At 52.8% G+C, this 115,343-nt stretch carries 112 protein-coding genes, 6 tRNA genes and 1 other annotated feature (2 of these 119 cut by a window edge); of the genes, 73 read left to right on the plus strand and 45 right to left on the minus strand.

Features of this window, described 5'->3' with window-relative positions; all coding sequences use genetic code 11:
• The 4 genes from EQM14_RS06870 to EQM14_RS06885 form a co-directional block, all read left to right on the plus strand.
• A protein-coding gene (locus EQM14_RS06870; protein ID WP_128742255.1) for a glycosyltransferase crosses the window boundary here: on the plus strand, positions 1-68 show its 3' end. 1,099 nt of this gene lie to the left of the window's left edge; the window shows 68 of its 1,167 coding nt (coding positions 1,100-1,167); its start codon lies off the left edge, out of view; its stop codon occupies positions 66-68.
• A 28-nt stretch (positions 69-96) separates the two neighbouring features.
• Positions 97-1,356: a polysaccharide biosynthesis tyrosine autokinase gene (locus EQM14_RS06875; protein WP_128742256.1), complete on the plus strand. Its 1,260-nt coding sequence runs from the start codon at positions 97-99 to the stop codon at positions 1,354-1,356.
• 65 nt (positions 1,357-1,421) lie between these two features.
• Positions 1,422-2,099, plus strand: a complete 678-nt coding sequence (locus EQM14_RS06880) for a DUF421 domain-containing protein (RefSeq protein ID WP_128742257.1) — start codon at positions 1,422-1,424, stop codon at positions 2,097-2,099.
• Positions 2,096-2,476 carry a DUF4363 family protein gene (locus tag EQM14_RS06885; protein WP_128742258.1) on the plus strand — a complete coding sequence of 127 codons (381 nt, stop codon included), beginning with the start codon at positions 2,096-2,098 and terminating at the stop codon, positions 2,474-2,476. Before EQM14_RS06880 ends, EQM14_RS06885 begins: the two co-directional genes overlap by 4 nt.
• A 43-nt stretch (positions 2,477-2,519) precedes the next feature.
• Here the strand turns inward: EQM14_RS06885 and EQM14_RS06890 are convergent, their stop codons facing one another.
• A complete protein-coding gene (locus EQM14_RS06890; protein WP_128742259.1) occupies positions 2,520-3,776 on the minus strand; it encodes a glycosyltransferase in 1,257 nt (418 codons plus the stop codon).
• 270 nt (positions 3,777-4,046) lie between these two features.
• Between EQM14_RS06890 and EQM14_RS06895 the strand changes: the two genes are divergently transcribed.
• Positions 4,047-5,111 (plus strand): glycosyltransferase family 2 protein, encoded by a 1,065-nt coding sequence (locus tag EQM14_RS06895; RefSeq protein WP_128742260.1) that lies wholly within the window; start codon positions 4,047-4,049, stop codon positions 5,109-5,111.
• 17 nt (positions 5,112-5,128) lie between these two features.
• Positions 5,129-6,337: a glycosyltransferase gene (locus EQM14_RS06900; protein WP_164918995.1), complete on the plus strand. Its 1,209-nt coding sequence runs from the start codon at positions 5,129-5,131 to the stop codon at positions 6,335-6,337.
• A 47-nt stretch (positions 6,338-6,384) separates the two neighbouring features.
• Here the strand turns inward: EQM14_RS06900 and EQM14_RS06905 are convergent, their stop codons facing one another.
• Positions 6,385-7,836: a radical SAM protein gene (locus EQM14_RS06905; protein ID WP_442861481.1), complete on the minus strand. Its 1,452-nt coding sequence runs from the start codon at positions 7,834-7,836 to the stop codon at positions 6,385-6,387.
• 357 nt (positions 7,837-8,193) lie between these two features.
• Here EQM14_RS06905 and EQM14_RS06910 point away from each other — a divergent pair, with 357 nt between their 5' ends.
• The 3 genes from EQM14_RS06910 (at position 8,194) to EQM14_RS06920 (ending at position 11,862) form a co-directional block, all read left to right on the plus strand.
• Positions 8,194-9,651, plus strand: a complete 1,458-nt coding sequence (locus EQM14_RS06910; protein WP_128742263.1) for a UDP-N-acetylmuramoyl-L-alanyl-D-glutamate--2,6-diaminopimelate ligase — start codon at positions 8,194-8,196, stop codon at positions 9,649-9,651.
• Between the two features lie 14 nt (positions 9,652-9,665).
• The gene (locus EQM14_RS06915) at positions 9,666-11,033 is read left to right on the plus strand and encodes a UDP-N-acetylmuramoyl-tripeptide--D-alanyl-D-alanine ligase (protein WP_128742264.1); all 1,368 of its coding nucleotides are present in this window, start codon (positions 9,666-9,668) and stop codon (positions 11,031-11,033) included.
• A gap of 160 nt (positions 11,034-11,193) precedes the next feature.
• Entirely contained in the window at positions 11,194-11,862 is a 669-nt protein-coding gene (locus tag EQM14_RS06920; protein WP_128742265.1) for a hypothetical protein, read from the plus strand.
• A 126-nt stretch (positions 11,863-11,988) separates the two neighbouring features.
• Here EQM14_RS06920 and EQM14_RS06925 read toward each other — a convergent pair whose 3' ends face one another.
• The 5 genes from EQM14_RS06925 to EQM14_RS06945 all read right to left on the minus strand — a co-directional run bounded on the left by EQM14_RS06925 (position 11,989) and on the right by EQM14_RS06945 (position 19,872).
• The gene (locus EQM14_RS06925; protein ID WP_128742266.1) at positions 11,989-12,411 is read right to left on the minus strand and encodes an asparagine synthase-related protein; all 423 of its coding nucleotides are present in this window, start codon (positions 12,409-12,411) and stop codon (positions 11,989-11,991) included.
• A 226-nt stretch (positions 12,412-12,637) separates the two neighbouring features.
• Complete coding sequence (locus EQM14_RS06930) at positions 12,638-14,347, minus strand: DUF859 family phage minor structural protein (RefSeq protein ID WP_128742267.1); 1,710 nt, start codon at positions 14,345-14,347, stop codon at positions 12,638-12,640.
• 13 nt (positions 14,348-14,360) lie between these two features.
• Complete coding sequence (locus tag EQM14_RS06935) at positions 14,361-16,874, minus strand: phage tail spike protein (RefSeq protein WP_128742268.1); 2,514 nt, start codon at positions 16,872-16,874, stop codon at positions 14,361-14,363.
• Entirely contained in the window at positions 16,874-17,581 is a 708-nt protein-coding gene (locus EQM14_RS06940; RefSeq protein WP_128742269.1) for a distal tail protein Dit, read from the minus strand. Before EQM14_RS06940 ends, EQM14_RS06935 begins: the two co-directional genes overlap by 1 nt.
• Positions 17,581-19,872 (minus strand): phage tail protein, encoded by a 2,292-nt coding sequence (locus EQM14_RS06945; RefSeq protein WP_128742270.1) that lies wholly within the window; start codon positions 19,870-19,872, stop codon positions 17,581-17,583. The genes EQM14_RS06940 and EQM14_RS06945 overlap by 1 nt, the downstream gene beginning before the upstream one ends.
• A 145-nt stretch (positions 19,873-20,017) precedes the next feature.
• Between EQM14_RS06945 and EQM14_RS06950 the strand changes: the two genes are divergently transcribed.
• Both EQM14_RS06950 and EQM14_RS06955 read left to right on the plus strand, forming a co-directional pair.
• Positions 20,018-20,359, plus strand: a complete 342-nt coding sequence (locus tag EQM14_RS06950) for an ArsR/SmtB family transcription factor (protein WP_164918996.1) — start codon at positions 20,018-20,020, stop codon at positions 20,357-20,359.
• 53 nt (positions 20,360-20,412) lie between these two features.
• A complete protein-coding gene (locus EQM14_RS06955; RefSeq protein ID WP_128742272.1) occupies positions 20,413-21,015 on the plus strand; it encodes a CadD family cadmium resistance transporter in 603 nt (200 codons plus the stop codon).
• Between the two features lie 8 nt (positions 21,016-21,023).
• Here the strand turns inward: EQM14_RS06955 and EQM14_RS16320 are convergent, their stop codons facing one another.
• Genes EQM14_RS16320 through EQM14_RS07005 form a run of 11 tightly spaced genes read right to left on the minus strand, consistent with a single transcriptional unit; the run spans position 21,024 to position 28,405 of the window.
• The gene (locus EQM14_RS16320; RefSeq protein ID WP_164918997.1) at positions 21,024-21,164 is read right to left on the minus strand and encodes a hypothetical protein; all 141 of its coding nucleotides are present in this window, start codon (positions 21,162-21,164) and stop codon (positions 21,024-21,026) included.
• 47 nt (positions 21,165-21,211) lie between these two features.
• Positions 21,212-21,604, minus strand: coding sequence for a hypothetical protein (locus tag EQM14_RS06960; protein WP_128742273.1), 393 nt, complete (start codon positions 21,602-21,604; stop codon positions 21,212-21,214).
• Positions 21,605-21,619: 15 nt separating this feature from the next.
• Positions 21,620-22,219, minus strand: coding sequence for a major tail protein (locus EQM14_RS06965; protein WP_128742274.1), 600 nt, complete (start codon positions 22,217-22,219; stop codon positions 21,620-21,622).
• Positions 22,220-22,221: 2 nt separating this feature from the next.
• Positions 22,222-22,563: a hypothetical protein gene (locus EQM14_RS06970; RefSeq protein WP_128742275.1), complete on the minus strand. Its 342-nt coding sequence runs from the start codon at positions 22,561-22,563 to the stop codon at positions 22,222-22,224.
• The gene (locus EQM14_RS06975) at positions 22,560-22,991 is read right to left on the minus strand and encodes an HK97-gp10 family putative phage morphogenesis protein (RefSeq protein WP_128742276.1); all 432 of its coding nucleotides are present in this window, start codon (positions 22,989-22,991) and stop codon (positions 22,560-22,562) included. The genes EQM14_RS06970 and EQM14_RS06975 overlap by 4 nt, the downstream gene beginning before the upstream one ends.
• An 11-nt stretch (positions 22,992-23,002) precedes the next feature.
• Positions 23,003-23,338, minus strand: coding sequence for a head-tail adaptor protein (locus EQM14_RS06980; RefSeq protein ID WP_128742277.1), 336 nt, complete (start codon positions 23,336-23,338; stop codon positions 23,003-23,005).
• A 3-nt stretch (positions 23,339-23,341) separates the two neighbouring features.
• On the minus strand, positions 23,342-23,653 hold the full coding sequence (locus EQM14_RS06985; protein ID WP_128742278.1) for a head-tail connector protein: 312 nt from the start codon (positions 23,651-23,653) through the stop codon (positions 23,342-23,344).
• Position 23,654: 1 nt separating this feature from the next.
• Entirely contained in the window at positions 23,655-24,842 is a 1,188-nt protein-coding gene (locus tag EQM14_RS06990) for a phage major capsid protein (RefSeq protein WP_128742279.1), read from the minus strand.
• A gap of 13 nt (positions 24,843-24,855) precedes the next feature.
• Complete coding sequence (locus EQM14_RS06995) at positions 24,856-25,536, minus strand: head maturation protease, ClpP-related (RefSeq protein WP_128742280.1); 681 nt, start codon at positions 25,534-25,536, stop codon at positions 24,856-24,858.
• Positions 25,533-26,774, minus strand: coding sequence for a phage portal protein (locus tag EQM14_RS07000; RefSeq protein WP_128744263.1), 1,242 nt, complete (start codon positions 26,772-26,774; stop codon positions 25,533-25,535). The genes EQM14_RS06995 and EQM14_RS07000 overlap by 4 nt, the downstream gene beginning before the upstream one ends.
• A complete protein-coding gene (locus EQM14_RS07005; protein ID WP_128742281.1) occupies positions 26,774-28,405 on the minus strand; it encodes a terminase large subunit in 1,632 nt (543 codons plus the stop codon). The genes EQM14_RS07000 and EQM14_RS07005 overlap by 1 nt, the downstream gene beginning before the upstream one ends.
• 360 nt (positions 28,406-28,765) lie before the next feature.
• Between EQM14_RS07005 and EQM14_RS07010 the strand changes: the two genes are divergently transcribed.
• A complete protein-coding gene (locus tag EQM14_RS07010) occupies positions 28,766-30,379 on the plus strand; it encodes a hypothetical protein (protein WP_128742282.1) in 1,614 nt (537 codons plus the stop codon).
• 109 nt (positions 30,380-30,488) lie between these two features.
• Here the strand turns inward: EQM14_RS07010 and EQM14_RS07015 are convergent, their stop codons facing one another.
• Together EQM14_RS07015 and EQM14_RS07020 are read right to left on the minus strand one after the other, a co-directional pair.
• Complete coding sequence (locus EQM14_RS07015; RefSeq protein WP_128742283.1) at positions 30,489-30,737, minus strand: DUF4314 domain-containing protein; 249 nt, start codon at positions 30,735-30,737, stop codon at positions 30,489-30,491.
• Positions 30,730-31,551, minus strand: coding sequence for a hypothetical protein (locus tag EQM14_RS07020; RefSeq protein WP_205703211.1), 822 nt, complete (start codon positions 31,549-31,551; stop codon positions 30,730-30,732). Before EQM14_RS07020 ends, EQM14_RS07015 begins: the two co-directional genes overlap by 8 nt.
• Before the next feature lie 244 nt (positions 31,552-31,795).
• Here EQM14_RS07020 and EQM14_RS07025 point away from each other — a divergent pair, with 244 nt between their 5' ends.
• Positions 31,796-32,263, plus strand: coding sequence for a GNAT family N-acetyltransferase (locus EQM14_RS07025; RefSeq protein WP_128742284.1), 468 nt, complete (start codon positions 31,796-31,798; stop codon positions 32,261-32,263).
• 58 nt (positions 32,264-32,321) lie between these two features.
• Here EQM14_RS07025 and EQM14_RS07030 read toward each other — a convergent pair whose 3' ends face one another.
• The 5 genes from EQM14_RS07030 to EQM14_RS07050 all read right to left on the minus strand — a co-directional run bounded on the left by EQM14_RS07030 (position 32,322) and on the right by EQM14_RS07050 (position 39,524).
• Positions 32,322-33,599, minus strand: a complete 1,278-nt coding sequence (locus EQM14_RS07030) for a site-specific DNA-methyltransferase (RefSeq protein WP_128744264.1) — start codon at positions 33,597-33,599, stop codon at positions 32,322-32,324.
• On the minus strand, positions 33,550-34,146 hold the full coding sequence (locus EQM14_RS07035) for a hypothetical protein (RefSeq protein WP_128742285.1): 597 nt from the start codon (positions 34,144-34,146) through the stop codon (positions 33,550-33,552). The genes EQM14_RS07030 and EQM14_RS07035 overlap by 50 nt, the downstream gene beginning before the upstream one ends.
• A gap of 367 nt (positions 34,147-34,513) precedes the next feature.
• Entirely contained in the window at positions 34,514-34,867 is a 354-nt protein-coding gene (locus EQM14_RS07040) for an HNH endonuclease (RefSeq protein ID WP_128742286.1), read from the minus strand.
• 218 nt (positions 34,868-35,085) lie between these two features.
• Positions 35,086-37,596: a phage/plasmid primase, P4 family gene (locus EQM14_RS07045; protein ID WP_243112690.1), complete on the minus strand. Its 2,511-nt coding sequence runs from the start codon at positions 37,594-37,596 to the stop codon at positions 35,086-35,088.
• Complete coding sequence (locus tag EQM14_RS07050; protein ID WP_128742288.1) at positions 37,593-39,524, minus strand: bifunctional 3'-5' exonuclease/DNA polymerase; 1,932 nt, start codon at positions 39,522-39,524, stop codon at positions 37,593-37,595. The genes EQM14_RS07045 and EQM14_RS07050 overlap by 4 nt, the downstream gene beginning before the upstream one ends.
• Positions 39,525-39,698: 174 nt before the next feature.
• Here EQM14_RS07050 and EQM14_RS07055 point away from each other — a divergent pair, with 174 nt between their 5' ends.
• The 6 genes from EQM14_RS07055 to EQM14_RS07080 all read left to right on the plus strand — a co-directional run bounded on the left by EQM14_RS07055 (position 39,699) and on the right by EQM14_RS07080 (position 47,473).
• Complete coding sequence (locus EQM14_RS07055) at positions 39,699-39,911, plus strand: helix-turn-helix domain-containing protein (protein WP_128742289.1); 213 nt, start codon at positions 39,699-39,701, stop codon at positions 39,909-39,911.
• Positions 39,912-39,934: 23 nt separating this feature from the next.
• Positions 39,935-40,615 (plus strand): DNA methyltransferase, encoded by a 681-nt coding sequence (locus EQM14_RS07060; RefSeq protein WP_205703212.1) that lies wholly within the window; start codon positions 39,935-39,937, stop codon positions 40,613-40,615.
• Positions 40,608-42,143 (plus strand): Eco57I restriction-modification methylase domain-containing protein, encoded by a 1,536-nt coding sequence (locus tag EQM14_RS07065; protein WP_128742290.1) that lies wholly within the window; start codon positions 40,608-40,610, stop codon positions 42,141-42,143. The genes EQM14_RS07060 and EQM14_RS07065 overlap by 8 nt, the downstream gene beginning before the upstream one ends.
• Positions 42,136-42,630, plus strand: coding sequence for a HEPN domain-containing protein (locus EQM14_RS07070; protein WP_128742291.1), 495 nt, complete (start codon positions 42,136-42,138; stop codon positions 42,628-42,630). The genes EQM14_RS07065 and EQM14_RS07070 overlap by 8 nt, the downstream gene beginning before the upstream one ends.
• Before the next feature lie 37 nt (positions 42,631-42,667).
• Positions 42,668-45,556, plus strand: a complete 2,889-nt coding sequence (locus tag EQM14_RS07075) for a GIY-YIG nuclease family protein (RefSeq protein WP_243112692.1) — start codon at positions 42,668-42,670, stop codon at positions 45,554-45,556.
• A gap of 99 nt (positions 45,557-45,655) precedes the next feature.
• The gene (locus EQM14_RS07080) at positions 45,656-47,473 is read left to right on the plus strand and encodes a DUF4365 domain-containing protein (protein ID WP_128742293.1); all 1,818 of its coding nucleotides are present in this window, start codon (positions 45,656-45,658) and stop codon (positions 47,471-47,473) included.
• A 116-nt stretch (positions 47,474-47,589) separates the two neighbouring features.
• On the opposite strand, the gene EQM14_RS07085 is transcribed toward EQM14_RS07080, so the two are convergent.
• From EQM14_RS07085 to EQM14_RS07100, 5 genes are all read right to left on the minus strand, one after another.
• Positions 47,590-49,059 (minus strand): recombinase family protein, encoded by a 1,470-nt coding sequence (locus tag EQM14_RS07085; protein WP_128742294.1) that lies wholly within the window; start codon positions 49,057-49,059, stop codon positions 47,590-47,592.
• A complete protein-coding gene (locus EQM14_RS16325; protein WP_164918998.1) occupies positions 49,059-49,223 on the minus strand; it encodes a hypothetical protein in 165 nt (54 codons plus the stop codon). The genes EQM14_RS07085 and EQM14_RS16325 overlap by 1 nt, the downstream gene beginning before the upstream one ends.
• A gap of 393 nt (positions 49,224-49,616) precedes the next feature.
• Positions 49,617-51,056 (minus strand): asparagine synthase (glutamine-hydrolyzing), encoded by a 1,440-nt coding sequence (gene asnB, locus EQM14_RS07090; RefSeq protein WP_128742295.1) that lies wholly within the window; start codon positions 51,054-51,056, stop codon positions 49,617-49,619.
• A 100-nt stretch (positions 51,057-51,156) separates the two neighbouring features.
• Entirely contained in the window at positions 51,157-51,711 is a 555-nt protein-coding gene (locus EQM14_RS07095) for a DUF1836 domain-containing protein (protein ID WP_128742296.1), read from the minus strand.
• Positions 51,708-52,565, minus strand: coding sequence for an AraC family transcriptional regulator (locus EQM14_RS07100; RefSeq protein WP_128742297.1), 858 nt, complete (start codon positions 52,563-52,565; stop codon positions 51,708-51,710). Before EQM14_RS07100 ends, EQM14_RS07095 begins: the two co-directional genes overlap by 4 nt.
• Before the next feature lie 210 nt (positions 52,566-52,775).
• Between EQM14_RS07100 and EQM14_RS07105 the strand changes: the two genes are divergently transcribed.
• The 3 genes from EQM14_RS07105 to EQM14_RS07115 all read left to right on the plus strand — a co-directional run bounded on the left by EQM14_RS07105 (position 52,776) and on the right by EQM14_RS07115 (position 56,896).
• Entirely contained in the window at positions 52,776-53,177 is a 402-nt protein-coding gene (locus EQM14_RS07105; protein WP_164918999.1) for an OadG family protein, read from the plus strand.
• Between the two features lie 33 nt (positions 53,178-53,210).
• The gene (locus tag EQM14_RS07110; RefSeq protein ID WP_205703213.1) at positions 53,211-54,356 is read left to right on the plus strand and encodes a sodium ion-translocating decarboxylase subunit beta; all 1,146 of its coding nucleotides are present in this window, start codon (positions 53,211-53,213) and stop codon (positions 54,354-54,356) included.
• A 218-nt stretch (positions 54,357-54,574) separates the two neighbouring features.
• On the plus strand, positions 54,575-56,896 hold the full coding sequence (locus tag EQM14_RS07115) for an ATP-dependent helicase (RefSeq protein WP_243112694.1): 2,322 nt from the start codon (positions 54,575-54,577) through the stop codon (positions 56,894-56,896).
• A gap of 62 nt (positions 56,897-56,958) precedes the next feature.
• Here EQM14_RS07115 and EQM14_RS07120 read toward each other — a convergent pair whose 3' ends face one another.
• Positions 56,959-57,804 (minus strand): hypothetical protein, encoded by an 846-nt coding sequence (locus EQM14_RS07120; protein WP_243112696.1) that lies wholly within the window; start codon positions 57,802-57,804, stop codon positions 56,959-56,961.
• A 111-nt stretch (positions 57,805-57,915) separates the two neighbouring features.
• A complete protein-coding gene (locus tag EQM14_RS07125; RefSeq protein ID WP_128742301.1) occupies positions 57,916-58,134 on the minus strand; it encodes a YdeI/OmpD-associated family protein in 219 nt (72 codons plus the stop codon).
• A gap of 177 nt (positions 58,135-58,311) precedes the next feature.
• On the opposite strand from EQM14_RS07125, the gene thyX reads away from it, so the two are divergent.
• From thyX to EQM14_RS07205, 16 genes are all read left to right on the plus strand, one after another.
• Positions 58,312-59,082 carry an FAD-dependent thymidylate synthase gene (gene thyX, locus EQM14_RS07130; protein WP_128742302.1) on the plus strand — a complete coding sequence of 257 codons (771 nt, stop codon included), beginning with the start codon at positions 58,312-58,314 and terminating at the stop codon, positions 59,080-59,082.
• Positions 59,079-59,759: a dTMP kinase gene (locus EQM14_RS07135; RefSeq protein WP_326975633.1), complete on the plus strand. Its 681-nt coding sequence runs from the start codon at positions 59,079-59,081 to the stop codon at positions 59,757-59,759. The genes thyX and EQM14_RS07135 overlap by 4 nt, the downstream gene beginning before the upstream one ends.
• Positions 59,746-60,660: a DUF2156 domain-containing protein gene (locus EQM14_RS07140; protein ID WP_128742303.1), complete on the plus strand. Its 915-nt coding sequence runs from the start codon at positions 59,746-59,748 to the stop codon at positions 60,658-60,660. The genes EQM14_RS07135 and EQM14_RS07140 overlap by 14 nt, the downstream gene beginning before the upstream one ends.
• Entirely contained in the window at positions 60,657-61,529 is an 873-nt protein-coding gene (locus EQM14_RS07145) for a GNAT family N-acetyltransferase (RefSeq protein WP_128742304.1), read from the plus strand. The genes EQM14_RS07140 and EQM14_RS07145 overlap by 4 nt, the downstream gene beginning before the upstream one ends.
• Positions 61,530-61,556: 27 nt before the next feature.
• Positions 61,557-62,096 carry a DJ-1 family glyoxalase III gene (locus EQM14_RS07150; RefSeq protein ID WP_128742305.1) on the plus strand — a complete coding sequence of 180 codons (540 nt, stop codon included), beginning with the start codon at positions 61,557-61,559 and terminating at the stop codon, positions 62,094-62,096.
• On the plus strand, positions 62,093-62,686 hold the full coding sequence (locus EQM14_RS07155) for a 5-formyltetrahydrofolate cyclo-ligase (protein ID WP_243112698.1): 594 nt from the start codon (positions 62,093-62,095) through the stop codon (positions 62,684-62,686). Before EQM14_RS07150 ends, EQM14_RS07155 begins: the two co-directional genes overlap by 4 nt.
• 21 nt (positions 62,687-62,707) lie before the next feature.
• A complete protein-coding gene (gene mltG, locus EQM14_RS07160; protein ID WP_128742307.1) occupies positions 62,708-64,009 on the plus strand; it encodes an endolytic transglycosylase MltG in 1,302 nt (433 codons plus the stop codon).
• The gene (locus tag EQM14_RS07165; RefSeq protein ID WP_128742308.1) at positions 64,006-65,238 is read left to right on the plus strand and encodes a peptidase U32 family protein; all 1,233 of its coding nucleotides are present in this window, start codon (positions 64,006-64,008) and stop codon (positions 65,236-65,238) included. Before mltG ends, EQM14_RS07165 begins: the two co-directional genes overlap by 4 nt.
• Positions 65,239-65,283: 45 nt before the next feature.
• Positions 65,284-66,882, plus strand: coding sequence for a peptidoglycan D,D-transpeptidase FtsI family protein (locus tag EQM14_RS07170; RefSeq protein ID WP_164919000.1), 1,599 nt, complete (start codon positions 65,284-65,286; stop codon positions 66,880-66,882).
• A 341-nt stretch (positions 66,883-67,223) separates the two neighbouring features.
• Positions 67,224-69,863 carry an alanine--tRNA ligase gene (gene alaS, locus EQM14_RS07175; protein ID WP_128742310.1) on the plus strand — a complete coding sequence of 880 codons (2,640 nt, stop codon included), beginning with the start codon at positions 67,224-67,226 and terminating at the stop codon, positions 69,861-69,863.
• Between the two features lie 44 nt (positions 69,864-69,907).
• A complete protein-coding gene (locus EQM14_RS07180) occupies positions 69,908-70,246 on the plus strand; it encodes a histidine triad nucleotide-binding protein (RefSeq protein ID WP_128742311.1) in 339 nt (112 codons plus the stop codon).
• Between the two features lie 36 nt (positions 70,247-70,282).
• Positions 70,283-70,825, plus strand: a complete 543-nt coding sequence (locus tag EQM14_RS07185; RefSeq protein WP_128742312.1) for a phosphoribosyltransferase family protein — start codon at positions 70,283-70,285, stop codon at positions 70,823-70,825.
• 23 nt (positions 70,826-70,848) lie between these two features.
• Positions 70,849-73,077, plus strand: coding sequence for a ComEC/Rec2 family competence protein (locus EQM14_RS07190; RefSeq protein WP_128742313.1), 2,229 nt, complete (start codon positions 70,849-70,851; stop codon positions 73,075-73,077).
• A complete protein-coding gene (gene holA, locus EQM14_RS07195; protein WP_128742314.1) occupies positions 73,077-74,129 on the plus strand; it encodes a DNA polymerase III subunit delta in 1,053 nt (350 codons plus the stop codon). Before EQM14_RS07190 ends, holA begins: the two co-directional genes overlap by 1 nt.
• Positions 74,126-74,710 carry a toprim domain-containing protein gene (locus EQM14_RS07200; RefSeq protein ID WP_128742315.1) on the plus strand — a complete coding sequence of 195 codons (585 nt, stop codon included), beginning with the start codon at positions 74,126-74,128 and terminating at the stop codon, positions 74,708-74,710. Before holA ends, EQM14_RS07200 begins: the two co-directional genes overlap by 4 nt.
• 60 nt (positions 74,711-74,770) lie before the next feature.
• Positions 74,771-74,855: transfer RNA gene (locus tag EQM14_RS07205), tRNA-Leu, on the plus strand.
• Between the two features lie 230 nt (positions 74,856-75,085).
• Here the strand turns inward: EQM14_RS07205 and EQM14_RS07210 are convergent.
• Complete coding sequence (locus EQM14_RS07210; RefSeq protein WP_128742316.1) at positions 75,086-75,991, minus strand: PhzF family isomerase; 906 nt, start codon at positions 75,989-75,991, stop codon at positions 75,086-75,088.
• 120 nt (positions 75,992-76,111) lie between these two features.
• On the opposite strand from EQM14_RS07210, the gene EQM14_RS07215 reads away from it, so the two are divergent.
• Complete coding sequence (locus tag EQM14_RS07215) at positions 76,112-76,453, plus strand: winged helix-turn-helix transcriptional regulator (protein WP_128742317.1); 342 nt, start codon at positions 76,112-76,114, stop codon at positions 76,451-76,453.
• Between the two features lie 513 nt (positions 76,454-76,966).
• On the opposite strand, the gene EQM14_RS07220 is transcribed toward EQM14_RS07215, so the two are convergent.
• Positions 76,967-77,515, minus strand: a complete 549-nt coding sequence (locus EQM14_RS07220; RefSeq protein WP_128742318.1) for a flavodoxin family protein — start codon at positions 77,513-77,515, stop codon at positions 76,967-76,969.
• The gene (locus EQM14_RS07225) at positions 77,512-78,123 is read right to left on the minus strand and encodes a sugar O-acetyltransferase (protein ID WP_128742319.1); all 612 of its coding nucleotides are present in this window, start codon (positions 78,121-78,123) and stop codon (positions 77,512-77,514) included. The genes EQM14_RS07220 and EQM14_RS07225 overlap by 4 nt, the downstream gene beginning before the upstream one ends.
• A 104-nt stretch (positions 78,124-78,227) precedes the next feature.
• Here EQM14_RS07225 and EQM14_RS07230 point away from each other — a divergent pair, with 104 nt between their 5' ends.
• The 6 genes from EQM14_RS07230 to EQM14_RS07255 all read left to right on the plus strand — a co-directional run bounded on the left by EQM14_RS07230 (position 78,228) and on the right by EQM14_RS07255 (position 85,804).
• On the plus strand, positions 78,228-78,596 hold the full coding sequence (locus tag EQM14_RS07230) for a winged helix-turn-helix transcriptional regulator (protein WP_128742320.1): 369 nt from the start codon (positions 78,228-78,230) through the stop codon (positions 78,594-78,596).
• 562 nt (positions 78,597-79,158) lie between these two features.
• Positions 79,159-80,508 (plus strand): enolase C-terminal domain-like protein, encoded by a 1,350-nt coding sequence (locus EQM14_RS07235; RefSeq protein WP_128742321.1) that lies wholly within the window; start codon positions 79,159-79,161, stop codon positions 80,506-80,508.
• Positions 80,509-80,544: 36 nt separating this feature from the next.
• Complete coding sequence (locus EQM14_RS07240; RefSeq protein WP_164919001.1) at positions 80,545-82,506, plus strand: sigma 54-interacting transcriptional regulator; 1,962 nt, start codon at positions 80,545-80,547, stop codon at positions 82,504-82,506.
• Positions 82,507-82,637: 131 nt separating this feature from the next.
• Positions 82,638-83,132 (plus strand): tripartite tricarboxylate transporter TctB family protein, encoded by a 495-nt coding sequence (locus EQM14_RS07245; RefSeq protein ID WP_128742323.1) that lies wholly within the window; start codon positions 82,638-82,640, stop codon positions 83,130-83,132.
• Positions 83,133-83,144: 12 nt separating this feature from the next.
• A complete protein-coding gene (locus tag EQM14_RS07250) occupies positions 83,145-84,653 on the plus strand; it encodes a tripartite tricarboxylate transporter permease (protein WP_128742324.1) in 1,509 nt (502 codons plus the stop codon).
• Positions 84,654-84,760: 107 nt separating this feature from the next.
• Entirely contained in the window at positions 84,761-85,804 is a 1,044-nt protein-coding gene (locus EQM14_RS07255; protein ID WP_205703214.1) for a tripartite tricarboxylate transporter substrate binding protein, read from the plus strand.
• Between the two features lie 874 nt (positions 85,805-86,678).
• On the opposite strand, the gene EQM14_RS07260 is transcribed toward EQM14_RS07255, so the two are convergent.
• Positions 86,679-87,239: a tyrosine-type recombinase/integrase gene (locus EQM14_RS07260; protein ID WP_128742325.1), complete on the minus strand. Its 561-nt coding sequence runs from the start codon at positions 87,237-87,239 to the stop codon at positions 86,679-86,681.
• Between the two features lie 201 nt (positions 87,240-87,440).
• Between EQM14_RS07260 and EQM14_RS07265 the strand changes: the two genes are divergently transcribed.
• Positions 87,441-88,238, plus strand: a complete 798-nt coding sequence (locus EQM14_RS07265) for an HD-GYP domain-containing protein (protein WP_243112700.1) — start codon at positions 87,441-87,443, stop codon at positions 88,236-88,238.
• A 201-nt stretch (positions 88,239-88,439) separates the two neighbouring features.
• Here EQM14_RS07265 and EQM14_RS07270 read toward each other — a convergent pair whose 3' ends face one another.
• Positions 88,440-88,991, minus strand: a complete 552-nt coding sequence (locus tag EQM14_RS07270) for a ferritin-like domain-containing protein (protein WP_128742326.1) — start codon at positions 88,989-88,991, stop codon at positions 88,440-88,442.
• Positions 88,992-89,218: 227 nt separating this feature from the next.
• On the opposite strand from EQM14_RS07270, the gene EQM14_RS07275 reads away from it, so the two are divergent.
• Positions 89,219-90,214, plus strand: coding sequence for a linear amide C-N hydrolase (locus EQM14_RS07275; RefSeq protein ID WP_128742327.1), 996 nt, complete (start codon positions 89,219-89,221; stop codon positions 90,212-90,214).
• Positions 90,215-90,332: 118 nt separating this feature from the next.
• Here EQM14_RS07275 and EQM14_RS07280 read toward each other — a convergent pair whose 3' ends face one another.
• A complete protein-coding gene (locus EQM14_RS07280) occupies positions 90,333-90,977 on the minus strand; it encodes a lactate utilization protein (protein ID WP_128742328.1) in 645 nt (214 codons plus the stop codon).
• A gap of 182 nt (positions 90,978-91,159) precedes the next feature.
• Between EQM14_RS07280 and EQM14_RS07285 the strand changes: the two genes are divergently transcribed.
• From EQM14_RS07285 to EQM14_RS07395, 23 genes are all read left to right on the plus strand, one after another.
• On the plus strand, positions 91,160-91,771 hold the full coding sequence (locus EQM14_RS07285) for a hypothetical protein (protein ID WP_128742329.1): 612 nt from the start codon (positions 91,160-91,162) through the stop codon (positions 91,769-91,771).
• A complete protein-coding gene (locus EQM14_RS07290) occupies positions 91,768-92,367 on the plus strand; it encodes a peptidase M50 (protein WP_128742330.1) in 600 nt (199 codons plus the stop codon). Before EQM14_RS07285 ends, EQM14_RS07290 begins: the two co-directional genes overlap by 4 nt.
• 168 nt (positions 92,368-92,535) lie before the next feature.
• Positions 92,536-92,880 carry a 50S ribosomal protein L19 gene (gene rplS, locus EQM14_RS07295; RefSeq protein ID WP_128742331.1) on the plus strand — a complete coding sequence of 115 codons (345 nt, stop codon included), beginning with the start codon at positions 92,536-92,538 and terminating at the stop codon, positions 92,878-92,880.
• A gap of 73 nt (positions 92,881-92,953) precedes the next feature.
• Positions 92,954-93,529: a signal peptidase I gene (gene lepB, locus EQM14_RS07300; RefSeq protein WP_128742332.1), complete on the plus strand. Its 576-nt coding sequence runs from the start codon at positions 92,954-92,956 to the stop codon at positions 93,527-93,529.
• Between the two features lie 35 nt (positions 93,530-93,564).
• Entirely contained in the window at positions 93,565-94,146 is a 582-nt protein-coding gene (gene lepB / locus EQM14_RS07305; protein ID WP_243112702.1) for a signal peptidase I, read from the plus strand.
• 12 nt (positions 94,147-94,158) lie between these two features.
• On the plus strand, positions 94,159-95,025 hold the full coding sequence (gene ylqF / locus EQM14_RS07310) for a ribosome biogenesis GTPase YlqF (RefSeq protein WP_128742333.1): 867 nt from the start codon (positions 94,159-94,161) through the stop codon (positions 95,023-95,025).
• Positions 95,018-95,644 carry a ribonuclease HII gene (locus EQM14_RS07315; protein ID WP_128742334.1) on the plus strand — a complete coding sequence of 209 codons (627 nt, stop codon included), beginning with the start codon at positions 95,018-95,020 and terminating at the stop codon, positions 95,642-95,644. Before ylqF ends, EQM14_RS07315 begins: the two co-directional genes overlap by 8 nt.
• Positions 95,637-96,008 (plus strand): YraN family protein, encoded by a 372-nt coding sequence (locus EQM14_RS07320; protein ID WP_128742335.1) that lies wholly within the window; start codon positions 95,637-95,639, stop codon positions 96,006-96,008. The genes EQM14_RS07315 and EQM14_RS07320 overlap by 8 nt, the downstream gene beginning before the upstream one ends.
• A gap of 46 nt (positions 96,009-96,054) precedes the next feature.
• Positions 96,055-97,554: a threonine synthase gene (thrC, locus tag EQM14_RS07325; RefSeq protein ID WP_128742336.1), complete on the plus strand. Its 1,500-nt coding sequence runs from the start codon at positions 96,055-96,057 to the stop codon at positions 97,552-97,554.
• A gap of 11 nt (positions 97,555-97,565) precedes the next feature.
• Positions 97,566-98,258, plus strand: coding sequence for a metallophosphoesterase (locus tag EQM14_RS07330; RefSeq protein ID WP_128742337.1), 693 nt, complete (start codon positions 97,566-97,568; stop codon positions 98,256-98,258).
• A gap of 90 nt (positions 98,259-98,348) precedes the next feature.
• Positions 98,349-99,641: a trigger factor gene (gene tig / locus EQM14_RS07335; RefSeq protein WP_128742338.1), complete on the plus strand. Its 1,293-nt coding sequence runs from the start codon at positions 98,349-98,351 to the stop codon at positions 99,639-99,641.
• A gap of 103 nt (positions 99,642-99,744) precedes the next feature.
• Positions 99,745-100,344: an ATP-dependent Clp endopeptidase proteolytic subunit ClpP gene (gene clpP / locus EQM14_RS07340; protein ID WP_128742339.1), complete on the plus strand. Its 600-nt coding sequence runs from the start codon at positions 99,745-99,747 to the stop codon at positions 100,342-100,344.
• 9 nt (positions 100,345-100,353) lie between these two features.
• Positions 100,354-101,670: an ATP-dependent Clp protease ATP-binding subunit ClpX gene (clpX, locus tag EQM14_RS07345; RefSeq protein WP_128742340.1), complete on the plus strand. Its 1,317-nt coding sequence runs from the start codon at positions 100,354-100,356 to the stop codon at positions 101,668-101,670.
• A 76-nt stretch (positions 101,671-101,746) separates the two neighbouring features.
• Entirely contained in the window at positions 101,747-104,179 is a 2,433-nt protein-coding gene (gene lon / locus EQM14_RS07350; RefSeq protein WP_128742341.1) for an endopeptidase La, read from the plus strand.
• 12 nt (positions 104,180-104,191) lie between these two features.
• Positions 104,192-104,785 (plus strand): ribosome biogenesis GTP-binding protein YihA/YsxC, encoded by a 594-nt coding sequence (gene yihA, locus EQM14_RS07355; protein WP_128742342.1) that lies wholly within the window; start codon positions 104,192-104,194, stop codon positions 104,783-104,785.
• A gap of 62 nt (positions 104,786-104,847) precedes the next feature.
• Complete coding sequence (locus EQM14_RS07360; protein ID WP_128742343.1) at positions 104,848-105,150, plus strand: YerC/YecD family TrpR-related protein; 303 nt, start codon at positions 104,848-104,850, stop codon at positions 105,148-105,150.
• Between the two features lie 285 nt (positions 105,151-105,435).
• Positions 105,436-105,512, plus strand: a tRNA-Val gene (locus EQM14_RS07365).
• A 7-nt stretch (positions 105,513-105,519) separates the two neighbouring features.
• Positions 105,520-105,596: transfer RNA gene (locus tag EQM14_RS07370), tRNA-Asp, on the plus strand.
• A gap of 6 nt (positions 105,597-105,602) precedes the next feature.
• Positions 105,603-105,678 (plus strand) — tRNA-Phe (locus EQM14_RS07375).
• Positions 105,679-105,682: 4 nt separating this feature from the next.
• A tRNA-Gly gene (locus EQM14_RS07380) sits at positions 105,683-105,758 on the plus strand.
• Positions 105,759-105,762: 4 nt separating this feature from the next.
• A tRNA-Cys gene (locus EQM14_RS07385) sits at positions 105,763-105,836 on the plus strand.
• Positions 105,837-106,017: 181 nt separating this feature from the next.
• Positions 106,018-106,893, plus strand: a complete 876-nt coding sequence (locus EQM14_RS07390; protein WP_243112776.1) for a DegV family protein — start codon at positions 106,018-106,020, stop codon at positions 106,891-106,893.
• 102 nt (positions 106,894-106,995) lie between these two features.
• Positions 106,996-107,230, plus strand: a binding site (T-box leader).
• A 118-nt stretch (positions 107,231-107,348) separates the two neighbouring features.
• A complete protein-coding gene (locus EQM14_RS07395) occupies positions 107,349-108,374 on the plus strand; it encodes a branched-chain amino acid aminotransferase (RefSeq protein ID WP_128742345.1) in 1,026 nt (341 codons plus the stop codon).
• 187 nt (positions 108,375-108,561) lie between these two features.
• Here EQM14_RS07395 and EQM14_RS07400 read toward each other — a convergent pair whose 3' ends face one another.
• From EQM14_RS07400 to EQM14_RS07430, 7 genes are all read right to left on the minus strand, one after another.
• A complete protein-coding gene (locus EQM14_RS07400; protein WP_128744271.1) occupies positions 108,562-109,323 on the minus strand; it encodes an ABC transporter permease in 762 nt (253 codons plus the stop codon).
• A gap of 2 nt (positions 109,324-109,325) precedes the next feature.
• The gene (locus tag EQM14_RS07405; protein WP_205703215.1) at positions 109,326-110,087 is read right to left on the minus strand and encodes an ATP-binding cassette domain-containing protein; all 762 of its coding nucleotides are present in this window, start codon (positions 110,085-110,087) and stop codon (positions 109,326-109,328) included.
• Positions 110,084-110,455, minus strand: a complete 372-nt coding sequence (locus EQM14_RS07410; protein ID WP_128742346.1) for a DUF1048 domain-containing protein — start codon at positions 110,453-110,455, stop codon at positions 110,084-110,086. The genes EQM14_RS07405 and EQM14_RS07410 overlap by 4 nt, the downstream gene beginning before the upstream one ends.
• Before the next feature lie 137 nt (positions 110,456-110,592).
• Positions 110,593-110,937, minus strand: coding sequence for a DUF1048 domain-containing protein (locus EQM14_RS07415; RefSeq protein WP_128742347.1), 345 nt, complete (start codon positions 110,935-110,937; stop codon positions 110,593-110,595).
• A 9-nt stretch (positions 110,938-110,946) separates the two neighbouring features.
• Entirely contained in the window at positions 110,947-111,294 is a 348-nt protein-coding gene (locus tag EQM14_RS07420) for a DUF1048 domain-containing protein (RefSeq protein WP_128742348.1), read from the minus strand.
• The gene (locus tag EQM14_RS07425; RefSeq protein WP_128744273.1) at positions 111,291-111,620 is read right to left on the minus strand and encodes a PadR family transcriptional regulator; all 330 of its coding nucleotides are present in this window, start codon (positions 111,618-111,620) and stop codon (positions 111,291-111,293) included. Before EQM14_RS07425 ends, EQM14_RS07420 begins: the two co-directional genes overlap by 4 nt.
• 339 nt (positions 111,621-111,959) lie before the next feature.
• A complete protein-coding gene (locus EQM14_RS07430; protein ID WP_128742349.1) occupies positions 111,960-112,832 on the minus strand; it encodes a DUF2935 domain-containing protein in 873 nt (290 codons plus the stop codon).
• A 290-nt stretch (positions 112,833-113,122) separates the two neighbouring features.
• Here EQM14_RS07430 and EQM14_RS07435 point away from each other — a divergent pair, with 290 nt between their 5' ends.
• From EQM14_RS07435 to EQM14_RS07440, 3 genes are all read left to right on the plus strand, one after another.
• Positions 113,123-113,962 carry a tRNA lysidine(34) synthetase gene (locus tag EQM14_RS07435; protein WP_128742350.1) on the plus strand — a complete coding sequence of 280 codons (840 nt, stop codon included), beginning with the start codon at positions 113,123-113,125 and terminating at the stop codon, positions 113,960-113,962.
• A gap of 86 nt (positions 113,963-114,048) precedes the next feature.
• Positions 114,049-114,195, plus strand: a complete 147-nt coding sequence (locus tag EQM14_RS16330) for an LDCC motif putative metal-binding protein (protein WP_164919003.1) — start codon at positions 114,049-114,051, stop codon at positions 114,193-114,195.
• 24 nt (positions 114,196-114,219) lie between these two features.
• Positions 114,220-115,343 carry the beginning of a heavy metal translocating P-type ATPase gene (locus EQM14_RS07440; protein WP_128742351.1) on the plus strand. Its footprint extends 1,318 nt past the window's final position, so the window shows 1,124 of its 2,442 coding nt (coding positions 1-1,124); it begins with the start codon at positions 114,220-114,222; its stop codon lies beyond the right edge, outside the window.

The following is a 115,343-nucleotide window of genomic DNA, read 5'->3' on the forward strand; positions in this document are numbered from 1 at the left end:
AATTCGCGCGGCGGAACTACGACTGGAAAAATATTCTCGGACGAGTGTTTGCTTTTGCTGGAGTCTGAAAAAGAAAACGCATATGGGAGGACACCAATGGAACTGTTTGTAAGCTTTTCTGAAATCGTGCATTTTTACAAGAGAAACTGGATCAGATTTCTTCTTGTGGTCTTGGCGTTCGGCATTGTGGGCGGCCTTCTGCCGCTGAAATTCGTTCATCACGTTTATCAGGGCAGTACAACCTTTACCGTGACCTGCGGAGTGCCGAACGGCGCTGACAGCGATTATCACCTGCAGTACACCAATATTCTCTACAGCCGTGTGCAGAGCGCCGTGCCGCTTGCTTCCGGAGACGACCTCCTTGCAGCGACGGCGGAAAAGGCCGGCGTCGACAAATCTGAAATCACTAAGATTACGGCGGAAATGGAAAACTCGTCGCCGGTCGTCAAGATTACGGTCAACACGACAAACGCGCCAAAAGCCGCTCTCCTTTCCGACACTGCCGCCGAACTGCTTATGGATCAACTGGTCCGGCAGTTTCCGGACCCTGTTCTGACCGCAAGCATCAGCGACCATGCGGCACAGGTTAAACCGCAGTCGATGAAATCCTCCATGCTCAAAGCCGGTTTCCTTGGACTGATCCTCGGATTTATCGTCTTTGTCTGCTTCGGGATCCTGGCCGTTCTTGGCGACCGAACCATCCGCAACAGCAGGTTCGCGGAGGAAATGCTGAAAGTGCGTCTGCTTGCAGAAATCCCCCATGAAAGCAGGGAGAAAGGCAACGCGATGAGAACGCTCCGGTCCGCCGCGCTGAACGCGGCCGGCGACAGCCGGCGCTTTCTTGTGGCGAATGTCTGCGAGAACAACGGAGGGGACCGCATTGCCTCCGGCTTTGCCGCGGCGCTTGCCGTGACCGGAAAATCGGTCCTGCTGGTGGATGGCGATCTGCGAAATCCGAGGCTTGCTTCCCAGCTGGATTTGGAACCGGAAAAAACACTGAATGGAGTTTTAAGCGGGGAATGTACGCTGCGGGAAGCCGTAATGCCGGTCCGGAAGACGGGCGGGCTCAGTCTGCTGTCCGGTAAGCCGGCAGAGGGATTGAACCCGGCCGATCTGTTTACCTCGGAAGGGTTTTCAAAATTCGCGCGGGAAGCGGCCGGCTCCTATGATTACGTTGTTTTCTACGCTCCTTCCGAAATCCGGTTCCCGGATGCGGAGAGCCTTTCCGCCCACGCGCATTCGGTAATCCTGACGGCGAAATACGGCTCCACGCCCTTCGACGAGCTGAAAGAGGCCTGCAGCCGCATTTCAGCGGCGGGAGGCGATGTCATCGGTTTCGTGACCACCGATATCTAAGCTCCCTTTGCGGAGCCGATACATAATCCAGACCGTGCCGCTTATAATAATCTGCGGTGATAGAAATGACAATCTCATTTATCCGTACGGTCCTGTTGTATGCAGTGGTTATCCTGGCGGTCCGTCTGATGGGGAAAAGACAGATCAGCGAGCTTCAGACCAGCGAACTGGTGGTGACGCTGCTGATCTCGGATATTGCTTCCATTCCGATGCAGGATTCCGGGCAGCCGCTCGCCAGCGGATTGATCCCGATCGCCGCTTTGGTCATGTTTGAGATTGTGCTTTCCGTTCTGATGCTGAAAAGCACGAAATTCCGCAAGCTGATCTGCGGAAGACCGATCATCGTCATCAACAACGGCGTGGTTCAGCAGAACGAGATGAAACGTCTCCGGATGACGACGGAGGACCTGAGCGAACAGCTGAGGCAGAAAAACGTATTCAGCATCCAGGATGTGGCATATGCGATTGTCGAGACCAACGGCAAGATGAGCGTGATCAAAAAGCCGGACAAGGAGCAGCCGACGGCTGGAATGCTGGCCGTTCCTCTGCCGGATACCGGAATTGAAACCGTTGTCATCAGCGACGGTGTGATTTCCGATTTTTCCCTGCAGCTCTGCGGAAAAAGCGCAGACTGGCTGCAGGGTGTCTTGAATGGGCAGCACCTTCAGGCCGGTGAAATCTTTCTTATGACCGCCAATACAAAGGGCGATTTTTTCATTGTGAAGAGGGAGGCGCCGAAATGAAAAGAATCTGGATCTCGCTGGCAATTTTCGTCGTGCTGACCGGCGTCTGCATTCTGGGAACATGGTACACGAACCGAATCAGCACGCAGATGATCCAAGTTGTCACGCAGGCGAAGGACGCGGAGCAGCGCGGGGAAACCGAAACGGCCGTTCTGCTGAGCCGCAAAGCGGTGGATGACTGGAACTCCCTGCACTCGGTTCTCTGTACCTATATGCCGCATTCCAAGCTTGAGGCGATCGGCCAGACGCTGGCCGGGCTGCCGATGCTTTGCAGGTACGGCGGAACGGAACAATTCCTTGCTGACTGTGACCGCAGCATTGAGCAGATCTCTTATTTGAATGAGGCGGAAGTACCTAGCCTGGAAAATATCTTTTGAAAAAAATCCGCCCGAAAGGGCGGAAAAATACATATTTTGACTTTCAGGAACGTTTAGGCGTTATTTCTGCTGCAAACCGGGCATAGTTTTGTTCGGAACAAAAGTTTTCAGCCCACAGTTCCCGGCTTGCCTTCCGCATTTTTTGGCGCTTTTCGCTGGGCATATGGTACAGAAGCTCAATTTTTTCCGCGAGTTCGTTCGGGCCGAAATCACAGGGAAGCAGGTAGCCGGTCTCTTCCGGCGTCACGATTTCCGCCGTTCCGCCGACATCCGTCGCGATGACGGGAATGCCGAAAGACGCGGCTTCCATGATGCTGACGGGAAGCCCTTCAGAACTGCTGGTGTTGATAAAACAGTCCACCGGATTTTCTCTGTAAAACTCCATTAGACGGGGATTGCTGATTTCGCCGGGCAGGCTGCATTCCATGAACGAGAGATTTTCTTTTGCATAATCGCGAAGGGAATCCAGCCCGTCTCCGGCGCCGAAATGCGTCCATTTCAGCCTCAGGCCGCTGTCCTTTAACAGTGCCAGCGAATGGGCCAGCAAATCGACCCGTTTGACCGGGGAGATATGGCAGCAGCTGACGAGATGAAATACCCCGCTTTCCCTGTCCGGAGAGAGCCCCCGGTCCTGCGTGCCGAGGTAAGCCGTCCGGATTTTTCCGGCGAACCGGGGATGATATTTGATCAGATAGTTACCGCCGTCGAGAGAACAGGGGTACACTTTGTCCAGATTTTGCAGCAGATATTCCCGCATCGGAAGAAACCCGGCGGGATTTTGGTCCGCGTACAGGTCGTAACGGTGCGCGCGGCTGACGGCACGGCTGTTTTTCAGGGCAAACTCCCGCTTCAGGTTTGCCGCCGCCAGGGCCGTATCGTAAAACCAGTAGCTGTAAAAGGTCACGCCGTCGTATGCTTCGAGCCCGGCGGCGGAAAGAATGTTCCGGCAGCATTTAAAGATCTGCCCTGATTTTGCAAGAAAGTAGGAACAAAAAAGCTTTCTGCGGAATGATAGTCCGGCCTGTTCGCGGTCGGAGCCCGCTACGAACGCCGGAAGCGGCTTAAGGGCAGAGAAAGCGAGACGCGGCAGTACGGCCCGGCGGATGCGGGGCGCGGACAGAGAATGGACTTCTACATGATCCGGCACCGGCCGGGTCTGTTCGGCCCCATCGGAGACCGATGTTGCAATCAGAATGACGCGGCGAAAAGTTTTGGCAAGCAGGGGTACTTCGTTTTCAATAAATTCTTCGCCGGAATCAAACGGGTATTTTTTTGTCAGCAGAACAAGGCAGTCATTCATATCCAATTCTCCCTGTTTGTTTTGTGGATTCATCATACAGAATAGCATACTGAACTTCTTATTTCAACTGCGGAATCCGGGGAGAGCGGGCGCTTGCTTGTGTTTTTAACATCACAATGCTATAATAATGCAGCAATTTAGTCATATAATTCCAAACTAAGGCTGCATTTTCGAACTGCGGCGCGAATGGGAGCGGCGGGAGGAGAGTTCGATTGCGGCCTGGTATCGGTATAATGAAATCAGGGCAACAGGAAGACGAGGGATAAGACTGTGCCAAAAATCAGTGTGATCGTTCCAATCTACAATGTTGAAAAATATCTGGAGCGCTGTGTCAGCAGCATCCTGAACCAGACCTTTTCAGATTTTGAAGTGCTTTTAATTAACGATGCTTCCACTGATCGTTCGCTGGAGATCGCCCGGCGTTTTTCCGGGGACGGCCGCGTGCGAGTGCTGGACAAGTCCCACAGCGGGCTGGGGAATACCAGAAATTACGGCGTGGAACACGCGGGCGGTGATTACCTTCTCTTTGTCGATTCCGACGACTGGATCGACGAAAACATGCTGAAGAATCTTTACGCGGCCGCCGTGGAATATCAGGCGGACCTTGTCCTGTTCAACTATGTCCGTGAGAATCTTCAGGAGGGGGAACAGCGCATTTGCAAGCTGCCCGTCAATTATCCGGAGCTGGGCGAAGAGATCCGGGAGCTTCTGATTGCGGAGCTGGTCGGGCCGGACCGGGAGGACAGCGCCTGGAGGCAGGTGGAAATGCTCGGCTGCGCATGGCGCCGCATGTATCTGCGCAGCTGGTATCTGGAAAATGGGATCCGGTTCGGCGACGAGCGCGAAATCATGCTGGAGGACATGCCGGCGGCCATAGCGGCGCACTGCTCGGCCCGGCGTCTGCTGGTCGTGGGCGGGGCCTACTATCACTACCGGTACAACCCGGATTCGCTCAGCACGCGGTACCGCCCGCGCAAGATGGAAATGCTGACCCGCTGCTATTCGGCCGTGCGGACAATTCTGACGGAGCGGGGTCTTTACGAGCGCTATGCCAAGCGCCACCTCGCCTGGTTCCTCCGATTTGCGGTGCACTCATCGCTTGTCAATTGCTTTTCCCCGAACAACCCGGCCGGCTTTTTCAAACGGTATCGGGAGGTCCGCTCCATTTTAAAGAATCCTTATGCGAAGGAAGCCGTCCGCTCCGATTATCTGAAAAACGGAAACCGCGCGGACCGGGTCATCCGGCGCGTCGTCCGGCTGCGGTCCGCTCTTCTTGCTTATCTTTTTTACAGCATTTATTCCCGTGTTTTGATGAGGGATGTCAGGAAGAAATGAATTTTGGGAGTATTGTCATGCCTGAACGGAAAAAAATCCTGTTTCTGAACTACAGCCTCCACAGCGGCGGCATTGAAAAGAGCCTGGTCACCATTCTGTCGCTGTTCGATTACGAACGCTATGATGTGGACCTGCAGCTTTTTGCGAACGAAGGGCTGTTTTTCAGCCGCGTGCCGGAACAGGTCCGCGTTTTGCCCCCGCTGTTCCCGAAGGAATACCGGTTCAATATCCGCGCTGCTTTTCCGGCGCTTTTCCTGCACGGGCGCCCTCTGCTGGCTGTTTGCAGGCTGCTTGTCAGTATCGCCGGATTTCGCGGGACCATGGGAGAGCGGCTGTCCAGAATGTGGAAGGTCGAGCGTCATTTTGTTCGTCCGGCCCGGGGACACTATGACGCCGTCGTTGCGTTTATGGAAGGGCAGCCGCTTTATTATGCGGTTGAAAAAGTAAACGCGGGGGTCAAAATCGGATTTATCCACGGGGATTACAACGCGATGGGACTGCGCCGTGATTTCGACCGCCCGTATCTTTCCAAGCTGGACGCGCTGTGCACGGTTTCGGAATCCTGCAAAACGGCGCTGGAAACCACGTTTCCGGACCAGTCTTCAAAATTCCATGTGATCTACAATATCATTTCTTCGGCTTTTCTGCGTTCCATGGCGGAAAAGGAAACGGGGTTTGACGACGGATACTCCGGGATTCGGGTGTTGTCGATCGCCCGGCTTTCACACCAGAAAGGTCTGGATCTCGCCATGCCGGCCGTCGTCGCCCTGAATCGAAAGGGCCTTCCCGTTCGCTGGTATATCATCGGCGTCGGCCCGGAGGAGGAGAGCCTGAAACGGCAGGCGTCGGAATTGGGGGCGGGGGACAGCGTCATGTTTCTCGGGGAACGGGGCAACCCCTACCCCTATGTCAGGGAATGCGACATCTACATGCAGCCGTCCCGCTTTGAAGGAAAATCCATTGCGGTCGACGAAGCGATGGTGCTCTGCCGCCCGATTCTTCTGACCAGTTTTTCGACCGCGTCCGATCAGATCACGTCCGGGGAAGACGGGCTGATCGTTTCCATGACGACCGAGGGGGTGGAACGGGGATTGGAAAGACTGGCGCGCAGCGTGGAACTGCGGGAGAAATACGTGCAGGCGCTTTCCCGCAGGGATTTGACCAATGAAAATGAAATCGACAAGCTCTACGGCCTGATCGAGAATCGGAGAGGCCGGGAATTATAAAAGGGACTGCCCCGTTTTCCCGGGGCAGTCCCTTCTGGAGTATTCTATTAAAATCCGGATACCCGCATTTTTTTCTTGTTTTCCTTTTCTTCTGTTTTCTTTTGAAGTTCTGCTTTTTGGTCGGCTTCTTTTGCCGCCTTCCAGTCGGCCCGCTCTTTGCCTTCGCTGTTTTCCCAGATTTCCTTTGAAACCGGCGCCCATGCTTTTGCGGCTTCCACACATTTTTCAGTCAGGTGATCCACGTCTTCAGGGTGGACAAGGTCCGTTGAAACAGCTCCTGATTTTTTCACGATCTGAGAGAGCCTTCCGGGGTTGTCAAGCAGCGGGCACGGACGAAGCTGGTTGTGGTTGAACGGTTGGTTCCTCCGGTACTGCATGAACAGCGGGGAGCGGTATGCTTCCAGCAATGTCTTCTCGTGAATGTTGCTGTCCGCGTAGTGAATAAAAGCACAGGGCTCGATGTCGCCGTTCGCGTTGATGTGGAGGTATTGGCGTCCGCCGGCGATGCACCCGTTCACGTATTCTCCGTCGTTCCAGAAATCCATGGTGAACAGCGGCTTTGTCGCCCGGAATTTGCGGATCTGGTCATACATGAATTTGCGCTGTTCCGCCGTTGCCATCAAGTCCGGCTGGGCGTCGACGCCGACCGGCATGTAAGTGAACAGCCAGGCAAATTTGCAGCCTAAATCGATCAGGTGATCAATGTATTCTTCACTGCCGATGGTTTCCGCATTCTTGCTTGTGTAGCACAGGGAGGCGCCGAACGGAAGTTTCTTTTTCCTCAGCAGCTGCATCGCGCGAATCACCGCCTCGTAAGTTCCGGTTCCGCGCCGGGAGTCCGTTTCCTCCTCGTAGCCCTCGATGCTGATGGCGGGGACGAAATTCTTCACGCGCAGCATATCGTCCGCAAATTTCTCGTCGATCAGCGTTCCGTTCGTGAATGCCAGAAACTCGCAGTCGTTGTGTGTTTCACACAGTTTTATGATATCATCTTTCCGCACGAGGGGTTCTCCGCCCGAGAAGATGTACATGTAGGTGCCGAGTTCCTTGCCCTGGCGGACAATATCGTCCAGCGTTTCAAAGCTCATGTTCATCCGGTTGCCGTATTCCGCCGCCCAGCATCCGATGCAGTGCAGGTTGCAGGCGGAGGTCGGGTCCATTAAAATGGCCCAGGGGATGTTGCAGTCGTATTTTTCCACGAGCTTGTTTTTCCTTTGGCTGCCGAGGATCGCGGAGTTAATCAGAAAATTTTCAAATGTTTTTCTCCGAACGCTGTCATCGATGTCGGTATAAAGGCTGGAAATCAGTCGGTTCCAGTTATTTTCAGGGTCCTTCATAAATCCGTCGACCATATCATAAGCGTTCTGGTATAGATTGTCTCTGTCGAATTTTCTCAGCCAGCCGATCAGTTTCGGCACATTTTCTTCTGGATTGTTGTCCAGATAATTCAGGACCTTTTTCAATCCGTAAGACTCCAGCCTTTCGTTCACAGTACCCATAAACATCTGCTCCCTTTCCTGAAATAATCGGCCATCAAAGCTAAAATTCCAATGCCAGAATAACATGATTTGGCAGGAATGTAATTATACAGTTTTGTGACAAAGTACAAAATTTATACAAATGAGAAAAAATGTAATCGTAATATAGTTCTCCTCCGTACAGGCGGATTTATACATTGTAATTTTTTTACTTGATAACATTTTCCAAAATAAATGATTCATACTATTTGCGAAGAAGGCTTTCTATATAGTATACAGCCGGCGCAAAGTGCCGCAGGAAGTTGACACTTCCGGCTGCTTACGGTATAATTCAGGCAATTTCACCCAATTAAACAATATGACGGCGGAGGCGTTTTCATGCTTTTAACGGAATTAATCCGGGATTTGGACTGCACCTGTTCCGGACGGACGGAGATTGAGATAACGGATGTGGTTTATGATTCGAGGAAGGTGACGGAGGGAAGCCTGTTTATCTGTCTGTGCGGGTCTTCAGTCGACAGCCACCAGTTCGCGGGCGCGGCAGTCCAGTCCGGCGCGGCGGCGGTTGTTGCCCAGCGCCCGGTGGAGGCCGGCGGCGCGAGCGTCGTTCTGGTGAAGGACACCCGCCGGGCGATGGCGCTGATTTCCGCGGCGTGGTTCGGGTACCCCGCGAGGGAAATGACCATGGTGGGCATCACGGGGACCAAGGGCAAGACCACCGTTTCCTACATGGTGCGTTCCATTCTCGAAGACGCCGGGATCAAAACGGGGGTGATCGGCACGATCGGCACGGTGATCGGGGACCGGGTGATCAAGACGGAAAACACCACGCCGGAATCCTTTGAGATTCAGTCCTATCTGCGCCAGATGGCGGACGAGGGATGCAAAGCCGCCGTGATGGAGGCGTCCTCCATCGGCCTGCGGGACCACCGTGTTTCCGGAATCACATTCGACTACGGGATTTTCACGAATTTTTCCCCGGATCACATCGGCGGCAATGAGCACAGGGACGTGCGGGAATATATGTCCTGCAAACGCCTGCTGTTCCGGATGTGCAAAACCGGCGTCATCAATAGGGACGATGAAAACTGGCACGGGATTGTGGAAGGCCATACCTGCGAACTGGAAACCTATGGCTTTTCGCCGGATGCGGAGCTTCAGGCCCGGAATGAAGAGCTGGTTTCCCGTCCCGGCTTTCTCGGAGTGAGGTTCGACCTTTCCGGGAGGCTCGATCTTTCAGGGGTGGAGGTCGGCGTCCCCGGGCGCTTCAGCGTATATAACGCCCTGGCGGCGGTGGCTGTCTGCCTCCATTTTCCCGTGACGGAGCGGAATATCAGAGAGGGCCTCGAAAAAGTCAAGGTCCGTGGAAGGGTGGAACCGGTCGAAGTTCCGGGCGGCTATACGCTTCTGATCGATTACGCTCACAACGCGCTCGCAATGAGAAATATTCTTGAGACTCTTCGGGAATATAAGCCCAACCGGCTGATTTGCATGTTCGGCGCCGGGGGAAACCGCGCGCGTTCCCGCCGGTTTGAGATGGGGGAGGAAAGCGGGAGGCTCTCCGACCTCTCCGTGCTGACGGCGGACAATTCCCGCGACGAGGATGTGATGGACATCATCGCCGACATCCGCACGGGGATCGACAGAACGGGTGGGAAATATGTCGTGATACCGGATCGGAAACAGGCAATTAAATACTGCATGGAAAATGCGCGCGACGGGGATATCGTTGTCCTCGCCGGAAAGGGACATGAAGATTATCAGGAGATCAAGGGCGTAAAGTATCATCTGGATGAGCGCGAGGTCATTTCGGACATTTTGGCTGGAAAGCTGTAAGGGGGATCGCTGTAATGAAAATGACAGTTTCGGAAATCGTTTCCGCCTGCGGCGGCCGGCTGCTTTGCGGCGACCCGGGGACCGAGGTGACCTCGGTGTCTACAGACAGCCGCAATATCGCTCCCGGCGCGCTGTTTGTCCCGATCCGGGGCGAGCGGGTGAACGCCCATGAATTCATTCCGGCGGTGCTGCGGGCGGGCGCTGCGGCCGTCCTGACCCAGGAGCATCAGGCCGCGCGGGGACCCGGAGCGTGGATCGCGGCCGGGGATACGAGGGATGCCCTGCAGCGCATCGCGGCTGAGTACCGGAAACGTTTTTCGCTTCCTGTGGTCGGCATCACGGGAAGCGTGGGCAAGACATCCACAAAGGAAATGGTTGCGCTGGCTCTTTCGGCGAAGATGGACGTTATGAAGACCAGCGGAAACAACAACAGCCAGGTTGGAGTGCCCCTGACGATCTTCCGCCTGTCTGAAACATATGACGCTGCGGTGGTGGAAATGGGGATGAGCGAATTCGGCGAAATGAGCCGCATCGCGCAAGTCGCCGCGCCGGATTACGCGGTGATGACGAACATCGGCGTTTCGCATATTCAGCAGCTCGGCAGCCGTCAGAATATCCTTGCGGAGAAGCTGCATATCACCGACTGCTTTCATCAGGGCTCGGTCCTCTTCCTGAATGGGGACGACGCCATGCTCCATGAGCTTGCCGGCACGCTGCCGTTTGAAACCGTTCTGTTCGGCACCGGGACGGACTGCGCTTTCCGGGCGGAGCGGGTGGAAAGCGCAGGGGAATCGACCCGGTTTTTCTATCTCGCGCCGAATGGAGAAAGGGGAGAGGCCGTCATTCCCATCATCGGCGCGCACCATGTTCTAAACGCCCTGGCGGGACTCGCCGTCGCGCAGCGGCTGGGTGTTCCGCTTTCCGCCGCCGCCGCCGCTCTTTCAGGCTATCAGGCGCCCGCCATGAGGCAGCAGATCCGCCGCACGGGAAACGGCGTCACCGTGATTGACGACAGCTATAACTCCAGTCCGGACGCGGCCAAAAGCAGCCTCGGCGTCCTCAAATCCTTCCGGGGCGGAAAACGGGTGGCCGTGCTGGCGGATATGCTGGAACTGGGGAATTATTCCTCCGAGGCTCATGCCGATGTCGGCGCTTTTGCCGCCAATTCCGAAGTCGATCTTCTGATCACCGTCGGGACACGCGCCGGCGCGATGGCGGGGGGAGCGCGCTCTGTCCGACCCGATATGGACTGCCGCGTCTGCGAGAATAATCGGCAGGCTTGTGAAATACTGAAATCCCTGCTGAAACCGGGCGACGCGGTTCTGGTGAAGGGCTCCCGCTCCATGCATACGGAAGAAATCGTTTCGTTTTTGCTGTATTAGCTGAAATACTTGACAAAGATTTCTCCGATATTCTTGTAAAAATTCTACAAAATTCTTCCTGAATATCCTTTTTTAGTTGCATCTGTTACCGTTATGTGATATTATGTTACTAAGTTGTAACAGTTGGTAACAAATCGTAATTGGATTGGAAGGATGTTTCGTGGGATTCAGACGTGCAATGGCTTTGGCCGCCGTATTTGTGACCGGTTTTATTTTGTGTGGAACCCTTGCGTTTCAGGCGGTCCCCGCGGCGGCGGCGGAAACAAAAACGGGCGTCGGCCTTTCGGAACATGCTCTGATGGCTTATCGGGACGGCTGGAAATATCAGTACGGAAATTATGGCCAATATACGAACGGCGTGCGGTCCACCGACTGTTCCGGCCTGGTCAAGTCGTATCTTTGGTGGCGAGGGAATGACTGCGATCCGGAGCCGAATCTGGTCTCCGTCGCGGGAAGCTCCCAGTCAATGCTCTCATCGGCAAAGGTGAAGGGGACCATTCGTTTGTCGGATTCTTCCACACTCCCCCGGATTCATGGCCTGATCCTCTACAGTCCGGGCCATGTCGGAATTTACGTTGGAGGAAATAAATCGGTGGACAACCGTTGCACCGGCGAGAATGTCAAATATGGCGACGTCATCGGCGGCAATTATCACTGGACAACGTGGTTCAAGCTTCCGCAGGTCAGTTACCCTGAGAATGGTTTTGTGACCTTTGATGGAAATCAGTATTATTATGAAAACGGCCAGTATGTCGTTGACACGTCGCGGACGATTGACGGAGTTACATATACCTTTGATCATAATGGCGTGATGTCTTCTTCCAATTAATGCAACGGGCATGAACAAAGCATTCAGGGGACAGTGAAAACTGTCCCCTGAATGCTTTGTGTCCATTGATGGGATCCCAGCCGGTTCGCCTTGGACCCACTGCCTTGAGAAAGAAGGAAAAGTACTTTACAGCTCAATTTCTATCTCGTATGTTTTTAACCAGTAGTTAATCTGCAGCAGATAGGCCATCATTTGCGGCCCCGCCATCAGCTGCCCGAACCAGGGTCTTCCGTAATCGGACTTTTCAGCAAGCATCCGCTCTACGGCCGCTGGATTTACCAGCGTGTTGAGGGGCTCCTCCCTGTCTTTCATGACGAGGTCCAGCCTGCGGCGAAGAATGCGCTCATAGGCCGGATTATGCGTTTTGGGGTAAGGGCTTTTCCGGCGCATCCGCACGTCCTCCGGCAGCCAGGGGCGGGCGGCGTCCCGCAGCAGTCCCTTGACGACCCCGTCCGGGCATTTGTAACTCCAGGGAGCGTTGAACACATATTCCACAATCCGGTGGTCCGCGTAGGGAACGCGGACTTCCAGGCCGCTTGCCATGCTCATCCGGTCTTTGCGGTCCCATAAAGGAAAAATTTGCTAAGTAAGTAAAAATTTTACAAATTATCCGTGCGAGGATTGCCACCAGTCCCGGTGTTCGGATTTATAGAACCAAGCAAACCGTAAAATCCTGTCATGCTAGTATAGCTCTGAAAGGCAGGAACATCAAGTGGATGCGAAAGAATCACCGGATGAGAATTTTCTGCAATATTATGTTTTTGCCTTTCTGCCGTTACGATTCGTAAATTGCGACCCAGTGGATTCCCCACCTTAAATCCGACGAGGAAACTTCATTCGTGATGATCACGCTGAACCCCGTCGCGCTGATGCTTTTGATGTTGCAGTAGCCGAAGCCGTTGGTGTTGAGTGAGATCAGGACATACGGAACCTCGGGCAGAGTCGCTCCGAAACTGATATTGATTTCCGGGGAGTAGTAAATCGAGCCGTACGCCGTCTGCGTGGCCGCCGTGCCGGCAGCCGAACCCCTCAAAAGGCGCAGGCCTCCCACGGCGTCGGCGCTCGGATGATAGGTGTCGCTGTAAGCCTTGGAGCCGGAGATGTAAACGTCGCCGCCCACGTCCAGCGCCCCGTTCTCCGGAATTTTGTTGACGCCCACCTGCCCGTCGCGGATCGAAAAAGCCGGCTTTGCCGTGGGCAGCAGGGCCGGCACTATGGTGGAGGCGTAGTAATCGGACGCAACGATCTCAAAATTGAACGACGAGTCGATATCGAAGTCCCCGATGTTTTCATTGAACGAAAAGGAGCCGCCGTCCAAGGTAGGCGAGATCGGGACATAATCGCTCCACGTTCCGGAGGAGGTCGTTTTGTACCGGAATTTTAAGGAATATTGGCTCTTTGCCGCCATGTAGGCTGCGTAGGTTCCGGCGCAGGCCAGAATGGTCCCGGCTTCGATGTCGTTCACGCGGGCAAGCGATACGGAAGAAATCGCCGGCGGGGAATAGGGGATCGTCGTGAGCGCGGCGCTCTGCTGAACCGTGTTGCCCCGGCTGTCGACGACGGTCACGGTCAGGCTGTCGTCTGCGGATACGGTGCCGAAGCTGATCACATTCGAACTGCTCGTCACCGTCTTGGAGCCGTACTGTACCCGGTAGCCTGAGACCGCCGCATAATTCTGCGCCGCCGCGCCGGTCACGGTCACCCGGAGGTTCGATTTTGTCCGGACGATCTGCGAAGCGTCGCCGGTCAGCGCAACCGTGCCGGAATCCACATCCTCATAAGAAAAGCCGGTGAACGACGGGTTGCTGTTCGCGACGCGGGCGGTGATGGAAAGCTCCGTATACCCAACCACGTCACCGTCCGTATCGTAGGTATACAGGCGAAGCGTGCCGGTCCCGGTGTTCGTGTTTGGTATCTGCTGGTACATGGCGTCTGCCCAGCCTGACGTATTCCAAACGTAGCTGTCGGTGATGTCGTAGCTGAGTGTTGCGGCATAGCTCCCGAAATACAGGTTGACCGCGTGCGTGAACGAAGTGCTTTTCCGGTTCGTGTAGATCGTGATGGAGCCGCCGATGTTGAACGAGCCGGAGGAAGCCGTGATCCGGCTTGCCCTCGGGATCGTCGCCAGCGTGATGTTCCGGGAAACGCTGAGGTTTTCCAGCTTCGAGGTAACGCTCGAATGGAAATATCCGGTGATGTTGACGATCTTGGTGCCGTCGGCGTTGTGCGGAACGGTCACGGTCACCGTGCTGCCGATGTGTACCCAGCTTGACCCGATCGTAAATCCGGAGGTATACGTCATGGCCCGTGAGCCGTTGATGTTGATATAGGCAAGGCAGGAATCGTCGTAAGACGGGCCGTAGCTGTCGCGGTGGACGTACAGTGAAGCGGTAACCGACGACGTATTGGCGGAAATGTTCTGCGTGTAGGAATACACGACCTTGACCTGCGAGCCGTTTTTCAAGGCGCTGATGATTTCAGGCATTTTGACGATCCCCCTATATCACAACAAAGTCCACGCCGACCCCGGCCCGCACGATTTCTTTGACGCTGCCGACGGTTAGGTCGTCCTCGATGATGGTTTTCTGCAGTCGCGTGCCGTCCGGCGCGACGTTGATGCGGAGATCGTCACCGCGATAGATTTCAAAGGCCGACGTGGAGATGTGCGCCCTCATGTCGGTCGTGTTGCTCCCGATCGTCAGGCCGGTGCCGTCCGCGATGAAATTCGTCGTGTAAAGCTCCTCGTCGGACTGCACCCACGGCGCGACGTTCGTGCCTTCGGAAACGATCAGGTCGGACGCGAGGATTTCAACGGAAGCTGTCATTTTTATGGTGCAGACCGTATCAAGGGAATTGAACTGGAACGTGACGAACGTCCAGTCCGTGCCGGTGTCGGTATTGTCGTACAGAACGGCTTCGGCGCTGTTCTGCGTAATGCTTACTGTTACTGTTCCGCCGGAACCGGAGGACCGGAAGAGCAGAGACACCGTGTGCGCCGCGTTGAATTTCAGGGGGAACTCCTGCGAGATGGCACTGTCCGCCGCCATGAGGAAAGCGGAGTTGCTGAGCGTGTTGTTTGAGGTATCCGTGTTGGAAACGGTAGTGACTGTTCCGGTTGTGCTCCAGAAAGTCAGCCCGTTCCGGCCCGCCGAATTCTTCAGCAGATTCCGGTAGCCGGTCCGGCTGATCGAAAGCGACAAACCGTCTACGGTCTGCTGCATCGTGGTCAGCCGGGTATCAACGTCTGAAAACTGTGCGTCATTTTCCGAAACATATCCGTCGAATGTGCTGCTTTCGACTTTTGTCTGAATCGAGGAATCGTGCTGCTCGATGGTCGATTCCGCGTTGGAGAGCCGGAGCGCGATGCCGTCCTCGGTATTGGAAATCTGGTTGTCGATGCTGGAGACGGTGGTCTGCAGGCCGCCGACGTCTGTTTGGATGGTGGTGAGCGTCGAATTGATCGTCGTGATTTCTCCGGCGTTGGAATTGACGCCGTTCTGCGCGGTGTCGGCCAGCGCCTTGAGCTTTGCGGTGACCGCCTGTACCAGTGTGTTCCGGGCGGCGTAATACTCCGCAAATTTCTGCCGGTACTGCTCGCCGCTGATGTCGGTGGTAATATCCCGGTGTTCATCGTCCAGCCAGAGAGGCAGACCGTCCGTGTAGAGCGCGCCGCCGTTCAGATAGTTCGACAGGAGTTGGAACGCGTCGTTGTAATCGGAAAGCTCGGCTGAAATGCCGAGCGCCGCCGCCTGCGTGCCGAGGGCTTCCTTCTCGTTTGCGAAGGCGCTCCACTCCCGCAGGGCGGCGCTTTTTTCGCTCGGGGTCAGCTTGCCGTCGCTGTTGATGTCATCAATGCTGCCTGTGACGGCAGATACCGTCTGATTTGTAACCGTGATCTCCTGCTTCACCTCGCTGATCTGCCGGGAAGCGGAGTTGATGGAATTGACAACGGAAATGCGCTTTTCTCCGATGGTCAGCGTTTCGAACCGGTCGGTCAGGCAGTCGTAGGAAACCGCGCACACCCGGAGCTTCACGCTGACGCCGAACGGCGCGTAGTCGACCGTCACGTCGTCGCCTAGGTTCACCGTCAGCAGGGATTTGTATTTTTCATACCCGGAGATGTCTTTCCAGTCCATGAAATCCACGGAGAGGGAGAGCGTCGGGATATCGGCCCCGGCGAGGTACCGGTCGGCTACAAACTGCCGCATGGCGTCGTAACAGGAGTCGGTTGTCGGATACGGGACCGCGCCGTCAACATCCTTGCCGACCTGGTAACCGGTGTCCATTGCCGCGATGACCGGGAACGGATAGTCGGCGATGCGCGGGCTGTCGATATATTTTTCGGGGAGTAGCAGGACCTGATTGTCCCCGGTCAGCGCCGTCGGCAGAATCCGCGTCGCCACGCCGGAAGCGTCCTCCTGGAATTCCAGCCCGGCCAGGTTCTTCCTGTAGGCGATCCGAACCCCGTTGTCCGCGCCGATCCGTGTGTTGACCGCAATATTGTAGTTATCGCGGACGATCTCGCCGCCCCACCGGGAGATGAACGCCTGATCGGCGTCGCCGAGGAGCGCCCGCGCCGGCGACTGGCGGATATAGTACGCGGTGGAAGTGTGCGTGATGTCGCTCGAAAAAGTAAACGGCGTCAGGTACTGGCAGCCGTCCAGAATTTGCTGCCCGGCTTCCGCGCCGGTTTTGCCGGTCGGCCTGACGTCCTCCACGAAATTCGCCAGCAGGTCGTAGAAGATGTGGCGGGCGTTCACCATGACCGTGCCGTCGACCGCGTCCTTCACCACCCGGTAGATGCGGAACGCCTGCGCGCCCCGGTGGGTGTCCGCCCGGACGATGTTGTTTTTCCGCAGGCGTTTCCATTTGCCGAACGAGTCGACCGGATGCGTCAGCTCCAGCTCGAACGCACCGTTGATCTCTTCCGAAACGACGCACGAGATGGGAGCGACTGTGCCCAGCCCGTTGTTATCGAATTCCCGCGCATTGGAATCGTAGACCAGAATCATTACAGCCACCGCCAGTTCGGAGTGATTTCAAGGGACGTGATCCCGCCGGAAAATGAGATGATATTTTCGCCCGGCAGGAGCGCCGGGTAATCGCCTGTCATGGTGGAATTTTTGCCGACCAGCTCCGCGCCGGTGTCCTGATACGTTTCCTGAATCGCGGAATCAAGCGTCACCGTGCCATCGATATCGCTGAAAGACACATTGCTCCCATTGATTGTCAAAGTACCGGCTCCCGAACCGGTGACCTTTATAATGGGAAGGGACTTCACCGTTCCGGGATTGATGAGCGTCGCGCTTTCGCTGACTGTGACGGGAGTATTTTCGGTCGCATACTGGAACGGCCGGCAGCTGAACACGATGATGAAATGAGAGGTGATCTTCAGCACGATTTCAAAATCAATGCTGTTGACCACCTGCGCGAGATACTTCCGCCCCGGGATGTGGCTGAAAACGAGGTCGGATTCACCCGCGCCCAGAAGCCAGCCCTTGACGGCGCTGATTTTGGAGACAGGGTCGCCGAGGAGCGAGCATTCCACGGAGAGCGTGATGTCGCCGTAGGTGCCCTCGTCGCGGCGGAGCCTTGAGTCCATCCCCGGCACATCGGTATACGTCACTCGGCGCTCCGGAGAGGAGATATTGGGGCGCTTTTCCACATAGACGCCGAAGTCCCGAAAGCTGTCTTTCCCGCCGAATTCGAAACTCAGCATCACGCGTTCCCCCTTGCCGCCGCTGCCTGCTGACGGTAGAATTCAAACTCATAGGCAAGGCGCTGGATGTCCTTTTCCGAGTTGTTGACGAAAGTTTCGATGTGCAGCGTGAAGCCGCCGCCCGCAGGAGAAGTGCCGGCGGAGCCGTTCGATGCGTCGATCCTGTTGACAGCAGGCGAAAGGTTGAAGCTCGTCGGAACCGCCGCCTGCATATTGGCGGAGATGCCGTCCATCGCCTTGCTGAACCCCTGCCCGAGGCCCTGCGCCATATTCCCGCCGATTCCGGCGAATACGGTGGACGGCGAGCGGATGCCGAGTAGGCCTTCCACGCTGTCCACGATCCCGCCGAAGAAATCCTTCACCTTGGCATAAATCCAGTTTCTCATCCCGACGATTCCCTGCCAGATGCCGGAGACAATATTGCTCCCGATGTTCGTGAACGCGCCGAGCAGCCTGCCGAACCCGCTCACCATCGCGGAGATGATCTGCGGCAGCTTTGCCACGAGCGTCGGGATCGCCCGGATCAGGCCGGTTGCCAGCGCGACGATGATTCTGACGCCCGTTTCGATGATGAAGGGCAGGTTGTTGACAATGTAATTCACGATGGAGTCGATGATCTGCGGGAGCCGGTCGATCAGGCGCGGCAGGGCGTTGATCAGGCCCTTCGCCAGCCCTTCGATGATCCTGAACGCGGCGGCGAGCACCTGATCCATGTTGTCCAGAAGCGTGTTCACGATCGTGAGGACCGCGTCGATGACCGCGGGGATGAGCTCCGGGAGCGCGTCGCCGATACCCGCTGCCAGCGTAACCACCATCGTCAGCGCGGCGCTCACCAGCTGCGGCAGGTTTGCGACGATCCCGTTGACCAGCGCCAAAATCAGCTGCAAAGCGCCCTGCGTGATTTGCGGAAGCGCGCTGATCAGCCCCTGAAGCAGAGTCATGACGATCTGCGACGCCGCGCCCACCAGAAGGGGCAGGTTCGCGAGGATCGCTCCGCCGATGCTGGACACGATGCTCAGCGCAAGCTGGATGATCTGCGGCAGCTGCGCCATTAGCGTGGAAACAAGGCTGCCCACTGTGGTCCCGATGACCGCGCTGATTTTCGTCCAATCGCCGTTCGCCTCAATAAGACCGCTGGTGAAAGTCCCGAGCAGGGAGACGCCGCTGTCGGCCATCACCTGCAGCTGGGGCAGAAGCACCATGCCGAGGACGTTCTTCGCCGCCGTGCCGCCGGATTTGAGCCGCTGGACGCTGTCGTCGAATTTGCCGAGAGCCTCCAGCGATTCCGTGCTCATGACCGCGCCCATGCGTTCGGCCTCGTCGGTCAGCGCGGCGATGCCCGCCGAGCCCTGCTCGATGAGAGGGTTGAGTTCCTGCGCCGATTTGCCGAAAAGCTGCATGGCGAGCGCGTCCCGTTCCGTTTCATTGGAGACGTTGCCCAGTGCGTCGATGGCTTCCCAATAGACCGTTTCGGAATCCCGCAGGTTGCCGTTGGAATCGGTCACCGAAATGCCCAGCGCCTTGTATGCGTCCGCCATTTTTCTGGTGCCCGCCTGCGCCGAGGACATGGAGCGCACGTTTTTCGCCATAGAGCCGGTGAGTGTTTCGAGCGACGTATCCACCAGCTCGGCGGCGTACTGATAGGCCTGCAGGCTGTCGGCGCTCATGCCCGTGACCGAGGACATTGTCAGGATGTTGTCGGCGTACTCCGAAGCGCCCACGGTCATGTCGGTCAGAGACTTTGCCGCTCCCACAGCCGCCGCACCGACCGCCACGAAAGCCGTGCCCATCGCCGCGCCCACGCCTTTGAGGACGCCGCCCAGCTTCTCGAACCTGCCGCCCGCGTCGTCCGCCTGTTTGCCGCTTTCCTGAACCTCGTCGCCGAATTTGTCGGCGTCTTTCGCGCCTTCCTGAAACTCGCCGCCCATTTCCACAAGGGCTTTTTCGTTCCCGGACAGCTCGCGCTCCATGCCGTTGAGTTCCGCTTCCGCCTTGTTGAGCTGAATCTGCCAGTTCTGGGTACGGCGGTCGTTCTCGCCGAAGGAGGAGGCGGCGTTGTCCAGCGCGGCTTTCAGGGTGGTGATTTTGTCCTTCTGCGCGTCGATTTCCTTATTCAGGACGGCATTCCGGGCGGTGACGGCCTCGACCGATTTATCCTGCTTGTCGAACTGAGAGGCGACGAGGTTCATTTCGCTGCCGAGGACCTTGAAGGTCTGCCGGATATCCTGCAGCGCGCTTTTGAACTCTTTTTCGCCTTCGACCCCGATCTTGAAGCCGAAATTATCCGCCATGCCGTCTCACCTCCTCAAAAATGGCATAAAAAGGAACAGCCTTTCAGTTGCCCCAAGTGACTATTAGGTTAGAAATACTTTGACAAGATGCATAAAGGATGTTACAATTCATTCAAATATATATTTGAATGAAAGGAGGAGTGTTGTGGACGATTTTATCTGCAAAGAAAAATTCATCCATGAGGATCAAATCCGCCGGGTCAGGGAAAAACTTGCCGCCGTATCCCTCGACGCGATAGCGGAAACCTTGAAAAGCCTTTCGGACGGAAAACGACTGCGGATCCTCCTCGCGCTTTACTGGGAAGAAAAGCTGTGCGTATGCGATTTTTCGGAGTTGCTGCAATGCAGCATGGCTGCCGCTTCCCACCATCTTTGCTACCTTGCGGACCGCCAGCTCGTAAGCCGCTTTCAAGAGGGGAAATTCGTCTATTACGCCTTGGCCGATCCAAAAACGAGGGACATTCTGAAATTGCTTGTTGAAAAATAATCCCGGGCTGAATATCCGAGGCCGCAAGGCCTTTTCACAAGAGAGGGAGATTAATGGCTTTCATCATTTCCGCAATCGCAACTTTTGTATCCACCAGCATCGACTATCTGTTCATTTTGGTCATCCTGTATTCCCAGAAGAAAAATCATCAGCGCTCCGGTATGATACTGGCGGGGCAGTATCTGGGATTATCTGTCCTGATCTTTGTCAGTCTCATTGCTGCCTTTGCGCTCCATTTGATCCCTCAGGAATGGATTGTAGGGTTACTGGGGCTGGTTCCGCTGTTCCTTGGCATCAGAGCGGCTGTCCGTCCGGAAAGTGAAGGCGAGGAGGACGGGGTTCTTTCCTCCTCTCAAAAATATGGAAGCCTTGTGATAAGTGTTGCCGCCATAACCATTGCCAGCGGCGGAGACAATCTCGGCGTCTATATCCCATACTTTACGACTTTGCGGCCGCTCCAGATCGGTGTCGTGATCCTGATGTTCGCCGCGCTGACTTTTCTGCTGAATCTTGCCGGCAAAAAAGTATCAGGCATCAAGCCGATTGGCGAAACCATAGAAAAATATGAGCGCATTATCGTTCCGGTCATATTCATTGCACTCGGAATTTACATCATGGCTGAGAACGGCACGATCACGCATTTTTTACGACCGTAAAAGTGCTTCTACACGCTTGGCGGGATAATGTCGTCAATCGTGACGGCCTTCTTCGGTTTCTCGATCCCGTGCCACTGCTTATGGCAGGCCCATAAATCCAGAAAAAGCCCGATGGGCGTGAGCCAGAACTGCTCCGGCTCCATGCGCATCTGGACGGTTCCGTAATAATACAGCCGGGTAAAAAGCTCTTCGTCGCTTACCCGGCTTGCGGGTTTTTTAACGCATTTTCTGCGCCTTCGCTGACCACGTTCCGGGCGGTGCCCTTGAACATGGCTTCGGTGATGGCGTTTTTGTATGACGCCAGCTGCAGGGGCGAGGTGAGCAGCTCCACTTCCTCCTCGGTCAGCAGTTCCTTCGGTGCGTCTTTGTGCTTGAGGTTGTAAATCAGGACGGACTGGTTCGCCAGTAGAGTCAGGAGCCAGACGATCTCATCCAGCGCCAGCTCGAAATTCTCGGAGCGCATCAGCTTCTCGCCCAGGTTCTCTAGGCCGCCGTAGCGGCCCGCGATGGCCTTGGTCGCTTTTGTGGTGAGGATCAGCTCGTATTCCTCGCCGCCGATGCCGATCACCGCGCCGCGTTCGTTTTCCATGTGAAAAGGCCTCCTTTATTCGCCTGCCGGCGGCGCGGTGTAAACCGGCTCGTAAACCTGGGTGTACCAGCCGGAAATCGTGGTATCCGACACACCGGCGTCGCCTTCGGTCGCCTCGGCCTTCCACGGGTGCTTTCCCTTGCCGTCCGGCTTGTTCCGGCGCATCACGGTGCCCTCGATGGTGGGCGTCTGGAACGTGATGGAATCGCCCTTGGTTTCCAGATTGGTGTCGGGAATGCCGAATTTGACGCGGTACAACCAGAAATAGCGGTATTTCCCGTTCGGTTTGAGCGCCCGGAAACCAACAGCCACAGCAGAGCCTTCGTTTTCGCTGGTGGAAACCAGCACGCCGTTGTCGTCTACGATGGCCCCGGTCAAATCCTGCGCGGCGGTCACGCCGATATCGTCCACGCCCAGGGAGAGCGTGCCGGACTTGAACTCCTTGACGACATAAGCCGTGCCGTCGTCGGCGTAGAGTGTCGCTTCCGCCAGGTCGATCGTCAGATCGGCCTTGATCGCTTTCGCCAGCTGAACCGGCGTTGCGTAGGTTTCCTCGCCGTTTTCGGCTTCGGTGATTTTCGCGTAGTAGAGTTTATCCATGCCGATAGTGGCCATCCTCATTCCTCCCATGCATACGGTTTCGCCACATCGATGGCGTAATGGTGGTAGCCGGTATCGTCCTCGTGCGCGATATACCGGTGGTCGGTGACGGTGAACCCCGCGTCCAGAAGCGCGCGGACGATGCGGTTTTTGACATCCAGGTAGTTGCTTTTGGAATAGACGGACAGCCGCGCCTCCTGCGTTTCAAATTCCGGCAGGTTGTCGCCGAACAGCTCAAACGAGTCGGTCAGCGGCGTAATGACGGTGTATTCGGCGGGAGCTTCGCCGGAGAAAACGCCGGTTTCCACCGCCAGCCCCAGTTCAGCCATCAGAGCGGTCAGCTCCCCGAGAATATTCATAGGCCGCCGATTTCCTCCTCCAGTTTTTGTTTCATCGCCTCTATGCCTGGCTTGCGTGCCTGCGTTTTAGCGGGCTGGAGAAACGGTTTCGGCGGCTGGCCGTGCTTCCCGTATTCGAGGATGTTGGCGATTTTTGCGTTGCTCTCTCCATCTGAACGCGGCTCTGAAAAACCAACCTTGACGTTAAAATTGCCGTTCTTATCCATCTTCGCCGGGGAAAGGCCCAGCGCCGCTTCAAGTTCCCCGGTGGAACGCGAGGGGAACTTGGTATCCCGCCCGACGGCCTCCCGAAGATTATCCCGCACCTTCTCAAGGGCGACCTCGCCTCCCGCTTCCAGCACGCGGGGAATGATCTCGTCGGTTTTCTCGCCGAGAGCGGAGACTTTCCGCAGAAAATCGTCCGGCATCTTAAAATTAACCTTTGCCACGTCGAACCACCTCAATACTTGCTCGGCTCCAGCCGTTCCGCCAGAACCTCGATATACATGCCTCGCCCGCGCACATCCTCCGCGCTGAGAATGCGGAACCGTTCGCCGGAGCAGGCGATATAAAGGGAAGGCCGAACCTCCAAACCGGGGATTTTTCGGAAACGGAACAGGCTCGTCGCCGCCGACCACGCCGCCCGGTTCGCCCACAATTCGTTCCCGTGGCGGTCTTCCCGGTAGGCACGCACGCTCGCCAGCACCGTATCGGCAGAGGTGACGAAACCGTCGGCGTCCTTGCTCTGCTCCGTCTGAAGGATGTCGATGAAAGCGCTCATTTTACCGAAGCTCACGGCTCACACCTTCCATTCGCGGTCAAGCCGCAGCAGCGTGTTGACCGTATTCCACACCTGCCCCGCCGCCGGGACGTTGTCGGTGAAGAAGCCCCCAGTGGAGCCGTCCCGGCTTTCATAAAAATGGCTCGCCAGCATGACGACCGCCTGCTCCGTGGTCGCCGGCATGGGATTGGCGGCGTAGAATCTGTCCTCCAGATGCTGGTATTTCTCGGCATAGGAGGTCGCGGCGGCGATGAAGCTTTGGAGCAGGGCGTCATCCTGATCGTGCTCCAGAATCAGATTTTTCTTTACCCGGTCAAGCAGATCCGCCATATCATGTTGCCGCCTGCTGCAGCACCTGCACCGCTTCCGGCAGTATCAGCTTTCCGTCCACGCGCTGGGTTGCGATAAAGCCCACCTGCCCGGTGACTGCATACATTTCGATCAGCCGCTGGAACGTGCGGCCCTGCCGGTCGGCGATCCAGTAATAGCTGAAATCCCCGAACGCCACGGTTTTCGCGTTTGCCGCGATGGCCGGGACGTAGGCGGAGGTGTAGATCGGCCTGCCCAGAATCGTGTCCGGCGCGGAAGCGGTGATCGCCGGCTGCCAGAGATACTGCCCGTTCTCGTCTTTCAGCTTCCGGATGGCTTTCACAGTCGTGTCGCTCGTGACAAATGCCGCCTTCGCGCGGTACGGCGATCGCAGGCTGTAATATAGATCGAGAATTTCATCCAGCGTGACGGCGGTCGCGGAAGCGGTCGTTTTGCCCACCTGCGCGCCGCCCGTCGCGGCGAAAATGCCGGTGGGCTTTTTCACGCCGTCGCCCACGAAGAACGCTTCCTCCTCTTTTGCCCCGATGCGCCGGGCAAATTCGTTCGCGATGTAGCTCTCCATCGGGAACACAGAATCGTTGAGCAGCTCTTGGCTGACCTTGATCAGCGTCGCCAGCTTATACGCGCCGAGCGTGATCTGGGCGAACGTGTTGTCGCTGGCGGGAATTTCGCCTTCCTCCTCCACCCAGCTGGCGGTACCTTTGGTCGCCACCACCGGAATGATGTGGTCACCGCTTGCCGTCTGGATGATCCGGGCGAACTGCCGGAAAATGTTCTGTTCCTCCAGCGCTTCGATGAGGGTGCGCTCGAATTCGTCCGGCACCAGATACCCGCCGTTTGCGTCCGTGCCGACGCTGAGGGAATTTTCGGCCACCTTTTTCCCACGCAGGGCATTCCAGAAGTTCTTTTTATACTCGGCGGACGCTTTGCCGGACGGGGCCGCCGCGCCGCCGGGGTTCGCCGTCAGCGGCTGGCTGGTGGGGGCAGACAGCTCCCGGTCAAGGGCTTCCTGCCGTTCCAGACGCTCGACCTCCCTGCCCAGCGCGATCACGTCGGCCTCCATTTTGTCATAGACGGCGGCGTCCTCCGCCGATACCATGCCGTCCGCGCCGCGCTTGCTGTCGAGGAAAGCCTTGGCGGCGTCCCATGCCTTGGCGCGTTTCTCACGCAGTTCCAGAATTGTGCTCATACATTTCCTCCTGTCAGCGTTTGATTGATTTGAGCCGCCGTTCCAGCTGGTCGGCGGGCACGCGGGGGTTTCTTGCCGGGATTTTATTTAAGAGCGACGCGGTGACCGCCATGCGGGAAAAAATCTGGCCGTCTGATATGTCCTGCGGCGTGCTTTCCGAAAACAGGATGCCGTCCGCGAAGCGGAGCTCTACCGCTTTTTTGGCGTTCATCCATGTTTCGTCGTTCATCATGTGTGAAATCACGGCGCGCGTCTGCCCGGATTTTGCCTCATAGGCGTTGATGATGGACTCCTTGACCTCGTCGAGCATCGCCTTGGCCCGGAGCATCTCGTCGCCGTCCCCGATGGCGATGGTGGCGGGGTTGTGGATCATCATGCAGGACACCGGCGACATAAGCACCTGATCACCTGACATGGCCACAACCGAGGCCGCCGACGCCGCGATGCCGTCGATTTTGACGGTCACCTTGCCGGGATACTCTTTGAGCATATTGTAAATCTGCGCCGCCGCGAACACGTCGCCGCCGGGGCTGTTGATCCAGACGGTGATGTCGCCGGAGCCGGAAAGCAGATCGTCCTTAAACAGCTTCGGCGTGACCTCGTCGCCCCACCACGTTTCGTCAGAGATTGCGCCATCCAAGTACAGGGTACGTTCTTCACCATCGTTCTGAATGAAGTTCCAGAACTTCCTCATTTGCCGGCCCCCTCGTTTTTCTTGTATGCCGCGCCCGCGTCGGACAGCCGCACCATGTTGCCGTTGACCAGATACAGGTCGCCGCCGTCCTCCGGCGGGATCTCGTTCATGTTTTCCAGCCGCCGGATATCGTTCGCCGACAGCCAGCCGTTCTGCCGCCCGATGGCGTACCCGTTCATGCGGGTCGCGTAATCGCCGCGCAGCAGACCATCGAGGTTGAATTTTATGACCAGTGCCGCCTTTTCGGAGGGAAGCAGCAGCGACTGGTGCATGGCCTGCTCCCACCGCACCACCCACGGGTCGAGCGTGTATTTCACGAATTCCATCGACTGCTGCTCGATGTTGGAAAAGCTGGACTTTTCCAGGTCGCCGACCATGTGGGGCGGGATACGGAAAATGCGGGCGATCTCGCCCAGCTGGAATTTGCGCGTTTCCAGAAACTGTGCTTCCTCCGGCGGCACCGAAATCGCGTGGAACTTAAGCCCTTCCTCCAACACGGCGATGCGGTGCGACCGGCTTCCGCCCTTATAAAGCGTTTCCCACGCCGCGCGGATCTGGTCGGGATTTTTGAGTGTCCCCGGGTGCTCGAGGATACCGCCGGGGTTCGCGTTGTTGGCGAAAAAGGAGGCTCCGTAATCCTCGGTGGCGATCGCCATGCCCACGGCGTTTTTGGTAAGGGCGATGGGCGAGTAGCCGACCAGTCCGTCAAAGCTGAGGCCGGGGATGTGCAGGACGTCGTCCTTGGAGAGAGTGACGCCGCCGCTTTTCCCATTGGGGCGGCTTTCGTCCGCGTTCCGCCAGTAGGTGTAGTAAATCTGCCCGTCCGGGCCGCGCCAGACATCCGTTTTGTTCGGGAGCAGAGGATAGAGCGCCAGCACGCGCCCGCCGCCGTCCCGGATGATCTGGGCATATGCGTTCCCCCACAGGAGCAGGTGGCTCATAAGCGTCTCCCGGAATACGAAGCTGGTCATCTCCGGGTTCGGCGCGTTATGCAAAAGATTATACAGATAATGCCCTGGCAGCAGCTTGGTGCCGTTTTCCTCGTAGCGATACACATGAAGCGGCAGGCTCGCGATGGCCTCGGAGATCACCCGGACGCAGGCGTACACCGCCGCGTTCTGCATGGCGGTGTTTTCGTTGACAAAGGGGCCGGAGGTGGAGCTGCCCCAGAAGAAACTTTTCGAGGTGGAGAGGCTGTTTTGGGGATTTTCTTTCTTTTTCCGGGAGAAAAAGCCCATCACTGCCACCCGTCCTCTCCGTAGATCAGCAGGCTGTGCGTGTCGTATACGCTGCCGGGCAGCGCGCCCTCGTTGCGGATGGCCCGGTCAAGCGCCATGATGAGCGCCACCACGCCGTCGATGCGCTCGGTCGCTTTCTGCTTGTTGGGCTTGATGTTGCCGGCGGCGTCGGTGCTGACGCAGAGGTTATCCGCCATCCAGCGCAGGGGCGGGTTCCCAGCGTGGGCAATTTTCTGTTCCAGCGTCAGGCGCATCAGCTCTTTTGTCGCCGGGGACATATCCTTAAAGCCCTGCCCGAACGGCACGACAGTAAAGCCCATGCCCTCCAGATTCTGCGTGAGCTCCCACGCGCCCCAGCGGTCAAAGGCGATTTCCTTGATGTTGTATTTTTTCCCGAGCTCCCCGATAAACTGCTCCACGAAGGAATAGTGGATCACGTCGCCCTCGGTGGTCTGCAGGAAGCCCTGCGCTTTCCACAGATCGTAGGGAACGTGATCGCGCCTGACGCGGGTTTCGAGCGACTCCTCCGGTATCCAGAAAAACGGCAGGATGATGTATTTATCCTCTTCGTCCTCTGGCGGGAACACCAGCACGAACGCGGTGATATCCGTGGTGCTGGACAAATCCAATCCCCCGTAGCAGATGCGTTTTTCCAGCGATTTCGGGTCGAACCGGAAGGAGCAGGCGTCCCATTTCTCCATGTTCATCCAGCGGACGGACTGTTTTACCCACTGGTTGAGCCGCAGCTGGCGGAAAATGTTCTCGTTGACCGGGTTCTGCTTCGCGTCCTCAAAGGACTGACGCATGGTTTCCATCGTCACCGTGATGCCAAGGGAGGGGTTTACCCTGCGCCACACTTCTTCGGATGTCCAGTCCTCTTCGTCGGCGGCGGAGTAGATCACCGGATAGAAGGTCGTGTCGATCCGCTTGCCGCGCAGGACGTCCTCGGCTTTCTGGTGCATCTCCCAGCAAATGGAGTTGCGGTCGACGCCGGCGGTGGTGATGATAAAATGCAGCGGCTGCTCGCGCGCGTCGCCGGAGCCTTTCGTCATGACGTCGAACAGCTGCCGGTTCGGCTGGGCGTGGAGCTCGTCGAAGATCACGCCGTGGGCGTTGAGGCCGTGCTTGGTATACGCGTCGGCGGAAAGCACCTGGTAAAAGCTGTCGAGCGGCGTGAAGGTCAGGCGCTTTTGCCCGAGGTTCAGCTTCATCAGCCGCTTCAGCTGCGGAAACTGGTCGACCATTTCCACGGCGACGTCGAACACGATGCTCGCCTGGCTGCGGTCGGACGCGCAGCCGTAGATCTCGCCGCCGTGCTCCAGGTCGGCGCAGGTGAGCAGCAGCGCGACCGCCGCCGCAAGCTCTGATTTGCCCTGCTTTTTTGGAATCTCCACATACGCGGTTTTGAACTGGCGGCATTCGTCAAATTTGCGGACGATGCCGAATAGGTCGCGGATGATTTGCTCCTGCCAGTCGATGAGCTCGAACGGCTCGCCATACCAGCGCCCCTTGGTGTGCCGCAGGTTGTTGACGAAATACACCGCCGCGTCCGCGAAACGCTCCTTATATACCGAACCCGCCGCCTTGAAGCGGGACGGTTTGTAGTTTTTCAGCCTTCGGAACTCCTCCACCCGCACCGCCTCCGGATAAAAAATGGGAGTCCTTCTCGGGGCTCCCGGCAGACTGTTTCCATTTTATGCGGCGCTTTTTCCCATTAGCACGCCGGACAGACTGTAAAAATACAAATTTTGATAGACAAGCCGGCGATTTCTGGGTAGTGGGTAGGATGAAATGGACATAAACGACTTGAGCAGTCTATTTTCTAAAACAGCCATGATTGGTAAGCATAAGCGCGAAAAATTTTTAATTAAAATAGACATGATTGTCGAATTGTGGTAAAATAATATTAAATGTGAAATTTAAATGATTCATATTAGTGACAAGCTCTTGTAGAAATAATAGGAATGCATGAAGCAAAGGAGATATACTTAATGCCGATGTATTTGAAGAAAGATACTATTCGGTTAATAGAAGCTAGTGTAGACTCCATCAGCATGGCTGTCACTTCGCTTGGCTTACCACAAAGATATGAGCTTCGTGAATCTTCATCCGAAAACGCCATTGCTGTTGGGCTTGCAGGTGTTTCGGTTGAACTCGCTATGAGTTCAATTATTGTACAAGCGCAAGGAGAGCAATCATTGCATCTCCCTTCAGGGTACTATAAAACAGGAACACATATTGTTGATAATTTTAGAGCTCTTATCACTTCTCAAATCCCCAAAATGCTTTTTTTGACACAAGGCATTAAAAATCCAGCAGAGCATATTTCAAAGATACTGAAATATACTCCAAAATTTAAATTGCTCACCAAATCTAGAGCCGGGGGATTACACGCGGGCAAAGGACCATCAAGAGATGTATGTATCGCCTGTGTAAATGACGTTATCAACTTTATAAATCTTTTAGGTGAGTCTTCTAGAATTAAGCCATATACAGAAACAGTTCCTCGCATTATTGCAATGCCCAAAAGTTATGATTTGATTATTGATGACCTAATAGGGAAAATGGATAAATCTACATCAGATATTGATAAGGCAAATATGCTTTCATCTATTTATCTTGTAATCCCAGAACTGCCAGAAGAAGAACCAGAATGGGTTCAAGCCTTTGACAGATTGATGATATCGCCTAAAGAAACCGATATTTCATTCTTGCTTGATACCCTTCAGAACTCAAAGTACGCTTCTCTTATTAAAGTCGCAAAATCAGCAGATGCTTTACCCGTAACTGTACAAAAGGGGAATCCTAACGCACTTCCTATTGAGCCGCAATACCTAAAAAAATCCTTTTCAGATATACGCGATCGTTGGTATGCTGATAGAGGGACGGCCAATGGACGGTTAGATCAAAAGCAGTTTGATCCGCCGCCAATTGAATCTGTTTATGAAATATTTTCATTGCAGTTCCATGTGCTGCAAATTACCAGGAGCGAAGATGAATTGCTTACTGCCACGGACACATGGCCTCTTGTCGCTGCAAGTTTATCTTACCCCGGTACTTTAGGCCCGTATTGGTACTTTGTAAGGAAGACATCTGATTGGGGACAAATGGAAGCTTACATAAATAGAGCCGTAAAATATGGTGGACAATCGTTACGAACAGGATTCAAAGAATTCAAACCTTGGTTTGATGCGTTAAGAAAAGGGAAAGCACTACCTAAAACGGAAGAGCATGTCATTAAGTTGCTCAGTGAATATGAAGAAACCAGCAATAAACGAAAAGCGCTTACAAAACTGAGTGAGAAAAACGAGAAGAAAGATAAAGCTTTATGTGAAAATGCAAAATCCGACTTGGCGCAAGTATATGGCGAAGAGAAGTCTATCGGCGAAATACTTATCAAGTTAGCTGAAAATAAATACGCTTTTAATAACGATGGTAGTAGATCTTATTGGGCACGAGTTTTGTGCGAAGCCGCATCAGAGATGGAGGACTCTCAAGGTCTTTTGGCAATTCTTAAATCTCAAGAATTATCTGTAGCGCATAGTGCAGCACGTAAAGCATTGAGGATGATAGACTTTATTAACTTTGGCCCCAAAATTGAATGAACTGTCATTAGAAGTTTTTAATTTGTTTTGATCCTCTTGCTTTGGCAAAAATGAATTGGATATATGAAATGCTTGATTCGATGAAATTAATGCAGATTTTCAAGTTATGCTATCGTATTTTCTTGGTGAACGCGCCGGCAATCCGGAACCGGTCAATACCGGGGATGAGGCTCAGCGTGGAGCCGCAGTCCCATTTGCAGAGGAGGTTCCCGGCGTCGTCCACGCCGCGAACCGTGGCGCGGTCACCCGGCTTTAGCATGCTGTAGGGGTCATCCATCGTGATCAGTTCCACCCGTGTCCCAGCGGGGTATTCCCGCCGGAGGCGTTCGACCGTTTCCTTGGAAGGAAAGTTATTCATGCGCGGCACCTGCTTCCCCGATGCTGTCTGCACCAGTATCGGCGGGGGCGGCTTCCTCTACCACCGGGGCGGGTACCGTCCCAATGATTTCCGTGCCCGCGTCCGTGCCGCCAACGGCCTCGCTCGCGGCCTTTTTCTCCGGCGCGCCGTACCGCCACGCGGCATTTCCGGTAAGATTCTGGAGCAGGAATTTTCGGGCCAATTTGAAATCGTTGCCCACCATGCCGAGCCCGATGAGCCACACCCGCATGGCGAAGCGCGGGTTCTCAAATTCGTCCCTCGCCTTCGCGGTCACGCGCTTTTTCTCTTTCGCCGTTTTGCACAGGGCGGCGATAAACTGCGCGCAGGCCTTTGCCGTGTCACCGTCGAGGCCGTTTGAGAACCAAGGAAAGCGGAGGGTGTCCCCGGCCGATTCAATGGGCAGGTCATCCGCGCCGAGGGCTATTTTGATGAGCGCGGCTTTGCTCTCCACCAGCTTTTTCAGGTTTTCCAGCTTTTCCGGCGTGAAGCCGTCCGCTGGCATTTCAATAGCGAGGCGGTCGGGCGCTTCCGGCACTTCGGTGACCACCGGTTCATCCGCGCAGGAAGTTTCAGCGTCTATTTCGGCTGCAAACCCGCGCCCGGCAAGAGCGTCCCAAAGGGCGTCGTTGCGCTCGCCGCTGACCGTTCCATTTTTGTCCACTGTGTAGCCGCCGACAGCGTAGGCGAAGCTGGGCGCTCCGAGGTAGTTCATCGGAGCGTTTAGGATTTCGCTGATTGCGGCCACCAGCCTTTTGCGGTCTGTTCCTGTTACGTTAAAATTGAATTTCTGCATGGTAATGCCTCCTGAAGAAGTGATTTTCGCCTTTCGGCAGTACCATTAATCACTCTTTTCAGCTGTAATAGCAAGTCACAAATCATGGACATTAATAAGGCTTTGTGGTAGGCATAACCATGCTCTACTAATAAAATTTAACGTTCTGACACCGAGCTATTGCGGTTTTTATGGTATAATAAAAACATAATAAATTGTCTGTTAGGTCAATTTACACAGCCTTTTTACATTCATGAGGAGAACAATGAAATTAAGAAAATATAAACAAACGGACTGTGCAGAGATGGCAGCACTTTTTTACGATACGGTCCATTCGGTAAATTCAAAAGATTATACAGAACCACAACTTTATGCGTGGGCTACTGGAAACATAGCTATTTCCGCCTGGAATGCATCTTTTTTGGAACATCATACAGTTATTGCGGAAGACGCAAGTGTCATTGTCGGCTTCGGGGATATGGATGATAACGGTTATCTTGACAGGTTGTATGTACATAAAGATTATCAAAACAGAGGGATAGCATCCGCTATCATAAATGAACTTGAAAAACAGGCTTTTCTCCGTGGCGTTTTCCGTTTTTCTACCCACGCATCTATCACTGCCAAACCATTTTTTGAGAAGCAAGGATATAAAACTTTAAGTGAAAATATAGTTATACGGCACAACATTAGATTGACGAATTTCATAATGGAGAAAGACTGCGCGAAATAATAATGTGTTCTGCATGAATGACAGCTGAGCAATAACCGCTTAGCTGTCATTTTTTACGCTAATTCAGTTCATGATATGCAGTTTTGTCGCCGCCACGGAGCAAAAACACGCCCTCGTCGCTTTTGTGGAATTCGATGTAGCGCTTTACGATCACGTCGCAGTATTTCGGGTCGAGCTCCATGGAGCAGTTGACGCGGTCAGACTGCTCCGCCGCGAGCATCGTGGTGCCGGAGCCACCGAACAGGTCGAGCGTCACGTCCCCGATGCGGGAGGAATTCGCGATGGCCCGCCCCGCCAGCGCGATCGGCTTCATGGTCGGGTGCTCCGCGCTCTTTTTCGGGCGGTCGAATTGCCACAGGTCGCTCTGCTGGCGGTCCTGTAACGGGCAAAGCCGCTTTTCGCCGTCGAGCCAGCCGTACCAGATCGGCTCGTACTGCGTGTGGTAATCTTTCCGCGACAGCACGAGCGTGTCTTTCGCCCAGATGACCGTGGAAGACCAGTGGAAGCCGGCCTCCTTCATCGCCGTCATCACCGTGCCCCATTCCTGCGCGGACATCACCACATACACCATCGCGCCCGGCTCGCAAACCGACGCCATTGCCCTGAACGCCGCAAGCAGGAATGCGTAAAACTGCTCCCCGGTCATCTTGTCGTTAAGAATTCGCCGGGGCTTCCAACTGGGATGCTTCGCGTCGCCGCCGTAGTCCACGTTCCACGGCGGGTCGGTGAAAACCATCCTGGCTTTCTCGCTGCCACCGGGGCTCCCGGCGTCCATCAGCCGCGCCACCGCGCCCAAATCCGTGCTGTCCCCGCACATCAGCCGGTGCCTGCCGAGCAGCCACACGTCGTCGGTTCGCGTCACCGGCTCCGTGATCTTCGCGGCCTCGGCCTCGCCGTCAAAGTCATCTTCGACGATGCCGCCCGTCTGGCGGCTGTACTGCTGGTATAGCTTATCGAGCTCCGGTGCCTCGAAGCCCGTCAGCTCCACGGCGAATCCGCTTTTCTCCAATTCCTGCAGAAGCTCCGTCAGCTTGGGCGCGTCGAATTCGCCGCTGATTTTGTTCAGTGCGACGTTGAGCGCCTTTTCACGCTGCTCGTCGAGGTCGACCACCACGCAGTCAATTTCCGTAACGCCCAGCTGGACGAGCACCTTAAAGCGCTGGTGCCCGCCGACGATGTTCCCGGTGCGCTGGTTCCAGATAATCGGCTCCACATAGCCGAATTCTTCCACGGAGCGCAGCAGCTTTTCGTATTCCGGGTCGCCGGGCTGCAGATCCTTCCGGGGGTTATACTTCGCCGGATTCAGCTTCGCCGCCGGGATTTTCTGTATGTTCATCGCGTCCATCGTCCGGCTCCTCCCTTGGGCGCTTCTTGCGGACGCGCCCGCTCATAATCGCGGCGATCAGGTCTTCCTCCGGGTTTCTGATCACTTTTTCGCTGTTGCGGGACACCACATCCCAGATCACGCCCCAGGTCAGCGCGACGTTTTTCTGCAGCTTGAGCATCGCTTCGGTGAAGCTGGTGACCGTTAGCTCATGCTTTTCGTTGTACCCGACGATGGCCGTTTTGGACAGGGCATACTGCGCGTCGATGAGATAATATTTCGCCATGACGTAGTCGCATATATTTTCAACCGGGATGAGGTTCAGGCACCCGGACGGCTCAAGGTGGTCAAGGGTTTTCTCAAAGATCTCCTCGATGGAGATAAAATTCAGCGCGGGCTTTTCCATGTGCCGGAGGTATTCCGGCATCTTCGGTCGACTGGTGCCGCCGCTGAACTCGATTTTTTTCAAAGGCCGCCGGCCCGGATTCCCAGCCGCCAGCTTTTCCGCCAGCGGCTTCGGCTTGCGGCCCGCGCCTTTTCTCGTTCCTCCGCTGGGCATCCCGTCACTCCTTCCGCACAGACAGTGTCTTTGCATGTATATGCGGCGTTTTTTCAAAATGTGCCCGATTTTTCCGTTGTTTTTGTCGTGGTTTGTCCGTTCCCGACGCCCTGCTAGGCGCGCCTGTTTCCGCCAGATTCCCGGAAAGCTCCGGGATTTTCCGCGCAAACAGCCTGTACACGTTTTGAAAAAAGCCGGCTTTTTGAAAAAACAGTTTGTCAGGCTTGTTTTTCAAAACAGAGAAAGCCCCGAAACATCAGCGTTTTAGGGCTTCTCTGATTTTTTTGAATTCGCGCGTGTAGTGTACGAAGGCCTGCCGCGCTGTCCGCAAGGCAGGGTCGCAGAGATCAGACCGCTCCCTGGGGGGTCAGCGGCGGGAGTTTTCAGCCGCGATGGTGATTGCGGAATGGCAGGACTTGCAGAGCGCCATCAGGTTGGATTCTTCATGGCCGCCGCCTTCGGCGACGGGAACGATGTGGTGGACTTCTTCGGCGGAGACGGTGCGCCCGGCCTTGAGGCATCGTTCGCAAAGCGGATGCTTCGTGAGGTACAGGGCACGGATGGTTTTCCAGCGCCTGCCGTAGACCTTGTTCGAACCGGGGTCGCGGCGGTACCGGTTGTACTCGCGGTTCGCCTGCGAAGCGTGGGCTTCGCAGTACCTGCCGTCGGTCAGGTTCGGGCAGCCGGGGAAGGCGCAGGGTTTCTTCGGTTTGTGGGGCATAAAGGCACCTCCGATTGAAAATATAGGACAGCTTATGAGCGGGAGGGCACAAGTGAGCGGAAGCCCATATATTTTTTCTTATTGTTAAGGAATCACTCTAAACCTCTTTTTGGCTTCGCGTAACGCAATAGGTGAGAAAAACCAGCTCCATCCGCTCCAATGCCGATAACCGGTAGCCGGAACCCGCTCGGGACAACGCGCAGAACCGTTGCATCCTCTTATATGAGTTTAATACCGCGAAAGATACGGCGGCGGGTCACAGGCTCGTCGGCAGTGGCCACGCCGGGCAAGCCGGACACCTCGCTGTTGAACCGCCGTTGGGAGACCGCTTTCAGGTTTCCATCCTCGCAATAGTCTTTATAGCTGTCGTACAACTCCTGCCGGAAGCAGGCCGCGCCCGCCGCGACGGTGCAGCAGTCCTCCACATACGCCAGCACGCTGTTGTTTTCGATCTTGTACTGCTTGAGCTCGGCGAGAGTGCGCTCGGTCTCGCCGAACTGGTAGTTCTGCGCGATCAGCTGCTTCAGCCCCGCGATCGACCACATCAGGATACCGTCGCGCTCCTCCGCCAGTTTTTCCTTCAGCTGAAAGTCCCGCTTCTCCGGCGGCACCGGCTTGGAGAAGCGGATGATGATCAGCCGCCGGTAGAAAGCCTCGCTGCGGTCGCCGTAGTTGCGGGGGATGTCGTTGCAGGAGTAGAGGAAGCGGGCGTAGGGCTTGAAGCTGAACGGGTCTTTGTGCTTGCGCTCTCCGGTGATATAGTCCTCGCCGGTGACGGCCTTGAACATGCCGGCGTCGTCGATGCTTTTGTTGGAAAGGTCGGCGTAGATATTCGCCAGCTTGCCGAACAGTTCCGCCGGCTGGAAGCGTTCGGATAGGTGCTGCAGCGGGATGTTGGACACGTTCTCCGCGCCCAGCAGGATGTCCTGCACCACCTGCAGAATCGTGGATTTCCCCACGTTCGCCAGCCCCACCAGCATGAAGGACTTCTGCGCCTTCGTGATTGGGACGAGGAAATACCCGAAGATCTCCCGCAGCAGCTCGATTTCCGGTTCCTCGAGGATGCCGCGCAGAAACGCCATGAAGCGCGGGCATTCGGCCTCCGGGTCGTATTTCGCCTTGATCTGCACGGTCGAGTAATACTGCGGATCGTGCGGGCGGAAGGTGTCGTCGAGCACGTTATACAGGCCGTTCTGCGTGTTGATGATGTACGGGTTCGGGTTGATCTCCCGAATGGGCTTGCGGATGATCAGCTGCCACTGGCCTTCGGCGTCGTTGATCTGATTCATGGTGGCGTCGCGCGGAATCAAGTAGGTGCGCACCGCTGCTTTCGCGTCTTTGTCGCCCTGGGACGTGTAGACGCCGCCGTTATAAAAATAATACTGCTCGGCGGTGTAAAACGCGTGGAACCGTTCGGCGAGGTGGTTTGCCAGAATGCCCGGTAAAAAGCGCAGCCCGCCTTTCGCCGATTGCTCATACCAGTCCGGCAGCTCTTTGCCGGATCTCTCGCGCTGCGCTTCGCGCGTTTCGGAGAACCGGCGGTACAGGTCGCGGTACAGCGCGGTTAGGGGCTTAATGTCATCCAGCTTGAAGCCGAAATGCTGGCGGACGTCGTATTTGAGGAAAATTTCGGCGAGGCCCGCGTCGGCGTTATACAGGTAATCGTTGATAAAGCGCTGGGCGGTTCGCAGGTCGGTGGAAGGATCATGGCTCAACTTCAGGCCGGCGAGGATTTTTTTGAGTTCCGTCAGTTTCATGGGCCGGAACGCCAGCCCCGCCGGCGATTTGCAGGTACAGGAAGCATTCTCCATTTTTGGACAGACGAAGCCGTGTTCCGCGATTTTCCGGCAGGTCATGGGTTTCGTGCCGGATTTATAAAAATGGTCGATCTTCGCCTGCGTAACCTTGAAATCATAGTTCGGGTACGGCTTCGACAGCTTGTGGATCACAGCCTCGCCGCCCTCGAAAACCGCCAGGTTGGAGATCATGGCGTACCAATCCGGCTCAGGCAGGGTTTTGGCGTTGCGTTTGCAGTGCTGGATAAACGCGCAGCGCCGGCCCACCAGCACCAACCCTTTCTGGGTGCCGCGCTCCCTGACGGGGGACGGAGTGGATGGAACCGGGCTTTCATCGGGAATCTCCGGAAGAACGGCCTCGAGCTGCCGCTGCGTATAGCGCAGCTCCGGATTGAACTTGACGCATTCCACGAGGACGGGCTCTTCCTTGCAGTGAAAATATCCCGGCAGACGGAAAACCCGGCTTTCGTTCACGCAAGCCGGGTCAGCGCCGAAATATGCGATGAGCCTCTTTTGAATGGGACGGAAGCGGTCGACTTTGGCATTCTTCATCAGCCAGTAGCAGTGGAGCGATTTTCGCGTCTTGACGATCAGCGACGGCTCCAGCGGAAAAGCCCGTATCTTCTCCAGCTGTTCTTCCAGCGGGATATTGTCGCACTCCATGAACTGGGCGTTGATGCGGGTGATATCCGAATCCTCGTGCCCGCCGTAGTTGATGACAAAATAGATGCCGCGCCCCTGCCCATTGTGTGCCTTGAGCGTATCGGCAAGATCGGTGAAATCCTCCAGCACCGTCTCCAGCTTCTGTCCCGAAAACGCGCTGTCGGGCTTGTCGCTGAACACGCGCAGGCAGACTTTTTCTTTTGGGTCGAAAAACGGGCGCAGAAATTCCTCCGGCGGGATATTGACGCCGCGCAGGGAATATTCGCTCACAGGCATCCCTCCAGTTCCCGCAGCTCGCCGAAGCGCTTTCCGGCGGCGGCATCCGCCACAATCGGCACCGAAAAGGCCTCGAAAGGCTGTGTTTCCATACAGGTTTTGATGAAAAGTACGGCCTCTTTCAGCTGATTTTCGGGCAGCTCAAAGACCAGTTCATCGTGAATTTGAAGCAATGGACAAAGCCAGGAACGCTCGGGCAGGCCCCGGACAATCCGTCCGAGAGCGAGTTTGAGAATGTCCGCCGCCGTGCCCTGTATCGGCGTGTTCATGGCCACGCGCTGGGCGAAAGATTTTACGTTCCAGTTGGTGGACGTGATGCCGGGCAGGGAGCGCCGCCGCCCGAGCCATGTTTCGGTGTATTTGCGGAACTCGGCCCGGCGTTTCGTCTCCTCCTGCCAGCGGGAAAGGCGCGGATATCCGGACTTCAGGCTGCGAATGATCCGGTCGCATTCGTCGAGTGAAACATCCAGCCCAGCCTTGAATTTCAGTGTTTTCTGCAGGCCTTTCGGATAAAGGCCGAAAAAGGTGCCGAAGTTGCAGTTCTTGGCGATGGTGCGCCGCTCCTTGTATTCCGGCGCGTTTTTGTCTTTGGCCTGCTCCAGCGGAATCTTGTAAATGACCGAGGTGGTCTGGGCGTGGATATCCCCGCCGGACCGGTAGGTTTCCAACATTTTTTCATCCTTGCAGTAGAACGCGCCCACGCGCAGCTCAATCTGCGAGAAGTCCAGCGACAGCAGGAGTTTGCCCTCCGGCGCGGTGATGAAATTGCGCACGCCGATATCGTCCGCGCCCGCCCTCGGCATGTTCTGGCAGTTCGGATTTTTCGAGGCGAAGCGCCCGGTCTCGGTGGCCAGCGGCAGCAGGTCGGGATGGATGCGTCCGGTGGCCGTATTCACATATTTGAGATATCCGTCTATGTAAGTGGACTTGATTTTCCCCCAGCGGCGGTACTCCTGCACCAGTTCGAACAGGCGCACCAGTTCCGGACGGTTCTTCTCACAATACTCTTTCAGCAGAATCAGGGCTTCATCGTCCAGAGCGTCCCGCTCCTTTTCCGTCTGCTTCACTTTCGGCAGTTTCAGGCGGTCGAACAGGTACTTCTTGAAAGCGGCGGTGCTGGCGTTCGCGCCGATGGAAACGTCACCGATGATGAACGCGATGTCCCGGCGCAGGTCGGCCAGCTTCTTTTCGGCTTCCGCGCCTTTCTGCTCCATCAGCGGGCGGTCGATGGGAAGCCCGTTATACCGCATCAGTCCGACATAGACGGCGGTGGGAGATTCGATTTTTTCCGTGATAAACCGGTGCTTCGGCAGGAACCGGTCGAACCAGTTGTTGAACAGATGGTACAGCCGCAGGGCGTAATCCGAGTCCGAGCGAGCATAACGGACGGTGCGCTCGGCCTGCGGGTCGAGCTCGTCGAAGTGCAGGCCGCTGACCGTCTCGGTATAGGACGGCAGCTGTTCGCCGAAGTATTCCGGCACCAGCGTTTTCAGCCCGCAGTCGCCGAGAGAGCGGAATTCCTTCTCGTTTTTATACACCAGCTGCGCCGCCGCAATGGTGTCGTAGCAGGGTTCCTGAACCACAATTCCCTTGGCGTACAGGAACGCGCTCTCGAAAGCCAGGTTGTGGGCGATTTTGGTGACGGCGGAATTCATGAAAAAGTTCGGCTTCAGCCAGCCCCAGATAGCATCCTGATCGGCGGCGTTCTCCCCAATGCGGTGCGCCAGCGGCAGGTAGACGGCGTCGCCCTCGGCCACCGAAAAGCTGATGCCGGCGATATGCGACTTGTGCGCGTCCAGCGCGGCGCGGTCGTCGCTTCGGTATGCGTCGTCCGGCGCGGTCTCAAAGTCGAAGGCGGCGATGGAAGCGCCGGAAAGATAGGCTTGCAAGTCTTCAAGCGTGAGGATACATCCGTATTCCAAACTGACAATTCCCCCTAAAACTGTAGTTTTTATATGTTTATGAATGTCGAATTCAGAATAAATGTTGTCCCATAAAAGCCCAAGAGCATGGCCCAAAATACTACATTTATATCAATTTACGATTGAAATACGCTATAGCATGCGCTATAATATGCGAAGTGGAGGTGGCAATAAATGACCATCGACGAAATATTGAAATCAATACGAAAAGAATTAAATATTTCACAAGAGCAGCTTGCCCGTGATTTAAATGTAAGCTTTACTACGCTGAACCGCTGGGAGAATAATCGCTCGAAACCGAGCCGTCTTGCCATGATGCGGATTGCCGACTACTGCAAAGAAAAAAGCGTTTCAGAAAAAACGATCTCCATGCTGGAACGCGCCTGAATGCTAAAATTAGGAGGAGCCATGTGAGCGATAAGAAAGCTATGAAACAGACCAAATCCAAGCAGCGTGTTGCCGATCACGGAGAAGTATTCACAGCCGAGCGCGAGGTAAACGCCATGCTTGACCTTGTGAAACAGGAGACGGAACGCATTGATTCTCGCTTTTTGGAGCCTGCCTGCGGCAATGGAAATTTCCTCGCCGAAATACTGCGGCGCAAGCTCGCCGTTGTGAAATCGCGATATGGGAAAAATACCGCCGATTATGAGCGTTACGCCGTGATTGCCGTTACAAGCATCTATGGTGTGGACATCCTGCCAGACAATGCGCAGGAATGCCGTGACCGCCTTTTTGATATATGGAACGCCGAATACACAAAGCAGTGTAAGACGGACGCCAATGACGAATGCCGCGAGGCTGTCCGTTTTATCCTAAAGAAAAACATTCTCTGCGGGGATGCCCTGACAATGGAGCAGGCCAATGGCACGCCGATCATTTTTGCAGAGTGGTCTGCCGTGAACGGTTCCTTACTGAAACGCCGCGATTTTGAACTTGCCCAGATGCTGGCTGACCAAACGCCAAATCTGCAGCTTGACCTGTTTGGAGCGTCCGGCAGTTACGAAAAAGATGCAACAGGGGCGACCGTTCTGAAACCGATACGCGAATTCGCCCCAATACATTATAGGAGAGTGCAGGAAAATGGCTGACGTTTATACGAATATATATAATCCCGATGTGCTTTCCTGCCTTGCGAATCTAAGCAACGATGAAGTGTTCACACCGCCGGAAATTGTCAATCAAATGCTGGACATGCTTCCTCAGGAGCTTTTCAGCGACCCTTCCGCCACGTTCCTCGATCCGGCGTGTAAATCCGGCGTATTCCTGCGTGAAATCGCCAAGCGCCTGCTTGTGGGGCTTGCAAAGCAAATTCCTGACCGGCAAGCGAGAATTGACCACATCTTCCATAAACAGCTTTTCGGGATTGCCATCACCGAGATAACCTCGCTGCTGTCGCGCCGGAGTGTTTATTGCTCCAAGTATCCGAACGGAAAGTACAGCGTTACGCATTTTGATAATCCAGAGGGGAACATTCAGTTCAAGAAAATAAAACACATATGGCGGAACAGTAAATGCGTATTTTGCGGTGCAAACCAAAGCGAATATGACCGTAACGAGAGCCTTGAAACGCACGCTTATGAGTTTATTCACACAACACACCCGGAGAGGATCTTTAATATGAAGTTTGATGTGATTATCGGCAACCCGCCATATCAGTTGAGCGATGGGGGAGCGCAAAAAAGTGCAAGCCCTTTGTACCATAAGTTCATACAGCAAGCAAAAAAACTTAAGCCTCGTTACTTGTCAATGATTGTTCCTGCGCGTTGGTATACTGGAGGGAAAGGCCTTGATGAGTTCAGAAATGAAATGCTTACCGATCAACACTTAATTGAAATACATGATTTCCCTGAAACATCTGATTGCTTTCCTGGTGTGAATATTAGAGGCGGGATTTGCTATTTCCTATGGAGCCGTGATTCGAAAGGTGATTGCCATATAACCAATTATAAAGGCGGCAAAGTACTTGACGAAAGTACTAGACCTTTGCTTGAGCCTTCTGCTGAAGTTTTTATTCGCTATAACCGAGCCATTAGCATCCTACATAAGGTTCGTGCTTTTAACGAGAAGACTATGGACAGTTTTGTGTCGGCAAGAAAGCCATTCGGGCTTGCGACAAATTACGATGGTTTTTCACCTGTTAGAACTGCGGATAAAGATATCCTGCTATATAGATTTGGAGAAAATGGGTATGTATCCGATTCGGACATTGAAAAAAATCATTCTTGGGTTGATGGATTTAAGGTCTTTGAACCATATGCAAGTCCAGGTAGCGATGATTATCCTCACTTAGTCTTGTCTCAACCGATAATCGGTGTCCCCCGTACGGCTTGCTCTGAGACATATTTAGTGATAGGTATGTTTAACACGGAAAAAACAGCTAATAATGTTGCATTATATATGAAAACACAGTTTTTTCGCTTTATGCTAATGCTATTAAAAAGCACACAACATATAACTCAAAAAATATATAGCTATGTTCCTATTCAAGATTTCAACCAAGTTTGGACTGACGAAAAACTGTATGCAAAATATGATATAACCAAAGATGAACAAGATTTTATCGATACGTTAGTCAAACCTGTGGCTTGGAATTTTGGGAGTGCTGACGATGATTAATTTTGTTGAGGAGTGGTACAAAAAAGGATGCAAGGAAAAGGAGTCTGTGTTTAGGTTCGTTTCTTATTTTATTGCGTTTAACTACTTATATGCTTCGACACGCCATACCGTTCAGAATCGGAGTGGAAAAGAGAGAGATGAGGATGAATGGAAAACAATTCAAAGGTTTTCCATTGAAAAAATTGCTCCGTACTATATTGACGACACCCCTTTTGCCATATTGGATGATAAGTCCGAATTCTATAAAAAGCCCGTCAAAGCCGTTAATTCCGGCAAAATAAAAGACTATATTAAGCATGTCGAATTCAAAGAAAAACATATCGATCAACTTTTTCTGGCTATCTACCAAGTTCGTTGCAACCTATTCCATGGCTCCAAAGTGATGGTCAGTCCGCGTGATCAGTCGCTTGTAGCTGATGGTGCGAAAGTGCTCGAGGATTTTATGAAGAGATGGCTTCATAAGAGTGGTGGTGGTGCTGATGCCTAACATGGATTTTTTCCCCCTTCGCCCGGATGCTCGGCCAATGATTTATGCCTACGAGGATTCGAACCCCGAATACCGTGGGCTCTTGAAGGTTGGCTACACCACGGTGGACGTGGGTCACCGTGTGGCGCAGCAGTATCCCACCAAACGCCCGGATGGAAAGGTCCCTTACCGCATTGTGTGGCAGGACTCGGCGATGTACTCCGACGGCGGCACTTTCACCGACCATGATATTCACCGCGTACTGAAGCGGCGCGGCATTCAAAGTGTGGGCGGCGAGTGGTTTCGCTGCACCATCCGTGAGCTTGAGGCGGCATATATCGCCGTGCGCGACAAGACCGAGAATATAGAAAACCGCACACAGACCTTTTCCATGCGCCCGGAGCAAAGGGAAGCGGTGGACAAGACTATCGAGTATTTTAAGTCGGCTGAAAAAGAAGGGCGCACTCGTACTGCAAAATTTCTGTGGAACGCCAAGATGCGCTTTGGGAAAACCTTTGCCGCCTATCAGCTTGCAAAAAAGATGGGCTTAAAGAAAATATTGGTGCTGACCTTTAAGCCCGCCGTGCAGAGCGCATGGGAAGAAGATTTGATGACCCACGTCGATTTTGAAGGATGGCAGTTCATTTCCCGGACATCAGAACTGACTTATGAAACCGCAGATTTGTCGCGCCCGATCGTGTGCTTCGGCTCATTTCAGGACTATCTTGGGACAAACGAGAACGGCGGGATCAAAGCGAAGAACGAATGGGTTCATGCAACAAACTGGGATTTGGTTATCTTCGATGAATATCATTTCGGCGCATGGCGCGAGAACGCAAAGAAGCTCTTTGAATCGGAAGACGAGGATGTTTATGAATCGCTCGATACAGAAACGTATGCACAGGAAGAGGCTGGAAACGCCATCAATGAAACCTTTCTGCCTATCACGACCTCACGATACCTGTATCTTTCCGGCACTCCGTTCCGAGCGATCAACTCCGGGGAATTTATAGAAGATCAGATATACAACTGGACCTATTCCGATGAGCAGCGCGCAAAGGAGAACTGGGGCGACGCCCCCGGCAATCCCTATTTGTCGTTGCCGAGAATGGTTCTGATGACCTATAAAATTCCGGACAGCATTCGGCAGATCGCCCAGCAGGGGGAATTTGACGAGTTTGATCTGAACGTGTTTTTCTCTGCCGAGGGGCGCGGAGAAAACGCCAAGTTCAAATTTGAAGAATATGTTCAGAAATGGCTCGACCTGATTCGCGGCGCATATCTGGGCACCACGACCGACGACTTGAAACTTGGCGCGAAAAAACCGGAAATGCCCTACTCCAACAGCCGGCTTCTCTCAATACTGACGCACACGCTCTGGTTTCTGCCGAATGTCGCCTCCTGCTTTGCCATGAAGAATCTTCTGGAAAAGCGTAATAACAGCTTTTTTAGCGATTATAAAGTAACGGTCTGCGCCGGGCCGAGCGCGGGGATGGGCGCGGACGCCTTGAAACCGGTTTTGCGTTCTATGGGCGATCCGCTTAAAACAAAGACCATCACGCTCACTTGCGGCAAGCTGACCACCGGCGTCACCGTCAGGCCATGGACGGGCATCTTCATGCTGCGTAACCTTTCCAGCCCGGAAACTTATTTCCAAGCGGCGTTCCGCGTGCAAAGTCCATGGGAGATTGACCTCGGTGCGGGAAAAAAGGAAATTATGAAGCGTGAATGCTATGTTTTTGACTTTGCGCTTGACCGTGCGTTGCGAGAGATTTCCGATTATAGCTGCCGATTGGATATCAACGAGGGCAATCCGGAAAAGAAAGTGGCGGAGTTTATCAATTTTCTGCCTGTTCTGGCGTACGACGGCAGCACGATGAAGCGTCTGAACGAAACCGATATTCTGGACATTGCCCTTGCCGGAACATCCGCGACACTCCTCGCTCGGCGTTGGGAGAGCGCGCTTCTCGTCAATGTGGACAACGATACCCTCGCTCGGCTTATGGCAAGCGAAGACGCTATGAAAGCCTTGATGAGTATCGAAGGATTCCGCAGCCTGAACACGGAAATTAACGATATTATCATCGCTTCCGAAAAAGTCAAAAAGGCCAAGGCGAAGGGTGAAAAACTCACGCCCAAGGAGAAAAAGGAACTCTCCGACGAAGAAAAGGAATACAAGTCCAAGCGCAAGCTGATTCAGGAAAAACTGATCAAATTCGCCACACGCATTCCCATCTTTATGTATCTGACGGATTTCCGCGAATACAGCCTGCGTGATGTCATCACGCAGTTGGAACCGGGGCTGTTCAAGCGTGTGACCGGTTTGGATGTAAAAGATTTCGAGTTGCTTGTTTCACTTGGCGTTTTCAATGGAGCTTTGATGAACGACGCCGTCTATAAATTCAAACGCTATGAAGATTCCAGCCTCAACTACACGGGTGTTGATAAGCACGAAGGTGAAGCCGTTGGCGGATATGACACGGTTCTTACTCGTGAGGAGTATGATCGGTTATTTGGCTCTCAACAAATTTCCTTAACTTCGCTGAACCAGGCATTTGAAGATGTTCCTGATTTGCCCGATGCTGACGATGCCGATTATTCCGATGATGAGGATGAGGATAGCGACGACTCCACGCCGCCCAAATCTACGGAAAAGCAACCCGAACGGGAAAAATCAATAATACAGAGTCATCCGGCGGCTCCGACAGGTAGGCCGCAAGTAGTGCCAACATTTCATTCCGTTTCGGCCCCTACGGCACAGGCCTCCGCAAAGCCTAAGGTTGATATCTCGGGCGTAAAAATCGGTTCATCGGTATCCCACAAGGCATTCGGTGAAGGTACTGTGCTGAAAATCGTGGGTGATAAGATAACGGTTGCTTTTGGAAAGGCCGAGAAAACATTCTTATTTCCACAGGCGTTTGAACAAGGCTTTTTGACGAAACGGTAAGTGAAGAAGCTATCATAATCTACTATGGATAAAATAATATAAAAATTTGCAGAAATGTGAATTTGAGCAAGAAGAAACAGAAGGATGTGTGACTAAAGAGTGCTAGATCAGAAAGCCATCGAAACCAAAGCAGTAAATGCCGTGAGAGATATCATCGTGGAATCTGATTATCTTGACCAGTTCATCGCGGATAATGACAAGGAACCATCTTTTGATGGCTTTGTGTATCTATATTCTGAAAAAGGGAAAAAGAAAGAAAATTTTATTGGAAGAATCGCTGTTCAGGTAAAAGGCACACAAAGGAAGGTCCCTGCAAATAAGACAATAATAAAATATCCTGTCGCATTGTCTGACTTGAGAAATTATTTAAGCGAGGGCGGTGTCATCTATTTTGTTGTGCATATTTCAAGTGATGGAAAGAAGCATAGGATTTATTACAATGACATGCTTCCGATTAAAATCAAAAAAATATTAGAGTATGCACCAGATCAGTCAACGAAAAATATTAAATTCAGACTTTTCCCTTCTGATATAAAAGTTGTTCAAACATTATTGTTTTCTTTTTATGAACATAAGAGAAAACAATCAATCTTGCATGATTTAAGTGAAATACCGTCAGTAGATGATCTGCAACAACAGAAATTATTGCAGGAACTTAGTCTGACTGTAGCAGGAACCGGACAATATCACAATCCAATTGATGCATTTTTGAACGAGGATGTATATGTTTATGCAAAAGTTATTGGCACAGAAGTGCACTATCCTGTAGATTTGATTACCGATACAGCTGAAAGAATTATCTCGCATGAGGTAATTAATCATATCTCTGTCAATGGTAAACAGTATTATGAAAAGTATGTCGTCCTCGATTATATTGATAAGGTCCAGCTTAAATTTGGGCAGAGTATTACTTTCACGTTTCCACGGTCTAAAACTGACTCACCAAAGCAGAAGGCAACAATTAACTACACTCCTTGTTCCTCCCTCCGCCAAAGAGCTACTGACTTGGCGTTTTGGATTGCTTTTGTGAAGGCTAGTGGATTTGAAATGAATGGAAAATTTACTAGGTTTCCATTAGATTCAAAGCTGACAGATGAAAGTTGCCAGAAAGCAAATGAAGAGCTCTCCTTTTTAGAAAATGTTGTAAATGTTTTTAGCATTCTACATATCACGCAAGACATTAATATTAAAAATATGTCTGAGAGAGATTGGCGAGAGCTCAATATTTTGTGTAAAGCTTTTATTGATAAGGAACCAATAAAAGGAATGCGTAAAGATCTTCCATTTTCTTATCAGCTACGAATTGAAGATGTGAGGATTGCACTTGTACATACCGAAATAGATGTAGATGATACTGCAAAAATCCATGATTTCTTTTCTGACCACTTTCTGTATGGATATACAGTAGAAGATGTTCGGCATTTTGCTCCGCCCTGCGCCATTATCGATCAAGAGGGCTGGAAAATTATCTCAAATATTTATTTTGATGACATCCTTCCATCGTTTAGGAGAATTTATTTACAACATCATGATTATGAGATCTTTGTTGTTGCAAATAATTCCCTTCTTACAATATTGTTAGCGTATGACTCTTGTGGAAAAAAGGAGCTTCTTGAAACTGCAAAGCAGTTGTCACAATGGATATTTAAAGAATGTCCTGAAGAAACTTTATCAATTCCTATTCGCCTAATTAATTTTTTACAGGTGATGGGCCGAATCCGAGATTTGAACAAGGCTGAACGTATACAATTATTGGAACTCGCTGAAAACACAAATACTGAAGAGCGGATTAAAGTTGGGGCATACTTGTTACTTAAGAATAAAGATGCTGCCGAAATGCACTTTGATAGAATGAGTAGCGACCTTCAAAAAAGTTTTATTAAATGGCCTATCTACCATTTCTGGATCACACATTGATTTGCTCCGCTTTACAACCACATTTTGAGTTTACACAAGGTTTAGACACCTAAACGCATAAGTGCTTTTGATTTTTCTTAAAAATTTTTCAGCGTGTTCATACGGGACAAAAGCATTTACATTCTCCACTTCACTTCCCGAATCTTCACCTGCCCAAAATAATCGCATTTCGTCTTCACGCTTTCAATGACAATTCTCTCTACAAACTGTTTCAGGAAAGCGCGGCGTTCCGGGTTCGATAATCCATCCCAGTTCTTTTTAAAGTTCAATGCGATTTCCTGCGGCTTTGATGCTACAGGGTTCTGAGCTGCCTTGAGGCGTTCCAGTTCAGCGCCCAGAACCTGTTTATCCGACGCGACAAGGTCTTTCATCTGGCGGTAATCCTCAAAGTCAATCTCATTGCGGACATACCGTTCCAGCGTTTCACGTTCCCTCGTTTCAAGATTTTTCAGCTTGTTTTCCAGCGATGAGATTGCTTCACTGTTGTCATGCTTGGCTTTTTCCTCTTCCGCAAGGGAACGTGTATCCACAGCGTCAAAATCAGCAATTTCAGAGATGTATTCCTCGAAAGCCGCCTCCACTTTCTTGTGGCTCATGCTGCCGACGGTGCAGGTCCCGAGCGTATGATTACGGCATACATATCCGACTGTGATTTGAATTTTCGTCTTTAATTTTTTGCGGGATTCATAGGTTTTCAACTTGTATCCGCATTTTGCACATACCAAAAATCCTGCAAAATATTTATCGTCATTCGGCGGCTTTGTGATTCCCACCTTTTTGTTTTCCTCAAGGATGCCATTCGCGGCATCAAAAAGTTCCTGCGGGATAATCGCTTCATGCAAGCCGTCGTATTCCCGCTTGTGCCTGGAATCGTTCATGTGGTGACGCACATCGCCCACATAGTTGCAATTGGCGAGGACACGTCTGACTTTTCCGGAAGCCCATGTTTTGCCTTGCTTCGTGGATATCCCGCGCAAATTAAGCCGCCGCGCAATGTCTGTGAGCGTCAATCCGTTGTCTACAAACATGCCAAAAATATCCCGCACGACTTCAGCTTCGGCGGGATTTACCGTTTGTATTTTTTGACCTTTGACACGGTCATATCCGAAACTTGCCGACGATGTGCAGAGCGAATACCCTTCCTTCACCTTGCGCTCGACGCCGACCCTTGTTCGCTCGATGATGTTTTCGCGCTCAAACTCCGCGAAGATGCCGATGATTTTGATAAACATCCTGCCGGATGCCGTCTGTGTATCAATGGACTCCATCAGGGAGTTGAATTCGCAGTCATTGGCGTTAAACAGGTCAACCAGATAAATCAAATCCGCCGTGGAGCGTGTGAGGCGGTCGATCTTGAAAACCAGCACGTTCTTTACATATCCGGCTTTTATGTCCGTTATCATTTCTTTGACCGCAGGACGTCCGGTGATGTCTTTTCCGGAGATGCCCTCGTCGGCATATATTTTATAGATTGACCAATCTTTGATTCTCACATAATCCTTGAGCTTCTGCTCCTGCGCCCGGATGGAGAAACCCTCCTGCGCCTGTTCCTCCGTGGATACGCGGACATAGATCGCTGTTTCCATCAGCCACTGCTCCCATCATCTTGATTGATAGGATTTTGCGGCGGCTCATTTTTTTCGCGGTCCATATCCGTTTCCACGGCGTTGCGCTGCGCCTTCAAAAAGAATTTTAACATCCGTTCCTGCAACGTCTTTGGCAGTTCAATTCTTTTTGAATCGTCGGACATATATTTCACCTCGCGAAATTCTCATTGGTAAAATATATGTGGGCGGTGTTTGGAATAAAGATTGTCCGTGGGAAATCGGTTCTATAAATCTTTGCACGGCTTTGAGCGGGAATTTCCTGTCCGCTTGCCGGGGAGGTTCGCACACATGGCAGGCTGATTTTTCTTAAATGTTACATGAATCAGATTTCAAAAATTCCTGCCGGGCGGCTATGCACACATCGGGCTGGTATAAGGAATCGGCACTTCAGGGTCGCCTGATGTCGAAATGAGGCGAACACTGATGTTGGTTTATGTAGACCTTGGTCGATAAAGCAAAAAGCAGGGTCTACATGAACCAGTTCGTGTCGAAAAAGTGCCTATTTTCCTGACTTTCTTGTCCCACTCCTCATTGGTTTATACTATCCCTGCCCTGTCGTCCAGGAGGGTGCTCATAAACCACTTGATATTCAGATAGGAGATTTCCCTGCGCCGCGCTTCCTGCGGGCTTTCGTTCTCCAGTTTGGGCACTTCCGCGATGGATTCCTCATAGCGCTGGTTGACATAGGCCTCCAGATCGAGCGCGTCGTTGATTTCCGGCTTGAACAGGTCCGTCCGTACGGAGAGATCGGGGGACCAGGGGAAACAGTGTCCCTCGAATGCTTCCTTTTTGTGGAACCACGGGTAGCCGCCGAAAATCTCATCGGCGCATTCCCCACTGACCGCCACGACATGTTCCTTTTTAATCAGTCTGCAAAAATGAAGGAGGGAGGAGTCCACGTCTGCCATGCCCGGCATGTCTTTTGCGTCGACGGCGTCATAAAGCTTGTCGGCCTGGCTTAAATTGTCGCATTTCAGGACGGTGTGGTCCGTCCCGCAGTACTCCGCCATTTTTGCCGCCCAGGGGTCGTCGGCATCCGGCTGGAAGGCGGAAGGCTTGAAATACCGGTCGTTTCCCGTAAATTCAAAGGAGTAGGTGGAAAGGATCTGCCCTGACTCGCGGTATCTGCGCGCGGCGATCGATGTGATCACGCTGGAGTCCAGACCGCCGGAGAGAAACGTGCACAGCGGCACGTCGGAAACGAGCTGCCGGGTTACCGCATCCTCGACCAAATAGCGGACGTGGCTTACAGTGTCTTCGTAACTGTCGGGATGCTCATAGCTTTGCAGCTGGAAATATGGATTTGTGGAAAATCCGTCCCTGTCATAGATCGCCGAATATCCGGGCTTGATCTCAAAGATATCCTTGAAAATGCCGGTGCCCGCCGTGCGCGCGGGGCCGATGCCAAGAATCTCGCAGAGCCCCTGACGGTCCAGGACCGGATTGATCCCAGGGTATTGGAGCAGGGCCTTGACCTCCGATCCGAAGACCAGGCGGTCCCCGGAAACCGTATAGAACAGAGGCTTGACACCGAACCGGTCCCGGCAGAGAAAACAGCGGTTCCGTCTCTCGTCGTCGACGGCGAACGCAAAAATCCCGTTCAGCTTTTTGGGGCATTCCGAACCGTAATGAATATAGCATTTGAGCAGCACTTCCGTGTCGCTCGTGGTTTCGAAAACATATCCCACGGATTCCATCTCGCGGCGGAGTTCACCGCCGTTGTAAAGTTCCCCATTGTAAACGATCGTGTATCGGTAACCGCCCGAATAGGCTGTCATCGGCTGCTTGCCGCCCTCCAAATCAATGACTGCAAGCCTTTGATGGGCGAAAGCCGCGTGATTTGAAACAAATACCCCATTTTCATCGGGTCCGCGGTGCCGGAGCGTATTTCCCATGCGCCTGACAAGCTGACCTAGAAAAGGGGCCTCTTCCGTAAAATCTTCGCTGTAATTACAAAAACCTGCAATCCCACACATATGGAACCCCCTCCTTTGAAGTTACATTACCATATTATGTGAAATTGCAATTATGGTTCAAAGAAACAACCCCGCACCTGTTTGAGATGCGGGGTAAGATTTACTTTTTCTTTTTCTCCGTTTTTTCCTCAGCGCTTTTTGCAAGTTCATTCAAAATCCGTTCCGACGCTGTCCGCCGCGCGTTCGCCTCGACGGACAGCTCGATGGCCAGCCGGGTCAGATCCGCTTCGCTCTGCGATGTGGAGCGGATGCGGTCACAGACTTCTTTCATCGCGGCTGTCTGAGCGCTGCAGAACCGGTCGTATATTTCGCTTTGCGAGGCGTTCAGCAGCAGGATCTTTACCAGTAGAGAGATGTCCTGAATGGAAAGGACCTGTTTGAGCATGCAGATGACGGTCAGGATCGCCAAGTGGTCCCGGGAATACTTCTTCTGCTCCGGCCTTGGAAGAACCCCGTCCTTGACATAGTTGTTGATCATGCTGGAGGTCAAAAGATTCGTGCCCTCATCTCTTTCATACAGGCTGAGCTGTTTGTTCATATAAGTCAGCACCTGGTCCATATAAAGATAAATTTCCGGCAGCCGGTCCCATTCCACCGCCTTGGATTCTTCGATTTGTCCGACCCATTTCTGAATCCGGTCGGTAGCCTCGCTCATATCTTTTTCTCCTTTCCCACACTTTTTCCCCTGCCGAGGGCATAACGGCTCGGAGGAATTCCCATATACCGCCGGAACACCCTGGAAAAATACAGCTGATCGGAGAATCCTGTGGAATAGGCTGTCTCTCCGACCGTCAGGTCTCCCGCCGCTAAAAGTTCCGCCGCTTTTCCGACCCGGTAGCGCATCAGGTATTCGTTCGGCGGCATGGAAATATGCCGCATGAACAGGCGGTAGAGATGGCTGCGGCTGATCCCCGCGTTGGACGCGATGCTGCTGACCGTGATGTCGCCGGAATAATTGTAATCGATGAATTTAATTGCCTTTTTTACATATTCGTAACCGTTGTCCTGCGGCTGGGCGGGCTTTCCGAACCGGTCCATCAGTTCGGCGAGAAACAAAAGCAGCCCGGATTCCATGCGGGCTTCTTCGCTGGGACTTGAACCGGAAGAATTGCAGATGCCAGTCAACAGGCGTTCCAGACGGTCGTCGCCTTCATAATGGAAAACCGGCTCGCGGTCTAAAAGGCCCGTCTGTTCCATCAGGCGTTTCGCATCGCTTCCGTTGAATCCGACCCAGCAGTAGGTCCAGGGTTCCTTGCCGTCCGCGGCGTAGGAGACAAGCTGAGACGGCACAACGAGAAATCCGTCCCCCACGGACAGCCGGTGCTGTTTTCCCGAGCAGCGAAAGGTTCCGCGCCCGGAGAGAATATAGTGAATCAAATAGTGGTCGCGCACGGCGGGACCCCAGGAATGGCACGAGGCGCAGCGTTGGACACCGCAGCTGTATACCGCAAGCCCAAGGCTGTTGTGGAACGGGTCGCGAAACGAACGGCGAAATTCCTCTTCTCCCAAGCTCCCGCCCTCCCTTGGTTTTCTTCTTTATATTATAATTCCGAGCCGCCCGATATGCAATAAAAATCAGAAAATGATGAAACATAAAAAATCAAAAAATGGCGAAATACAATTGAAATCGAATACGGGATTGGTTATAATTAGATAGCGTGCTTATAAAATCATCCAATGTGTTTGTCGGAATCTTTAAATTTGGGAGTGGATATGCGAATGAATGTTCAACAGGAAGTGCAAATATCACTGACAGTTTTGATCACCGGACTTGTAGTTGTATTTTTGATGCTGATTTTCCTGACGCTGATTATTAAGGGATACGGCAATGCGGTACATTCAATCCAGTCCAGACACGATCAAAAACAGCTGCGGGACGCGCGGCCGCTCCCAGAATTTGAGCCGGTCCGGGCGGCGGAGCCAGCGGAGGGGGAATCGCCGCTGCGAATCCAGGCCGGCGGTGAGGGAATTCCGGATGAGGTGCTGGCGGTGCTCGCGGCGGCGGCTTCCAGCGCGATCCCCGGCGGGGTCGTTTCCTCTGTACGCCGCGCGGCGGCGCCGGATTTTGGCCGGTCTTCATGGAAGATCGCGGGTCTGCTGGAAAATACACGGCCGTTTTAGCCATCAAGACGGGAAAAGGGAAGGGCTGTTAAAGTGACTGTATTCAATGAATTCGTAAAATCCGTTATAAAGATATTTCAGACTTCAGGTCTGGCCGAAAACGACCCAAGAAATTACGTTATGATTGCAATTGCCGGAGTTTTAATTTATCTTGCGGTGAAAAAGCAGTTCGAACCGCTCCTGCTGCTGCCGATTGCATTTGGCATGCTGCTGGTCAATCTGTATCCGGCCATCATGGCGGCACCATCCGGTTCGGAGAACGGCGGACTGTTTTATTATCTTTACCTCGGCGTGAAGCTGGGAATTTACCCGCCGCTGATCTTTCTTGGAATCGGCGCGATGACGGATTTCGGCCCGCTGATTTCCAATCCGAAGAGTTTTCTGCTCGGCGCGGCGGCTCAGCTCGGCATATTTACAACTTTCATCGGCGCGGTCTTCCTTGGGTTCAGCACCAAACAGGCGGGTGCCATCGGGATTATCGGCGGCGCCGACGGTCCGACGGCCATTTATGTGACTTCCAAATTGGCTCCGGAGCTTCTGGGCCCCATCGCGGTGGCGGCTTATTCCTACATGGCGCTGGTCCCGATCATTCAGCCCCCGATCATGAAGGCCCTGACGACGAAAAAGGAACGCCTCGTGCGGATGGAACAGCTTCGCCCGGTTTCGAAACTGGAGAAAGTCCTGTTCCCGATCATCGTCACAGTCCTGATCTCCCTTCTGCTGCCCGATGCTGCTCCTCTGGTTGGAATGCTGATGCTCGGCAATCTGTTCCGGGAAAGCGGAGTTGTGGAACGCATCAGCAAGACTGCGCAGAATGAACTGATGAACATCATCACGATTTTCCTCGGCACTACGGTCGGCGCAACCGCTACCGGTACCCTTTTCCTTTCCTGGGGAACGATCAAGATCGTGATTCTCGGCCTGCTGGCCTTTGGTGTTGGGACGGCCGGCGGCGTGCTGTTCGGCAAATTAATGTGCCACATGAGCGGGTATAAGGTCAATCCGCTGATCGGGTCAGCGGGCGTTTCCGCGGTTCCCATGGCGGCGCGCGTCACCCAGAAAGTCGGCCAGGAAGAGGATCCCGGCAATTTCCTTCTGATGCATGCGATGGGTCCGAATGTCGCAGGCGTGATCGGCTCCGCGGTGGCGGCGGGCGTATTGCTCAGTATTTTGGGCTGAATTTTATAAATTTTAATGTTTGAAATCGCCCGCACAATGCGTGCGGGCGATTTTTTCTGCCGGCACTGTTTTCAGAACGGTGCGGTTTGCACTTTTTTGCAGAATAAGATACAATGAAAGCACACGGGCGGCAGACCCGATTTTAATTTCTGGCGGTGGAGTATATGTCTGAACGGAATGAATTAAGGAAAAGAGTCCTCGAAAAAGAATTTTCCCGGATGAATGCGAAACAAAAGGAAGCGGTTTTCGCTGTCAGCGGTCCGCTTCTGATTTTGGCGGGAGCCGGGAGCGGGAAAACAACCGTACTGGTGAACCGGATCGCCAACCTGGTCCGTTACGGCAGCGCCTATGAGTCCGCGACGGAGCCTGAACTGACCGGAGAAGAGCAGAAGGAAATTTCACTTTTTCTGGAAGGGAGAGGGGAACTGCCCCGGCAGATCATCGAAAGGCTTGCGGCTGATCCCTGCCCCCCCTGGCGCATCCTCGCCATTACGTTCACCAACAAGGCGGCGGAAGAGCTGAAGAACAGGCTGGGCGCCATGCTGGGCGAGGACGGCGGGGAAGTTTGGGCCTCCACTTTCCACTCTTCCTGCGCGCGCATGCTTCGCAGGAACGGGGAATGTCTGGGCTTTACCAGGCATTTCACCATCTATGACACCGAGGATTCCCGCAGAGTGATGAAGGACTGCCAGAAAAGACTTGGCATCGACGACAAGAAGCTTTCCTTTAAGGCGATCCTCGCGGAAATTTCCCGCGCAAAGGACAATTTGATCGGTCCCGAAGAGTATATCAGAGACGCGGGAGGGGACGAGCGGGCCGAAAAGATCGGCGCGGCCTACCGGATTTATCAGAGCTCGCTGAAAAATTCGGATGCCATGGACTTTGACGATCTGATTTTCAATACGATTTTGATGTTCCGGCAGGAACCGGAAGTTTTGGAGTACTACCAGAACCGGTTCCGCTACGTCCTGGTGGACGAGTACCAGGACACCAGCCATGCGCAGTATGTTTTCGTCAAAATGCTGGCGGAAAAAAGCCGGAACCTCTGCGTGGTGGGGGACGACGATCAGAGCATTTATCAATTCCGCGGGGCGACGATTGAAAATATCCTGAGCTTTGAAAAATCGTTTCCGCACGCAAAGGTCATCCGTCTTGAACAGAATTACCGTTCCACCAAGACGATTCTGGCCGCGGCGAACGCAGTGATCGCAAATAATGAAAACCGGAAGGGAAAGACTCTGTGGACGGAAAATCCGGCGGGACGGAAAATTCAGGTCAGGACTGCTTCCAGCGAACAGGACGAAGCCTCCTACATAGCGGACCGGATTCTGGAAGGGGTGGCCGCCGGACGAAAATTTTCGGATTTTGCCGTTCTGTACCGCATGAACACGCAATCGAATGCTCTGGAGAAAATTTTTTCCAAGTCGGGAATCCGGTACCGGATCATCGGAGGGCAGCGCTTCTACGACCGCCGGGAAATCCGGGATATGATCGCGTACCTGAATGTCATCAACAATCCGGACGACGAGGTCAGGCTTCAGCGCATTCTCAACCGGCCGAAACGGTCGATCGGGGACAAGACCATCGCGCAGACCGCGGAAATAGCCGCTCAGTTGGGGGAGAGCCTGTTTTCGGTTATCAGCCGCGCGGACGAATTCGAGCCGCTTCGGCGCGCGGCCCCAAAGCTTCTTGCTTTCGCAAAAATGATACAGGAATTGTCCGACCTGGCTTCGGACGAAACGGTCGGGCTGGGGGAGCTGTACCGGCAGCTTCTCCAAAAGACCGGATATCTTGACGCGCTGATGATTTCCGGGGAGGAAGACGCGCAGGACCGCGCCGACAACGTGCGGGAACTGTCGACCAACCTGATCAAATATGAGGAGGACAACGGAGAGGAATCGAGCCTTTCCGGATTCCTGGAGGAAGTTTCGCTGCTGACGGATATCGACAATTATGACGGCTCCTCCGATTCTGCCGTCCTGATGACCATGCATTCGGCGAAGGGATTGGAATTTCCGGTCGTTTTCCTGCCCGGCTTTGAAGAGGGGATTTTTCCCGGAATGCAGGTGCTGTACAATCCGGGGGAGATTGAAGAAGAACGCAGGCTTGCTTATGTTGCCATTACGCGGGCCAGGGAAGAGCTCTACATCCTGAATTCAGAATACAGGATGCTGTTCGGGAGCAGTCTCCACAACCTTCCGTCGCGTTTTTTAAAGGAAATCCCGGAGGATCTGACGGAGAGAAGCCGCTCCAGGGATTGGCAAAAACCGAAGCCGGGGATTGCCGTTCCGACTTCGGCAAGGGAAGCCAGGGCGGTCACTACGACTGCTGCGCGCAATTTCAGGCCGGCCTTTCAGCCGGCCCCGGCGGCGAAGCTTGTCTTCCGGGCCGGCGACGGAGTTGTTCATAAGACATTCGGGACAGGAGTGATCCTTTCCGCTTCCGCCGTGGGAAATGACACGTTGCTGGAGATTGCATTTGACAAGGCCGGGACAAAAAAGCTGATGGCGAATTTTGCCCGCCTGGAAAAATTGGAATAGGTGCTCAGGCATCCCTTCCATAAAAATCCCCGCCTGAAGGAAACATCAGACGGGGACTTTTGTTATGCGTTCTCTCCGCTCTTGCCTTTATCGCTGGAGATATCGCTGACCTTGGGCGGGAAAAAGTCTTCGGCAGGAAATTCAATGCGGCGGAACATCTCGCGCGGACTGTCGGATGTAGGCTGGCATTCCTGTTCCGGAATGCAGAATTCGTAGGATGGGATCAGCATCGGGATGTCACGGACCAGCTGAGTGATGGTAAACAGACCGATCGTCGCATAAATGGCGTGACTGCATCCAAAATCGAACTCCGCTCCGTACAGGGCGCTGATGCTTTCAGGAATTCCGCTGCACACGTCGCAGCCTTGCGGCGGGCGGTCGCAGATCTTTGCGGAGAGTCCGATCGGCTCGGAGACTCTGCAGACGGCTTTCGGGAGCACTTTGCCCGTTGTCACTTCAACGTCAGGATCTGCGCTGCAGCCGGATTCAAAGGTTTTCACATTGCCGTCGCTGCCGAACAGGATCACGCGCTTGTTTGCAAGGCATACGCCATGCAGAACATTCGGGCAGGCGGACTGAGGCAGGAATACGTCCAGGCAGACATCGAAGAAGAAGTTCAGGTCTACGGCGTAAAACCCCTGATTGAACGGAACGGGCTCCAGGTGGAGAAATACCTTGATGACTTCGGCGCTCCGGATTCGCACGTTGCATGCGTGCTCGATCAGGTCATGCTTGTCGGGAGTGAAAAAGACTCTCATATCCTCCAGGTACTCTTTTGAACTGCAGGAATCATATACCCGCGCCGCGTCAATGCAGACGGCTTCTTTGATGTTTCCTGTACTTCTGCTGTTCGGATTGCTTTGCGTATTCTGAGCTGCTACAGCCGGATCCGTATTGTTTCTATCCATAAAATCATCCTCCTAACACAAATTGGAACCTTGTATCTCTATAACATTTTATGGCGGCGATTTCATTGTGTTACAGGAATTCTTTTATGGATAATTGGATTTACAGCTGAATTAACCAAGAAATCCGCTGTTGCCCTGTTCCAGGTTTCTGACGGCGTTTTGAATGCGGCTTTTCGCCTCTTCGCCGGTGACGGAATCCTGTACGTACTGAATCACGGATTTTTGTCCCTCGTCGCCGAGAAGGGCGAAGTTTTTCATTGCGTTTTGGTGCCGCGCCAAAGACATCATCAGGCCGATCGGCATATCGGCGCCAGTTTTGTTTTCACCCATTTAAATCCCTCCTGTTTGTATTTTCTATTATTGTTGCAGGAACGGTCTGTGGCGATACGAAAATTTTTTTGTTAAAATTTGTCAGATTTCTCCTGCGAGAACTGAAAAAAGTTGCATCGGGAATCATATTTTGTTATAATAAGCCGGATCGAAATCTATGATTAAGAGTTGAAAAAAATGGCAAAAGTTACATTAATCACATACACGCCCGATCCGGATCAGCTGGTTGCCCGGGCGGCCAGGCTTTGTTATTCCTCGGCTTCCATCGAGGAGATACAGGACAGCCTGACACCGGAAAAAACGGCGTCTATGGTGGAGATGCTTGCGGGAATGGGGCATGACAGCCCCACCGAGCACGCGTCCTTCACATTCGGAATCGAAGGGGTCTCCAGGTCGTTCCTCGCGCAGATCACCAGGCACAGGATTGCATCTTACAGCGTGAAAAGCCAGCGGTATGTCAACGAAAAAAATTTTGAATTTGTCATTCCGCCTGAGATTGATGCGATTCCGAAGGCCAGGGAAGAGTTTCTTGCCGCGATGGAGGACGACCGCAGGAGGTACGAAGCAATTTCCGAGCTGCTGCTGAAAAAGCATAAAAACCGGCTGATGGAATCCGGAATGCCGGAAAAGAAAGCGAAGTCGGCGGCCCGGAAGCTGGCAAACGAGGACGCGCGATTTGTTCTCCCGAATGCCTGCGAAACAAAAATGATCTGCACGTTCGATGCGCGTTCCCTGAACCATTTCTTTTCTCTGCGCTGCTGCAACCGCGCGCAGTGGGAAATAAGGGAAGTCGCGGTTCAGATGCTCCGCCTTGCCCGGAAAGCGGCGCCGGCGCTTTTTGAAAAGGCCGGTCCGCCGTGTGTCAGGGGCGCGTGTGCGGAGGGGAAGATGTCCTGCGGCAAGGCCGGGGAAGTGCGGGAGTTTTTCGCAAATCTGGGGGAAGAATGATGAACGGCCGCCTCATAACGATCGACGGTCTGGACGGCAGCGGCAAAGCCACCCAGACGAAACTGCTTTGTAAAGAGCTGGAGCGCCGGGGAATCAGACTGCGGCGGGTTTCTTTTCCGGATTATGCCGCTGAATCGTCCGCACTGGTCAGGATGTATCTGAATGGTGAATTCGGCGGAACGCCGCAGAACGTCAATGCGTACGCTGCGTCTTCCTTTTTCGCGGTCGACCGTTTTTCCAGCTTTACCCGCGATTGGAAAGAGGAATATTTGAGCGGAACGCTCATTGTGGCGGACCGTTATACGACTTCAAATATCATTTATCAGCTCCCGAAGCTTCCCGGAAAAGAATGGAAAAGCTATATGGAATGGGTACAGGATTTTGAGTATGGGAAGCTCGGGCTTCCCAGGCCGGATCTGACCATTTATCTGGAACTTCCCCCTGAAATTTCGCAGAAGCTTTTGGACGAGCGTTACCATGGTGACGCGAAAAAGAAAGATATACATGAAAGCAATATCGAATATCTGTCGGCCTGCAGGAAAAGCGCGGATTATGCAGCTCAGCTCCTCGGCTGGAAAACAGTTGCTTGCGAAAGCGGAGGAAGCCCCAGAAAACGGGAAGAGATCCATAAGGAAATACTGAGAATCGTCTTGGAGGAATTTCATGATCAATTTTGACTTTCCTGAACTGGCGGACAGGGAATGGCTTTCCCCGGAGCTTTCCGCCAGCGGGAAATTGGGCAGCGAATGGGCCTTTGGCACGCTGTTTATCTGGAAGAATACTTACTATTCTAAAGTCTGCCGTGTTCAGGACGGTACGCTGTTCTGTTTCAGCGGCCCGCTGCACACCTACAATATGCCCCTGTGTGAGAAGGACCGGTTTGCGGATCTGATGGAAATGATGATCGCCGACGCGGCCGAAAGAGGACATCCCTTTCAGCTTTGGGGGGCAACCCGGGAGCAAACAGAAGAACTGGAACGGCTGTTTCCCGGCCGGTTCCGGTTTGAAATGGATCGGAACGGTTCCGACTATATTTATCGATCGGAGGATCTGATCCGCTTGTCTGGGAGAAAATTCCATGGCAAACGGAATCACATCGCCCAGTTTGACCGAAAATACAGTTGGAGCTACGAGGACCTTACCCGTGAAAACAGGGAGGACTGCCGTTCTGTGGCAAAACAGTGGTGCGAGGCGCATGGCGGCTGCCGTGATAAAAACGGGTTCGCAAGCGAACCTTGCGCGATCAGCCGTGCGTTGAACTACTTTGACGAGCTTCACCTTACCGGCGGTCTAATTCGGGTGGAGGGAAAACCTGCCGCCTTTACGATCGGGGAAGAAATCAATCCGAAGATTTACCTTCTTCACTTCGAAAAAGCGCTGGACGGATATGACGGCCTTTACGCCGTCATCAACCATGAGTATGCCGCGAGGCACCTGGAAGGCTATGAACTGATTAACCGGGAAGAGGACATGGGAATTGAAGGCTTGAGAAAAGCGAAGCTTTCCTATCATCCGGTGATTCTGCTGGACAGATATCGGGTGACTCTTGCGGATGAAAACGGGGATGCGGAAAAATGATCGGACCGGCCGGATGGGATATGCGCTCGGAACTCATCGGACTCTGGCAAATCTGTTTTCATGAGCCCAGGCGGTATCCGAACTATTTTATGAATAACTGCTTCCGCCCGGAGGACTGTCTGGTCTACCGGATATCCGGGCAGATTGCCGCCGCGGTCTATCTGCTTCCCGCCCGCATTGCGCCGGACGGTGTGCAGGCGCACTATATTTTCGCGGCGGGAACCCTTCCATCCTTTCGCTCCCGCGGATTCATGGCCTCGCTTTTGGCTTACGCGGCTTTGTACGGTGCAAATCGGGGCGACAGATATTCCGTTGTCCTTCCGGCCAGCCAGCCGCTTTATTCATTTTATGAACGTTGCGGGTATTTTGACTATTATAAAATCCGGTCCGTACCCGTCGTGCGGGCCCGCTTGGAGCAGCTGGCTTCCCAGCTTTCCCCCGGCAGAGTCCTTGCGTGTTCTTCCGAGCTGAACAGGCTCCGCAATTCGGTCCTTTCACGGCGAAAGGGATCCGTTCTGTGGAGCGACGAGCGGTTCCATTTCACAATGGGGTTCGGTTCGACTTATGGAGACGAACTGGTCTGTTCCGGATCGGAAGGGCGCCGATCTTACGCGATTTGCAGAAGGACCGATGGAAAAGCCTGCTCCGTGCGGGAAGCAATCGCTGTACCGGGCGGTTTTCCAGGACTTGCCGCGGCGATTTTAGAACGTTTTCCGGCCGAGACTTATGAATTTCGTCTTCCGCCGGGCGGCGGGCTCTTTTCAGGGGAAGGGGCGGAGGAACGCTGCGGAATGCTTCGGCCCATCGGCGGAACCAAGTTGGAAGAACCCGTCGTTTCGGCCCCTTATCTGGGGCTTGCACTGGATTGACAATATGGTTAGGGAGGAAGAGTACCCATGATTTATTTGTTCCTTGCACAAGGATTTGAAGAAACGGAAGCGATTGTTCCATTGGATCTGCTGCGCCGTGCCGGCGCCGAGGTAAAGACCGTCGGGGTCGGCGGTAAGAGGATCACCGGTTCTCATGGAATCGAAGTGGCCGCGGACTTGGAGGACGGGGAGATTGACCTGCAGAATATGGAAATGGTGATTCTTCCGGGCGGGATGCCCGGAACGCGTAATCTGGAAAATTCGCCGATGGTAAGAGCCAGTGTCAGCTACTGCGCCCGGAACGGAAAAAAGATCGCCGCCATCTGTGCGGCTCCATCCATCCTGGGGCATATGGATCTGCTCTCCGGCCACAGCGCCGTTTGCTTTCCAGGGTATGAAAAGGACTTGACCGGAGCCGAAGTGAAAATGGACCCCGTTTGCGTCAGCGGTGATTTGATCACTGCGCGCGGCGCGGGAGTCGCGGTTCTCTTCGGCTTGAAACTGGTGGAGGTGCTTTTCGGAAAACAGAAGTCGGACGAAATCAAAGAAAAGGTTCAGTGTGTGTGAAGAATATTAAAGAAGTAAAGAAAAATCTGCGCGCGCAGTACAGGCAATACCGGGAGCGGATGAATCCGGTAAAAAAGTCACAGCATGATGCGGCCATTCTCAGCCGGTTCCTTTCTCTCAGGGAATATGAGAATGCGCGGACAGTTTTTACTTATGTCAGCAAGCCGATCGAAGTTGATACCACCGGGCTGATCCGTTCCGTCATCGATTCCGGAAGGAAGGTCGCGGTCCCGCTCTGTTTCCCCGAAACATGCGGAATGAAATTTTATGAGATCCATTCTTTGGAGGAACTGACCGCCGGAGCCTATGGAGTCATGGAGCCTGTGCCGGAAAACAGCGGGCCGGCGGTGGAACCCTCCGGGAACAGCATCTGCATTGTTCCCGGTTTCAGTTTCGATTCCCAGGGGTACCGCCTTGGGTACGGCAAAGGATATTACGACCGGTTTCTGTCGGAATTTAAAGGGATGACCGTCGGCCTTTGCTATGCCGGCTGCGTGAAGCTGGACCTTCCGCACGGATATTACGACAGACCGGTCGACATTCTCATAACAGAAAAATACGTTCGAAGGATGGCAGAAAAAAGGATCTGATTCAGGGAAAGGAGGAAAGATATGAACGATGATGAGCATCTGGCCGAGCGCATGCACAAAGAAAAAGTCGAAAATTTTCGCCTCCGGATGAACGAAGGCGGAGAGGAGGAATTGCCTGAGGAGGAGATATACAGCGGAGGTTCCGCAAGGCAGCCTGATTCCGACTCCGTAATCAACAGCTACAGCGATGTCAGAGAAGGCGAAAACGAGCAGCCCTCTGCCCAGCAGAGGGCCGCGGAACTTCATCGGCTGCGGAACCGTGAAAAGGGCGGCAAAAACAGGCACTTTTTCCGGCTTGTATGGTTTATCATGGTTCTGTTTGTCTCTCTCCTTCTTGCGCGTTATCTGGTTGCGGGCGTCAACGATATGCTGGCGATCGGAAGGGAGAGCCTTGACGTGACGGTCGATATTCCGCAGAAAGCGACACCGCATCAGGTTGCGCAGGCGCTTTATCAGGACGGGGTGATCCGCGACGAGGATTTTTTCCTGCTCTATGCCGCGCTGACGAAAGCCCCGGAGCAGTTCAGCGGCGGCAGTTTTCAGGTGCGGACCGATATGGATTATGAAGCCCTGATCACTTCGATTCAGTCCAATGCCAATCGGGTGGATACCATAAAGCTGACGTTCCGCGAGGGCATGAACGCGCTGGAGGTAGCCGAACTGCTGCGGCAGAACGGAGTGTGTTCTGAAAAGGATGCGGAGGCGGTCTTCAACAGCGACAGCCTCAATGAGAATTTCGATATGCTTCAGCAGATCACGAATGCGTCGGACCGCTATTATCAGCTTGAGGGATATCTGTTCCCGGATACTTATGAGTTTTTTAAAAATGAGAATCCGGAGCAGGCAATCACGAAGCTGGTCAGCAACTGCAACCGCAAATTGACGAAACAGATTCGGGAGAAGGCCTCGGACGAAGGCATGACGCTGGATCAGATGCTGACGCTCGCCTCCATGATCCAGGCGGAAGCCGCCGACAAGGACGATATGTACAAGGTTTCCAGCGTGTTTCACAACCGCCTGAAGAGCCAAAAGTCCGAACTGATGCATCTGGATTCCGACCCGACGACGTATTATCCTTACCGCAAGAAATCCCTGGTTCCTGAAAATATCCGCGGCACCTATCAAAGCAAATACGACACCTATACCATCGAGGGCCTTCCGCCCGGACCGATCTGCAATCCGGGAATGGACGCGATTGACGCCGCGCTGAATCCGTCTTCCACCGGCTACTATTATTTTTGTCACGATGCGGACGGAAAAGCCTATTATGCCAAGACGGCGAGTCAGCATCAGGCGAACCTGAAGAAAGCGGGCCTGCGATGACCGCGCAAAAAACAGGAAGCCCGGAGCTTCTGGCTCCCGCGGGGGACAGGGAGCGGCTGGAAGCGGCGGTGAGGTTCGGCGCCGACGCGGTCTACCTGGCCGGCAAAGAATTCGGCATGCGGACCGCCTCTCCGAACTTCGGAGAGGACGAACTCGCATCGGCCGTCCTCTATGCTCACGGCGCGGGCGTGAAGGTATATCTGACCTGCAATGCCATCGCTCACAATGACGAACTGAAGCGTTTGCCGGATTTTTTCCGGATGGCCGTCGAAGCGGGAGTGGATGCGCTGATTCTGACGGACCTCGGCGTCCTTCGCCTGGCCCGGCGCTGTGCGCCGGACCTGCCGGTGCATATTTCCACGCAGGCGGGAGTTGTCAACCGTGAAGCCGCGAATGCGTTCTATGAGCTGGGCGCAAAACGGATTGTTCTGGCCCGCGAGCTCAGCCTTCCGGAAATTGCGGAAATCAGGGCAAATACTCCAAAGAACCTGGAACTGGAGGCTTTTGTGCACGGCTCCATGTGCGTCTCTTTCTCGGGGAGGTGTCTGCTTTCCAGCTACCTGACCGGCCGCGACGCCAACCGGGGCGACTGCGCGCAGCCATGCCGATGGAAGTATGCCCTCACGGAGGAGAAACGGCCAGGCCAGTATTTCCCGATTTCGGAGGACGGGGACGGAACCTATCTCCTCAACTCCAGAGATATGAATATGCTGGAGCATCTTCCGGAACTGTCCGATGCCGGCGTCGGCTCGTTCAAAATCGAGGGGCGCGCCAAATCGGCCTATTATGCGGCTGTCGTTACAAATGCCTACCGGCACGCGATCGATTTCTTTGAGCAACATTCCGGAGACCAGCTGCCCGCGTGGATCCCGCAGGAATTGGAAAAGGTCAGCCACCGCGCCTACAGCACCGGCTTCTATTTGGGCGGCGAGCCCGGGCAGGTTCTGGAAAACGGGGGATATGTGCGCAGCTATGAGGAGATCGCGGTCTGCACGGGCCGCACCGGGACCCGTGCCGTCCTTTCCCAGCGAAACCGCTTTTTTCGCGGCGACGAGGCCGACGTGCTGGAACCCGGCGCGGAACCGTATTCTCTCAGGATGGACCGCATTTTCGACGAGACCGGCGAGCCGCTTGAGACCGTGAACCACGCCGCGATGACGGTCCTGCTCGAAACGGTCCGGGAAATTCCGCCCGGATCGATCTTCCGCAGAAAAATAAATCATGATTAAAAAATCCCTCCACTGGCAAAGATAGCCTAGATGGAGGGATCCTTTATGGGAAAGCGCACCATTGCATTTTTCTCCGTTCTGATGCTGGGGATGTTTCTGACCGTTCTGATGGTCTATCGGATTTCGAACGGGACGGAGCTCGCGCAGACGGCGGAAAGGCAGTCCGATTACAAACTAACGGTGGCGGCCACGCGGGGGACGATCTATGACTGCAACCTTTCCGCCCTGACCGGGACAGAACAAAAATATGTCGCCGCCGTAGTTCCGGGAATTGAAACGACGGCGGCGCTCGGCCGCATTCTTCCGGCTGCCCGGATGGAAAGCCTTTATGATACGCTGAGCGCCGGACGGCCTTTTACACTGCAGCTTCCCTCGAAAACCAAGCAGGAGGGAATCGACGTTTTCACCGTGCAGGAACGGTATTCCAATTCCGGAATGGCGGTTCATATTTTGGGGTATCTGGATGGTTCGGGAAAAGGCGCCGCCGGAATTGAAAAAGCGTATGACTCTCTCCTTGGCGGCAACAAAGGGCGGATCACCGTGACCTATAAGGTCGATGCACTCAACCGTGTTCTGGCCGGTGAAGAGAAGCAGGTCAGCGATACGACCGCTCTTGGGAAAAGCGGGGTATCCCTGACATTGGACAAATACGTTCAGACAGTCGCGGAACAGGCCGCGGACCGATACCTGACCAAGGGCGCGATTGTGATCATGGAAGTCCCTACGGGCGAGATCCGCGCGATGGCCAGCCGGCCTTCCTACGATCAGAATGACGTCGCCTCCGTCCTGAAAGAGAAGGATTCTCCGCTGCTGAACCGCGCGGTGTCGGCTTACAGCGTCGGTTCCGTTTTCAAGCTCGCCGCGGCTGCGGCGGCCCTTGAATACGGGATTTCCCCCGATTACACCTACACCTGCACCGGGGGGATCAATGTGGACGGCGGGATTTTCCATTGCTATAATTCGGAAAGTCATGGAGCGGAAAATATGAAGAAGGCCATCGCAAATTCCTGCAACACGTATTTTGTAAGCCTAATGCAGCAGGTCCCGCAGCAAAATTTTCTCAATATGGCCCACTCTCTTGGATTCGGACAGTCGTTTCAGCTCGCGCCCGGCCTTTCCTCCGATACGGGAGTTCTGCCGACGCTGAAAAGCCTGAGCATTCCACGGGCGCTCGCAAATTTTTCATTCGGGCAGGGAGAACTGACCGCGACGCCGCTGCAAGTCGCCGCAATGACCAATGCGATCGCTTCCGGCGGCCTGTTTGTCTCACCGAACCTGTATGATGGAACCGTCGACGAAAAGCTGGAATACACCGATCGCGCTCAGCGCCAGCAGGGAACGAGGGTGATGTCGGAAAACACCGCCCGGCTTCTGAGAGAATTTATGCAGGCTTCCATCGAAGGGGGGACCAGCAAGGAGGGAAAGCCGGACAAAGGCGGAGCGGGAGCGAAAACCGCAACGGCGCAGACCGGAAAATATGTCGATGGAACAGAGCTGGTGGAATCCTGGTTCACGGGCTTTTTCCCGTACGATGATCCGCGGTACGTCGTCACCATTTTCGAGGAGGGCGGAGACGGCGGAGGCCGGACCTGCGGGCCGGCTTTCAAAGAAATTGCGGACGAACTGTATCAGGTCATCGGCTGATTGCCGCTAAAAAGGCGGATTGACAATTGCGGGAAAACGGATTATAATCAAATATATTGCAGCAGTAACAACTGAACGGCGACGAAGGGCAGAAAATGCAGACCGGTCCGCGTCAGAGAGGAAATCCGAGGCTGGAAGATTTCCGCGGAAAGGATGCGTTTAGCCGGCCCGGAGCTCCGCGGCGGGGAACCGCGGCGTTTTTCCGCGTTAAGGAAGCGAAAGAGGCGTCCCTCGATGGGCGCAATTTGGGTGGTACCACGGATTTTTCCGTCCCATGGGGGCGGGGAAGTCTATTTTTTTGCAATGATCGCCGATTTTAGACGAATGGAGATTCTTAGAATATGAAATGGACAGGATTAAATGAACTGCGTGAAATTTTTCTATCGTATTTTGAATCGAAGGGACATCTGCGGCTCCCCAGCTTTCCGCTGATTCCCAAAGATGACAACAGCCTGCTTCTGATCAATTCCGGCATGGCACCGATGAAAAAGTATTTCACCGGAGAGGTGACGCCTCCGCGCAAGCGCGTGACGACCTGTCAAAAATGCATCCGCACGCCGGACATCGAGCGCGTCGGAATCACGGCGCGGCACGGTACCTTTTTTGAAATGCTGGGCAACTTTTCCTTCGGAGACTATTTCAAGCATGAGGCGATCCCGTGGGCGTGGGAATTCTGCACGAAGGTGCTCGAACTGCCGGTCGACAAACTCTGGGTGACGATCTACCTCGACGACGACGAGGCGTATGACATCTGGGTCAACGAGGTGGGCGTCGACCCGAAGCATATCGTCCGGCTCGGCAAGGAGGACAACTTCTGGGAACACGGTTCCGGTCCGTGCGGCCCCTGCTCCGAAATCTATTTCGACCGCGGCGAGCAGTACGGCTGCGGCAAGCCGACCTGCGGCGTCGGCTGTGACTGCGACCGGTATGTCGAGTTCTGGAATGTTGTGTTTTCCCAGTTCGACAGCGACGGAAAGGGCAATTATCCGCCGATGGAACATCCGAACATCGACACCGGCATGGGCCTCGAGCGTCTGGCCTGCATCATGCAGGGAGTGGATAATCTGTTTCTGGTCGACACCGTTCAGAATATCATGAAGCATATCTGCAAAATAACGGGTGTGAATTACGGAGACGACCAGAAAAAGGATGTTTCCCTGCGGGTTATTACCGACCATATCCGCAGCACGGTGTTCATGATCGGCGACGGCGTGATGCCGTCGAATGAGGGGCGCGGCTATGTTCTTCGCCGTTTGCTGCGCAGGGCGGCGCGGCACGGCCGTTTACTTGGCGTTCATGACACGTTCCTGTGGCAGGTGGCGGACACCGTCATTGCGGAAAACTGTGGCGCGTATCCGGAACTTGCCGAAAAACGCGACATGATCGTAAAGCTTCTGCGCGTCGAGGAGGAGAGCTTCTCCAAGACCGTCGACCAGGGCCTTTCTCTGGTAAACGGGTATCTGGATGAAACGGTCAAAGCCGGAAGCAAAGTTTTCTCCGGCGCGGAGGCGTTCCTGCTCAGCGACACCTACGGGTTCCCAATCGACCTGACCAAGGAAATCGCGGCGGAGCGCGGCTTGGCGGTGGATGAGGAAGAGTTTGCCCGCCTGATGAGCGAGCAGAAGGAGCGTGCGCGCGCGGCGCGCAAAAACGCCGGTGCGGACGCCTGGGCGGGGGAGAATAACGCTCTGGACGGCGTGCCGGAAACGGTATTTGCCGGTTACAAGACCATGGAGACGGAAGGAAGGGTCCTCGCCATCCTGAGCGACGGGGAGCCCTGTGAATCCGCGACGGCCGGGGACGAGGTCGCCGTGATTCTTGATAAAACCTCTTTCTATGCCGAAAGCGGCGGGCAGGTGGGAGACACCGGCACGCTGGAATCCGACGGAGCGGTCCTGACGGTGACCGGCACGACGAAAAACCGTGCAAAGAATTTTTTGCATCGTGCGGTTGTCACGGCCGGGGAACTCCACGTGGGCGATATGGTCAAGACATCGGTGGACGCAAAGCGCAGGCTGGCGGTCATGCGCAATCACACGTCCGCACATCTGCTGCAGGCGGCGCTTCGAAGAGTCCTCGGCACGCACGTGGAGCAGGCGGGCCAGTTGGTCGACGAACACCGCGTCCGGTTCGACTTCACACATTTCTCGGCACTGACCGGAGAAGAACTGCGGCAGGTCGAGGCTCTTGTCAACCGCGAAATTCTGAGCGGCCTTTCTGTTGATTGCCGAGAGATGCCGATCGGGGAAGCGAAAAAGCTCGGTGCGATGGCGCTGTTCGGCGAAAAATACGGGAACGTCGTCCGAGTGGTTTCCGCCGGGGATTTCTCCCGCGAGTTCTGCGGCGGCACCCATATGGACAACACCGCGAAAATCGGGCTGTTCAAGATCATTTCGGAAAGCGGCATTGCGGCGGGCGTACGCCGCATCGAGGCCGTGACGGGCACGAATGTCCTCGCGTATCTCGATGAGACGGAGGGCGGGCTGCGTCGGGCCGCAGCGGCGCTGAAAGTGAATAATCCGGCCGAACTCGCTCAGAGGGCGGAGCAGGTCGCCTCGGAGCTCAAGGAGAAGGACCGCGAGATCGAATCGCTGAACGGCAAGCTGGCGTCGATGCGGATGGAAAGCCTGTTCGCGGGCGCGAAAGATATAGGGGGCGTGCGGCTCATCACGGCAAAGCTGGAAGGCGCGGACGCGGAAGCCCTCCGCCTGATGTGCGACCGCGTCAAGGAACACGCGCCCGATCTGGTCGCCGTGCTGGCGGGGGCGGAGAACGGCAGGGCCAACATCGCCGTCGCCTGCGCGCCGGAGGCGCAGAAAAAAGGCGCCCACGCCGGAAAGATCGTGAAGGAAGTAGCCTCGCTCGCAGGAGGCGGCGGGGGAGGCAGGCCGGACAGCGCCATGGCGGGCACCAAACACCCGGAAAAGCTGGACGAGGCGTTGGCTGCGGCTCAAAAAATTGTTGCCAATATGATAAAATAAGTTTATAATAAATTTTCGGAATCTGATGCAAAGGAGGATTTGCCTTGGATTGTGTATTCTGCAAAATTGCTGCGGGAGAAATCCCGTGTAAAAAGATTTACGAGGACGATCGGATTTTAGCTTTTTATGACCTGGAACCACAGGCGCCGGTTCATATCCTTTTGATTCCTAAAAATCACATTGGCTCCGTCGCTGAAATCACGCCGGAAAACAGTGCCGTTGTTGCCCATATCTACGAAGTCGCGGCCCGGCTTGCAAAGGAAAACAAGCTGGACGGCGGGTTCCGCGTTGTCTGCAACACAGGCGCGGACGGCGGCCAGTCGGTGCCGCATCTGCATTTTCATCTGCTGGGCGGGCGCTCGATGAAATGGCCTCCGGGCTGAAAGCGTCAGTTTATTTTGAAAGGTCGATCTTGTGCCATGAGTGAAAAGTACTACCATATGACGATCGCGGGATGCGAACGCGATCTGCCGATCTGCCCGATCGACGAGCACCTCGACATAGCGGGCTTTATTATGCTCGGAGATGTGGAGATCACGGAAAAATCCGCGGCGGCGCTGCTTGAAAGATGCCCGGAGCACGACGTGGTCGTGACCGCGGAAACCAAGGGAATCCCGCTTTGCTATGAAATGGCCCGGCAGGGATGCGGCAAATATGTCGTGGCCCGCAAAGGCGTGAAAGCGTACATGAGAAATCCAATTTCAGTGGAAGTCAAATCCATCACGACAGATCATGTTCAGAAGCTTTTCCTCTCGGAGGAAGACGAAAAAGTGATGCGCGGCAAACGCGTCCTGATTGTGGATGACGTCATCAGCACGGGGGAATCCCTCGCTGCGATGGAAAAGCTGGTGGACCTGTACGGCGGCAGGATCGTCGGCCGGGCCTGCGTGCTCGCGGAAGGCGACGCGAAGGACCGCAAGGACATCGTTTATCTGCAGCCTTTGCCGCTGTTTTTTAAGTAGGCAGCCTTTTTGGGGGAGATTATATGAGACGGCCGCTGGTGTTGGTGGGATTTTGCTATCTGCTGACGCTGGCGGCCGCGGTTTATCTGGGCGCCGAAAATTCGTATTATTTATTTTGGTGTTGCATTGCATTTTTCGCATTGTCTGTCTCCATTCGAAAAATGCGTGAAGTCATGGTGTTCCCTGCGGCGTTTCTGACGGCGGCGGTTGCATTTGGCTGCTTTGCGGGTTATTCCCGGGCGGCGGTCGAGCCGCCCCGTGTGTTGGACGGGGCGGATGCGGAAGTAAAGGGCACGGTCTGTGAGCTGCCGTATTCGCAGTACGGGCGGTGGTATTATGTGGTCAGACTTGATTCGGTTTCGGTGCCGGGCACGCCGCAGAAGTTTAAAATCCGTCTGTCCTCGCAGAATGAGCTTTCCGTCGGCCCTTATTCCCGCATCAGCTGCAAAGTGCACTTCTTTCGTCCGCAGGGAGGGGAGGGCTACAGTTCCGAGTCTTATTATGAGTCCCGGGGAATCCGGATGTTTGCTTATCTTTCCGGGCCCGGGAGGGTCTCCGTCATGCCGCCCGGTTCGAAACCTCCGTATTATTATGCCCTTCTGCTTCGTCAGGCGATGATTTCCTCCGTGGATTCGATGCTTCCGCAGCAGGAGGCATCCAGCCTGATCCGGGGAATGCTGCTCGGAGATAAAACTTCTTTGGGGACGGAGACGGAGGAAGATTTCCGTTCCGCCGGTGTTTCCCATCTGCTCGCCGTTTCCGGCCTTCATATGGCGACGATCGCCCAACTTTTGTTTCTGCTGTTTGGTCTTCTTCGGATTCCGAAACGGCGCTCCGCCCCGATCGCCGGAGCCGGAATTCTTTGTTTTATGGCGGTAACGGGTTTTGTCCCTTCCGTGGTGCGGAGCGGCATCATGTGTCTACTCTGCCTGGCGGCGCCTCTGATGTCCCGCCGTGCCGATCCGCTCAATTCACTTGGAGCGGCGGTTTTAATCCTTTGCCTGCCGAATCCGTATGCGGCTGCGGATGTGGGATTGCTGTTGTCCTTCTCAGCCACGCTGGGCCTCATTCTGTTTGCGGGGCCGATTCAGAACTGGCTTGACGGGCGCTTGGACCGGCTCCGGCCGCTGCGGCGGCTGACGCGGGGCATTGACGGGATCCTGGCGACGTCGGCGGCCGCGATTGTATCCACGCTGCCTGTGATGATTCTCTCGTTTGGAAGCGTTTCCCTGATCGCCCCGATTTCCAACCTGCTGATGCTGGTTCCGGCTTCGCTGATGATTTCCCTGTCCGCAGTTGGGGCGGTAATCGGTCTGTTTGCTCCTCAGTCGTTTCTTCTGATGCCGTTTGCGCTTTCCGGGGGATTGCTTTCCAAATATCTGCTGACCTGTGCCAAACTGTTGGCGAGAGTGCCTTTCGCAAGCGTTTCGGCTTCCTACGGCTATATTTTTCTGTGGCTGGCCGGTTCCATTCTGCTGTTTGCGGCGGCCTTCTCCGCGCACGGAGGCCGGCGGCTGACTTTGACTGCGGGGATTCTTTCCGCAGTGATGCTCGTCACGGGCATTCTGAGCTATGGAATCATCTCCCGCGGCGTGACCCGGATCGCCGCGCTCGACGTTGGAACGGGCCTTTCCGTGGCGGTTACCGAAAACGGACATTCCGCGGTGTTCGGATGCGGCGGGTACAATTCCAATAATATAAAAAAATATCTGTCCGGCAGAAATATCCGCAGCCTTGACGAACTGTGTCTTTTGACAAAAGACCATGAAGAGGACGTCAATTCCGCCGACTTGACAAAGCGGATTTCCGCAGATCATCTATCCATGCCGGAAGGCAGCCGGTATGACGGATTCGTTCAGGAGGCCGCAGCAGGTTCCAGATCGGATTTCTTAAAAGAAGATGCTTCATCGGAACAAGCATGGCAGAATATCGAAATCCAAAAGAGGAGCTGCAACGGCGGGATAGCCGTTCGAATGAAAGTCCAAAATGTTTCCGTCCTGTTGCTGCCGGCAGAAGCTGATGCCTCCGCGTTGCCTGAAAGCTGGCTGTCTCCGGATTTCCTGATCACGGACATGCTGCCTGGTGAAGCGGCGGGGCTTCATCCTCTTTGCACGATTCTGTCCATGGATGAGCAGGACCTTTGCAAGTTGCCGGCCCAGAATGGGAATCATACTTTCTGGACGGGCGGATTCGGGACAGTTGTGCTTGAACTGAGAGGGGACCGTATTTTATCGGTCGGGAGGGAATCATAATGCCGGAAATCACGGAGGCCGAACTGAAAAAGCAAATCGAACAATCAAATTTTGCCGGACTGTATTTTTTGTATGGGGAAGAAAAATATCTGGTGTCGCACTACATGAAAAAGCTTTCGGAAAAAGCATCCGGGCGGCAGTTTACCGACTTCAACTTTCAAAAGTTCGACGGTGGGGAGACCGGAGCGGACCGGATTGCGGAGGCCGCGCAGTCGCTTCCCTTTTTTGCGGAGCGGAAATGCGTGCTCGTTTCGGACCCCGATGCGGATTCGATGAAAACTGTGGAAGCGGAAAAATGGAAAGAAATGATTATGTCACTTCCGGAAACGACAGTCCTGGTTGTTGCCCTTCCCAATTTGGAGGTGGATGAAAAGAAGGGGAAGAACTGGAAGAAGCTGATTGATCTGATGAAAAGCAATGGAAACGTTGTACGCTTCGGCAGGCGCACGGATGCTCAGCTCCAAAAACTCCTCTGCTCCGGCGCGCAGAAGCGCGGATGCGTTCTATCGCCGCGCAATGCCGGCCGCCTTGTCGCCTGCTGCGGTTCCGACTTGACCGCGCTGTTCGGCGAATTGGAAAAGCTTTGCTCCTATGTCAAGCAGGGAGAAATCACGGAGCAGCTGATCGACGGGTTTGCTGTGAAAAATCTGGAAGCACGCGTTTTCGATCTTTCCAAGGCGGTACTTTCCGGTTCAGGCGACCGGGCCTATTCCATTTTGAATCTTCTTTTGGAGCAGGGGGAGGAACCGGTTGCAATCCTAGCGGTGCTTTCCTCGGCTTATCTTGACCTTTACCGTGTCCGGGCGTCGGTCCAGAGCGGCCTGAGCGCGACGGAGCCGGCGAAACACTTCGACTACGCCCGCAAGGAATTCCGCCTCAGGAATGCCGAACGCGATGCGGGGCGCTACCCGGACGGAATGTTCCGTGGAAGCCTAAAAGAACTTCTCGCGGCGGACATTGCGCTGAAAAGTTCCCGCGGCGACCGGCGCATTGTGCTGGAAAAATTGATTGCCAGGCTTCTGATTCTGGCCGAAAGGGGAAAAACAGCTTGATTCGCGTGAAGGAAGCGGTGATCGTAGAGGGAAAATATGATAAGATCAAGCTGTCTTCCCTGATCGACGGCCTGATCCTGCAAACGAACGGATTCCGGATTTTCAAGGACCCGGATCAAATGGCGCTGATTCGCTCTCTGGCTGATACCCGCGGCATCCTGATTTTGACGGACAGCGACGCAGCGGGATTTCTGATCCGCAATTACCTCTCCAGTTGCATCGCACCTGAAAAGATTCGCCATGCCTACATCCCGGATATTCTTGGAAAAGAAAAGAGAAAGCAAAAGCCTTCCCGCGAAGGGAAACTCGGTGTGGAAGGAGTGCCGGCGGAAATTTTAAAGCGGGCACTGCTGCGCGCGGGAGCCGGTGTGGAAGAGGAGCGGCTGCCTTTGGTGCGGCGGATCACGAAGGCGGATTTCTTTTTCTGCGGCTTATCCGGCGGTCCCTCAAGTTCAGAGAAGCGCGCCGCTCTGCTGAAGAGGCTTTCTCTTCCAGAGCATTTGTCCGCAAATGCTCTGCTGGAAGTGCTCAATGGAATCCTGAGCTATGAAGAATTTGCCCGGATTGCGGCGGAACTTTAAAAAACCGGCGATTTTGTGTTGACAAGCCAGCTGCAAAGATGATATAATACCTCTTGCTGAGCGCGAGTGCTGGAATTGGCAGACAGGCACGTTTGAGGGGCGTGTGTTGTATGACGTACGGGTTCAAGTCCCGTCTCGCGCACCATATTAAACCCGGAAAGCGGCATAAATGCTGGCTTTTCGGGTTTCTTTTTTGCATATTGACCCCAATGGGGTTTATTTGGGATTTACGGGGACAATTAATTTTAAGGTGCAATCAAACTTTTAGATCAAACCATGTGTCAGGGTTTGATCCGACGCATGACTTTTAACTTCTATTTGCAAATTATTATAACAACGCGCGGTTCAGAGGACTCTCCAATGTACATAAGACCATTAAATCTCTATTTTTGTTAAAAAGGCTATGGTAGCATTCCCGAAAATTTGGACGCTGATGGGTTGTTTGTCTGAAATAGATACTTTAACTGTCATGGTGCCCATTCTTCCGATCGCTTCGCCTTGAACTGCTTCAAATGAGAACTCATTTTTGGTATTGTCTGCAAACTCAAAATGAACAAGATATGCGCCGAGCGGCCCGTTAGCGTTACCGGTTACCGGGTCTTCCGGGATGCCGATAGCCGGTGCAAACATCCTTCCATGCACAAGCGGCTGCTTTTTGGTATCAAGTGTGAACACATAGTATCCGTTGCAGCCAATGGCATTGCTAATGCGAACCAGCGCGGATAAATCAGGGTTAAGATTTTGGAGCTGTTCAATTCGTCGAATTCCAACCATTACTTTAGAATGCCCGGTCGATGCAATGGCAATTGGACAGGACGGCAAAAGCTGGTCAGCTTCCAATCCCAGCGCAGATAGAATTTGTTTTTGAAAGTCCGGGGGTAACGGTTCGTCAATTTGGATTTTTCCTTGCGTCATAGCAATCCGGTAATCATCACCTTCCCGATAAATATCCACAGGTAATATCCCGGCGCCTGTTTTTTGCAAAACGCGAGTATGACCTTGCATATGTTTTTCCAATGCATTTGCATAGTGTGCCGCGATTGTTGCGTGTCCGCAAATCGGGACTTCCTTGGTTGGCGTGAAAAAGCGTACAAGCATATCATAGCCCCTGTGCTTTTCCGTAATGATAAACGCGGTTTCCGAATTGTTAAGTTCTCTGGCGATCTGCTGCATTTCCAAATCGGATAATCCGTCTGCATTTGTAACGACACCGGCCGGATTTCCGGTAAAACGTTTTTTTGTAAAAGCATCAATTTGATATATGTGATAGACTTTTTTCATAATACACATCTCCTATTAAATTTTGTCTTATCATATCAATTATACAATTTCAATATTTATACGCAAGAATGTACTTTGGGGTTCGTTGCTAACTACGGGGTAAGAATAAGGAGAATCCAGATGGCGGATAATAGTTTTCCAAATCAGACAGAGCGAAAAAAAGACTTTACCTGCTCCATCGGTTTTGCAATAACCGTAATCGGGAGTAAGTGGAGAGCCGTCATATTATGGCACATTATAAAGGGTTCCCCTGTGCGATACGGCGCATTGAAATTAAAAGTGCCTGGAATAAGTCATAAAGTGTTCACGGAAGAGCTAAAACATTTAAAAGCTGACCATCTGATTGAAAGGAAGGTGTATCCAACGATACCGCCCAAGGTCGAATACAGTATCACGGAATTGGGTCTGTCTTTAGAGCCCGCCTTAAAAGAATTGTGTAATTGGGGCAAAAAATACATGTAAAATCTGCTTGTCACAAGCATGTGAATATTGAAATCCCACTATTTTGAAAGAGGGAGATTATAAGCGTAAACGGAAGCGATGGCAAATGCTTTTTTGACCGGATATGCCATTGAAAAACCCGAAAGGCCGAACGAATGTCGGCCCTTCGGGCTGATGTAACAGATGATATTATTTTCGGTTTAAACGTGCAATTTCAGTAGCGGCACCGCCGCGATGTCCCCCGATGCATCGGTCTGCACCTTTCCGCTTTTTCGGAGCGAAGCGGAGAAACTGACAGTCTCGTGACTATTAAAGCCATAAGGTTTACGAATGTTGCCTGCTCGCGGGCTGTAGGACACGTAATGTGATTAACAGTTTTCGATGTGTCTTGAGACGCGTGCCAGTCTTATGTCCTTTCAGGGCTTGTGCACACCACGTATCCGCCGCGTAGTTTTGATTTAAACAACCATTTCCTGAAAAAAATTTGTCTGAGCAGTATTTTGTCAATAATCTGTCTGGAATAAGACAATGTTTTTATTTTAATGACAATCCCAGTTCTTCTGCCCTTTTCAGGGCATCTGTATGTAGAATATCTCCTTTCTCTACAACGGCTGGGATCAGCAGATGGGCGAGGTCAGTCCATTTCTGATAAGACGTGATCAATTCATAGGTCCTGACCAAACCATCAAAATCAGCTTTTTCTGGAGTCTCGGCGCAAGCGAGTAAAATGCTTTCTTTAATATTGCTCTGTCTGCCGCCGATAAGCAGCGCATACATTTTATCCAGAGCCGCTTTCAGCTGCGCCGGAAAAGTAAACCAATACATAGGTGTTGCAAGGACAAGCATATCGCTTTGCTCCATAAGCGGAGCCAACGTATTGAAATCGTCTCCGAACACGCAGGCTGCCCCTTTGGAGTAACATCTGTTGCAGGCTTTACAGCCATTTATTTTCTTTAAGCCGGTTTCATACTTTTTAACTGTATTTCCGGCGGCCTGCGCTCCTTTGATAAATGCATCTGCCATCAGGTCGCTGTTGCCCTCTTTTCTGGGACTGCCTGTAAGTACCAAGATTTTCTTACTCATTTTGATCCTTTCTTATATTCTTTTCGCTTTGTGTTCCAGTATTTGGAATCCTCGTCTGTGATGGGCCGCAGCACTTTGCAGGGATTTCCGGCTGCAATAACACCGCTTGGGATATCCTTTGTAACCACAGAACCGGAACCGATCACCACATTATTGCCTATGGTAGTACCGGGATTGATGACAGTGTTTCCGCCGACCCATACGTCGTTACCGATGGCCACGGGTTTTCCGTATTCCAAGCCGGTTGCCCGTACTTCTGCGTCAATAGGGTGTGCGGCCGTATAAACGCAGACACGAGGACCAAAGAGAACATGATCGCCGATGGTCACAGTGCACACATCAATAATGAGGCAGTCGTAATTGGCGTAGAAGTTTTCTCCCACAAAAATATGACAGCCATAGTCGCAATGGAAAGTCGGCTCAATCCAGATATTTTCACCTGTTAAACCAAATAATTCTTTCAAGTAAACGATACGCTTGCCAGACTCTTCCTCATTCGTTTGATTGAACAGGCGAATCAGACGTTTTGCATTTTGATTCATCCGTGCCAGTTCTTCGTCCTGTGCAATATACAGTCTGCCTGAAAGCATTTTTTCTTTTTCCGTCATAATCAATCCCCCTTTTAATTGACACTAAGACAAGGATAGCGTATATATATTATTAGTCAAGTACTTACATTCAAGATATATACTATACTGAGGGAGAGCGTAATATGGCGATTGAAAATTGCAGCCCGACAGGTGTGGCGATGGAAGATACCGGTTTCGGCTATACTCTGTCGATTATCGGCGGTAAATATAAAATGATTATCATGTATTGGCTTTCAGAGTATAAGCCGGTGCTGAGGTTTAACGAACTGAAGCGCTGTATTGGTACAATTACCTATAAAACGCTCAGCAATACGTTGAAAGAAATGGAAACCGATCAGTTAATCGTCCGCACAGAGTATCCCCAGATACCTCCAAAGGTAGAATATACTCTTTCAAAACGCGGAGAGTCCCTGATCCCCGTCTTGAATATGATGTGCGAATGGGGCGAGAGCAACCGACTGCCGCGAAAAAAACAGCCCATAGATAAATAAAACGCTTTCTGGCACGATCGATTTATTCGGCTTTTAGGCGTAAATACCGCCTAACTGCCCGTAAGCCCATGATACGGAGAGGGGAAATACCGCGGCAAAAGATGGCGCCGCCTGCGGGCACAATGCTTAAGAGGAATGCGGCAAATGCAGCTGCATTCCTTTTTTGCTGGCAGACGATTATCCGTTTATACCGGCTTGACACGGCCGTTATCTTATCCCAAAACATCGACAAGGAAATGACCTCTAGGCAGACAGGAGCATCACTGTTTACCTAGAGGTCTATTCACAGTCCGGAATCCTGCCAGCCGGCTTTGGGCAACCCGTGAACCGGCTGTCATTTGGCTCATATAAAAAAATAAATGGAATCGCCGCTCAAAACGGCAGAATATGAAATGTTGAAATAAAAAAATGAAACTTGAAATCGCAGAAATGCTTTTTTCCCACATCCTTCAAAAATCATGGAAGAAATTCATGTAATTGCGAATGGAAAGCCGATGAAAATAATGCTATTTTAAAATAGTGCTGGTGAAAAGAATAACAGCTAGAGGAGAAATGCTAAAATATGACTAATTCACCCATCATTACGGATATGAAAGTTATTCCCGTCGCCGGATATGACAGCATGCTGATGACGCTTTCTGGCGCACATGCGCCCTATTTTACGCGCAACCTTGTGGTCCTGGAGGATTCCTCCGGCCATCAGGGCATCGGAGAAATCCACGGGGGCGATTACACCTGCGATTCTCTGAATGCAGTAAAGCCTCTGGTGATTGGGCGTGAAATCGGGCAGTATCGCCGCGTTTTGCAGACCATTCATAAAATGGCGAGTTCCGGCAAAGATCTTGAGGGAGAAGGCATTCAGACGCTCGACATCTCAAAACTGAAATTTGTCGTGAAAAGCGAATGGGCAATCGAATGCGCGATGCTTGATTTGATGGGCCAATTTTTGGGCGTTCCGATGGCGGAGCTTTTGGGCGAAGGAGTGCAGAGAAAAAAAGTCGAAATGCTGGGTTACATGTTTTATGTTTCTGATAAATCCAAGTACAAAGCCGGTGACATTCGTTATTTGGATGAATCAGACAGCCCCGATCCGTGGTTCCGTATGCGCAGAGAGGAAATCCTCACCCCAGACCGGGTCGCGGAGGAGGCCCAGTGCCTGCATGAAAAATACGGGTTCCGGAATTTCAAGCTGAAGGGCGGCGTGCTGAAAGGCGCCGAGGAAATGGAGGCGCTGCGCAGGGTAAAGAAGCTGTTCCCGGAGGCCAGGGTGAACATCGACCCGAACGGCGCCTGGAGCCTTGAAGAGGCGATTGAGCTTTCCAAGGATATGCACGGCGTGATTACTTATATGGAGGATCCCTGCGGTCCTGAATCCGGATTTTCCGGCCGTGAGATCATGAGGGAATTCAAGAACGCAACGCAGTTCCAGGTGGCCACCAACATGATCGCCACGGACTGGCGGCAATTCTATCATACCGTCAGCCTGAACGCCTGCGACATCATTCTGGCCGATCCTCATTTCTGGGGCTTTGACGGCACGATCCGAATGGCGCAGCTTCTCAAAAGCTGGGGATTGACGTGGGGAGTACACTCCAACAATCATTTCGACATTACGCTGGCGGCATTTGCGCAGGTGGGCTGTGCGGCCCCGGGCGATCCTACTCCCCTGGATACGCACTGGGTGTGGCAGGACGGGCAAAACCTTTTGAAGGATACCCCGGTGATTCAGGACGGCTATTTGTCCCTTCCCTCCAAACCTGGTCTGGGAGTAACATTGGATATGGAAAAGGTCATGAAGGCAAACGAGTTTTATAACCGGCTGCCCAGTCATGACCGGAACGATGCGGCGGCAATGCAATTTTTGATTCCAAACTGGAGATACGATCACAAAAGGCCTGCTTTGGTACGCTAAGCTTGCTTGCCGCCTAAACGAAAAGGATGGATGCCAATGGCGAAGGTAATGTTTGTGTCGCCGCATATGGATATTCAGGACCTGGCCATGAAAGTGGCGTCGCAGGAAAGGCTCCAGCATTGTCAGCCCATTTTGTTTCGGGTGGTCGACGGCCGGGAAGTGCAGAGCGTAGCAGAGGAAGCCAAAAGTGAGCATGTGGACGTTATCATTGCCCGGGGACAACAGGCGCGCCTGATCAAGCAGATGGTGGAAATCCCGCTGGTGGAGCTGCTGCTGACCGGCCAGGAAATGGGCGTCATGGTGGATGCGGCGAAAAAAATGGTTCAGATGGAAAACCCGTCCATCGCGGTGGTAGGGCAGAGCAACATGTATTCCGATATGCAGGAGTTTGACCGGCTCTTTCACGTGCAGCTCAGACAGTATTTTGTTGAAGATTCAAATTATATTGAAGAGGCGGCGCGTCAGGCGCTTCAGGATGGCAGCGACGTGATCCTCGGTGGTGACATTGCATGCCAGTACGCGCAGAAGCATGGGGTGCCGAGTATGTTTGTCAACTCCGGGCGGGAAAGCATCGCCAATGCGCTGCGGCAGGCCGAGCTGGTTGCCCTCACCAGCGACCGGGAGAGGGAAAACACGGCGCAGATGCGTGCTTTGCTGGATTATTCTTTTAACGGTATTATATGGCTGGATCCCGCAGGCCGGGTTGTCAGTATGAACCACGTGGCGGAAAGCATGCTTGACCTCCGGCCTGGAATCGCGGCCGGGCGCATGGTGGACCGCCTGATCCCGGAACTGGACATGGAGATCTTTAACGAGGTGCTGCAGAAAGGCAAAGATATTTTCGCCCGTGTCATGCAGCTGCATGAAAGAACGTTTCTGGTGAATTTCGCCCCGATTCTGGTGGGGGAACAGGTGGGCGGCGTGATCCTTTCGCTGCAGGAAAGCGTCGCGCTTTCGCGCATGGAGTCCAATATCCGGCAGGCCATCTACCGGCAGGGTTTTGTGGCGGCCTTTCACTTTTCCGCATTTGAATACGTCCATTCCACAGCGATGAAGCAAGTCCTCAGTGCGGCGAAGATCTGCGCGAAATCCGACGCCCCGCTGCTGATCACCGGGCCGGAGGGGACGGAAAAAATGCAGCTTGCCCAGGCTGTGCACAATGAGAGCCGCCGCCGCGATCATTCGTTTGTGACGTTTCACTGCGGGTGCGTGGAACCCGGGCAGTGCAGTTTGGCGCTGTTTGGCCGCGGCGGACAGGACGAGGCTTCCCACGGCATGTTCGAATCCGCCAACGATGGGACGCTGCTGCTGGAAGATGTGGAGCATCTCAGCATGGACGCGCAGCGCCGGCTGCTGCATTACCTTCAGACGGGGACGTCCATCCCCTGCGGCGCCTACAGCCCGCAGAGACTTAACGTCCGCATCATCGCAATGACCGGCTGCGACCTTGGCCTGCGCATGGAACAGGGCGCCTTTTCCGCCAGCCTTTTTTACGCAATCGATGTTTTCAGCCTGAAGGTGCCGCCGCTGCAGGAAAGAAAGGAGGACCTGGATCCGCTGATCGACCGGACCATCAACGAGCTTGAGCATCGTTACAGCCGATACCTCAGCCTGACCAAGGATGCGAAACACGAGCTGATGGAATATGACTGGCCTGGAAATCTGCCGCAGCTAAGGGCCTTTTGTGAACGTCTGCTGCTGATGTCGCCCCACAGGAGCGTGAATGGGGACTATGTCCGTCATCTGCTGATGGAGGCTTATCCGGTGGTGTTGAACTTCCCGGTTCCCGCAAAGCAGGAGCTGGACAGCCCGGAGGCCGCTCTGCTGGCGCGGCTGATTGCGAAGTATGGCGGGGATCGCGAACGGATCGCACGGGAGCTGGGTATCAGCAAGACCACGCTCTGGCGCAGGATCAAAAAACTTGGCGTGGGCAAAGTCGACAAAAACGTCGGGCTGCTGGAACCGGATGACATCCCGCAGGGTCCGGGGAAGGGATAGTGGAAGATCCGCCGATCGTCGTTTCCAACTGCCCGCGCCGGAAAGAAGCTGAGGAAACAAAAATTCGGATTTTCGATCCGGCAGGATATTAAAGTGCTGCCGTGCCGCTGAATGAAATGGGAGGATGACAATTGAACTCTAAAAACAGTCTTTTTATGAAAAAGTATAACGATCTGGTTTTCGGCCTGATTATGCTGGCGATTGCCGCAGGATACCTGATCCTTACTCTTCAGATACCGATTACCGGGGGAATGTTCAACGGCAGATTTTTTCCTCTGATTATTGATCTGATCATGTTCCTGCTCACCGCTTTTCAATTTGGCGCTTATTTTAAAAACAAAGGCCGTGAGGCGAGCGAGAGCGGCGGTGAAAAAGACGGCAAAACGGTCTTCTACACCGTTGCGCTGATCGTTGCCTATATTGCTCTGATGCAGTATATCGGATTTGTTCTGTCGACCACCTTATACCTCTTCTTACAGTTTATCGTTATGACGCCGGCCGGCAAGAAAATCGGTTATGTAAAGTATGTGGTGATTGCGGCGGTTTCCAGCGTGGCGATTTATCTGGTATTCCGGTATACGGAGCTGAACGTGATGCTGCCGCAGGGCATCTTTACAATGATTTAAGGAGACTACAAAATGGAGTTGTTTATCAATGGCTTGGCGAATGTCCTTCAGCCGTACTGCTTTGCGCTGATGATCGTGGGAACAGTCATCGGCATCATTTTCGGGGCGATCCCGGGATTGTCGTCCGTTATGGCGATCGCGCTGTTTTTGCCGATGACCTACAGCATGGACCCGGCCATAGGAATGGGGCTTCTGCTGTCGCTCTATATCGGCTCTGTGTCCGGCGGACTTATTTCCGCCATTCTTCTCAAAATACCGGGCACTCCCTCTTCCGTCGCGACATGCTTTGACGGGCATCCCATGCTGGAGCACGGCGAGGGGATCAAGGCCTTGGGGACCGGCGTCGTTTTTTCCTTTCTTGGGACGATGTTCAGCATTGTCGTTTTGATTTTCCTTGCTCCTCAGATCGCAAAGGGCGCTTTGGCGTTCGGCCCTCATGAATACTTCTCGCTTTCTATTTTTGCTTTGTGCCTGATTGCCACTCTGTCTTCCGGTTCTATGGTCAAGGGTATCTTTTCCGGAACGCTGGGCCTGGCCTTTGCCACCATCGGCATCGCGCCGGTCAACGCGGTGCAGCGCTTTACATTCGGCAGCGTCGAGCTGAGCAGCGGATTCGACGTGCTGTCCGTACTGATTGGCCTGTTTGCGGTTTCTGAGATCATCAAAACGGCGGAGACCGCAAAAAACGGCGGGGATTCGCCGGTCGCGCAAATCGATTACAAACATATCAAGGGGTTCGGGTTTACCCTCAAAGAGTTTAAGGCGCAGCTTGGGAACGCCCTGATGGCTTCGCTGATCGGCACCGGCATCGGAATCCTGCCCGGCATTGGGGCCTCGACTTCCAACTTGGTTGCCTATTCCGCGATCAAGAATCATTCCAAACATCCGGAAAAATTCGGCACCGGAATCATGGACGGAGTCGTCGCGTCGGAAACGTCCAACAATGCGTCGATCGGCGGCGCCATGATCCCGCTGCTCACTCTGGGAATCCCGGGCGACGGCGTGACGGCAATCCTTTTAGGCGCGTTCATGGTGCACGGAATTGCTCCCGGGCCGTTGCTGTTCAGCTCGCAGGGCCAGCTGGTTTATGACATTTTTGCGGCCCTTTGCATTGCCGATATCCTGATGCTGCTGATCGAATTCTTTGGCTTGCGCGTTTTCGCGAAAATGCTTCAGGTTCCCAAATATATTCTGTTGCCGATTGTTTTTGTCTTTTGCGTGGTCGGCGCCTTCGCCTTATCCGGGCGCATGTTTGACGTTTGGGCTCTGCTGGCGTTTGGCGTAATCGGATATGTGTTTACCCGGTTCCATGTTCCGCAGGCTCCTATGGTAATTGGTTTCATTCTCGGTTCCATGACGGAAACAAACTTCCTGCGGGCGCTGATGCTTTCCGGCAACAGCTTTTCCGGGTTCTTTACGCAGCCGATCAGCGCCGTATTTCTCGGGTGTACAATCATTTACCTGGGCTGGAATGCACTGAAGGGAATGCGGAAAAAGAAAACCGCCGAAAACGCCGGATGATTTCCGGCGCTGATCCGAGGATAAATTGGTTCCAAAATCGTTTCTGGTCTTAAAAGATCAGTTTGACGATAAAAAATCTAAATACAGTTTAGGGAGGAATTCAGCTTATGAATGTAAAAAAGTGGGGTTCTGTTGCGGTGGCGTTGCTGCTGGCAGCCGGGAGCATGACGGCGTGCTCCGGCAATACGTCTTCTTCCAATGCCGCTTCTTCAACAGGCAGTAAGACGGACGCAGCTTCTCAGGCGGCATCCGCTTCAACAACGGACTGGCCGAAGAAAACAGTGCAGGTCATAGTTCCGGCCGGCGCCGGCGGAGATACGGATTTCAATGCGCGTACCTTTGCGACATATTTTAAGGAAATTACCGGTCAGACCATGGTTATTACGAATCAGAGCGGCGGCGGCGGAAGCATCGCGACTTCGACTGTGAAAGACGCCGCCAAAGACGGGTACACGGTGCTGTTCGGCCACACGGGACAGATGATTGTCAACGAAGTTGCCGGACTCATCAATTACAACTTGGACTCTTTTGACATTGCCTGCATCCCCGCGGTTGACAAAGGGACGGTTCTGGTTGCAAGCAAGGCTTCCGGTATTGCCTCTGTTGCCGATCTTCTTAAAAAGGCGAAAGAGAATCCCGGAAAGCTTCTTTACGGTTCCGAACTGGGCGGCTATTCCAATCTTCAGGGTGTTATGCTGGAGGACAAAGCGGGAATCAGTTTCAAAATTGTTGATACGGGCTCCGCATCCGATAAGGTTTCCAACCTTCTGGCCGGACGAATCAGCCTTGCGGCCATTACTTACGGAACAGTGAAGGATTACCAGAAAACCGGCCAATTGAATGTCATCGCACAGTTTAACTCCGAAAGAAACGAAAATCTGAGCGATATTCCCACCTTGAAAGAGGGAGGAATTGATTTTACGATGGAAAAGCCGTATATTATTGCTTTCCCCAAGGGAACGGACCCTGCGATTATCTCCAAAATGGATTCCGTCGCAAAACAAATTACGGAGAATTCGGATTATGCACAGGCTTTGAAGGCTTCCTACAACCAGCCGGTTTCTTATTATAACAGTTCCGACGCAGTTAGCCTGTTGAAAAGCACCCGCGATGATTTCATGAATTATAAGGGCAAACTGAATAAGTCCTAATAGAGAGCGAAATTTATCAGGCCGCCCGCTGGGAGGTGGGCGGCCTGAACTCAATTCGCTGAGATACTAGGCCCCGCCGGAGAATGGCGGGGCTGATTTATTCAGAGGGTTAAACCTTATGGACTCTATGAATCTGAAGATTATTCGATTGAGCACAATAAAATAGTATGATGCGGATTTATCAGTGTGCCAGTCCGTTCCGCGTTTCCTTTATAAAATCATCAAGTATTTATTTTTTCAATGTTCACCGCAGGTTATCAAAAAACTACTTTTTTACACCCTTAATAGTCGAATTTTGTAATATAATAACTATATGGAATATTACGGAAGTGAGGGCAACAATGTGACAACAGACGATCTAAAACGGCTGGACAAACGATTGCGTCAGATTCAGGATCCGTTCGGAACGGGATTTTCAACGCAGAGCAGATTGTGGAGGGATTATGCTAAGGGCAATGGGATAACTATATGCGAAGTCAGACGGCAGTATGATGCATGGAAGCTGAATAGATAAAAAGAGTGAATATAGCCCCGCTGAAAGAGTCCTAACCCGCCAAGCTGTGGCGGGTTTTATTTTTTGGTATTTCCATCAATAGAAAAGCAATAACCGGATGGAACCGGCTCATTAAAAAATCAAGGCCGTCGAGTGCTTCCCGGCGGCCTTGATTCTGGAAAGATGAGCTAGCTTTATTGGCGGAATAATGGCAAACATAAGTATGATGAGAAAATCCGATAATATATAATAACAAAAATTAGGAAAGAAATAGTGCCGTATGTAACACTTTGATAATTTTGTTACATTTTTCTACCTTATTGTACATCATTTATACAGGTTCAAATTATCCATGCGGAATATATGGAAATTTCATTATAATTATAATTGAACCAATAAATACAGTTCATCCTGCTGGTCCTGAGTTATTCCGATATAGCGTAAAGTGATTCGCTGGGAACTGTGATTAAAAGTGCTCATAATTAAGCCGATATTGTATTTTGATTTTTTATAAGTCCAATACCCCCAGGTTTTGCGCAGACTGTGGGTTCCAAAGTTTTCTATTCCACAAAAATCCGCCGCTTCTTTCAGAACCCGGTATGCCTGAATTCTGCTGATATGCCCGCCCTTATTACTGTAGAAAAGGTAAGAGCTGACTGTGTTTTCCCTGCTCTTTAAATAGCAGATAACCTCTTTCTTAAGGGCATCGTTCAGCTTTATTTTTTTTTCTTTTTGAGTTTTCTTTTCTTTTACGACTAAATAGTCGTGAAATTCATGATCGTTTTTCAAAATGTCGCTTAATTTCAACGGAATAATGTCGCTGATCCTTAATCCGGTATTCAGGCCGAATTTGAATAAAAGCCCATATTTGGGGTCTTTTCCTTTTAAATAAAAAAACATGCTGTTTATTTTTTGTTTGTCTCGTATCGGTTCTACTGTCATGTTTATCTCCTCATTCTTAGAATTATATAAATAAAAATGTTACATTTAAAATAGCATAATATATTTCTAATAAAATAATTAATCCTGAAATACCTTGATAGTAAGCCGTTTTTTAAAGAGTGAAATGTAACAAAATTATCAAAGTGTTACATTTCAAAGATTAGATTGCTTTTTATATTATTTTTGAAAGGAGTGTGCATCGTGCCGGAAGTCATAGCAACGAGAGATATATATAATGAAAATGGAGTGTTATTGATTGCGAAGGGACAAAAACTCACAAAACGGGTTCGTCAAAAATTGTGGGATGGCAATATTGCAAGAAAGGACCAGAATGAAGTAAACGATAAAATTACAGTCAAAGACAGCGTTGAACAGATATCGGACAAATTTCCGCAGATGGCCGGGAACTCATTAAAAGATGCAAGTGCCATCGTAAGCGATATTATTTTCGGTTCAAAATCATTTCCATGGTGGATATATGTATGTGCGTTAAGCAACTATATTGATTGGATGTACACTCATTCCGTTGACGTAGCATTGATTTCAACCTTTATCGCGATAAAATCGAATTGCGACCAAAAAACGCAAAGTGAAATCTGCCTGGGGGCCTTGCTGCATGATGTCGGAAAACTTTTGATCCCCAAAAAAATTTTACAGAAGGCCGGGCAGCTCGATGAACAGGAAAAGTTGATTGTCAGGCAGCACTGTGAATTAGGCTATGATATGGCGCAGGAATGGAATTTATCGAAGGAATGCATGAATATTATATTGCAGCATCATGAGCGCCTGGATGGCAGCGGTTATCCATATGGTATTTCAGGAGATGAAATTTCGGAATACGCCAAAATCGTTATGATAGCGGATGCATTTGATGCGATAACATCTTATCGTCCATATAAGCAGCTGAAGAGCGGAAGCAATGGGATACGGGAATTGAGAAACAACGGGGAAAAATTTGCTGCAAGCTATGTCGATACGCTCGCTCAATGTATGGGATAAATAATTTCATAGGCTGAATCCGCGCTTTTCAGAACGGTTTTCTTTTCCGTCCCCGCCGGTCCTGTACCCGTATTGGGCGAATGAGACACATAAGAAATCCCGGAGGCCGCATGAACGCTGGCTTCCGGGATTCCTATTTTCCTGTTCGGCGCCTGGAATCTATCGAAGATTCATGGCCGATTGATTAAACGGCAGCAAATTTCAATATGCCAAGGAAGCGCCGCTGCCTTTCATGGCCGCGATCGTCTGGATAATGTAGCTTTTATGCAATTCCTCATCCAAAATAATTCTCTCCAGGACCTTTTTAATGAGCGGATCGTCAATCAGGGTAATATGCTTCTGATAATTTTCGATTGCTTTTATTTCACCTTCCAGCGCATTCTGAAGTTTCTGCTTAAGATCCTGTGTATAAAGTACGTTCCTAGACGTCCAATATTTTCCGCCTGAGTTGAATCCGCCGCGAAAGACCGGTTCCCCGCCCAACTGGCCGATTAGGGAGGAGAGAATGTTCATGTGGTTCATTTCAGCGATTGCGATGCGCATTGTCATTACACCGTAGTCGCCTGTTGTCTCAGCGGCGGTGTAATGGTGGTAAAAATATGTGCTCATGGCTGTAAATTCGCCTTTGGGGCCTGCAAAATCGTCCATCAGAAGATTTGCGTACTGCTTATTTGGGGCCGAAACTTTGGCGGGCGGATAAGGAGAAGAATCAGTATAGCCTCTGTATATTACTTTGCTGCTTGTTTGAGCCATGCAAAATCCCCCTTCTTCCAAGCTACATATATGAATGAAAACTCGCGCTTATTCTCTGCTGCGTATAAAAACCGAAAAAAAGGCGTCCGGCAGCCAAAGAAGACATATTTTTCCGCTGCCGCCATATCTTATGGAGAGATCAGGTTTTGCTGTATGCGGATTGTCCGCGGTGGGCTTCAGCGAAAAATTGCCCTTTAAGAATCTGTGCAGAAAGGAATGAATCGTGTTTGTGTACTGCAATCTCATTGCAATCCAGGCAGGTAGTGAATTTTTTGGGGAGAACGATGGATTTTCCCTATCCGATCGAGCCGAAGCTTTATATCGTGCGCAGAAATTATGTGTGGCATAATATTTTAAATATGAATCAGTTCAGCGATCGTTACAGCTTCATCGGAACCGGTCAGGAGAGCGAAGGCATGATGGGCTTCTTTGACGGGATCAATGAAGAGGGGTTCGCCGCCGCGGCGTTATATTTTCCTGGCTGTGCAAAGTATGACCTGAAAGCGGAAGGAGAAAAAAAGCAGCCGATTGCGGCTGTGGATTTTCTTCATTATCTCTTGGGAAAGTATGGGTCGGTCGATGAACTGGAAGAAGTTCCGTGGCAGATTTCTCTGTTTGGAGTTCCGGACCCCGTGACCAAAACGGTCGCTCCCCTGCATTGGATCGCGGCCGACCGGAGCGGGAAAAGCGCCGTGATTGAACCGACGGAACAGGGACTGAAACTGTTTTTAAATCCGATTGGGGTATTGGCGAACAGTCCCGGCTTTCAGTGGCAGATGACAAACCTGAGAAATTACATGGGGGTTTCTCCGGAGCAGAACAGCGAAGTTTCCTGGGGGGAAGTACCTCTGAAGCCGTTCGGTCAGGCAGGGGGGACCGCGCTGCTGCCGGGGGGTTATACGTCGCCTGAGCGCTTTGTGAGAACGGCCTATCAGAAAACGCACATACAATTGCCTGCTGACGATACGGAGACGGTTGTTTCCTGCTTTCATATTATGGAAAGCGTTACGGTTCCCAAGGGAGCCGTAATGACCGACAGAGGGACCTTCGACTATACGAAATATATCGCTTTTATGAACACGAAAACATGTGAGTATTTTTTTAAGACTTATGACAACAGCGAAATTGCCGTCGCCAGTCTCTGGGACAATTATGAAAACGGAAAACAGCCGATCTGCTTAGGAGACCTGACGCGCCCGGCTTTTTTCAGAAAAATCTCCTGAAACGCCGCTGCAACGATAAATAATCCCGGGAACCGGCATTCACAGGTTTCCGGGATCGCTTTATTCTGCGGGCTTCAACGTTCTCCTTAATCGGGCGCGCCTGCGAAGAAACAAGCGGTTAATACCCCAGTGTTTCCGGCAGCAGGAAAACCTTGATTCGGCCCGGTATGCGCTGAAAACTGCTGATCAGGGTGTTGCAGCACATCCGGTCCGGGCTTTTGCAGTCGGTGCATTTCCCGGTCAACGCGCAGCCGGTGGTATTTACGTTAAGACGGAAACAGTTTGCCGCGACGGACCAGTTCTTCACCCGGCTTTCGGCCTCTGCGAGGTTCTGGACCAGCTTGTTTGCGCCGGCGACCACAACTACGTTTCTGGGACCGTATGCAATCGCAGCGACGCGGTTGGAATTTCCGTCGATATTAAAAAGCTGGCCGTCCATTGTGATCGCGTTGGAGCTGGTAAAATACCAGTCGGAGTCCAGCGAACGGACAAAGATTTCCCGGATCTCTTCGGGAGTCATCCCGCTCCGGTAGCGATCAAGATACCGGAATTTTCCGCTTCGGATAAAATCCATCACACCGGTTTCTTCCAGCGTGGCGGAACCTCCGTTCGCTACAACGGCATTCTCCGGCACCATTCCGCCAAGGAGCGTTAAAAGCTCTTCCCGGTTTGGCACAAAACGCGCGTCAAAGCGGTTGGCGTTCAAAGCCTTCACCGCGGACTCGATCTTTTTCTGCGCCATTTGCGTTAAAGCAAGATTCATCTGAAATCCCTCTTTTCTCAATGGTAATTTTATCAAATATACTGCCGCGGTGCAAGAAAAATCTGTAAAAACAACAGCTTGTCCGCACCTGAAAGCCGCGCCTACTTTTTGCCCTGTCCTGTTCTGTTTGCGCGCCCTTTTTCATATGATTATTCGAATGTGATTTGCGGGAGGATCCGAAAATGAAGCGCAGTGAAAAATTGCAGGCAGAGCGGAAAAGCAAAAATCTGACGGTGACGGGCTCCAAGGGAAGAAATCCGTGGAACGACGTTGACGACCCGGAGTCGGAATTATCCGACCTGGAAGACCAGGCGCCGGATGAAAATGACATCCCCGAAAGAAAGGGAAGCACCAGGCTGCTCACAACGATCCAGATTGTCGCCTGCACGGCGGTTTTGGCGGCGGCCGTTGCGCTGCGCCTGAACGGAGGCGCGGTTTACCAGAATGTAAGGAATTGGTATTTCGAATCTCTGAATAATTCGATCGTCGCGGACTCACAGGTGGACAATATCAAACATGTGGTGATCGATCTCTGGTCCACGATCTCCAGCTCCAGGGGGGAGAACAGCCAGGCGCCGGACGGCGCATCGTCGCAAAGTCCTTCTTCCGTCCGGGAAAACGGAGCGGCATCCGGAGGCACGTTGCCGAACAATGCTTCGGCTGCGGAATCATCCGGCGCCCCGTCACAGAACAGCGCCTCAGCTCCGGTTTCGTCCGGCGTTCCGTCGCAGAACAATGCCGCCAACGCTCCTTCCGGCGGGGAAAATGTTTCCTCGCCGCCTGCTTCGCCATGACTTTCTCGGTTGGCGGCTGCCGGATCACTTTCAGCTATTTCTTTTTTGCTCTTGTGGCCCTGCTGCTTCTGTTTGACAGAAGCGGTGTGGCCGCCGCGGGCCTGGCAGCGGCGGCCCTTCATGAATGCAGCCATCTTGGGGTGATGTACGCTTTCAAAAGTCTGCCGGAGGAAATCCGGTTCAATATATTTGGGATTGATATTGTCCGGAATTCCAGGCCGGACCGCGGATATTGGAAGGATGCAGTCGTGTCGCTGTCCGGGCCCGCGGCCAATTTGCTGGCGGCGGGCTTGTTTTATGTGTTCCGCAGTGCGGCGGACAGAAATATGATGTTGGCAAATTTCACTTTGTTCCTTTTTAATATTTTGCCGATCGAGCCGTTGGATGGGGGACAGGCTCTGTACGCGCTTTTGTGCCTGCGCTGGGAACCGTCCGCCGCATGCCGTGCAGTCGGAATCGTCTCGTTCCTTTTTCTTGCGCCTCTTTCCGCCGTGGGATTTTTGACGCTGTTTCACTCCCCGGGGAATTATACTCTTTTGCTGGTCTGCATCTACCTGATGTGTTTGCTGGTCTTTAAACGGGGAAAATATTTTTGAGCCCCGCAAAAGAAAAAATGTTGCGCTGTCTGGAGGAATGTGGTATGATAATACGGTATTTGAGATCCGTCGGAGCGATCTGATGGGATTCAACGCCTGATACCAGGGCTTGAAACGGACAGTCCTCTGCCTCCGGCATGAATGTCTGAAATTTAGGAGGATAATATAATGGATGCATTAAAGACGATTGCACAGGACTCTACCAAAACGGAGCTGCCCGTCTTTCAGATCGGCGATACCGTGCGGGTGGACGTGAACATCCGCGAAGGCGAACGGGAGAGAATTCAGGCTTTTGAAGGCACTGTTGTCGCCCGTAAAGGTTCCGGGGTTGGGGAGACATTCACCGTCCGCCGCGTTTCCTACGGCGTGGGCGTGGAAAGGGTCTTTCCGCTGCATTCTCCCAATGTAAAGGGAATCACGGTGATCCGCAGCGGCCGTGTCCGCCGTGCAAAACTGTATTACCTGCGCGGCAGGGTAGGCAAAGCGGCGAAGGTCAAGGGCAAGATTCAGTAAGTGAATTGATAACGGCGCTTGAGAAGGGACATTTCGGTGTCCCTTTTTTGTTCTTTTGATCGGAGGAAATGGTATGAAGGACGAACCGGAAGCCGGCCGGAAAGAGGAAGCCGTCCGAAACAGTGTGGCGGAGAATTGCTACGAGTGGGTGGAGGCTTTGATGATTTCCCTGGCCGTTATTATGGTCTTTTTTGTTTTTCTGTTCCGTGTCAATATTGTTGTGGACGGGGATTCCATGAAGCCGAATTTTCACGACGGGAACAGGGTGCTGGTGTCCTGCGTGAACGGCGGCCTTTCTCAGGGAGACGTCGTTGTCATCGATGAACATGGAACGGGGCTCAAAGAGCGAATCATCAAGCGAGTCATCGCGACCGGGGGGCAGACGGTCGATATCGATTTCACAACCGGAGTCGTTTCGGTGGATGGAAAAGAACTCGATGAGTCGGCGTATATCAAAAACGGAATTACAAAAGATCAGTATGACGTCACGTTTCCCCGGAAAGTGCCGGACGGCCATATTTTCGTTCTGGGTGACAATCGGACGATTTCCGAGGACAGCCGGTTTGAAGAGGTAGGAATGATCGACTGCAGATATGTCGTCGGAAAGGTAATCTTTCTTTTGAATCCGTTCCATTCGGTTGTGGAATAGTGCGGTACTTGACCTGACAAGGAGCTGACTTTCCGTTGAAAAAAGCGGAACCGGAAACTGAAAAAAAGAAAAAGCCGTTTGACATTGCCGCTTTTGCCGCGAATTGCTATGAATGGATGGAGGCGCTGATCACTTCCCTGATCATTGTCGTGATCCTGTTTTCGTTCGCGATGAGAATCGTCAGCGTCAGCGGCCCATCCATGCTCCCGACTCTTCATTCCGATGACAGGGTCCTTCTTTTCAGTCAGTTTTATAAGCCGAGGCAGGGCGATGTCGTTGTGATCACCCATACGCAGGGGCTTTCGGAACCGATTATTAAACGCGTGATCGCGCTGGAAAATCAGGCGGTCGATATCGATTTTCAATCGGGCACTGTGATCGTCGACGGAAAACGGCTGGATGAGTCCCGTTATATCCAGAACGGAATCACCACACAGGCTTCCGATTACCGGTTCCCGCTGACTGTGCCGAAAGGCTGCGTGTTTGTTCTGGGCGACAACCGTCCCGTTTCCAATGACAGCCGCAGCAGCGATGTGGGAATGGTGGACCAGCGCTTTATTCTTGGCAAGGCGGAATGGGTTGTTTATCCGTTTGACCGCTTCGGAAAAATCAACTAAGGGGGAAGTTCCATGCAGCAAAGCCCGCCGATCCAGTGGTTCCCGGGCCATATGGCCAAAACCAAAAGGCAGTTGGAAAAGGATATCAGGCTGGTCGATGCGGTAGCGGAGATTCTGGACGCCAGAATTCCGGTGAGCAGCCGAAACCCGGATCTGGACCGTCTGACCAAGGGAAAGCCGCGAATGGTTCTTTTAAACAAAGCCGATCTCGCGGACCCGGCTTCGACTAAGAGATGGATCGCTTTTTTGGGCGAACGCGGTTTGAAGGCAATCGCCGTGGACTGCCATACGGGAAGCGGGCTGAACGGTTTTCTTCCGCTGGCCGGGAAAATCCTTGCGGACCGGCTGGAGGCATGGAAAGCGAAGGGAATGCCGGGGCGCAGAGTCCGGATCCTTGTCGCCGGAATCCCCAATGTGGGAAAGAGCTCGCTGATCAACCGTCTTTCCCGAAACAGCCGCGCATCCGTTGAGGACAGGCCCGGCGTCACCCGCAGCAGCCAGTGGTTTCCCGTGGGCAAAGAGATGGAGATCCTCGACACCCCCGGAATCCTTTGGCCAAAGTTTGATGATCCGGCCGTTGGAGAACGCTTGGCGTTCACCGGGGCGATCAAGGATGAAATTCTCGATACGGAAACCCTCGCCTGCCGGCTGCTGGAGGTTTTGCGTGACGATTATGCGGGGCTTTTGGCCCGAAGATATCGTTTGGAAAATGAAATGTCCGACCTGAGCGGCGGTCGGCTGCTGGAGCTGATCGGCAGAAAGCGCGGAATGCTCGTCGGCGGGGGAGAAGTTGACACGGAACGGGCGTCCATCATGCTTCTGGACGAGTTCCGAGCCGGAAAAATCGGCAGAATTACGCTGGAGAAAGCCGATGAATAAAATGGTTGACTGGCATTTCTATGAAAATGCGGCCCGGCGGGACGGTCTTTCGCTGGTCTGCGGGATCGACGAGGCGGGCCGCGGCCCGCTGGCGGGGCCCGTGTTTGCCGCCGCGGTGATTTTTCCGCCTCATATCCGGATCGAGGGTCTGAACGATTCCAAAAAACTGACGCCTAAAAGACGCGAAGAGCTTTACGGCGTCATTTTGCAGACCGCTCTGGCTTACGGGATCGGCTTTGCGTCGGAGGATGAGATCGACAAAGTCAATATTCTGCAGGCGACCTTTCTTGCAATGCGGCGGGCATTCGACAGATTGCAGCTCAGACCGGACTGCGCGCTGGTGGACGGAAACCGGATGCCGGACCTCGGTGTGGAAACTCGCCTGATCGTCAAGGGCGATTCCCTTTCCGCCAGCATTGCGGCGGCGTCCATCCTTGCCAAGGTCAGCCGCGACCGGGTCATGTGCCAAATCGATGAAATTTACCCCGGCTATGGGTTCGCCAAGCACAAGGGATACGGAACCAGCCTACATAGGGAGATGCTCCGAAAAATGGGGCCCTGCCCGGTGCACCGCAGAACTTTTCTGAAAAAAATTCTGGCGGGATATGGGAATGAATAACGGGCTGGGGCCTCTTGGGGAAACATATGCTGCGGAATATCTGCGGAAGCAGGGCTTTCAGATCCTGGAACGGAACTACCGGAGCAGATTCGGGGAAATCGACATAATCGCGGAAAACGGCCAATATATTGTATTTGCCGAAGTCAAGACGCGGAGGGCGTCCTCCCTTGCCGAGCCGGAAGAGGCCGTCACGCCGGGAAAACAGAAGAAGATTGCCAAGACCGCTTTGCTGTATTTGCAGAAACATCCCACCCGGCTTCAGCCGAGATTTGACGTAATCGGGATTGTAGCGGCGGGAACCGGTTCAGCAGTGCAGTCTCTGCGCCACGTCAAAGATGCATTCAGTTACCCGTCCTATTATTGAGAATTTGAAATGACCGGACCGATCGTTCCGGCAAGGGGGAACCGAAATGAACTACCATTCTACCAGAAGCCGCGCAGGGGCGGTGATTTCCGCTCAGGCCATCGCGCAGGGACTCTGTGGGGACGGCGGCCTTTTTGTCCCGGAGCAGTTTCCGGCCGTGAGCGGCGAAGAACTTGAGAAAATGCAAAAGGAAAGCTATCAGAGGCGCGCCGAACGCATCCTCTCCAAATATCTGACCGACTTTTCAAAGGAAGAAATCAGGGACTGCGTATCGAAGGCGTATCGCTCGGAACGCTTTCCGGGCGGGCCGGCGCCGGTTGTCAGGGCGGGCGGCGGCGTTTCGTTTCTGGAGCTATGGCATGGCCCCACCTGCGCGTTCAAGGATATGGCTTTGCAGATTCTTCCTCATCTGCTGACAAAGTCGCTGAAAAAAATCGGAACCGGCCGGAAGGCTCTCATCCTTGTCGCGACCTCCGGCGATACCGGGAAAGCCGCGCTGGAAGGGTTTCAGGATGTTCCGGAGACCGAAATCCTTGTTTTTTATCCAAAGGACGGAGTCAGCCGGATGCAGGAACGGCAGATGCTCACGCAGGAGGGAAAAAATGTTGCCGTCTGCGCGGTGGAGGGGAACTTCGACGACGCGCAGACCGGGGTCAAACAGATTTTCGGAGATCGGAAGATACGGGAGCGCCTTGCGGAAAGAGGCCTGATGTTTTCCAGCGCCAACTCCATCAACTGGGGCAGGCTGCTGCCGCAGATTGTTTATTACTTCTCGGCTTACTGCGATCTGTGCGCCGCCGGGGAGATCAGGCGGGGAGAGCCGGTCAACTTTGCCGTCCCTACAGGAAATTTCGGCGACATTCTCGCCGCGTATTACGCGAAAAAAATGGGGCTTCCGGTCAAAAAACTGATTTGCGCCTCCAATTCCAACAATGTGCTGACGGATTTTCTCACCACGGGTGTTTACAGCCGGAACCGCAAGTTTTATACTACGATTTCCCCTTCGATGGACATTCTGGTTTCCAGCAACCTGGAGCGGCTTCTGTACGATCTGACGGGCCGGAATGCGGAACAGGTCGCGGGCTGGATGAACCGGCTGAATGAAACCGGCGAATACCGTGTGGATGAGAAGACCCTCGCGAAAATCAGGGAACTTTTCCATGCGGGATTCTGCGGCGACGGAGAGACCCGTGAAGAAATCAAATCGCTGTTTCAAAGCAAAAATTATCTGTGCGATCCGCACACGAGCGTGGCCGCCCGCGTTTATCGGGAGTATCGGGACAAAACGGGCGACGATACCCCGACAGTAATCGTTTCCACCGCAAGCCCGTACAAGTTCGCTTCGGAAGTCCTGAAGGCCCTGGGCGAGGATATTCCGGGCGAAAATGAATTTGCCGCCGTCAAGCGCCTCTCCGCACTGACCGGGGCCTCGGTTCCGGCGCCGATCGCCGCGCTGGAATCGAAGACGGTCCGCTTTTCCTATTCCTGTAAAAAGGAAGAGATGAGCGGGACCGTGCTGAAACTGACGGATTCAAAATTTGTCTGAGGACGTGCGCCATGTCACTGTTTGCAATCGCCGACCTTCATCTTTCCCTCGGCTCCGACAAACCGATGGATGTTTTTGAAGGCTGGCAGGGTTATACGGAGCGCCTTCGCAAGAACTGGCGCTCCGTGGTCCGGGAAGAGGACACCGTCGTGATCGCCGGGGACATCTCTTGGGCTATGAAACTGGAGGATTCCGTGAAAGACTTCCGCTTTATCCACGATCTGCCGGGACGGAAGCTGATCCTTAAGGGAAACCACGATTACTGGTGGTCCACACGGCAGAAGATAGAGAAGTTTTTCGATGCGAACGGTTTCAAAGATTTTGAAATTGTCCACAACAGCGCGGCTGCGGTCGGGGACAGAGCCGTATGCGGCACGCGGGGCTGGCTTTACAATGCCGAAAGCCAGCAGGATAAGAAAATTGTCAGCCGGGAGGCGGGCCGGCTGAACGCTTCGCTTGACGACGCCAAGCGGCGGGGACTGAAACCGATTGTATTTCTGCACTATCCGCCCGTCTACGACGGAAATGAGTGCGGGGAGATTCTTGATATCCTTGAAGACAATAAAATCAGCGATTGCTACTTCGGCCATATTCACGGCAGCCTTGCGGCAAAGCGGGCGCCGGTCGGGGAATACAGGGGAATCCGCATGCATCTGATCTCCTGCGACTATCTTGGATTTATGCCGGTTTTGGTAAATGAATAAATTAAAAACATTTCAGCGAAAGGTAGAAACTTTACTCTCCATGTGATATAATGACTTCGATAATCGCAGATTTGCAGGAGGAAATAGAAAATGAGTTTAAAATCAACCACCCAGGTGGAAAAGAACCGTTATCAGCTGGAGGTTCTTGTGGATGCGGAAGAATTCGAAAAAGCCGTGGATGCGGCATATCATAAAGAAAGCAAAAAAATAGCGATTCCAGGGTTTCGCAAAGGGAAAGCGCCCCGCAAATTCGTCGAAAAATATTATGGGGAAAACGTATTTTATGATGAAGCGATCAATTCCGTTTACCCCGATGCGCTCGACAAAGCGATTCATGAAGCAAAACTTAAGATGATTGAGGATAAAATCGACTTTGATCTGGTTTCCGCCGGCAAGGAAGGGCTTGTGTTTAAAGCGACGATCACCACGAAGCCGGAAGTGGAAATGGAAGACTGCAAGGGAATCCCGGTCACCAAAAAGATCGCCGAGGTGACCGATGCCGATGTCGATGCTGAAATCGAAAAGATCCGCGACCGCAATTCCAGAATGATCACGGTGGAAGACAGGGAGGCTCAGGATGGCGACACGGTTGTCCTTGATTTCGACGGTTCCGTCGACGGCAAGGCGTTCTCCGGAGGCAAGGCGGAAAACTACAGTCTGCAGCTCGGCTCCGGTCAGTTTATCCCGGGTTTTGAAGACCAGGTCATCGGACATAAAACAGGCGAAGAGTTTGACGTAAATGTAAAATTCCCGGACGATTACGGCGTGAAGGAACTTGAGGGCAAGGATGCGGTTTTCAAAATCAAGCTGCATGAAATTAAAGTGAAGGAACTTCCGAAGGTCGACGATGATTTCGTCAAGGATGTCAGCGAATTCGACACGCTGGACGCATATCGCGCGGACATTCGTGAAAAGCTTGCAAAAGCAAGAGAAGAAAAGGCAAAGGACGATCTGGACAATAAGTTGATCGATGCGGTTGTGTCCAGACTGAAAGCCGAGATTCCTGAAGCGATGTTTGAAAACAGAATCAACGACGACGTGCGGGATTTCAGTTATCGCCTGCAGTCGCAAGGGCTGAATCTCGACACCTATATGAAATACACCGGTCAGAATAAAGACTCGATCCGCAATCAGTTCCGTCCGCAGGCGGAGCGTCAGGTAAAGCTGCGTCTTGCGCTTGAAAAGATTGTAGAACTGGAAAAAATTGTTCCTTCCGACGAAGACATTGAGAAGGAATACGCCAAACTGGCTGAAAATTACAAGATGGATGCCGACAAGGTGAAATCTTTCGTCCGTAAAGAAGATCTCGCGGAGGATCTCGCAGTGGAGAAGGCTTTTGACCTGGTGCGCGACAGCGCCGTGGTTGCGGAAGAAAGGGAATAACCGGAAAGAGACAGCCGGCGCAGCAAAAAGATGCCGGAGAGCGGAATAAATCATCTGATTCCGCCAATGCTCTATTATTGCCGGCCACTGGAGGGATTGAGAAATGAGCAGTTTAGTGCCCTATGTAATTGAACAAACGAATCGCGGAGAGCGCTCGTACGATATTTTTTCCCGTCTGCTGAACGACAGGATCGTCATGCTGACGGACGAAGTGAATGATGCGACCTCCAGCTTGGTAGTCGCCCAGTTGCTTTATTTGGAGGGCCAGGACCCGGCCAAGGATATCAGCCTTTATATCAACAGTCCGGGGGGGTCCGTTACTGCCGGCCTTGCGATCTACGACACCATGCAGTATGTAAAATGCGACGTATCCACCATCTGTATGGGGATGGCCGCCAGCATGGGAGCGTTTCTGCTCACGGCGGGCGCGAAAGGGAAGCGCTATGCGCTGCCCAACAGCGACATCATGATTCATCAGCCGAGCGGCGGCACGCAGGGTCAGGCAACGGATATTAAAATTCAGGCGGATCACATGCTGCACATCAAGAAAAAGTTGAATGAAATTCTGTCGGAACGCACCGGGCAGCCACTCGAGGTCATTATGAAGGATACCGAACGCGATAATTTTATGACTGCGGAGGAAGCGGTTCGGTATGGATTGATTGACAAGGTGATACAAGGTCATCAAGACTCGATGAAATAGGGTGATAAAATGCCTAACAACGACGACAATAAGGGAAGGGAAATTTGCTGTTCCTTTTGCGGAAAGCCGCAGAGTGAGGCGCGCCGCCTGATTGCGGGGCCTGGTGTTTTCATCTGTGACGAATGTATCGAGCTTTGCACCTCCATCCTGAACGATGAGAAAAATCTGTCCACAAGAAAGGAAAGCTATAACGAGTCGGCTGCGGAACTGCCCAAACCGCAGGAAATCAAAAAGCAGCTCGACGAGTATGTCATTGGGCAGGAAGACGCTAAAATAGCCCTTTCGGTTGCTGTTTATAATCACTATAAAAGAATTTATTACGGCCGTGACAAGGACGATGTTGAACTGACGAAAAGCAACGTCCTTCTGCTGGGGCCGACGGGCGTCGGCAAAACCCTTCTGGCTCAGACGCTCGCCAAAATACTAGACGTTCCGTTTGCAATCGCCGACGCGACAACCCTGACGGAAGCCGGGTATGTCGGGGAAGACGTTGAAAATATCCTTCTGCGCCTGATTCAGGCGGCGGACTTTGATATTGAGAAGGCGGAGCGCGGGATTATTTATATCGACGAGATCGATAAAATCGCTAGAAAATCCGAAAACCCGTCCATTACGAGGGATGTCAGCGGCGAGGGCGTGCAACAGGCTCTGCTGAAGATATTGGAAGGAACCGTTTCCAATGTTCCCCCTCAGGGTGGAAGAAAACATCCTCAGCAGGAATTCTTGCAAATTGACACAACCAATATCCTTTTCATCTGCGGCGGCGCATTTGACGGCCTGAACAAGATCATTGAACGCCGTTCGGCCTTTTCTTCCATCGGATTCGGCGCCCAGGTGCGCAGCAAGTCGGAACTGGATTCCACTTCCTGGATGAAGGATGTCATACCGCACGATCTGGTCAAATTCGGCTTGATTCCCGAACTGGTGGGAAGGCTGCCCGTGATTGCAGCGCTGGACGGCCTTGATGAAGAGGCTTTGGTCCGTATTTTAACCGAACCGAAAAACAGCCTGGTAAACCAATACAAAAAGCTGTTTCAGCTTGACAAGGTTGAACTGGAGTTTCAGCCGGAAGCACTCAGAGCGATTGCAAAGAAAACCCTGGAACGCCGGACGGGCGCCAGAGGGCTTCGGTCGATTTTGGAGAACATGCTGACGGACTTAATGTATCATGTTCCGTCCGATTATACGGTAGAGAAAGTCGTCATCACTCAAGACGCGGTGGAGAATGGGGCAAAACCGGAAATCACTTATAATCCGGATCGAAAGCCGGTTGCGCTCAAAATCACGTCTCCCAGCAAAAGAGGGAGGAAGGACACCGCTTCCTGAGGGAACCAATGCCTGTTGCAGCGCGGCAATCAGATCGCCCTGCAACAGCTTTTTTTTCAAGGAGCTTACTATGAGTATGATAGAAACTGACATACAACACGAATCCGCCGCTATTCCGGCTCTTGCACTGAGAGGGCTCGTTATCTTTCCGGGCATGCTGCTTCAGTTTGACGTCGGCCGCCGAAAATCCATTCTTGCGCTGGAAAAAGCGATGGAGGAAAATCAATTGATTTTCCTTGTTGCTCAAAAAGATCTTTCCGAAAACGACCCGTCTGCGGAACAGATTTTTTCCATGGGGGTCGTTGCAAAAATCAAGCAGGTGATCCGGCGCAACGACGACGGAGTCCGTCTGTTTGCAGAGGGGCTTTACCGTGCGAATGCGACGTCCTATGAATCGGAGAACCCTTTCCTGCTGGTTCATTTGCAGCGGGTTGAGACTCTGCCGTCCCGGTCGACCAGGAGATCAGAGGCGCTGATTCGTTATACGCAAAACCTTTTTGAGCAGTTTATTCAGAACTACACTCACATTCCGCCGGATATTGTAATCGGCGTTGTGCAGAAAAAAGACTGCGGGGAACTGGCGGATTATATCGCGTCCAATATCATGTTTGATTTTGAGGAAAAACAGACAATCCTGGAGGAACTGCATCCGCTCCGCAGGCTGGAAAAGCTCGCGGCAATTCTGAAAAAGGAAACGCAGGTTCTTTCCATTGAGACCCAGATCAGCGAAAAGGCAAAAGAACAGATCGACCGCAACCAGAGGGAGTACTTCCTGCGCGAGCAGATGAAGGCGATCTCCTACGAGCTCGGAGAAGACGACAATCCCCAGCAGGAAGCGGACGAATTGCGCGAGAGGATCGAAAAACTCGGCCTGCCGAAAGCGCAGCATGAAAAGCTGATGAAGGAATGCGACCGTTTGTCCAAAATGCCGGATGGTTCCCATGAGGGAAGCGTGATCGTCAGTTACCTGGAAACCTGCCTGGAGCTGCCGTGGAATGTTTCCAGCAAAGAGCATATCGATTTGAGAAAAGCCCGCAGGATCCTTGACAGGGAGCATTACGGCCTGGAAAAAGTAAAGGAACGCATTCTGGAAGTACTGGCCGTGAAAAAACTCTCGCCTGATATCCGTGGGCAGATCGTCTGCCTGGTCGGCCCTCCGGGGGTCGGCAAGACGTCGATCGCCCATTCGATCGCGGAGGCGACCGGCCGCAAATACGTTCGCGTATCACTTGGCGGCGTCCGCGACGAATCAGATATCGTGGGGCACCGGCGCACCTATATCGGCTCCATGCCGGGGCGGATCATCAATGCCATGAAGCAGGCGGGAACCAACAACCCGCTGATTCTGCTCGATGAGATCGATAAGATGGGCAACAATTTTCGCGGCGATCCCTCTTCCGCCCTTCTTGAAGTTTTGGATTCCGAACAGAACAACGCTTTCTACGACCATTATATCGATATGCCGTTCGACCTGAGCAATGTGCTGTTCATTACGACCGCAAACGACGCAAGCGCGATTCCGGAGCCCCTGTATGACAGAATGGATGTCATTACGCTGGGGAGTTACACGCATCTGGAAAAATACAATATTGCTGTGAAGCATCTGATTCCCAAGCAGCTGAAAAAGCATGGAATCGCCTCCGCACAGCTGAGGATTACGCCTGAGGCCGTTCATAAACTGATCGACGGCTACACAAGGGAGGCCGGCGTCAGGACTCTGGAGCGCAATATTGCTTCACTGTGCAGAAAATGCGCAAAATATTTTGTGGAGGACCGTAAAAAAAGGATTACGATCAGCCCCAAAAAAATCGAGGAGCTTCTTGGACCGGAAAAATTCAAGGAGGACAGCCGAAGCCAGCAGGATATGGTCGGACTGGTCAACGGACTGGCCTGGACCAGCGTAGGCGGGACTCTTCTGCCGATTGAGGTCGCCGTGATGGACGGGACCGGAAAACTTGAGCTGACCGGCTCGCTTGGCGACGTGATGAAGGAATCCGCGCGCACCGCGATCAGCTGCATCCGCACAAGGGCCAGGGGCCTTGGGATCAGCCACGATTTTTACACGAAGTATGATATTCATATTCACGCTCCGGAAGGCGCGATTCCAAAGGACGGACCGTCCGCGGGTACGGCGATGGCTACGGCTATTACGTCGGCGCTCTGCAAGATTCCCGTCCGGCATGATGTTGCCATGACGGGTGAAATCACCCTGCTTGGCCGCGTGCTGCCAATCGGCGGACTGAAGGAAAAGACGATGGCGGCTTACCGCTCCGGAGTCAAAACCGTTATCATCCCTTCCGACAATGTCGCGGACCTCGAAGAAATCGATACCACAGTGAAAAATTCCATCCAGTTCAAGCCGGTTGATCAAATCGATCAGGTTTTGAAAATTGCGCTGACAAAAATGCCGACGCCTCAGGAAGCGTCGGACGCTTCTGAGCCGATGGCGCTCCCGGCCGCAAATAAAATTGACCGCATTTCTTCCGGCACAGCCTCAATTCCGCAGTGACGGTGCCGGAATATGGGGATTGAAACGGCTTTTTTCGAACTTTCGGCCGGCCGCTCGGATCAGCTTCCAGCTTCAACCCTGCCGGAAATTGCTTTTTCCGGCAGATCGAACGCAGGAAAGTCGTCGCTGATCAACCGTCTGCTTCTGCGCAAGTCTCTGGCCAGGACCAGTTCGGCCCCGGGGAAGACCGCAACCGTCAACTTTTACAACCTTGGCTTTTGCCGGTTTGTCGACCTGCCGGGGTATGGGTATGCGAAAGTGTCAAAATCGGAAAAACTTCGATGGGCGGAACTGGCGCAAGGCTATTTCCGCCAGCGGCGCGATATCCGTCTTGTCGTGCAGCTGATGGATCTGCGCCATGCCCCGACCCCGGACGACCTTCAAATGGTAAGTTTTCTGAGCGACGGAAAAGTCCCATTTCTGATTGCGGCAACCAAATGCGACAAACTCAATAAAACGGAGCGCTCTTCTCAGGAGGCAGTGTATTGCGAAAAATTTGGATCGTGTCCGGGGATTCCGATTGTCCCGTGCTCCGCCAAGTCGGGGGAAGGCGTTGGCGTGATTCGCGAAAGAATTCTCTCAGCGTGCAGCTTTGCGGAGAAATAGTTCTTCTATTTGACTTTTCTGCTTTGTAATGATATTCTGTTAAAGTTGGGAGAGTGGTTGCATTGAACTCGAGACTGAAAGACGACAGCGTGGATTTTTTGTTCAGCGCGGTTTTATCTTTAAAAACTCCGGAAGAATGCTATGCTTTTTTTGAAGATCTCTGCACGGTTTCAGAAATCAAGGCGATGTCCCAGAGGCTTTTGGTGGCTCACATGTTGAGCAATAAAAAGGTCTACAGCGATATTGTGGCGACGACCGGCGCCTCCACGGCCACGATTAGCCGTGTCAACCGGTCCCTTCACTATGGATGTGACGGGTACGAGCTCATTTTCCAGAGGCTGGAAGAGGGACAAAAGAATAAATAGATTGAAGCTTTCTTCTGCGGGGCGGTTCGGTGTTTTGCTGGATTCCTTTTAACGCGGCCTGTTGTACTTTTTGTTGGAGCAGGCCGTTCTGCGTTTCGCCGGTGCGCACGCGGAAGAAAGTTTTCTGCCGCCGAAAATTATTACCGGGCCGGCACAATGCTCTGGACCGGAAAGAAAAGAAGATTATGGTAAAAAACCTGAAAAAAGTAGTTTTTCGTGTTGACAAGCGCGGTTAAATATAGTATTATATAACACGTCGCTGATAAATGGGTGAGAACAGTTGACGGGAGCATAGCTCAGCTGGTTAGAGCACCTGCCTTACAAGCAGGGGGTCATAGGTTCGAGTCCTATTGTTCCCACCATTTAGTTGGCTCGGTAGTTCAGCTGGTTAGAACGCTAGCCTGTCACGCTAGAGGTCGTCGGTTCGATCCCGATCCGAGTCGCCATAGTATGCCTCTGTAGCTCAGTCGGTAGAGCAGGGGACTGAAAATCCCCGTGTCGGTGGTTCGATTCCGCCCGGAGGCACCAAAATGCGAACGTAGCTCATCTGGTAGAGCGCCACCTTGCCAAGGTGGAGGTAGCGAGTTCGAGCCTCGTCGTTCGCTCCAGATTGGCGTCATAGCCAAGTGGTAAGGCAAGGGTCTGCAAAACCCTCATCCCCGGTCCGAATCCGGGTGACGCCTCCAAAATGAAAAATTGATTCCATTAAAAGTAACCCGGGCTTTTGTCCGGGTTACTTTTTTGCCTGGCTCCCATTGATATTTAAAAACGCATGTTCTATACTAATTGAAAGCGGCCTGTGCGGAGTCTTCGGTTTTGATGAAAAATGGTAAACGAAGCGTTTATTAGGAAAGGATCTGTTTGAAAGTGGCGAAATTTTGTGTTTCAACAGATTCGGGCTGTGATTTACCCGGAGAATATTGCGAAAAGCGGAACATTTATTTCTATCGAATGAAATACACGGTTGGCGGGGTCGAATATGCGGACCGGATGCACCTCGGAGACTGCCGGGCGTTTTACGATAAAATGCGCGGGGGAGCGGTGCCGCGCACCAGTCAGATGACGCCCGTTGAATTCGAAAATTTCTGGTCGGAGCTTTATCAGAAATATGGGCTGCCGATTCTTCATATTGCGCTGGGAAGCGGAATTTCCGGGACCTACGACAATGCGATGATCGCCAAAACGTTGTTTTTGGGAAAATATCCCGATGCGAAATTATTTGTCATCGATTCAACGCTGGCCTCCATTGGTTACGGAATGCTCTGTATCTGGGCTGCGGACTTGCGTGACGGGGGGAAATCTCCTGAGGAGTGTGAAAAAGCTCTCAATGAGGGAAAGGTGTATATCAATACATATTACACGACCGATGATCTGAAATATTTATATCGCAGCGGGCGGGTAAGCAGGACCGGCGAAATGATCGCTACCGCCCTAAATATCAACCCCATTCTGAATCTTGACAGGGAAGGGCATTTGATCGTCCGTGAAAAAATACGAGGACGGAATCACGCGCTCGGACGTATCGGCGATATTTTAGGGCAGTTGGTTACAAGCCCCGAGAGACAAACGGTGTATATTTGTCATTCGGACTGCAAGAAAGAGGAAGTGCAGTTTTTTTCCCAGGAGATGATCAGCCGCTTTGGCTTTCGGAACTCCTTTGTCAGTTATATCGGCCCCACCATTGGTTCCCACTGCGGCCCTGGACTTTTGGCTGCTTTTTTTGTAGGCCAGGCGCGGGACTGATCGTTGGCTTTCAAAAGGGGAAATCAAATTTAATCCAAATCAATTTCTGCTGCGATATTGACTTTTTAAAGAGTTGGGAATATAATAGTTAAAATTTAAATAGTTAAAGCGATGAAGAAAAAGTATTTGTTTTTGAATGCGCAGAGAGAAGATGTTCGGTGTAAATCTTCGTGAAGAAAACAGAGAAGTCGTTTCCGAGCTGTTGAACTGAACGAGAAAAGTCTATTAGGTTCGACCGGTGCTCCGGCCGTTATAGCGGAAGCGGTATTTAATACTGCGTGAGTGCGGAGTTCTCTCTGAATTAGGTGGTACCACGGATTTTTAATTCGCCCTAAGCTGTTAGCTTAGGGCTTTTGTTTTACCGCCGACGCAGGGCACAAATCCTTACTGTCATAATTCTGAGATAATTTATAAGACTCATCAAATCAATTCATTATAGAAAGGTAGTTTGAGAGATGGAAAAAAAGGATCTCGATTGGGCGAATCTTGACTTCAGCTATAGAAAGACAGACAAAAGATTCGTTTCAAATTATCGTGACGGAGTGTGGGATGAAGGAAAACTGACTGACGATGACATGGTTACAATCAGTGAATGTGCCGGTGTCCTTCAGTATTCCCAGTCTTGTTTTGAGGGCCTGAAAGCGTATACAACGGAGGATGGCCATATCGTGGCTTTCCGTCCGGATATGAACGCAAAACGGATGGAAGGCAGCGCGAAGAGATTGGAGATGCCGGTGTTTCCGCAGGAAAGATTCGTTGATGCGGTCGTCCAGACGGTGAGAGCGAACGCCGGTTTTGTTCCGCCGTTTGGCTCGGGCGCGACTCTTTACGTCCGTCCATACATGTTTGCAAGCGGCAGGGTGATCGGCGTTGCTCCGGCTGATCAATATCAATTCCGTGTTTTTACGACTCCGGTCGGACCGTACTTTAAAGGCGGCGTGCATCCCCTCACACTCTGCGTCAGTGATTTTGACCGGGCTGCGCCGCACGGGACGGGGGACATAAAGGCGGGACTCAACTATGCGATGAGCCTTCATGCGATTGTTACGGCCCACAAAAACGGATTCAATGAGAACATGTATCTCGATGCGGCCACCCGCACCAAAGTCGAAGAAACCGGCGGCGCGAATTTTATCTTTGTTACAAAGGACAACAAGGTCGTAACTCCAAAGTCAGACAGCATTCTTCCGTCAATCACTCGCAAATCGCTTCTGCAAATCGCCAAAGACTATCTCGGCCTCGAAGTGGAAGAAAGAGAAGTGTATTTTGAGGAGGTCAAGGATTTTGCCGAGTGCGGCCTCTGCGGTACGGCGGCCGTTATTTCCCCGGTCGGAAAGATTGTAGACCATGGAAAGGAAATCTGTTTCCCGAGCGGAATGCTGAATATGGGACCAATTACTCAAAAACTGCACGACACACTCACCGGGATTCAAATGGGCCGAATCAAGGCTCCGGCGGGCTGGATCAAGGTAATCGAATAGCCTCGCTTACAATATGTTACTGTGGCACCCCTTTTGTCGAGGGGTGTCCTTTTGTTTGCCCAGTATTTATCTCATTGGTTATCGGTTCCGCGTCGCAGCGCCTGGCTCTTTGACAACTGATATATTCCGTTGTTTTACACTGATTCGCGTTTCATCACCGCGTATCTTAACCCGTGTTTTATTAACATTAGGCTGCTTTACGTTTATAGGCAAGCATTGCGAATAGATACGCAGCAATAAGAATGCCGAGGCACCATGCGAGCGCAATCCAAATGTCATTACCGACAGGCTGCCGTTCGAGCAGAGAACGAATCGCATCGACGATGGAAGTCACCGGCTGGTTTTCGGCAAAGGCGCGGACAGGTCCGGGCATGGACGCTGTTGGCACAAACGCCGAACTGATAAATGGCAGAAAGATAAGCGGGTAGGAAAAGGCGCTTGCGCCGTCCACCGACTTTGCAGTTAGTCCGGCAATCGCCGCGACCCATGTCAGGGCCAGCGTAAACAGCGCGAGGATGCCGGCAATCGCAAGCCAGGACAGTATTCCCGCCGATGAGCGAAAGCCCATAATGAGCGCCACGAGAAGGATGACGACAACCGAAATGGCGTTGGATACCAGCGAGGTCAGCACATGCCCCCACAGAATGGAGGAACGCGCGATCGGCATGGAGTTGAACCGCTCCAATATGCCCTGCTGCATATCCAAAAACAGACGGTAAGCCGTATAGGAGATCCCGGTTGCAATCGCGATCAGCAGAATACCGGGCAGCAGGTAGTTCACATAGTTATCCGTGCCGGTTTGAATGGCGCCGCCGAACACATAGACGAACAGCAGCATAAACGCGATCGGCATGAGGGTAGTGGTGATAATAGTGTCCATACTGCGGAAAATATGGCGCATGGAACGCCCCAGCATGACGCCCATGTCGCTGAAAAAGTGCCTATTCATCGTCATTTTTCGTCCTTCCTGCCAACGATCGCGAGGAATATCTCCTCCAATGTGGGTTGTTTTTCTATATACTCTGCCTTCGCGGGCGGGAACAGCTTTTTCAGCTCGTCAAGCGTGCCGCTCACGATAATCCTGCCCTCGTGCAGAATGGCGATCCGGTCGGCAAGCTGCTCGGCCTCCTCCAGATACTGCGTGGTCAGGAACACGGTCGTGCCATTATCAGCAAGCTCTTTGACCGTTTTCCAAACCTCGATGCGTGCCTCGGGGTCAAGCCCGGTGGTCGGCTCGTCGAGAAAAATAAGCTGCGGCTTTCCGATTAGGCTCATGGCGATGTCGAGCCTGCGGCGCATGCCGCCCGAATAGGTGGAAACCCTGCGGTCGGCGGTGCCGGTCAGGCCGAAGCGGTTCAATAGATCGTCCGCAACCTGCCGGGGATTTTCGAGATGCCGCAGTCTGGCGATCATGACGAGGTTTTCCCGTCCGGTCAATATCTCGTCCACGGCGGCAAACTGCCCGGTCAGGCTGATCGACCGCCGCACATAGTCGGGCTTTGACGTAACATCGAAGCCGTTGACGGTAGCGCTTCCTCCATCCGGTTTGAGCAGTGTGGTAAGAATTTTGACGATCGTCGTCTTGCCCGCGCCGTTGGAGCCGAGCAAGGCGAAAATCTCACCTCGCTTCACTTCAAGATCGACGCCCTTCAGGACTTCCGTGGCCTTGAAAGACTTCCGCAGCCCTTTTACTTGAATCGAGGTATCTATCATTTTGAATCCTTCCCCCTTCCGAATTTTTTCAGTATGTCATGGTTGAGTGCCTCGTGCCAGTCTTCCGTGTATGTTCTGGCATTGCGCAGAAGCTCGTCGCAGAAGGCGGCCACGTCCTCGCCGGTAATCTCCAAAACATGCTTGCCTTCCGCCGCGCCAGCTTTGAACAGTTCTATCAGATCATAATGAATCTTCATCATGTCATAGCCGTCACCTCCCGCGAAATTCCACATATATTTCTGGATTTTTTTAAAGACGAACTGATAGTCTTTGGGCAGAGCCTCCACCCTTGCCATCTGTTGCTTGTACTCGCGCTTGCTCTCAATTATTTTTTTTATATTGAAGTAATTATCGAAAAACTCAGGCATTTGATTGCACCTCCTTAACTAGTTTATTTTGGACGCGATAAATTTCCGCTTTTTCAGAACTTCCCCAGTCCTCACGCCCCGCGCCATTGGAACCAAGCAGGGCGAAAATACCGTTTTTTCCATCCCGCTATCCTCCTTTACTTATCCGTGACCTTTTTCATGGCCTTGTCAACTTCCTGGCTAACAGATTCCTGATAGATGTCCGCGTAAGTTTTTGAATCTTTGATCAGATCGTCGCAGAAAACCGCTACGTCACTGCCTGTCACTTCGAGCACGCCTTTCCCCAAGGCTGCGCCTTCCTCAAAAAGATCGACGATTCCAGAGAGCAGACCCGTCCCCTCGGTCAGCTCGACAGGGCCGACCTTAAAGAGATATTTTTGAATCTCTTTATAGACAATCTGATAATCCTGCGGGAGAGCTTTGACACGCGCCATGTGCGCCCGCCATTCTTTTTTACCTTCGATAATATCGTGTATTCTCATCTTATCCTCCTATTTACTTAATTTCTTGGCGATATTGTTGTTGAGTTGCTCGCGCCACTTGTCGCGATAAGACTTTGCCCCTTCTTCGCCGGCCAGCGCTGAGCAGAAACCTTTGATATCGTCACCCAAAACCTCTCGGACACTCTGGCCGTCCGCCGCCGATTCTTCAAGCAGGCCAAGCACACCGTCAAGAATTGGCATGAGGTTGCGGCCGGTGAAATCTGAGTGCGGCCAGAGGTTGGTCTTGATTTTTCCCCACGCCGCCTGATAATCAGCAGGCAGTTTTTTGACCCGCGATTCAAAAGTTTTCATTTCTTTCGTCATATCGCTGCCTGTGACTTTCTCCCAAAAATTCATTGCTTTTTCTCCTTTAACTCATTGATTCTCGATGATACGAACTCCCATTTTTCCCAGAACCTGCGCAGCTCTTCACGCCCCGCGTCATTGAGCGCAAAAAACTTTCGCGGCGGCCCCATATTGGAGGACTTTTTGGTGATCTCTACCAGATTGCTTTTTTCAAGCCGGATCAGGATGGTGTACACCGTTCCCTCCACAATATCCGCGAAGCCGAGGTCGTTCAGCCGCCGCGTGATTTCGTAGCCGTAGGTTTCTTTGCGGCTTATAATTTCGAGGACGCAGCCCTCAAGCACGCCCTTAAGCATTTCCGTTAGGTTTTCCAGCAGAATCCCTTCCTTCCTATCGTATTCTGTATTACTTACTACTTCTATATAGTAACACACAGTAGATAGTTTGTCAATAGTGCTGAACGCAGGTCCTGCCACAGAAACGCCCCCCGCCTTTAAACGGCGGCACGGCATTTTCACGGCAATACTGACAGAGTGGATAATGCATAAAATATTTTGCACAAGAAAACAGCGGTGTGCTCCCGAGGGGAAGCATATCGCTGTTTGTTGTCAGCAGCTCGTTTCACGGTCTGCGTGTAGTTCTTTAAAAGGGTGTGCAAGTATCCTATCGTTTTCGCGCCGGATTGCTTCGGAAAATAATTTACAATCAGCTTTGATTCAAGACTGCATCAAATAAATGAAATGATTCGCTTCCCGAAGAAGATGGTCCGTATAAAGCGGGAGCATAATGGATTTGACCTTGCATTCGATGATCCCCTGTGTCGCATCCGCTTTGAATCTGCTGATTGCTTGCGTATCTTCCAGAATATCGCCGTCGCTGGGCGTTCCGTTTTGCAAAATCGCGTCAAACGTCTGGGCAAACTGATTCGCAAGTTCAAAATATTTTGTTTCCGTCGGATCGAACTGGCCGCGCATCACCTTAGCGTGGTCGGACATGTTCTGAATCCAGAATTTTTTATAGTCTTCCACAACGTTTTCGTCCCTGCTCTGGAGCTTTGACAGAATCGCGCTGTATCTCTGCGCTTCCTTCAGCACATGCTCCAGATCCGCATTGTACATGAAAGTGAAAAGAGTACAGGCGTTCCGTCGATTCAGAACATCCGTCTTAAATCGCACCAGGGCGTTTGTCTGCATCAATATTGTCTGGTTCAGCGCGGAGACCTCCTGCTCTTTTCTCGGTGTTGGTACAATACCCTGGTTCAGGGGCTGGATGTTGTATTCCATGCGGGTCAAATCGCTGTTGACGGCGATGCCGGTATCCTTCCGGACAATCCTCTCCGCTTCTTCTGTGTAGCGGGTATAGTATTGGCCGGACTGCAATGCCGCCTCGGGGATCGAACCGTTCGCAAGGCCGATCGCAGACTGGAGGAGCCGGTCAAACTGCCGGCGGAATGAATCGGCTTGGGCTCCCAGCTGCTTTCCGGGAGGAGGCATTGTCCCCTCAATGAAAACGGCGTGTTCCTTCATGATTCTAAGCCAGAAAAGATTGTATGTAAGTGACAACTGCACATACTCTTCTCTCGAAAGCACAAGATCACTTCCTAATCATAATGATATACATTTTACGCCCGGCGGAAATAAATTATTACATCGGAATAGTCTGTTCCATACCGAAAAAACGGAGCGGGAAAAATCGTGACGCCGGGGACGGCCGGGACAACGCGGGCCGCATGGATGCCGGAACGAAAATGGGCGGACGCGGGTCGGCTTTCATTTCTGTTTGGTCCTTGACAAAGTGGACTAAAAAGGGATATAATCAAAACACCGGATATACATTAAGTATATCGGAATGATAGGCTATAAACATAAGGGTGAATCCAATGGGAAGCTGTGAAGAGATTGAGGCAAGCATATTCAAAAGATACAGGAGAAAGATATGGATCCCGTTTTTGACGGCGGTGAAGGATTACCGCCTGATCCGGCCGGGCGACCGGGTTGCAGTCTGCATTTCCGGCGGGAAGGACTCCATGCTGACCGCGAAATGCATGCAGCATCTTCAGAAGTACAGCGACTTTCCGTTTGAGGCCGAATATCTGGTGATGGACCCTGGATACAATAGAGAAAACAGGCGAAGGATCGAGGAAAACGCCGCGCTTTTGAATCTCCCGATCCGGATTTTCGAGACACGGATCTATGATATCGTATCCCGCCAGGACGGCTCTCCCTGTTATCTCTGCGCCAGGATGCGCAGAGGTTACCTGTACAAACGCGCGCAGGAGCTGGGCTGCAACAAAATCGCGCTCGGCCATCACTTTGACGATGTGATCGAGACAACCCTGATGAGCATGCTTTACGGCGCGGAGATCAGGACAATGCTGCCAAAGCTCCGCAGCAAGCATTATTCGGGGATGGAACTGATCCGGCCGATGTATCTGGTCCACGAGGCGGATATCAAAAGCTGGCGCGATTCCAACCATCTTGGATTCATCCAGTGCGCGTGCCGCTTTACGGAGAACTGCGAACTGAACGGCGGGAATTCGAAACGCCGGGAGACCAAGGAGCTGATCGAACAGCTCAGAAAAGCAAACCCGGGAATCGACCGGAATATTTTTCACAGCGTCCACAATGTCAATCTGGATATGGTACCCGGATACCGAAGCGGAGGAAAACAGCACAGCTTTCTGGATGACTATGACCTTGAAAGAAAACAATCCGATTGAAACGCCGGGTCTAAAACCGGCGGCGCGGGGAATCCTATAAGGGGTTTTCGGCAGGTTCATTTTCATGCCGAAAGGAGAATATGATCATGAAATTTTGGGATAAAATGAAAAAATCGGTCCAAGGATCTTTGGATAAAATGGCAAAGGAAAATCAGAAACAGTTCGGTGACGGGGTTCCCGATTGCTGCAAAATGAACCGTCAGGGCGCAAAGAAACCGGACGACAGGCAGTAATGCAACGCAGAAGGGAAGATACTTATGGTCAGAAAGGAAACCATAAAAATATCCGGAATGTCCTGCGCGGCCTGCGCCGCGAGGATTGAAAAGGGCTTGAGCAGGGTCGACGGGGTAAAGTCGGCGAACGTCAATCTGGCGATGGAACGCGCCACGGTGGAGTATGACGACGGCAAGGTCGCCCCGGAGAAGCTGGACGGGACGGTGGAAAAACTCGGATATTCCGTCATCCGCGATCCGGAGCCGCATACCGGCAGGGCGGTCCTGAATATCACGGGAATGTCCTGTGCCGCCTGCTCGGCCAGAATCGAAAAGAAGCTGAGCCGGATGGAGGGCGTCCGGAACGCGGGAGTCAATCTGACGACGGAAAAAGCGACCGTGGAATACGATCCGTCCGCCGTCCGCGTGAAGGATCTGGTCGGCGCGGTGGAGTCTCTCGGGTACGGCGCGGAGGAAGAGAGAGAGCTGTCAAAGGACCGGGAGCGGGAAGCAAGGCAAAAGGAGATCAACAGTCTGAAATATTCTTTGATCGCTTCCGTCATTCTGAGTTCTCCTCTGCTTCTGGCCATGATTTTTTCCATGGTTGGAATCGACGTGCCGCTGCTGCACAATCAGTATTTTCAGCTTGCCGTGGCCACGCCCGTCCAGTTCATCATCGGGTTCCGGTATTACCGCAATTCTTACTTCGCGCTCCGGTCCGGAAGCGCCAACATGGATGTGCTCATCGCCATGGGCACGTCCGCCGCGTATTTTTTCAGTTTGTACAATGTCTTTTTTGAGGCTCCGGCGATGGGCGGACACAAGGACCTCTACTTTGAAGCGGCGGCCACCGTCATTACCCTGATCCTTCTCGGTAAATATTTTGAGGCTGTGGCCAAGGGAAAGACGTCGGAGGCTATCAAAAAGCTGATGGGCCTTCAGGCGAAAACCGCGAGAGTGGTCCGGGACGGCAGGGAAAGCGACATCCCGATCGAGGAAGTCCGCATCGGGGACCGCGTGATTGTCCGGCCCGGCGAGCGGGTCCCGGTTGACGGAACCATTGTGGAGGGAACCTCCTCCATCGACGAGTCCATGCTCACGGGCGAGAGCATCCCGGTCGAAAAGAAGCCGGGGGACCTGTGCATCGGGGCGACCGTCAACAAATACGG

The organism is Caproiciproducens sp. NJN-50, from assembly GCF_004103755.1.
GTDB lineage: Bacteria > Bacillota > Clostridia > Oscillospirales > Acutalibacteraceae > Caproicibacter.

Bases quoted from the DNA above. Each gene is read 5' to 3' on its own strand.
- EQM14_RS06875 (WP_128742256.1), top strand. From the start codon at position 97: ATGGAACTGTTTGTAAGCTTTTCTGAAATCGTGCATTTTTACAAGAGA.
- EQM14_RS06880 (WP_128742257.1), top strand. From the start codon at position 1,422: ATGACAATCTCATTTATCCGTACGGTCCTGTTGTATGCAGTGGTTATC.
- EQM14_RS06885 (WP_128742258.1), top strand. From the start codon at position 2,096: ATGAAAAGAATCTGGATCTCGCTGGCAATTTTCGTCGTGCTGACCGGC.
- EQM14_RS06890 (WP_128742259.1), bottom strand. From the start codon at position 3,776: ATGAATGACTGCCTTGTTCTGCTGACAAAAAAATACCCGTTTGATTCC.
- EQM14_RS06900 (WP_164918995.1), top strand. From the start codon at position 5,129: ATGCCTGAACGGAAAAAAATCCTGTTTCTGAACTACAGCCTCCACAGC.
- EQM14_RS06905 (WP_442861481.1), bottom strand. From the start codon at position 7,836: ATGGGTACTGTGAACGAAAGGCTGGAGTCTTACGGATTGAAAAAGGTC.
- EQM14_RS06910 (WP_128742263.1), top strand. From the start codon at position 8,194: ATGCTTTTAACGGAATTAATCCGGGATTTGGACTGCACCTGTTCCGGA.
- EQM14_RS06915 (WP_128742264.1), top strand. From the start codon at position 9,666: ATGAAAATGACAGTTTCGGAAATCGTTTCCGCCTGCGGCGGCCGGCTG.
- EQM14_RS06925 (WP_128742266.1), bottom strand. From the start codon at position 12,411: ATGAGCATGGCAAGCGGCCTGGAAGTCCGCGTTCCCTACGCGGACCAC.
- EQM14_RS06930 (WP_128742267.1), bottom strand. From the start codon at position 14,347: ATGCCTGAAATCATCAGCGCCTTGAAAAACGGCTCGCAGGTCAAGGTC.
- EQM14_RS06935 (WP_128742268.1), bottom strand. From the start codon at position 16,874: ATGATTCTGGTCTACGATTCCAATGCGCGGGAATTCGATAACAACGGG.
- EQM14_RS06940 (WP_128742269.1), bottom strand. From the start codon at position 17,581: ATGCTGAGTTTCGAATTCGGCGGGAAAGACAGCTTTCGGGACTTCGGC.
- EQM14_RS06945 (WP_128742270.1), bottom strand. From the start codon at position 19,872: ATGGCGGATAATTTCGGCTTCAAGATCGGGGTCGAAGGCGAAAAAGAG.
- EQM14_RS06955 (WP_128742272.1), top strand. From the start codon at position 20,413: ATGGCTTTCATCATTTCCGCAATCGCAACTTTTGTATCCACCAGCATC.
- EQM14_RS16320 (WP_164918997.1), bottom strand. From the start codon at position 21,164: ATGCGCATGGAGCCGGAGCAGTTCTGGCTCACGCCCATCGGGCTTTTT.
- EQM14_RS06960 (WP_128742273.1), bottom strand. From the start codon at position 21,604: ATGGAAAACGAACGCGGCGCGGTGATCGGCATCGGCGGCGAGGAATAC.
- EQM14_RS06965 (WP_128742274.1), bottom strand. From the start codon at position 22,219: ATGGCCACTATCGGCATGGATAAACTCTACTACGCGAAAATCACCGAA.
- EQM14_RS06970 (WP_128742275.1), bottom strand. From the start codon at position 22,563: ATGAATATTCTCGGGGAGCTGACCGCTCTGATGGCTGAACTGGGGCTG.
- EQM14_RS06985 (WP_128742278.1), bottom strand. From the start codon at position 23,653: ATGGCGGATCTGCTTGACCGGGTAAAGAAAAATCTGATTCTGGAGCAC.
- EQM14_RS06990 (WP_128742279.1), bottom strand. From the start codon at position 24,842: ATGAGCACAATTCTGGAACTGCGTGAGAAACGCGCCAAGGCATGGGAC.
- EQM14_RS06995 (WP_128742280.1), bottom strand. From the start codon at position 25,536: ATGAGGAAGTTCTGGAACTTCATTCAGAACGATGGTGAAGAACGTACC.
- EQM14_RS07000 (WP_128744263.1), bottom strand. From the start codon at position 26,774: ATGGGCTTTTTCTCCCGGAAAAAGAAAGAAAATCCCCAAAACAGCCTC.
- EQM14_RS07010 (WP_128742282.1), top strand. From the start codon at position 28,766: ATGCCGATGTATTTGAAGAAAGATACTATTCGGTTAATAGAAGCTAGT.
- EQM14_RS07015 (WP_128742283.1), bottom strand. From the start codon at position 30,737: ATGAATAACTTTCCTTCCAAGGAAACGGTCGAACGCCTCCGGCGGGAA.
- EQM14_RS07020 (WP_205703211.1), bottom strand. From the start codon at position 31,551: ATGCAGAAATTCAATTTTAACGTAACAGGAACAGACCGCAAAAGGCTG.
- EQM14_RS07025 (WP_128742284.1), top strand. From the start codon at position 31,796: ATGAAATTAAGAAAATATAAACAAACGGACTGTGCAGAGATGGCAGCA.
- EQM14_RS07030 (WP_128744264.1), bottom strand. From the start codon at position 33,599: ATGAACATACAGAAAATCCCGGCGGCGAAGCTGAATCCGGCGAAGTAT.
- EQM14_RS07035 (WP_128742285.1), bottom strand. From the start codon at position 34,146: ATGCCCAGCGGAGGAACGAGAAAAGGCGCGGGCCGCAAGCCGAAGCCG.
- EQM14_RS07040 (WP_128742286.1), bottom strand. From the start codon at position 34,867: ATGCCCCACAAACCGAAGAAACCCTGCGCCTTCCCCGGCTGCCCGAAC.
- EQM14_RS07055 (WP_128742289.1), top strand. From the start codon at position 39,699: ATGACCATCGACGAAATATTGAAATCAATACGAAAAGAATTAAATATT.
- EQM14_RS07065 (WP_128742290.1), top strand. From the start codon at position 40,608: ATGGCTGACGTTTATACGAATATATATAATCCCGATGTGCTTTCCTGC.
- EQM14_RS07070 (WP_128742291.1), top strand. From the start codon at position 42,136: ATGATTAATTTTGTTGAGGAGTGGTACAAAAAAGGATGCAAGGAAAAG.
- EQM14_RS07075 (WP_243112692.1), top strand. From the start codon at position 42,668: ATGATTTATGCCTACGAGGATTCGAACCCCGAATACCGTGGGCTCTTG.
- EQM14_RS07085 (WP_128742294.1), bottom strand. From the start codon at position 49,059: ATGGAAACAGCGATCTATGTCCGCGTATCCACGGAGGAACAGGCGCAG.
- EQM14_RS16325 (WP_164918998.1), bottom strand. From the start codon at position 49,223: ATGTCCGACGATTCAAAAAGAATTGAACTGCCAAAGACGTTGCAGGAA.
- asnB (WP_128742295.1), bottom strand. From the start codon at position 51,056: ATGTGTGGGATTGCAGGTTTTTGTAATTACAGCGAAGATTTTACGGAA.
- EQM14_RS07095 (WP_128742296.1), bottom strand. From the start codon at position 51,711: ATGAGCGAGGCTACCGACCGGATTCAGAAATGGGTCGGACAAATCGAA.
- EQM14_RS07105 (WP_164918999.1), top strand. From the start codon at position 52,776: ATGAATGTTCAACAGGAAGTGCAAATATCACTGACAGTTTTGATCACC.
- EQM14_RS07115 (WP_243112694.1), top strand. From the start codon at position 54,575: ATGAATGCGAAACAAAAGGAAGCGGTTTTCGCTGTCAGCGGTCCGCTT.
- EQM14_RS07120 (WP_243112696.1), bottom strand. From the start codon at position 57,804: ATGGATAGAAACAATACGGATCCGGCTGTAGCAGCTCAGAATACGCAA.
- EQM14_RS07125 (WP_128742301.1), bottom strand. From the start codon at position 58,134: ATGGGTGAAAACAAAACTGGCGCCGATATGCCGATCGGCCTGATGATG.
- thyX (WP_128742302.1), top strand. From the start codon at position 58,312: ATGGCAAAAGTTACATTAATCACATACACGCCCGATCCGGATCAGCTG.
- EQM14_RS07135 (WP_326975633.1), top strand. From the start codon at position 59,079: ATGATGAACGGCCGCCTCATAACGATCGACGGTCTGGACGGCAGCGGC.
- EQM14_RS07140 (WP_128742303.1), top strand. From the start codon at position 59,746: ATGATCAATTTTGACTTTCCTGAACTGGCGGACAGGGAATGGCTTTCC.
- EQM14_RS07145 (WP_128742304.1), top strand. From the start codon at position 60,657: ATGATCGGACCGGCCGGATGGGATATGCGCTCGGAACTCATCGGACTC.
- EQM14_RS07150 (WP_128742305.1), top strand. From the start codon at position 61,557: ATGATTTATTTGTTCCTTGCACAAGGATTTGAAGAAACGGAAGCGATT.
- mltG (WP_128742307.1), top strand. From the start codon at position 62,708: ATGAACGATGATGAGCATCTGGCCGAGCGCATGCACAAAGAAAAAGTC.
- EQM14_RS07165 (WP_128742308.1), top strand. From the start codon at position 64,006: ATGACCGCGCAAAAAACAGGAAGCCCGGAGCTTCTGGCTCCCGCGGGG.
- EQM14_RS07170 (WP_164919000.1), top strand. From the start codon at position 65,284: ATGGGAAAGCGCACCATTGCATTTTTCTCCGTTCTGATGCTGGGGATG.
- alaS (WP_128742310.1), top strand. From the start codon at position 67,224: ATGAAATGGACAGGATTAAATGAACTGCGTGAAATTTTTCTATCGTAT.
- EQM14_RS07185 (WP_128742312.1), top strand. From the start codon at position 70,283: ATGAGTGAAAAGTACTACCATATGACGATCGCGGGATGCGAACGCGAT.
- EQM14_RS07190 (WP_128742313.1), top strand. From the start codon at position 70,849: ATGAGACGGCCGCTGGTGTTGGTGGGATTTTGCTATCTGCTGACGCTG.
- holA (WP_128742314.1), top strand. From the start codon at position 73,077: ATGCCGGAAATCACGGAGGCCGAACTGAAAAAGCAAATCGAACAATCA.
- EQM14_RS07210 (WP_128742316.1), bottom strand. From the start codon at position 75,991: ATGAAAAAAGTCTATCACATATATCAAATTGATGCTTTTACAAAAAAA.
- EQM14_RS07215 (WP_128742317.1), top strand. From the start codon at position 76,112: ATGGCGGATAATAGTTTTCCAAATCAGACAGAGCGAAAAAAAGACTTT.
- EQM14_RS07220 (WP_128742318.1), bottom strand. From the start codon at position 77,515: ATGAGTAAGAAAATCTTGGTACTTACAGGCAGTCCCAGAAAAGAGGGC.
- EQM14_RS07225 (WP_128742319.1), bottom strand. From the start codon at position 78,123: ATGACGGAAAAAGAAAAAATGCTTTCAGGCAGACTGTATATTGCACAG.
- EQM14_RS07230 (WP_128742320.1), top strand. From the start codon at position 78,228: ATGGCGATTGAAAATTGCAGCCCGACAGGTGTGGCGATGGAAGATACC.
- EQM14_RS07235 (WP_128742321.1), top strand. From the start codon at position 79,159: ATGACTAATTCACCCATCATTACGGATATGAAAGTTATTCCCGTCGCC.
- EQM14_RS07240 (WP_164919001.1), top strand. From the start codon at position 80,545: ATGGCGAAGGTAATGTTTGTGTCGCCGCATATGGATATTCAGGACCTG.
- EQM14_RS07250 (WP_128742324.1), top strand. From the start codon at position 83,145: ATGGAGTTGTTTATCAATGGCTTGGCGAATGTCCTTCAGCCGTACTGC.
- EQM14_RS07255 (WP_205703214.1), top strand. From the start codon at position 84,761: ATGAATGTAAAAAAGTGGGGTTCTGTTGCGGTGGCGTTGCTGCTGGCA.
- EQM14_RS07260 (WP_128742325.1), bottom strand. From the start codon at position 87,239: ATGACAGTAGAACCGATACGAGACAAACAAAAAATAAACAGCATGTTT.
- EQM14_RS07270 (WP_128742326.1), bottom strand. From the start codon at position 88,991: ATGGCTCAAACAAGCAGCAAAGTAATATACAGAGGCTATACTGATTCT.
- EQM14_RS07280 (WP_128742328.1), bottom strand. From the start codon at position 90,977: ATGAATCTTGCTTTAACGCAAATGGCGCAGAAAAAGATCGAGTCCGCG.
- EQM14_RS07285 (WP_128742329.1), top strand. From the start codon at position 91,160: ATGAAGCGCAGTGAAAAATTGCAGGCAGAGCGGAAAAGCAAAAATCTG.
- EQM14_RS07290 (WP_128742330.1), top strand. From the start codon at position 91,768: ATGACTTTCTCGGTTGGCGGCTGCCGGATCACTTTCAGCTATTTCTTT.
- rplS (WP_128742331.1), top strand. From the start codon at position 92,536: ATGGATGCATTAAAGACGATTGCACAGGACTCTACCAAAACGGAGCTG.
- lepB (WP_128742332.1), top strand. From the start codon at position 92,954: ATGAAGGACGAACCGGAAGCCGGCCGGAAAGAGGAAGCCGTCCGAAAC.
- ylqF (WP_128742333.1), top strand. From the start codon at position 94,159: ATGCAGCAAAGCCCGCCGATCCAGTGGTTCCCGGGCCATATGGCCAAA.
- EQM14_RS07315 (WP_128742334.1), top strand. From the start codon at position 95,018: ATGAATAAAATGGTTGACTGGCATTTCTATGAAAATGCGGCCCGGCGG.
- EQM14_RS07320 (WP_128742335.1), top strand. From the start codon at position 95,637: ATGAATAACGGGCTGGGGCCTCTTGGGGAAACATATGCTGCGGAATAT.
- thrC (WP_128742336.1), top strand. From the start codon at position 96,055: ATGAACTACCATTCTACCAGAAGCCGCGCAGGGGCGGTGATTTCCGCT.
- EQM14_RS07330 (WP_128742337.1), top strand. From the start codon at position 97,566: ATGTCACTGTTTGCAATCGCCGACCTTCATCTTTCCCTCGGCTCCGAC.
- tig (WP_128742338.1), top strand. From the start codon at position 98,349: ATGAGTTTAAAATCAACCACCCAGGTGGAAAAGAACCGTTATCAGCTG.
- clpP (WP_128742339.1), top strand. From the start codon at position 99,745: ATGAGCAGTTTAGTGCCCTATGTAATTGAACAAACGAATCGCGGAGAG.
- clpX (WP_128742340.1), top strand. From the start codon at position 100,354: ATGCCTAACAACGACGACAATAAGGGAAGGGAAATTTGCTGTTCCTTT.
- lon (WP_128742341.1), top strand. From the start codon at position 101,747: ATGATAGAAACTGACATACAACACGAATCCGCCGCTATTCCGGCTCTT.
- yihA (WP_128742342.1), top strand. From the start codon at position 104,192: ATGGGGATTGAAACGGCTTTTTTCGAACTTTCGGCCGGCCGCTCGGAT.
- EQM14_RS07395 (WP_128742345.1), top strand. From the start codon at position 107,349: ATGGAAAAAAAGGATCTCGATTGGGCGAATCTTGACTTCAGCTATAGA.
- EQM14_RS07400 (WP_128744271.1), bottom strand. From the start codon at position 109,323: ATGAATAGGCACTTTTTCAGCGACATGGGCGTCATGCTGGGGCGTTCC.
- EQM14_RS07405 (WP_205703215.1), bottom strand. From the start codon at position 110,087: ATGATAGATACCTCGATTCAAGTAAAAGGGCTGCGGAAGTCTTTCAAG.
- EQM14_RS07410 (WP_128742346.1), bottom strand. From the start codon at position 110,455: ATGCCTGAGTTTTTCGATAATTACTTCAATATAAAAAAAATAATTGAG.
- EQM14_RS07415 (WP_128742347.1), bottom strand. From the start codon at position 110,937: ATGAGAATACACGATATTATCGAAGGTAAAAAAGAATGGCGGGCGCAC.
- EQM14_RS07420 (WP_128742348.1), bottom strand. From the start codon at position 111,294: ATGAATTTTTGGGAGAAAGTCACAGGCAGCGATATGACGAAAGAAATG.
- EQM14_RS07435 (WP_128742350.1), top strand. From the start codon at position 113,123: ATGGGAAGCTGTGAAGAGATTGAGGCAAGCATATTCAAAAGATACAGG.
- EQM14_RS16330 (WP_164919003.1), top strand. From the start codon at position 114,049: ATGAAATTTTGGGATAAAATGAAAAAATCGGTCCAAGGATCTTTGGAT.